The 115343-nt window shown below is 41.3% G+C and carries 93 protein-coding genes and 4 tRNA genes (1 of these 97 running past the window's edge); 50 read left to right on the top strand and 47 right to left on the bottom strand.

All coding sequences use genetic code 11. From position 1 onward, the window contains the following. The 5 genes from C1A09_RS04420 to lipB form a co-directional block, all read right to left on the bottom strand. A protein-coding gene (locus tag C1A09_RS04420) for an acetyltransferase (protein ID WP_101542541.1) crosses the window boundary here: on the bottom strand, positions 1-68 show its 5' portion. It extends 565 nt beyond the left edge of the window; only the first 68 of its 633 coding nucleotides appear in the window; its start codon is at positions 66-68; its stop codon lies beyond the left edge, outside the window. Beyond that, positions 65-1213, bottom strand: coding sequence for a LegC family aminotransferase (locus tag C1A09_RS04415; RefSeq protein ID WP_101542540.1), 1149 nt, complete (start codon positions 1211-1213; stop codon positions 65-67). Before C1A09_RS04415 ends, C1A09_RS04420 begins: the two co-directional genes overlap by 4 nt. A gap of 21 nt (positions 1214-1234) precedes the next feature. Continuing rightward, positions 1235-2443, bottom strand: a complete 1209-nt coding sequence (locus tag C1A09_RS04410; protein ID WP_101542539.1) for a UDP-N-acetylglucosamine 4,6-dehydratase — start codon at positions 2441-2443, stop codon at positions 1235-1237. Between the two features lie 286 nt (positions 2444-2729). Further along, a complete protein-coding gene (locus C1A09_RS04405) occupies positions 2730-3302 on the bottom strand; it encodes a UpxY family transcription antiterminator (protein WP_101542538.1) in 573 nt (190 codons plus the stop codon). A 427-nt stretch (positions 3303-3729) separates the two neighbouring features. After that, positions 3730-4440, bottom strand: coding sequence for a lipoyl(octanoyl) transferase LipB (gene lipB, locus C1A09_RS04400; protein ID WP_255419825.1), 711 nt, complete (start codon positions 4438-4440; stop codon positions 3730-3732). Between the two features lie 70 nt (positions 4441-4510). On the opposite strand from lipB, the gene C1A09_RS04395 reads away from it, so the two are divergent. Next, on the top strand, positions 4511-5344 hold the full coding sequence (locus tag C1A09_RS04395) for a helix-turn-helix domain-containing protein (RefSeq protein ID WP_101542536.1): 834 nt from the start codon (positions 4511-4513) through the stop codon (positions 5342-5344). Here C1A09_RS04395 and C1A09_RS04390 read toward each other — a convergent pair. Next, positions 5341-6996: an HAD-IC family P-type ATPase gene (locus tag C1A09_RS04390; protein ID WP_101542535.1), complete on the bottom strand. Its 1656-nt coding sequence runs from the start codon at positions 6994-6996 to the stop codon at positions 5341-5343. The genes C1A09_RS04395 and C1A09_RS04390 overlap by 4 nt on opposite strands. Positions 6997-7187: 191 nt before the next feature. Here C1A09_RS04390 and C1A09_RS04385 point away from each other — a divergent pair, with 191 nt between their 5' ends. The 9 genes from C1A09_RS04385 to C1A09_RS04345 all read left to right on the top strand — a co-directional run bounded on the left by C1A09_RS04385 (position 7188) and on the right by C1A09_RS04345 (position 17607). Beyond that, positions 7188-8045, top strand: coding sequence for a DUF3298 and DUF4163 domain-containing protein (locus C1A09_RS04385; RefSeq protein ID WP_101542534.1), 858 nt, complete (start codon positions 7188-7190; stop codon positions 8043-8045). Positions 8046-8063: 18 nt separating this feature from the next. Continuing rightward, a complete protein-coding gene (rsmG, locus tag C1A09_RS04380) occupies positions 8064-8687 on the top strand; it encodes a 16S rRNA (guanine(527)-N(7))-methyltransferase RsmG (RefSeq protein ID WP_101542533.1) in 624 nt (207 codons plus the stop codon). 29 nt (positions 8688-8716) lie between these two features. Next, positions 8717-9355, top strand: coding sequence for an MBL fold metallo-hydrolase (locus C1A09_RS04375; RefSeq protein WP_101542532.1), 639 nt, complete (start codon positions 8717-8719; stop codon positions 9353-9355). 25 nt (positions 9356-9380) lie between these two features. After that, the gene (gene gcvP / locus C1A09_RS04370; protein WP_101542531.1) at positions 9381-12227 is read left to right on the top strand and encodes an aminomethyl-transferring glycine dehydrogenase; all 2847 of its coding nucleotides are present in this window, start codon (positions 9381-9383) and stop codon (positions 12225-12227) included. 85 nt (positions 12228-12312) lie between these two features. After that, entirely contained in the window at positions 12313-12972 is a 660-nt protein-coding gene (gene trhA / locus C1A09_RS04365) for a PAQR family membrane homeostasis protein TrhA (RefSeq protein WP_101542530.1), read from the top strand. A gap of 107 nt (positions 12973-13079) precedes the next feature. Continuing rightward, complete coding sequence (locus C1A09_RS04360) at positions 13080-13910, top strand: ABC transporter ATP-binding protein (RefSeq protein ID WP_101542966.1); 831 nt, start codon at positions 13080-13082, stop codon at positions 13908-13910. Further along, positions 13907-14674 carry a hypothetical protein gene (locus tag C1A09_RS04355; protein WP_101542529.1) on the top strand — a complete coding sequence of 256 codons (768 nt, stop codon included), beginning with the start codon at positions 13907-13909 and terminating at the stop codon, positions 14672-14674. Before C1A09_RS04360 ends, C1A09_RS04355 begins: the two co-directional genes overlap by 4 nt. A 3-nt stretch (positions 14675-14677) precedes the next feature. Continuing rightward, positions 14678-15058, top strand: coding sequence for a GntR family transcriptional regulator (locus tag C1A09_RS04350; RefSeq protein ID WP_101542528.1), 381 nt, complete (start codon positions 14678-14680; stop codon positions 15056-15058). Between the two features lie 218 nt (positions 15059-15276). Next, on the top strand, positions 15277-17607 hold the full coding sequence (locus C1A09_RS04345) for a TonB-dependent receptor (protein ID WP_101542965.1): 2331 nt from the start codon (positions 15277-15279) through the stop codon (positions 17605-17607). A gap of 160 nt (positions 17608-17767) precedes the next feature. Here C1A09_RS04345 and C1A09_RS04340 read toward each other — a convergent pair whose 3' ends face one another. From C1A09_RS04340 to C1A09_RS04330, 3 genes are all read right to left on the bottom strand, one after another. Continuing rightward, complete coding sequence (locus tag C1A09_RS04340; protein WP_101542527.1) at positions 17768-18331, bottom strand: nitroreductase family protein; 564 nt, start codon at positions 18329-18331, stop codon at positions 17768-17770. 5 nt (positions 18332-18336) lie between these two features. Beyond that, positions 18337-19461, bottom strand: coding sequence for an HpaII family restriction endonuclease (locus tag C1A09_RS04335; RefSeq protein ID WP_101542526.1), 1125 nt, complete (start codon positions 19459-19461; stop codon positions 18337-18339). Positions 19462-19530: 69 nt separating this feature from the next. Then, on the bottom strand, positions 19531-20130 hold the full coding sequence (locus C1A09_RS04330) for an IMPACT family protein (protein ID WP_101542525.1): 600 nt from the start codon (positions 20128-20130) through the stop codon (positions 19531-19533). Positions 20131-20390: 260 nt separating this feature from the next. Here C1A09_RS04330 and C1A09_RS04325 point away from each other — a divergent pair, with 260 nt between their 5' ends. Both C1A09_RS04325 and C1A09_RS04320 read left to right on the top strand, forming a co-directional pair. Then, a complete protein-coding gene (locus C1A09_RS04325; protein ID WP_101542524.1) occupies positions 20391-21020 on the top strand; it encodes a hypothetical protein in 630 nt (209 codons plus the stop codon). An 18-nt stretch (positions 21021-21038) separates the two neighbouring features. Further along, entirely contained in the window at positions 21039-22244 is a 1206-nt protein-coding gene (locus tag C1A09_RS04320; protein ID WP_101542523.1) for a glycerate kinase family protein, read from the top strand. Here the strand turns inward: C1A09_RS04320 and C1A09_RS04315 are convergent. The 5 genes from C1A09_RS04315 to C1A09_RS04295 form a co-directional block, all read right to left on the bottom strand. Then, positions 22219-23547, bottom strand: coding sequence for an MATE family efflux transporter (locus tag C1A09_RS04315; protein WP_101542522.1), 1329 nt, complete (start codon positions 23545-23547; stop codon positions 22219-22221). The two genes, C1A09_RS04320 and C1A09_RS04315, sit on opposite strands and share 26 nt — an antisense overlap. Positions 23548-23654: 107 nt before the next feature. Then, entirely contained in the window at positions 23655-23846 is a 192-nt protein-coding gene (locus tag C1A09_RS04310; protein ID WP_101542521.1) for a hypothetical protein, read from the bottom strand. A gap of 58 nt (positions 23847-23904) precedes the next feature. Then, on the bottom strand, positions 23905-24306 hold the full coding sequence (gene bamJ / locus C1A09_RS04305; protein WP_101542520.1) for a BamJ family beta-barrel-assembly machinery protein: 402 nt from the start codon (positions 24304-24306) through the stop codon (positions 23905-23907). Between the two features lie 28 nt (positions 24307-24334). Beyond that, the gene (locus C1A09_RS04300) at positions 24335-24910 is read right to left on the bottom strand and encodes a flavodoxin family protein (protein WP_101542519.1); all 576 of its coding nucleotides are present in this window, start codon (positions 24908-24910) and stop codon (positions 24335-24337) included. Between the two features lie 39 nt (positions 24911-24949). Further along, complete coding sequence (locus C1A09_RS04295) at positions 24950-25345, bottom strand: DUF6249 domain-containing protein (RefSeq protein WP_101542518.1); 396 nt, start codon at positions 25343-25345, stop codon at positions 24950-24952. Between the two features lie 143 nt (positions 25346-25488). On the opposite strand from C1A09_RS04295, the gene C1A09_RS04290 reads away from it, so the two are divergent. Both C1A09_RS04290 and C1A09_RS04285 read left to right on the top strand, forming a co-directional pair. Further along, entirely contained in the window at positions 25489-26040 is a 552-nt protein-coding gene (locus tag C1A09_RS04290; protein WP_101542517.1) for an RNA polymerase sigma factor, read from the top strand. Further along, on the top strand, positions 26037-26408 hold the full coding sequence (locus C1A09_RS04285; protein ID WP_101542516.1) for a hypothetical protein: 372 nt from the start codon (positions 26037-26039) through the stop codon (positions 26406-26408). The genes C1A09_RS04290 and C1A09_RS04285 overlap by 4 nt, the downstream gene beginning before the upstream one ends. A 65-nt stretch (positions 26409-26473) precedes the next feature. Here C1A09_RS04285 and C1A09_RS04280 read toward each other — a convergent pair whose 3' ends face one another. From C1A09_RS04280 to C1A09_RS04230, 11 genes are all read right to left on the bottom strand, one after another. Beyond that, entirely contained in the window at positions 26474-27721 is a 1248-nt protein-coding gene (locus C1A09_RS04280; protein ID WP_101542515.1) for a DUF1015 domain-containing protein, read from the bottom strand. 98 nt (positions 27722-27819) lie between these two features. Then, positions 27820-28740: an NAD(P)-dependent oxidoreductase gene (locus tag C1A09_RS04275; protein ID WP_101542514.1), complete on the bottom strand. Its 921-nt coding sequence runs from the start codon at positions 28738-28740 to the stop codon at positions 27820-27822. Positions 28741-28854: 114 nt separating this feature from the next. After that, positions 28855-29922, bottom strand: a complete 1068-nt coding sequence (serC, locus tag C1A09_RS04270) for a 3-phosphoserine/phosphohydroxythreonine transaminase (protein WP_101542513.1) — start codon at positions 29920-29922, stop codon at positions 28855-28857. Positions 29923-30179: 257 nt separating this feature from the next. Next, a complete protein-coding gene (locus C1A09_RS04265; RefSeq protein WP_101542964.1) occupies positions 30180-31493 on the bottom strand; it encodes a DEAD/DEAH box helicase in 1314 nt (437 codons plus the stop codon). A 127-nt stretch (positions 31494-31620) separates the two neighbouring features. Continuing rightward, complete coding sequence (nqrF, locus tag C1A09_RS04260) at positions 31621-32895, bottom strand: NADH:ubiquinone reductase (Na(+)-transporting) subunit F (protein WP_101542512.1); 1275 nt, start codon at positions 32893-32895, stop codon at positions 31621-31623. A 17-nt stretch (positions 32896-32912) separates the two neighbouring features. Next, positions 32913-33539, bottom strand: a complete 627-nt coding sequence (gene nqrE, locus C1A09_RS04255; protein WP_101542511.1) for an NADH:ubiquinone reductase (Na(+)-transporting) subunit E — start codon at positions 33537-33539, stop codon at positions 32913-32915. Positions 33540-33636: 97 nt separating this feature from the next. Then, a complete protein-coding gene (locus C1A09_RS04250) occupies positions 33637-34272 on the bottom strand; it encodes an NADH:ubiquinone reductase (Na(+)-transporting) subunit D (protein WP_101542510.1) in 636 nt (211 codons plus the stop codon). Between the two features lie 4 nt (positions 34273-34276). Beyond that, positions 34277-34966 (bottom strand): Na(+)-translocating NADH-quinone reductase subunit C, encoded by a 690-nt coding sequence (locus C1A09_RS04245; protein WP_101542963.1) that lies wholly within the window; start codon positions 34964-34966, stop codon positions 34277-34279. A 16-nt stretch (positions 34967-34982) separates the two neighbouring features. After that, positions 34983-36170: an NADH:ubiquinone reductase (Na(+)-transporting) subunit B gene (locus tag C1A09_RS04240; protein ID WP_101542509.1), complete on the bottom strand. Its 1188-nt coding sequence runs from the start codon at positions 36168-36170 to the stop codon at positions 34983-34985. 127 nt (positions 36171-36297) lie between these two features. Then, positions 36298-37647 carry a Na(+)-translocating NADH-quinone reductase subunit A gene (locus tag C1A09_RS04235; RefSeq protein ID WP_101542508.1) on the bottom strand — a complete coding sequence of 450 codons (1350 nt, stop codon included), beginning with the start codon at positions 37645-37647 and terminating at the stop codon, positions 36298-36300. Between the two features lie 227 nt (positions 37648-37874). Beyond that, the gene (locus C1A09_RS04230) at positions 37875-39275 is read right to left on the bottom strand and encodes a C1 family peptidase (RefSeq protein WP_101542962.1); all 1401 of its coding nucleotides are present in this window, start codon (positions 39273-39275) and stop codon (positions 37875-37877) included. A 218-nt stretch (positions 39276-39493) separates the two neighbouring features. Between C1A09_RS04230 and C1A09_RS04225 the strand changes: the two genes are divergently transcribed. The 3 genes from C1A09_RS04225 to C1A09_RS04215 all read left to right on the top strand — a co-directional run bounded on the left by C1A09_RS04225 (position 39494) and on the right by C1A09_RS04215 (position 44703). Continuing rightward, complete coding sequence (locus C1A09_RS04225) at positions 39494-40696, top strand: BamA/TamA family outer membrane protein (RefSeq protein ID WP_101542507.1); 1203 nt, start codon at positions 39494-39496, stop codon at positions 40694-40696. 124 nt (positions 40697-40820) lie between these two features. After that, positions 40821-42011: a glycosyltransferase family 2 protein gene (locus tag C1A09_RS04220; RefSeq protein WP_101542506.1), complete on the top strand. Its 1191-nt coding sequence runs from the start codon at positions 40821-40823 to the stop codon at positions 42009-42011. A 13-nt stretch (positions 42012-42024) separates the two neighbouring features. Then, on the top strand, positions 42025-44703 hold the full coding sequence (locus tag C1A09_RS04215) for an ATP-binding protein (RefSeq protein ID WP_101542961.1): 2679 nt from the start codon (positions 42025-42027) through the stop codon (positions 44701-44703). Between the two features lie 130 nt (positions 44704-44833). Here C1A09_RS04215 and C1A09_RS04210 read toward each other — a convergent pair whose 3' ends face one another. From C1A09_RS04210 to C1A09_RS04200, 3 genes are all read right to left on the bottom strand, one after another. After that, positions 44834-46609: a hydroxymethylglutaryl-CoA lyase-like TIM-barrel protein gene (locus tag C1A09_RS04210; RefSeq protein ID WP_101542960.1), complete on the bottom strand. Its 1776-nt coding sequence runs from the start codon at positions 46607-46609 to the stop codon at positions 44834-44836. Between the two features lie 175 nt (positions 46610-46784). Further along, positions 46785-47288, bottom strand: coding sequence for an RNA polymerase sigma factor (locus C1A09_RS04205; protein ID WP_101542505.1), 504 nt, complete (start codon positions 47286-47288; stop codon positions 46785-46787). A gap of 200 nt (positions 47289-47488) precedes the next feature. Beyond that, on the bottom strand, positions 47489-48112 hold the full coding sequence (locus tag C1A09_RS04200) for a trimeric intracellular cation channel family protein (protein WP_101542504.1): 624 nt from the start codon (positions 48110-48112) through the stop codon (positions 47489-47491). A gap of 127 nt (positions 48113-48239) precedes the next feature. On the opposite strand from C1A09_RS04200, the gene C1A09_RS04195 reads away from it, so the two are divergent. Then, positions 48240-49334 carry a UDP-N-acetyl glucosamine 2-epimerase gene (locus C1A09_RS04195; protein WP_101542503.1) on the top strand — a complete coding sequence of 365 codons (1095 nt, stop codon included), beginning with the start codon at positions 48240-48242 and terminating at the stop codon, positions 49332-49334. Positions 49335-49517: 183 nt separating this feature from the next. Here the strand turns inward: C1A09_RS04195 and C1A09_RS04190 are convergent, their stop codons facing one another. Continuing rightward, the gene (locus C1A09_RS04190) at positions 49518-50348 is read right to left on the bottom strand and encodes a DUF4595 domain-containing protein (RefSeq protein ID WP_101542502.1); all 831 of its coding nucleotides are present in this window, start codon (positions 50346-50348) and stop codon (positions 49518-49520) included. Positions 50349-50622: 274 nt separating this feature from the next. On the opposite strand from C1A09_RS04190, the gene C1A09_RS04185 reads away from it, so the two are divergent. The 4 genes from C1A09_RS04185 (at position 50623) to C1A09_RS04170 (ending at position 56690) form a co-directional block, all read left to right on the top strand. After that, positions 50623-53208 carry a DUF5686 and carboxypeptidase-like regulatory domain-containing protein gene (locus C1A09_RS04185; RefSeq protein WP_101542959.1) on the top strand — a complete coding sequence of 862 codons (2586 nt, stop codon included), beginning with the start codon at positions 50623-50625 and terminating at the stop codon, positions 53206-53208. Positions 53209-53211: 3 nt separating this feature from the next. Continuing rightward, on the top strand, positions 53212-54477 hold the full coding sequence (locus C1A09_RS04180; RefSeq protein WP_101542501.1) for a replication-associated recombination protein A: 1266 nt from the start codon (positions 53212-53214) through the stop codon (positions 54475-54477). Between the two features lie 124 nt (positions 54478-54601). Beyond that, positions 54602-55558, top strand: a complete 957-nt coding sequence (locus C1A09_RS04175) for a D-2-hydroxyacid dehydrogenase (protein ID WP_101542958.1) — start codon at positions 54602-54604, stop codon at positions 55556-55558. Positions 55559-55583: 25 nt separating this feature from the next. Continuing rightward, the gene (locus C1A09_RS04170; RefSeq protein ID WP_101542500.1) at positions 55584-56690 is read left to right on the top strand and encodes an endonuclease/exonuclease/phosphatase family protein; all 1107 of its coding nucleotides are present in this window, start codon (positions 55584-55586) and stop codon (positions 56688-56690) included. 148 nt (positions 56691-56838) lie between these two features. Here the strand turns inward: C1A09_RS04170 and C1A09_RS04165 are convergent, their stop codons facing one another. After that, complete coding sequence (locus C1A09_RS04165; RefSeq protein WP_101542499.1) at positions 56839-60030, bottom strand: TonB-dependent receptor; 3192 nt, start codon at positions 60028-60030, stop codon at positions 56839-56841. Between the two features lie 305 nt (positions 60031-60335). On the opposite strand from C1A09_RS04165, the gene C1A09_RS04160 reads away from it, so the two are divergent. The 9 genes from C1A09_RS04160 to C1A09_RS04120 all read left to right on the top strand — a co-directional run bounded on the left by C1A09_RS04160 (position 60336) and on the right by C1A09_RS04120 (position 68749). After that, complete coding sequence (locus C1A09_RS04160) at positions 60336-61742, top strand: polyamine ABC transporter ATP-binding protein (RefSeq protein ID WP_101542498.1); 1407 nt, start codon at positions 60336-60338, stop codon at positions 61740-61742. Between the two features lie 16 nt (positions 61743-61758). Continuing rightward, positions 61759-62532 carry an ABC transporter permease gene (locus C1A09_RS04155; protein ID WP_101542497.1) on the top strand — a complete coding sequence of 258 codons (774 nt, stop codon included), beginning with the start codon at positions 61759-61761 and terminating at the stop codon, positions 62530-62532. Beyond that, positions 62529-63320: an ABC transporter permease gene (locus C1A09_RS04150; RefSeq protein ID WP_101542496.1), complete on the top strand. Its 792-nt coding sequence runs from the start codon at positions 62529-62531 to the stop codon at positions 63318-63320. The genes C1A09_RS04155 and C1A09_RS04150 overlap by 4 nt, the downstream gene beginning before the upstream one ends. Positions 63321-63369: 49 nt before the next feature. Beyond that, the gene (locus C1A09_RS04145) at positions 63370-64710 is read left to right on the top strand and encodes an ABC transporter substrate-binding protein (RefSeq protein WP_101542495.1); all 1341 of its coding nucleotides are present in this window, start codon (positions 63370-63372) and stop codon (positions 64708-64710) included. Positions 64711-64727: 17 nt separating this feature from the next. Beyond that, the gene (gene nagA, locus C1A09_RS04140) at positions 64728-65891 is read left to right on the top strand and encodes an N-acetylglucosamine-6-phosphate deacetylase (RefSeq protein ID WP_101542494.1); all 1164 of its coding nucleotides are present in this window, start codon (positions 64728-64730) and stop codon (positions 65889-65891) included. Positions 65892-66056: 165 nt separating this feature from the next. Beyond that, positions 66057-66731 carry an OmpA family protein gene (locus C1A09_RS04135; protein ID WP_101542493.1) on the top strand — a complete coding sequence of 225 codons (675 nt, stop codon included), beginning with the start codon at positions 66057-66059 and terminating at the stop codon, positions 66729-66731. A 92-nt stretch (positions 66732-66823) separates the two neighbouring features. Continuing rightward, complete coding sequence (gene mtgA, locus C1A09_RS04130) at positions 66824-67537, top strand: monofunctional biosynthetic peptidoglycan transglycosylase (protein WP_101542492.1); 714 nt, start codon at positions 66824-66826, stop codon at positions 67535-67537. A gap of 348 nt (positions 67538-67885) precedes the next feature. Continuing rightward, positions 67886-68125 carry an XRE family transcriptional regulator gene (locus tag C1A09_RS04125; RefSeq protein ID WP_180949177.1) on the top strand — a complete coding sequence of 80 codons (240 nt, stop codon included), beginning with the start codon at positions 67886-67888 and terminating at the stop codon, positions 68123-68125. Between the two features lie 186 nt (positions 68126-68311). Continuing rightward, positions 68312-68749 (top strand): lipocalin-like domain-containing protein, encoded by a 438-nt coding sequence (locus tag C1A09_RS04120; RefSeq protein ID WP_101542491.1) that lies wholly within the window; start codon positions 68312-68314, stop codon positions 68747-68749. A gap of 186 nt (positions 68750-68935) precedes the next feature. Here the strand turns inward: C1A09_RS04120 and C1A09_RS04115 are convergent, their stop codons facing one another. From C1A09_RS04115 to C1A09_RS04105, 3 genes are read right to left on the bottom strand one after another with little or no spacing between them, the layout of a single operon-like run. Next, positions 68936-70084, bottom strand: coding sequence for a cytochrome d ubiquinol oxidase subunit II (locus tag C1A09_RS04115; RefSeq protein WP_101542490.1), 1149 nt, complete (start codon positions 70082-70084; stop codon positions 68936-68938). Positions 70085-70143: 59 nt separating this feature from the next. Continuing rightward, a complete protein-coding gene (locus C1A09_RS04110; RefSeq protein WP_101542489.1) occupies positions 70144-71694 on the bottom strand; it encodes a cytochrome ubiquinol oxidase subunit I in 1551 nt (516 codons plus the stop codon). 39 nt (positions 71695-71733) lie between these two features. Then, complete coding sequence (locus C1A09_RS04105; protein ID WP_101542488.1) at positions 71734-71955, bottom strand: DUF4492 domain-containing protein; 222 nt, start codon at positions 71953-71955, stop codon at positions 71734-71736. Between the two features lie 190 nt (positions 71956-72145). Here C1A09_RS04105 and C1A09_RS04100 point away from each other — a divergent pair, with 190 nt between their 5' ends. From C1A09_RS04100 to C1A09_RS04065, 8 genes are all read left to right on the top strand, one after another. Further along, entirely contained in the window at positions 72146-73552 is a 1407-nt protein-coding gene (locus tag C1A09_RS04100) for a TolC family protein (RefSeq protein ID WP_101542487.1), read from the top strand. Between the two features lie 219 nt (positions 73553-73771). Further along, the gene (locus C1A09_RS04095) at positions 73772-75001 is read left to right on the top strand and encodes an efflux RND transporter periplasmic adaptor subunit (protein WP_101542486.1); all 1230 of its coding nucleotides are present in this window, start codon (positions 73772-73774) and stop codon (positions 74999-75001) included. Positions 75002-75052: 51 nt separating this feature from the next. Beyond that, positions 75053-75799 carry an ABC transporter ATP-binding protein gene (locus C1A09_RS04090; protein WP_101542485.1) on the top strand — a complete coding sequence of 249 codons (747 nt, stop codon included), beginning with the start codon at positions 75053-75055 and terminating at the stop codon, positions 75797-75799. 12 nt (positions 75800-75811) lie between these two features. Then, positions 75812-77032 carry an ABC transporter permease gene (locus tag C1A09_RS04085; RefSeq protein WP_101542484.1) on the top strand — a complete coding sequence of 407 codons (1221 nt, stop codon included), beginning with the start codon at positions 75812-75814 and terminating at the stop codon, positions 77030-77032. 50 nt (positions 77033-77082) lie between these two features. Continuing rightward, positions 77083-78147 (top strand): sensor histidine kinase, encoded by a 1065-nt coding sequence (locus C1A09_RS04080; RefSeq protein WP_101542483.1) that lies wholly within the window; start codon positions 77083-77085, stop codon positions 78145-78147. Between the two features lie 6 nt (positions 78148-78153). Further along, positions 78154-78855, top strand: coding sequence for a LytR/AlgR family response regulator transcription factor (locus C1A09_RS04075; RefSeq protein ID WP_101542482.1), 702 nt, complete (start codon positions 78154-78156; stop codon positions 78853-78855). Between the two features lie 626 nt (positions 78856-79481). After that, positions 79482-80126, top strand: a complete 645-nt coding sequence (gene pdxH, locus C1A09_RS04070; RefSeq protein ID WP_101542481.1) for a pyridoxamine 5'-phosphate oxidase — start codon at positions 79482-79484, stop codon at positions 80124-80126. Positions 80127-80225: 99 nt separating this feature from the next. After that, positions 80226-81269, top strand: a complete 1044-nt coding sequence (locus C1A09_RS04065) for a DUF2776 family protein (RefSeq protein WP_101542480.1) — start codon at positions 80226-80228, stop codon at positions 81267-81269. On the opposite strand, the gene pgl is transcribed toward C1A09_RS04065, so the two are convergent. The 7 genes from pgl to ettA all read right to left on the bottom strand — a co-directional run bounded on the left by pgl (position 81262) and on the right by ettA (position 93664). Beyond that, positions 81262-81981, bottom strand: a complete 720-nt coding sequence (gene pgl, locus C1A09_RS04060; RefSeq protein WP_101542479.1) for a 6-phosphogluconolactonase — start codon at positions 81979-81981, stop codon at positions 81262-81264. The two genes, C1A09_RS04065 and pgl, sit on opposite strands and share 8 nt — an antisense overlap. Beyond that, positions 81978-83474, bottom strand: coding sequence for a glucose-6-phosphate dehydrogenase (gene zwf / locus C1A09_RS04055; protein WP_101542478.1), 1497 nt, complete (start codon positions 83472-83474; stop codon positions 81978-81980). The genes pgl and zwf overlap by 4 nt, the downstream gene beginning before the upstream one ends. A gap of 12 nt (positions 83475-83486) precedes the next feature. Further along, the gene (gene gnd / locus C1A09_RS04050) at positions 83487-84962 is read right to left on the bottom strand and encodes a decarboxylating NADP(+)-dependent phosphogluconate dehydrogenase (protein ID WP_101542477.1); all 1476 of its coding nucleotides are present in this window, start codon (positions 84960-84962) and stop codon (positions 83487-83489) included. A gap of 252 nt (positions 84963-85214) precedes the next feature. Next, positions 85215-86504, bottom strand: coding sequence for a DNA/RNA non-specific endonuclease (locus tag C1A09_RS04045; RefSeq protein WP_101542476.1), 1290 nt, complete (start codon positions 86502-86504; stop codon positions 85215-85217). Between the two features lie 28 nt (positions 86505-86532). Next, positions 86533-89028 (bottom strand): choice-of-anchor J domain-containing protein, encoded by a 2496-nt coding sequence (locus C1A09_RS04040; RefSeq protein WP_101542475.1) that lies wholly within the window; start codon positions 89026-89028, stop codon positions 86533-86535. A 13-nt stretch (positions 89029-89041) separates the two neighbouring features. Further along, a complete protein-coding gene (locus C1A09_RS04035; protein WP_101542474.1) occupies positions 89042-91741 on the bottom strand; it encodes a TonB-dependent receptor in 2700 nt (899 codons plus the stop codon). Positions 91742-91966: 225 nt separating this feature from the next. Then, complete coding sequence (ettA, locus tag C1A09_RS04030; RefSeq protein ID WP_101542473.1) at positions 91967-93664, bottom strand: energy-dependent translational throttle protein EttA; 1698 nt, start codon at positions 93662-93664, stop codon at positions 91967-91969. Positions 93665-93792: 128 nt separating this feature from the next. Between ettA and C1A09_RS04025 the strand changes: the two genes are divergently transcribed. From C1A09_RS04025 to C1A09_RS04015, 3 genes are all read left to right on the top strand, one after another. After that, positions 93793-93868: transfer RNA gene (locus tag C1A09_RS04025), tRNA-Lys, on the top strand. Next, positions 93841-94269 carry an Arm DNA-binding domain-containing protein gene (locus C1A09_RS16630; RefSeq protein ID WP_274950035.1) on the top strand — a complete coding sequence of 143 codons (429 nt, stop codon included), beginning with the start codon at positions 93841-93843 and terminating at the stop codon, positions 94267-94269. Before C1A09_RS04025 ends, C1A09_RS16630 begins: the two co-directional genes overlap by 28 nt. A 207-nt stretch (positions 94270-94476) precedes the next feature. Continuing rightward, positions 94477-95463, top strand: coding sequence for a metallophosphoesterase family protein (locus tag C1A09_RS04015; RefSeq protein WP_233519952.1), 987 nt, complete (start codon positions 94477-94479; stop codon positions 95461-95463). Between the two features lie 145 nt (positions 95464-95608). On the opposite strand, the gene C1A09_RS04010 is transcribed toward C1A09_RS04015, so the two are convergent. Both C1A09_RS04010 and C1A09_RS04005 read right to left on the bottom strand, forming a co-directional pair. Beyond that, a complete protein-coding gene (locus tag C1A09_RS04010) occupies positions 95609-97810 on the bottom strand; it encodes an alpha-galactosidase (RefSeq protein ID WP_101542472.1) in 2202 nt (733 codons plus the stop codon). 91 nt (positions 97811-97901) lie between these two features. Further along, positions 97902-98663, bottom strand: coding sequence for an SDR family oxidoreductase (locus C1A09_RS04005; RefSeq protein WP_101542471.1), 762 nt, complete (start codon positions 98661-98663; stop codon positions 97902-97904). 178 nt (positions 98664-98841) lie between these two features. Here C1A09_RS04005 and gmd point away from each other — a divergent pair, with 178 nt between their 5' ends. From gmd to C1A09_RS03975, 6 genes are all read left to right on the top strand, one after another. Beyond that, positions 98842-99918, top strand: a complete 1077-nt coding sequence (gene gmd / locus C1A09_RS04000) for a GDP-mannose 4,6-dehydratase (RefSeq protein ID WP_101542470.1) — start codon at positions 98842-98844, stop codon at positions 99916-99918. Between the two features lie 21 nt (positions 99919-99939). Beyond that, complete coding sequence (locus C1A09_RS03995; RefSeq protein ID WP_101542469.1) at positions 99940-101016, top strand: GDP-L-fucose synthase family protein; 1077 nt, start codon at positions 99940-99942, stop codon at positions 101014-101016. After that, positions 101009-103411 carry a TonB-dependent receptor gene (locus C1A09_RS03990; RefSeq protein WP_101542468.1) on the top strand — a complete coding sequence of 801 codons (2403 nt, stop codon included), beginning with the start codon at positions 101009-101011 and terminating at the stop codon, positions 103409-103411. Before C1A09_RS03995 ends, C1A09_RS03990 begins: the two co-directional genes overlap by 8 nt. 91 nt (positions 103412-103502) lie before the next feature. Beyond that, on the top strand, positions 103503-105161 hold the full coding sequence (locus C1A09_RS03985; RefSeq protein WP_101542467.1) for a long-chain fatty acid--CoA ligase: 1659 nt from the start codon (positions 103503-103505) through the stop codon (positions 105159-105161). Next, positions 105158-106714, top strand: a complete 1557-nt coding sequence (locus tag C1A09_RS03980; protein WP_101542466.1) for a sulfatase — start codon at positions 105158-105160, stop codon at positions 106712-106714. The genes C1A09_RS03985 and C1A09_RS03980 overlap by 4 nt, the downstream gene beginning before the upstream one ends. A gap of 1 nt (position 106715) precedes the next feature. Then, positions 106716-107936 (top strand): LA_2272 family surface repeat-containing protein, encoded by a 1221-nt coding sequence (locus C1A09_RS03975; protein WP_101542955.1) that lies wholly within the window; start codon positions 106716-106718, stop codon positions 107934-107936. Between the two features lie 13 nt (positions 107937-107949). On the opposite strand, the gene C1A09_RS03970 is transcribed toward C1A09_RS03975, so the two are convergent. The 5 genes from C1A09_RS03970 to C1A09_RS03950 form a co-directional block, all read right to left on the bottom strand. Continuing rightward, entirely contained in the window at positions 107950-109938 is a 1989-nt protein-coding gene (locus C1A09_RS03970) for a fructose-1,6-bisphosphatase (RefSeq protein ID WP_101542465.1), read from the bottom strand. A 112-nt stretch (positions 109939-110050) separates the two neighbouring features. Next, a complete protein-coding gene (locus C1A09_RS03965; RefSeq protein WP_101542464.1) occupies positions 110051-111715 on the bottom strand; it encodes a putative transporter in 1665 nt (554 codons plus the stop codon). A gap of 115 nt (positions 111716-111830) precedes the next feature. Next, positions 111831-111902, bottom strand: a tRNA-Glu gene (locus C1A09_RS03960). A gap of 15 nt (positions 111903-111917) precedes the next feature. Further along, positions 111918-111990: transfer RNA gene (locus C1A09_RS03955), tRNA-Lys, on the bottom strand. 6 nt (positions 111991-111996) lie between these two features. Next, a tRNA-Ser gene (locus C1A09_RS03950) sits at positions 111997-112083 on the bottom strand. 259 nt (positions 112084-112342) lie between these two features. On the opposite strand from C1A09_RS03950, the gene C1A09_RS03945 reads away from it, so the two are divergent. Together C1A09_RS03945 and C1A09_RS03940 are read left to right on the top strand one after the other, a co-directional pair. After that, entirely contained in the window at positions 112343-113686 is a 1344-nt protein-coding gene (locus tag C1A09_RS03945; protein WP_101542463.1) for an MATE family efflux transporter, read from the top strand. Positions 113687-113849: 163 nt separating this feature from the next. Beyond that, entirely contained in the window at positions 113850-114434 is a 585-nt protein-coding gene (locus C1A09_RS03940) for a Crp/Fnr family transcriptional regulator (protein WP_101542462.1), read from the top strand. Positions 114435-115343 lie beyond the last annotated feature (909 nt).

The following is a 115343-nucleotide window of genomic DNA, read 5'->3' as shown; positions in this document are numbered from 1 at the left end:
GCACTTTCGGCAGCTTCTATCACGGATTTACAATGGCCACCGCCACCTACAAGTATCAAAGGTTTCATCTTTTCAGACGTACACTACTCGGTATATTCACAATCCTCTCCGCCAGCCATTCGGTATTCTCCAAACCATCCGTCTCACAATGCTTGAACATTTCCAACCGGTTCATCAGTTCCCAGACAGGACGGGTCATCACACCGTGGTCATTGGTATACTCGAGAAATTCCTGCTGAGCCGCCTTGTCTTTAAGTAACACTACGTTCAGCCAGTAGTTGGAACGGCAATTGTCCGGTTCTGTGAAGAAATCCACATCCGGGACAGCAGCAAAGAACTCCTTGTATCTCGCAGCCGTTTCACGTTTATCCTGTACATAGCGTTCCAAATTTTCCAACTGGGCACACCCTAAAGCTGCATTAATATTCGGCATACGGTAATTATAACCGATATGATCATGTACAAAAGCCCAGCGATGGGGGACTTTTGCCTGAGTGGTCAGATGTTTGGCGAGTTTGCCCAGTTCCTCATCCTGGAACAAAAGCATGCCACCGCCACCGGTAGTGATAGTTTTGTTGCCATTAAAACTGATGGCACCGACTCTGCCGAATGTACCCGTATGACGGCCTTTATAAAAGCTGCCCATGCTTTCGGCGGCATCTTCAATCAACTCAATATGCCAGTCGTTACAGATATCCACCAGTTCATCTATCTTAACCGGATGACCGAAAGTATGCATCGGAATACAGGCTCTTATCCTCCTGCCGGTATTCTTATTATAGCATACGTTATCTTTCAGACCGGCATTCTTTTCCAGCCAAATTCTAACGGCTTTTGGAGAAAGCCCCAGAGTATCCCTGTCCACATCAATAAAGACAGGATGAGCGCCAATATAACTGATTGCATTACAAGTAGCTATAAAAGTCAAGGCCTGCGTCAGAATTTCGTCTTCACGTTCCACACCCACAAGCAACATGGCCATATGCAGGGCATTGGTACCGCTGACACATACAACGGCTTTCTTAGCGCCGGTATAGGCGGCAACCTCCTCTTCGAAGCGGTCTACGAATTTACCGACACTGGAAACAAAGGTAGTGTCGATACATTCATTCAAATACTTCTTCTCATTACCAATGAACAGGGGGGCATGCAAAGGAACAAAACCTTCCGTTCCATAAAGGTGGTGAATGAAGTCTACTATATCGCTATACATAATTACGTATGAATAAATTTATTACATTTTCTGATCCAGGTTCTTCCCTTTTTCAATATGTTCGAAGTTAGGTATAAAACGCTTGATGGCAGCGACTACCTCCTCTTTAGTAAAATCCGGTTCGGCAAAGAGATTTTCAAGTTCGGTAAAGAAACGATTCAGTTCCTGCATCGGACGACTACCAACCTCTTCTATCACACCTAAAGAGGAAAAGCGGGTCATATTTAATTTCTCACCGGGAACATAGAATTCTTCATAATCCTTTTCTCCCGTAGTATCACTCTTAAAATAAATAACAGGATATATCTTGCTGTCTTCCGGCATTTCTGCTGCAAACTTCTTGGCTTCATCATCAGTTGCGCACTCTTTCTTCTCATAACCTAGACTTTCCAGAAAACGGTCACAGATGGATGAAAAAGTTATCATCTTTTCTTCTCCGAGTTTTGGAAAAAAGATTTCGCCATTATGCCCCAACATGCAGGCAAGCATACATATCTGTCCACTTTCTTCAGGGGAAACGAAATAGCGACGTATATCGCTGGGAGCTGCCAAAGGTTGTTTTTTCATCATACGGTCTATAAAGCCTGCAAGTAAAGAACCATTGGAAAAAGCTACATTGGCAAAACGAGCGGTAGTTACTTTAAATTTTGAAGTATAAGCCATTATCATATCTTCCATGATACGCTTACTGGCTCCCATAATATTTACCGGATTGGCAGCTTTGTCTGTGGATACACAGAAAAAATGTTTAGGTGGATATTCAGTAAGCAAATCAAGAAGTTTCTTTGCCTTAATGACATTATTCTCTATCAATGCCTGAACAGAGTACTTATCCTTTTCACTACGTACATGTTTATGAGCCGAAAAATTAGCAACAATATCAAAGCCTTTTTCTTCACGGAAAATACGTTCGAATATCGGATCTGAAAAATTCAATGTATAAGTACGGTATTCGTCGGGAACATACATGCCATAAGTAGAACGAAGATCACGAGTCAACTCCGTCAAACCATTTTCACTCAAATCCACGACAATCAATTTGGATGGCTTGAATGGAAGAACTGCATGAATATACGAAGCACCTATACTACCGGCACCGCCTATTACCAAAATACTTTTACCTGATATTTCTTTACTGAGTTGTTCTTTGTTAGCTTCAATATCGGGAATGAACATACTGGAGGGACGAGAAGTTATATTCTCGCTGATAAACCTGTTAATATTAATCATGGTTATAAAATATTACCTCAATAATAGTTGTGTAAATACTCTGAATGACACCTATGTCACCCTCTTTTATAACTTTTTATACGTATACGTAAAACGTACTATTAAGTATATTAATACATATATACTATAGAAAGTTGGAAAAACGTGTGCCAAAGGTGTCATCGGCATTATACTAAAAATGACGAATGGTAATCTAAATATGATAGTTAGCAGCCTAAACATGATGATGAACAGTCTAAACATCATCATAGCGCCCGCCAATCATCAGTAAGAGTATTTATGTTTGTTATGCTTCAATCGGTTCTATCAGTGAAGGATGAATAAAAGCTGTAGCTACTGCCATGATACCTTGGATAGCCACTACAACACGACGATCACCTTTAATACGGATGAATTCCCCTTCTACCCCTTCAAAAATGCCACCGGTGATACGGACACGGGTACCCTTTGCCATGTTGACACAAGTAGGGTCAAGATAAACGAGTTGCTGGTCAAAGTTACCGGCAACAGCGATGAAATTACGCATTTGTACATCGGGGATGGTGATGGGTTGGCGAGTTTCACGATCCATGATATAACGGATGGGAAGAACACTCCCCCGCACTTCTTTTATTTCATCGAGTTGCTTGCGGGTAGTATGGACAAACACCAGATTGTGGACTACCGGAACAAGCTTACGCATTTTACGCTCACCCTTTACGATGTAAATATAGTGCATCGGGATAAAGTTCTCAATCCCCTCTGCATCCAGATACTCTTTCAGAACAAGTTCCCGGCTATAGGTGATGCGCAAAGCATACCAATGCAATTGAAAATCTTTGTTTAATTCTGTATTGGAAGTTAAAATTTGAGAGCTCATTGCATCATTCTCGTCAAGACATTCTTTGGGGACACTGAAAAGAAGAAACTCTTTTCAATCAAGTAGTAAAGAAGTGATGTCAAGTTTAGTACTTTCATTGTCAAAATCAAGTTCCCCTATCGCAGGCGGAGCGGCTTGAACAACGATAAAAATAAACGCATTTATAAAAAACGTTTAATTGATGTGTGCAAAGATAAGGGCGATTTTTATATTGGCAAAATGTTTGATAAGAAATATTTCCGAATTATTGATATGTTCTACTTCTTCAACAATTTTCTTATTTGTTTTCCAGAAGTAATGAAGTGTCAATCTACAATAAGTTAACTTCATATCATACAATAAGTTAACTCAGTATATCGCACTTAGTTAACTTCTTGAGAATACAAAGTTAACATCCTACCGGAAAGGAAGTTAACTTCGTAAAAAATCAGAAATATGAATGTTCAAGTAAATACTGCAATTCTTTAGATATCTTCTCCTTTACTTCTTCCATCGGCACTTTACATCCCAATTCTTTTTGAAGGGACGTAACCCCCTTATCCACAAAACCACAAGGATGGATATAACTGAAATAACGTAAATCTGTATTCACATTGAGAGCCAGTCCATGCATGGTTACATAATGGCTGCTACGCACCCCGATAGCACAAATCTTACGGGCACGGGAAGTATCGCCTTCCAACCAAACACCTGTGGCTTTGTCCACCCGACCGGCTGTTATTCCATAAGATGCACATACACGGATTACAGCTTCTTCCAGCAAATGGACATATTCTTTTAACCCTAAAGAAAATTCTTCAAGGTTCAGGATAGGATAGCAGACCAATTGTCCCGGACCATGATAGGTGATATCTCCCCCACGATCGATATGATACAACGTCGCACCTATCTTTTGAAGTTGTTGTTCACTCAGCAACATGTTTGTTTCCTTGCCACTACGTCCCAATGTATATACATGAGGATGTTCGCAGAGAATGATATGGTTTACATACTCCTCACCTGCCTGCTTGGCATGCACAAGCGCGTCAAACCATTCCGTTTGCCTATCCCATGCTTTAGCATAGGGAATTACTTTCCAATCTACAGTCTCTAATTTCATAGAAGCAAATGTAACACACTTTTCTAAATTAACAGGCAAAAATTAAATATCTTCCGCCAAATTTTCGCAAAAAAGTGTACCTTTGTACAAATTAAAGACGACAATAGCTATGGAATTTCCACAAGTAGACCTACCCGTAGATATCATTGCATGGACAGATGTAACGGAAGATATTCTGAATATATATAAGCAGTCATGCCGACTCAAAGCATGTATTTTCGCCCTTTGCACGGAAGGTTCCATCACGGTATCCATCAATCTGATGGACACTGAAATCAAACAGGGAGACTTCATCACACTGCTTCCCGGTACTATCATCCAGTTTTACGGGCAGAAAGAAAAAGTAAGGATTTGCTTTGCAGGGTTTTCCGAGCACTGCCTCAACGGGGTCAATCTAATTCAGTCTACCATGTCGTCCTACTCCAATATATTGGAAACTCCTGTAATACCTGTCAACGAATTAATCGCTTCTTATTTCAAGGATTATTTTTCTTTGTTGGCACGTATCTCCACCGGACCCTATATGCCCAATACGAGAATGGCGCAGAATATATTGAACATCATCCTGTATGGCATAGACGAACTATATAGCAGCCGTCCACAAACACAAAAAGGTGCCAAAAGCCGGAAAGAGGAAATATGCCGTGAACTGATACAGTTGGTCATCGAGAATTATACGCGTGAACGCCGAGCACAGTTCTACGCCCACAAGTTGGGAATTTCACTGCAACATCTCAGTACTACTGTAAAACAAGTTACAGGAAGAAATGTGCTGGATATCATCGCCCATGTGGTTATTATCGACATCAAGGCTAAACTGAAATCCAGTAATATGACAATTCAGGAGATAGCCTATTCGCTGAACTTCCCCAGTGCTTCATTCTTTGGAAAATATTTTAAGAGACATATGGGGATGAGTCCGCTGGAATACAGGAACAGTTAGTATTTCAATTTCAGACTATTCAACATTACGGATATGCCCGCCAATGCCATGGCGACAGTTGCCAAAGTAGGTGTAAGCAATATTCCATAAACAGGATAAAGTATACCTGCCGCAAGAGGGATACCTATCAAGTTGTAAATCAACGCCCAGAATAGATTCTGATTTATCAATCCCGTAATCTGGCGGGACAGACTGAATGCTTTGGGTAATAACAAAAGATCCGATGTTTTCAATGTTACCATGGAGACTTCCATGGCGATGTCTTTACCCTCACCCATCGCGATACTGACATCTGCTGCTTCCAATGCTTGCGTATCGTTGACGCCATCACCCACCATCGCCACTGTTTTACCCTGTAACTGGAGTTCATGGATAAATGTCTCCTTATCTTCGGGCAAGGCATCGGACAGATAACGGATGATACCCAAACTATCGGCAACAGAGGAAGCGGTACGTTCACCATCGCTCGTCAACATGCAGACTTCAATATCCTGTCCGCGAAGTACTTTGACGGCTTCGGCGGATGTGGGTTTTATCTGATCTTTAATGGCAACAAAGGAAATCAACTCATTCTCACGACCAAAATAGATGATACTATTCCCATCCGATTCATATTGGGCAAGCATATCACCTAAAATATCAGACAGATAAACCTGATAATCTTTCAACAGTTTATGATTGCCCACCCAGTATACCGTGTCTTTATAAACCACTTTCACTCCCTTTTCCGAAAGTTTTTCGAAACTCTCCAGAATGGCAGGTTCCACGCTCTCATCTTTCTCCAAAACGGAAACGATCGAATTGATCAGGATATGATCGGTTTTCATTCCGGCAGCCAGAAGAATGTTTTTAAAATATTTTTCTTGGGTTTGTACCCACAGCCACCCCGTTATCGAAGGATGCCCCTCTGTCAATGTACCGGTTTTATCAAAAACAACGACGTCCACATCGGGCATTTGTTCCAAAGCCCATGCTTCTTTTATCAGGATGTGATTTTCGGATGCTCTATTTATGCCTACCATCAAAGCAACGGGCGTCACCAATACCAAAGCACACGGGCAAGCCATCACCCATACGGAAATGGCTGAATATACACCGTGGGAAACAGCTTCTTTTCCACCGAAAAAAATCCAGGTAATGAAAGTCAGGGCAGACAAGGCAAAAATAACGGAAATAAACCCTCCCGTAATGCGGGTACTGATGGAAGGTGCAGCATGCAAAATGCGTCTCTCCATCATTTTACCGGTCAGAGTTATAGCTACGACGATAGCAATCGTTTCATAATATACATGTGGCTCCAAACCACGAATATACCAAAAGCCGGGGAAAAAAGTATTGAATGCACTGAACAGAAAAGTAATGGTAATACTGATTGCTGCCAGTGTATCCATATTATAATATCCTACATAGAATTGTCTCCATGCACCTCTATATAAAGGGATACTGAAAAACAACAGGACAAAGATAACCAATATCAACTGTAGCACATTGATATATGGAATATGTACAAAGTTTTCAAGTACCACCAAAAGGATCATAAAAATCCATGCGATTGTAACCCGCAACTTCGAGTAAAAATCAGGTTTATTTTCAGCGCATCCTGTATCGTACATATCCAATACAGGATATGCTTTTCTGAATATATTGTTCATTCAATTTATGTTTTAGATTATTGTTTTTCTGCTTTGATTAAGCAACAACCGGAATGAGTGCTTTGTTCAACTAGTTTTAACCCTTATACAGAATAGATTTTTCTCTTTTTATGCGTACAGTTCACTAATATGTTCTATATTTGTCGATAAAGATTTATGATCGAAATGTTGATTTATAAACGAAATTCAATATGAAAAAGCAAACTGTCAGCCTACTTGTCCTTCTGCTTGCGACAAGCGGCTTTTTCTTTTCTTGCGGTAACATCATGAACAAAAACGCAGGGGCGTTGGAGTTTGACAGTATACAAGTGAACGAAACGGCTCATCTTTTCGGTGACACCGCCAAACCGGCTTGTAACCTTACCATCAATTTTGCGTATGCCGCAAAATCTTCCGACAACAAATTAAAAGACAGTCTGAATACTTACTTTCTTTCTGCCTGTTTCGGAGACAAGTATATATCGATGACACCTGAAGAGGCAGTAGAAAAATATACAGAGAAGTATGTTGAAGACTATCGTAAAGACTTGGAATCGATGTATAAGAAAGATGAACAGGACAAAGAAGATGGTGCCAGTATGGAAGCATGGTATTCTTACTATAAGGGTATCAACAGCCATATTCAACTATACCTCAAACATTTGTTGGTTTATCGTATCGAGTATAACGAATACACCGGTGGCGCACACGGTATCTATATGACAACTTTCCTCAATATGGATTTACGTACATTAGCCCCTATCCGTCTGGATGACTTATTCGTTAGTGATTATAAAGAGGCTCTGACCGATTTATTGTGGAACCAGTTGATGGCCGACAATAAAGTGACTACCCGCCAAGAGTTGGAAGATATGGGATATGCCACTACCGGAGAATTGGCCCCCACCGAGAATTTCTATCTTAGCAAAGAAGGAATTACTTTCTTTTATAATGTATATGACATCGCTCCATACGTGATGGGACCGGTGAAAATCACTTTGCCGTATGAAATGCTGCAACACCTGTTGGGAGACGACAATATGGTGCTGAACGAAGTACGTAACTCATAAATAGTAATTCATATTCAAATGGAACTTATTCTGAAGTATTTTCCGAATCTGACAGAAGAACAAAAAAGGCAGTTTGCCGCACTTTATGATCTCTATCTGGACTGGAATTCTAAAATAAATGTTATTTCACGCAAGGATATCGAGAACTTATACGAACATCACGTGCTCCATTCGCTGGGTATCGCTAAAGTTATCCGTTTTAGACCGGGTACGCAGATTATGGATCTCGGCACAGGTGGAGGTTTCCCGGGTATCCCTTTGGCTATCCTTTTTCCGGAAGTAAAATTTCATTTAGTAGACAGCATCGGTAAGAAAGTCCGTGTAGCTACTGAAATAGCAAATAGTATCGGACTGAAAAACGTTACTTTCCGTCATGCACGCGCTGAGGAAGAAAAACAACAGTTCGATTTTGTTGTAAGCCGCGCCGTAATGCCGTTGACCGATTTATTGAAAATCATTCGCAAAAATATTTCTCCCAAACAACAGAATGCCCTCCCCAATGGACTGATTTGCCTGAAAGGTGGTGAATTGGAACATGAAACCATGCCTGTCAAGAATAAAACAACCCTGTGGAATTTGAAGGAATTCTTTGAGGAGGAATTTTTTGAAACGAAGAAAGTGGTATATGTCTGTAATGGATAATTGATAAATCTGACATCATAAATCTTATCATGAAAATAAAGAGATTTGAATTTAATATGTTCCCCGAAAACTGTTATGTTTTGTGGGACGAAACCAATGAAGCGGTTGTTATTGACCCCGGTTGTTTTTATGAAGAAGAAAAGCAAACATTGAAGAATTTTATCATTAACAACCAATTGAATGTAAAGCATCTGCTGAACACTCATCTACACCTTGACCATATCTTCGGCAATCCTTTCATGCTGAAAGAATTCGGACTGAAAGCTGAAGCTAACCAGGCCGATGAGTTTTGGATTGACGAGGCGCCTAAACAAAGCCGTATGTTCGGTTTTCAATTACAAGAATCTCCCGTACCGTTGGGCACTTACCTGCACGACGGTGACATCATTGCATTCGGAAACACAAAACTGGAAGCTATTCATGTGCCGGGGCACTCACCAGGTAGTTTGGTGTACTATTGTGCGGCAGACCATTGCATGTTTTCAGGTGACGTCTTGTTTCAGGGGAGTATCGGCCGTGCCGATCTTACCGGTGGTAATTTTGACGAACTGATAGAACATATTTGCAGCCGTTTGTTCATTCTGCCCAATGAAACGATTGTTTATCCCGGGCATGGTGCTCCGACAACCATAGGGATTGAAAAAGCGGAAAATCCCTTCTTTAGATAACAAAAATACTTAATCAAATATCACCATGAAAAATGACCTATTGGCATGCCGCCATATCGGCATTAATGAACAAGATGAAAAACAGATGCTCCGCAAAATCGGAGTGAAAAGTCTGGATGAGCTGATAGATAAAACTATTCCCGCCAACATCCGTCTGAAAGAGCCGTTAGCCCTGCCCGAAGCAATGACGGAATATGAGTTTGCAAAACATATTGCCGGACTGGCTGCCAAAAACAAAATTTACACTACTTATATCGGTATGGGATGGTACAATACCATTACGCCTGCCGTTATCCAACGGAATGTATTTGAAAATCCTGTTTGGTACACTTCTTATACGCCCTATCAAACCGAAGTATCACAAGGACGGCTCGAAGCTCTATTGAATTTCCAGACTGCCATATGCGACCTTACCGGTATGCCCCTTGCCAATTGTTCTTTACTGGATGAAGCTACCGCCGCTGCCGAAGCTGTGACAATGATGTACGGCCTACGTCCCCGCGATATGCAGAAATCGGGAGCCAACGTAGTCTTTGTGGATGAAAATATCTTTCCACAAACTCTGGCGGTAATGACTACCCGTGCCATCCCGCAAGGTATCGAACTACGTACAGGTAAGTACTATGAAATGGAAATGACCCCGGATACTTTTGCCTGCATACTGCAATATCCCAACAGCAACGGAAGTGTGGAGGATTATCGTGCTTTTGTTGAAAAGGCACACGCAGCCGGTTGCAAGGTAGCTGTAGCCGCTGATATATTGAGCCTCGCCTTACTCACTCCTCCAGGAGAATGGGGTGCCGATATTGTATTCGGAAGTAGCCAACGACTGGGTACGCCGATGTTCTACGGTGGCCCGTCTGCCGCTTACTTTGCCACACGCGACGAATATAAACGTAATATGCCGGGACGTATCATCGGATGGTCGAAAGATAAATATGGTAAGCTTTGTTACCGCATGGCATTGCAGACCCGCGAACAGCACATCAAACGCGAAAAGGCAACCTCCAATATCTGTACGGCTCAAGCATTACTGGCTACCATGGCAGGTTTCTATGCCGTATATCACGGTCCGGAAGGTATCCGCACCATTGCCGAACGCATCCACAGTATTGCCGTATATCTGGAAAAGGAAATCAATAAATTCGGATATAAGCAAGTCAACGAACAGTATTTTGATACGCTCCGTTTTGCATTGCCCGACACCGTATCGGCCCAGCAGATACGCACCATCGCATTGAGCAAGGAAGTGAACCTCCGTTATTTCAAGAACGGTGATGTAGGCATGAGTATCGACGAGACAACGGATGTAGTTGCCGCCAACGTACTCCTTTCCATCTTTGCCATCGCTGCCGGAAAAGATTATGCCAAGACCAACGAGGTACCGGAGAATTGCACCATCAGGAAATCATTGAAACGCCAAAGTACTTACCTGACACACGAGGTATTCAACAAGTATCACACGGAAACGGAAATGATGCGTTACATCAAGCGTCTGGACCGCAAAGATATTTCACTGGCCCATTCCATGATTTCTCTCGGTTCCTGTACCATGAAACTGAATGCCGCCGCTGAAATGTTGCCGCTCAGCCGTCCTGAATTTATGAACATGCATCCGCTTGTCCCCGAAGACCAGGCTGAAGGTTACCGTGAACTTATCCACAATCTCAGTGAAGAACTGAAGGTTATCACAGGCTTTGCAGGCGTCAGCCTGCAACCCAACTCCGGTGCGGCGGGTGAATATACCGGACTCCGCGTGATCCGCGCCTATCTGGAAAGTATCGGTCAAGGACACCGTAACAAGGTATTGATACCGGCTTCGGCACACGGCACTAATCCAGCTTCTGCCGTTCAGGCGGGATTTACTACCGTAACTTGCGCTTGTGATGAACAGGGTAATGTAGACATGAATGACCTGCGTGCCAAAGCAGAAGAAAACAAAGAAAATCTTGCAGCGTTGATGATTACTTACCCGTCTACGCATGGTATCTTTGAAACCGAAATCGTAGAAATCTGCAGGATTATCCATGCCTGCGGCGCACAAGTCTATATGGACGGAGCTAATATGAACGCTCAGGTAGGACTGACAAATCCCGGAACCATCGGTGCCGATGTTTGCCACCTGAATCTCCATAAGACATTTGCTTCGCCTCATGGCGGCGGCGGACCGGGTGTAGGACCTATCTGTGTAGCAGAACATCTGGTTCCGTTCCTTCCGGGACACAAAATATTCGGAAATTCCATTAATCAGGTATCGGCTGCTCCCTTCGGCAGTGCAGGTATCTTGCCCATTACCTACGGTTATATTCGTATGATGGGTACCGAAGGTTTGACACGTGCCACGAAGATTGCCATCCTGAATGCCAATTACCTGGCTGCCTCACTCAAAGATACCTACGGCATCGTTTATCGCGGAACCAATGGTTTTGTAGGGCACGAAATGATTTTGGAATGCCGCAAAGTGGCAGAAGAAACGGGTATCAACGAAAACGACATAGCCAAACGCTTGATGGATTACGGTTATCATGCTCCTACCCTCTCCTTCCCGGTACACGGTACTTTGATGATAGAACCGACGGAAAGCGAAAGTCTTGCCGAATTGGATAACTTCATCACCGTAATGCTGACCATCTGGAACGAGATACAGGAAGTGAAAAACGGGGAAGCCGATAAGGAAGATAATGTATTGGTAAATGCCCCGCATCCTGAGTATGAGGTAGTGGCTGACAACTGGGCACACTGTTATACCCGTGAAAAGGCAGCCTATCCGATAGAAAGTGTTCGCGAAAACAAATTCTGGGTGAATGTAGCACGCGTAGACAATACGCTGGGTGACCGGAAGTTGTTGCCGACATGTTACGGATGCTTCTAAGCTATTTCTTACCATAAATGACACAGTTCCGCGTACATTATCCTTTTAATGGCGTGAAACTGTGTCATTCAAAATCAGTAACCACATGAACAATAAACGGAGTGGGTTATTTTATTCAAAGTCGGAAGAACAAATCAATTCTATTTCACATGGAGCAGGTTTGGGAATGGGTGTCATCGTATGTACCCTGTTCCTCGTAAAATGTTATCAGAGTGGCGACTTATGGGGAGCTTTCGGAGTGTGGCTGTACCTGTTTGGTATGGGCGGGTCTTATCTTTCCTCCACGCTTTACCACTCCATGAAGCATCACAATCCATGGAAACGACGGTTGAGGCATTGGGATCATGCCGCCATTTATTGGCATATCGCGGGCAGCTTCTCTCCTGTCACACTCATTGCTCTGCGGAATGATGGAATTTGGGGATGGTCACTGTTCACCTTTGTCTGGCTATGTGCCATTGCAGGTACTGTCGTCAGTTTCCGGAAAATGAAGGAACATAGCCATCTGGAAACGATATGTTACATTCTCATGGGATTATCCGTACTGGTAGTTTTTAAACAATTGTATGCTATTTCTCCCGTTGCCTGTTGGTGGATTATTGCTGAAGGAGTGTGCTACATCACCGGGGCAGTACTCTATTCTATCCGCACACGATACATGCACTCCGTCTTCCACTTCTTTGTTTTGGGGGGATCGATATGCCATATGATTGCAATATGGGATATCTTGGAAAAGATGCTATGACATTATCAAACCGTTAAAATACTCTAATAAATCTCTGTATCCTTGCTTTTCTCCTAAGCATCCCTTACGTTTGCAGTGTTGTACACCAGTGCAACACTATGGAAATTATGATAGAAATAGAGAACGTAAGCTACGGTTATAAGTCCAATCATCCCATTTTCAATGATATATCTTTGAAAATAGGAAATGGAATTTATGGGCTTTTAGGAGAAAACGGTGTAGGAAAAACGACACTGATACATCTACTCTGCGGGTTACTTTTTCCCTGGAAAGGCGAATGTCGTATGAATGGGAACCTTACAGCCGAAAGACGTCCCGAATTGTTGAATCAATATTTCTTCTTACCGGAAGAAACGCAAATGCCCTCTGAAAGCATATCAGCGTTTGCTGAAAGGCACTCCGTATTCTATCCGAACTTCAATAAAGAGGAGTTCAAACAAAACCTGAAAGAATTACGAATTGATGAAAGGCAAAAACTGTCCGATGTATCTTACGGACAACAGAAAAAGGCAATGTTGGCATACGCACTTGCCCTACATACCCCTCTCACCATACTCGACGAACCGACCAACGGACTGGATATCACTTCCCGCCAAACCTTGAAACGCATCATCAGCCGGAGTATGGACGATGAAAGTACTTTGCTTATCTCCACACATCAGGCACATGATTTTGAAAACCTGTTCGATCATCTTATTATCTTGGGAGAAGGTAAAATTTTACTGGACAGTTCGTTGGACGAAATTAGCAACAATTTTCTCTTTGTACGGACCGATAGCATTCCGGAAGAAAGCCTATACAGTGAACAAGATTTATCAGGATACTTTTCTATCCTGCCTAATGAGAAAAAAGAGGAAAATACCCCGGATATCGAACTGTTATATAAAGCGGTGTTACAGCAATCAGTGTGTCTCACTTCCATAAAACGAACGAAATGAACGAAACATTTAATCTGAAACGTTTCCTGTTGCTGGAACGGTATAAGAGAGCCGAAACCGGTAAGCATCTACTTTGGAGTGGAACCATCGTATTGAGTATATGTATATTGTGCATTCTCTACGATATCAATCGTGGTGGAAGTTATTACGGCAAGTTCACATCTGCCGATAATCTGTGCCAGTACATATTATATTTCCTTTTTGCCGCCCCTTGTCTGCTGGAAACAAACTTGAGCAAACACACGGCAACTCTTGATATATTACTGCCGGCATCTACTTTTGAAAAGTTCATGCATATCTGGATAAAATACTTTTTGCTCTTTCCTATCTTCTGCGTACTTTCTTTACTCTGTTTGAAGATGATTTTCCTAATAAGTGGCAGTGATTTTCTGCAATTTTTCGCAAAACACATCTTCCCCTGCGAAATAAAAAAGGAACAAATACTGACTTTTTGTATCTTCCAATCTGTGTGTTTCATTGGATTTTTTGCTTTCAAACGGCAATTACTACTGAAAAGTTTCGCACTATTTGTCATTATCATCGCCGTAAGTATCGGGATTGTATTACTGGCAGCATCTCTTATGCCTGATACGAGTCCCGAAGGATACTGGCTGAACAATATCACTGCGTGGCCGAAGACTAACTACCCGTTATCCGCTACAACGCAAGCGATTGTGACCTTCTGCAACTATGCAGCTCCTATATGTGTAGTACTTGGCTCATGGATATCAAGTTATTTCCTGCTCAAAGAAAAACAATTGTAAACCATGGAGTTCAAGACCAATAAGCCAATATACCAACAGATTGTCGATTTCTGCTTCAGTAAGATACTCACACACGAGTGGCGAGCGGAAGAACGTATAGTCTCCGTCAGGGAACTTTCCACACTGCTTGCTGTCAATTCACGTACCGTACTGAAAGCTTACGAGTATCTGCAAGCCGAAGATATCATCTATCCGGAACGGGGAATGGGATTTTATCTCTCCAAAGATGCGATGAAGAAGGTGATGAAGATACAGAAGAAAGAGTTCTTTGATAATCAACTGGCCGATACATTCCGCAATATGGAATTACTCGGCATCGGTATAGAAGAAATAATAGAACGATATAACAAACTTAAAAAGACGGTTCATGAAGAGATACGCTAAGACTGCATTATGGATTACCTTCGGACTTCTTTTTGTACTTATTGTAGTCAAAGTTTTTGCACTGATGTACGATATTAATTCCTTCATGCAATCCTGACTTCCATCGTACTGACGAAGAGAAGATAAATAACTGGTTTATACACAATAAAATCTTTCCTATCAGGGAAGAGTGGACTTCATGTCTTTAAACTGAAAGAAATCTACCAATACCAATGGATATGAAAACAAAACTTTTTTTACTTCCGGCATTCTTCTTCGTACTCAGTACGCAGGCACAGAACTTTTCCATCAAAGGCCGCGTAACGGATGCCTCGCAAGAGACGATTATGGCAGCTAATGTATCTTTATGGACAACGGACTCTACTCTGGTGACCGGAGTAACGTCGGATGCACAAGGGAAATTTACTCTCAATAAAATCAAGCAGGGTAATTACCGTCTGGATATCTCTTTTATCGGTTACCGGAATGAAGTGATTCTGTTAAACCTGAATAAAAGTCTCGACCTGGGTGATGTGCAGTTGGAGGAAAATGCCGTAAATCTGGGTGAAGTCACCGTATCTGCCAGCAATACAGTGCAGCGGGTAGACCGCCAGATTATTCTGCCTACCGAAAACCAGTTGAAACGCTCATTCGGCGCATACGACTTACTGAATAATCTGGGTATCTCGCGCCTACAAGTAGACAAACTCAGCAACAGTATGAGTGTGAGTGGCGGCGGTGATGTACAAACCCGGATCAATGGTATCAAAGTAACAGAGAAAGAGTTGGCGGCTGTAAGAGCAAAAGATGTATTGCGGGTAGAGTTCATCGAAGATCCCGGCAAGCAATATGGGGACGAAGAACTGGGGGCTGTCGTCAATATTATCCTGTGCCGCCGCGAAACGGGCGGAGTCGTAAACTTCCAGCTCTCCGACTCTCCTCATGTGCTATGGGGTGAAAACTTCCTGGCGGTAAAGTTCAACTATAAGAATTCCGAATGGGGCATCGACTATTTCAACAAGAACGGAAAGCGCCATGACCGGCTGGTATCTCACGAAACGTTCTATCTGGGTGACCGCACTATCGACCGTTTGAAAGAAGGTATACAGGACAAATCGCCTGCTCTCAGCTTTACCAACAATCTGAACCTGACGTACAATTTGACAAAAACGGACAGGTATGTATTCAACACCATCTTCCGCAACAACCTTTACAATGCCCCCTACGAACAACAACTGAACAAAATGTGGGCGAAAGGTAGTACAGAATATATCTATTCGTATGTCCATAACCATACATCCAGCTATTCTCCGGCACTCGACCTGTATTTTCAGTATCTACTGCCCCGCCAACAAAGTATCCAGTTGAACGTTACGGGTACGCTGATCCATAGCAAGAATAATCGTAAGTATAAGGAATATAAAGATGAGAACGACCCGGTAGCGGATATCCTGACATTTGTAAATGGTGACAAACGTTCCATCATCGGTGAAGCCATCTACGAGAAACGTTTTACTAACCTGCAATTAAGTGGGGGTGTACGCCATTACCAGATGCGCACAGAGAATGAATATACCGGTTCCAACCCTACCACCTCCAAGATGAATCAGTCACAAAGTTCCGCCTTTTTTGAACTACAAGGTAAAGTGAGAAATTTCAGCTACGCAGGCAGTGTGGGTATGACGCGCGCATGGTTCAAGGAAGGGGATGAAGACCATACTTACTACACCTTCACTCCCACTCTGCGACTGAGCTATAATCTCAAGAAATGGGGGTTCCTGCGTTATCGTTTCAACATCAGTCCTGCTATCCCATCACTCGGTTCGCTGACGGATGTGGAACAAGCTATGGATACCATACAGATTGTACGGGGAAATCCATTATTGAAAACTTATCAACAATTTACCAATTCATTGTCATACAGCTATTCCAAGAAGAAATTCAATTTCAATCTGAGTGTACGCCATCAATATTATGACAATCCTATCATGGAAAGTGTATTCGTGGAAAACGGCAAGCTGATATTGATGGATGAAAACCAACGCTCATATCAAAACTTCAATGCAGAGTTGATGGTTGGTACGAATGGAGCGGACTTGTTCGGACTGAAAAATTTCCTCACGCTTTATGCAGCGATAGGATGTAACCGTACTTGGTCGGAAGGGGTGAACTATAACCATACATATAATGACTTCTATTATAACCTGATGATGGAGTTACAGTACAGAAGTTTCTCTTTAGGCGGACAGTTCCGGAAAGTTCAGAATTACCTGTTCGGAGAAACCATAAAGAAAAGCGAGAACCAAATGGCACTCACGGCGATGTATACCCGGCAAAATCTGCAAGTAGGATTTGGAGTGTTGTTTCCGTTTACCAACAATTATAAGGTGGGAAAAGAGCGGATCAGTACAGTAGCCCCCTTCCATTCGGAAACGTTTGTAAAAGAAACTGGGCAGATGTTTATACTCCGTATAGGATATACATTTGAATTCGGCCGTAAACACAAGGCAGGAAACAAGGGACTGAATAACAGTGATACGGATAGCGGTATCATCAATATGCAGAGATAAACGGAATTCTTATAGCTCCTCTCCGTGAGGAAAGGATGCCCAAGGGGAAAGATGGCAGAATTATACTTATTGCTTCATGTATAATTCATTAATTACCTATCTGCCATCTTCCCTGCGGGCTTTTTAAAAGGAACATCTCACATATATCAAATACCTTTAGTTATTTGATATATGTTATTGTCCCCTCCGCCAGTTTCTTTTCCTTCACAAGGGCATCGACAGGCGCATAACCCAATGCCGCACAGCCATAAACACGATGGTTTTCGGGAACTCCGAGCTCGGTCAGGTAAGCCCGCACATCAGGATCATCACATGTCTGTCCCAACTGATTTATCCAGCAAGAACCGATACCTAAAGATTTGGCAGCAAGAAAGATATTCTCTAAAGCACAGGCACAATCCATAGACGCCCACCACTGTGTAGGTTCATTGGAAACAATGACAAGCGTAGGCGCATGGTAATAGCAACAATACGTCCGGCTATGACCACGTTCTTGTAAACGAGGTTCATTACTTTTGGCAAAAGCACCTTTTATTTTCTCGTTCAGCTTTACCAACACTTCCTCATTCTGTATAGCGGTGAAGTGCCAGGTTTCAAGATGCATTCCGTTGGGTGCATATGCAGCCGCTTCAAGAATCAGGTTCAAATCTTCTGCAGAAACTTGTTGTTCTGTATAGACACGCACACTACGGCGTGACCTGATGTTTTCCAATACTTCATTCATAACTACTATCTTTTTATCAATCCAATCTTTACATTCAGTTTGAAATAATAGACTCCGTTCTCACGCTCCAAGAAACCATATTTGTCCTTATCCACCGAACTTTTCTCAAAACGGGAATTCTGATAGAGAAAATCAGCGAAAGTCTGTCTCTCCGATTTATGGTAACAAAGAACTTCGCCATTGCCGTCTGTCAGAAACATACCCCCAACTGCCGAATCCGTACCGTTGTAGATCTTGGCAGGGCGCATACCCAAAGCAAGGGCAAGCAGGAACTGCTTCATCTTGAACTCGTAAAAACCATGTTTGTTTATCAATTCGTCTTTTATCTTCAGGACGTTCATTTCTTTGATACGCTCGGTCAGTTCACTAACGCGGGTGATACCATCTAAATGCATAATACGTACCATTTCGGCCAACATCCGAGGGAAATGAAGGTCAATCATCAACAAATTGCAACGGAATACACGGTCGGCTACATCAGAATATTTCAACACACCACCCAGACGTTCAATCATCAGCATGCGTTCGGCAACTTCCGTAGGAGATTCCGGCAGAGCATTCACTTTATTGACTGTAGGTACAGCGAACTTGATGCCACTTTGTTCCAATTTCAGGTTGGCAGTACGCCCCCCATCCAGCAAAGGGTTCATAGGAGCCAGACGGCAACGAACGCTGAAACCGGTTAATGGAGCTTCGGGATGCCAGAAGGCCACGGAAAGATCCGTACGGTCGTCTGTATTTGCCTCCAAATCGTAGATATTGACAGCATCAAGAAAAGCTTCCAGACCTTCGGAGATTTCTATTTCTTCACCGGAAACAGTTTTCAACGTATGTAAAATCAATGCCGCCGCATCACCAAAATCTTCACGAGGAAAGTTTCTTCCCCCTTCGGCATTGGCGATAAATGTTTTATTCTTGTCGAGCGTACCGGTAACTATACGTACTTCATCCTGTTTGATATAATAACGGCGCGTACCGTCATGTTCTTCACGCTGTATCATCGCGACAGGCCAGCGCTTTGTATCGTTTTTCACAGCTTGCGGCATACCGAGCGATACCGCCCCGTCGGCAAGAAGGCGAAAGAAGGTGTAGAGTTCGCCCAACTCTCTTTTAGTTGCACTAAATGCCATATATTTCCTTTATTTAGTTTCAATTCTTCTCGACGCTATTATTCACTGTTCATATCAAGCGTTGGTATTTCACCTATCAAAGTGCAATGTCTCGACTTTCTCCAGTCGTGCCTGTAATTTCGGCATCATAGACTGGCGTATACGGAGTGTCATACGGCAATCCATATCGTAAGTTTGTTCAAGTATTTCCGGTTCTTCCTCTTTAACGATACGCATTACATCGTTCATAAAAGGATACTCGAAAAGAACTGTTACAGTTTCGTCTACTGTTTTCTCAACGATAGCGGCAGCGGCAATAGCTTCCGCAGCAGCAGCTTTATAAGCAACAATCAGACCACTTGTACCCAACTTTATTCCACCGAAATAGCGTACAACAATAATCAGTATATCCGTCAGTTCGTTGGAGTTGATTTGTCCCAAAATAGGTTTCCCCGCCGTACCCGATGGCTCCCCGTTGTCATTTGCCCGGAAATCTTTCCGCTCATGTCCCAGCATATAGGCATAACAGACATGGCGGGCATCGTAGTATTTCTTCTGATAAGTTTCCAGATGCGCCTTCACTTCCTCTACTGTACACACAGGTAGGGCGATAGCGATAAATTTGCTACGCTTCTCTGTATAAATCCCTTCAGAAGGGGCGATAATGGTTTTATACGTATCTTCACTCATGCTGCAAAGATACAGATTATTTAATTTCTCCTCATAAAAATGGACACGATGATTTTTTCCATAATTAATTTATGTATATTTGAAGCATTGAAAACAACTAACATTCAAAACGTATGAAACACATGATTGTTGTGATTTGCTTTCATTTGCGTATATTTGTAAGAAGAAAAGAGTAAACGAACTATCAGGTTGTAAGCAGGTATCAGGACTTCTTATTTACAACTTTAACCATAAAGTCCTTTCTACTAATATTTAGTACTATGAACAACAAACTCTTTACCTTTCTCGATCCTTTTTTAGGTTACATTGACAATGGACGTTTCTTCCGCGAACCCTTCCGTTGGCTTTACGTCATCTTTGCCGTATTGAATATACTGTTTCCCATAGCCCTGCTTATCAAGGTTATTGACATGGGGTTGTTCAAGTATATCGACGGGAAATCCATCGTTGCTTTTCTATTGATTTTCATCATTATTTGTGCAGGTGCATGGGGTAGTTTTCTGCTTTGGATGAACCGTAAGGAACGGTTGAAAGAGATCATCAAGAAGGATAACGAATTTATAGCTATTCCCGTAGTTTCACATCTCACACAGACACTGGGCGAATGGTTGGGTCTGTACATAGGGGTCATAGGTACACTGTGCTCATTGGTCATCACGGTTTTCGCAGCCAATGAAATCCGGTATATCCTTCCTATGTCCGGTACTATCTTCTTCCTGCTGCCTATATACGGCTTCCTCATTGTAGTATTTGCCCGTTTGCTTGCCGAACTGTACAGAGCCTTGGCGGCCATTGCCAACAATACCAAGAAAATTGCCGACAATACCAAAAAAGAAGTAAAACAGGAAGAAAAACTAATAGACATAGAAGGAACTGATCTCCAAGAATAAACTAAAGATTGAAAAAGAATGCATAAGGTTGTCATTGCCATTGATACCTTCAAAGGATGTTTATCCTCGATAGAAGCAGAAAAAGCGGCTACCGAGGGTATTCTTTCTGTATTTCCCGAATGTGACATTATCAGTCTGCCTGTAGCTGATGGCGGAGAGGGAATGCTGGATGTGCTGATTGCCGCTACTCAAGGAAAGAGTATAACCGCCTATGCTCACGATCCGTTAATGGAACGACGGGAAACCCGGTATGGTATTTCCGGCGATGGACAAACGGCTTTCATTGAAATGGCAAATATCAGCGGCTTGCCATTGGTAGCCGTAGAACAACGAAATCCGATGCTGACAACAAGTTACGGAACAGGAGAACTGATTTTTGACGCACTGGAAAGAGGATGCCGGAATTTTATTATCGGTCTTGGAGGGAGTGCCACCAATGATGCCGGTTCAGGTATGCTGCAAGCATTGGGCTTCCGGTTTCTGAATAAAGAGGGAAACGAATTAGGAAATATCACCAAAGATAATCCAACACATCCAACAGGAAAAGTGATAAATGGGATGTGCGGACAGTTAATATCAGAAGTGGTATCTATCGATTTTTCATCTATCCACCCGGCTCTCAAGGAAAGTCATTTCACGGCAGCATGTGATGTCAAAAATCCTTTCTACGGTCTCAATGGTGCCGCTTACATTTTCGCTCCACAAAAAGGGGCTGATGAGAAAATGGTGCAAGAATTGGATAAAGGATTGGAACATATTGCCAACATCATACGTAAAGAAACAGGGAGAGATATCTCTGTTTATCCCGGTGCAGGTGCAGCCGGTGGTATGGGTGGCGGCATGCTTGCGTTTCTCCGTGCCGAACTGAAACCCGGTATAGAGTTGTTGCTGAACGTTCTCAATTTTAAAGAGCAGATAAAAGGGGCGAACCTTATCATCACCGGAGAAGGAAAATCAGACCGGCAAACCCTCATGGGAAAAGTACCCTTCGGAATACTTCGGGAAGCTCAAAAACAACATATTCCAGTTATTTTATTGGCCGGAAGTGTGGAAGACTGTGGATTATTGAGCCATGCAGGATTTCAGGGAATATTCTCTATTACCCCCTCTCCCTTGTCTTTAGAACAGGCCATGGAACCTTCATTTGCACGAATGAATATAAAAAGGACTGTAGAACAGATTTGCCGTATCCTGGCAATTAACGACGCAATTTGTAGTAAATAATACCTATCAAATCCGCAAGAAGCCATCCTATAGGAATTGACCACCAAATACCAATTACTCCGATAGAGGGTATAGAGGCCAAAATATACGAGAGTACTACACGTGTACCTAAAGATAAGACTGTAAGTATCACAGACATTCCCGGTTTACGAATGGCACGATAATAGCCATATAACAGAAATAAAATGCCTATGCCGCAATAGAAGGCACCTTCGATGCGAAGATAATCTACACCGACAGAAAGTATCTCCGTCTCATTGGAACGGACAAATATCAACATAAGTGGTTCTGCAAAAACAAATACAAGAACAGAAACGACCAGTGAAAATACAACTGCCGTAATAAATGCGCTATAAACTCCCCTACGGATACGATCATAACGCTTCGCTCCGAAATTCTGGGCTATAAAAGTGGAAAAAGCATTACCGAATTCCTGGACAGGCATATAGGCGAAAGAGTCTATTTTTACAGCTGCGGCAAAGGCTGCCATCACTGCCGTACCAAAACTATTGACAAGCCCTTGTATCATCAGAATACCAAAATTCATCACCGATTGCTGAACGCATGTAAGTAGTGAAAAGGAAGTTATTTCTTTCAGGCAGGTACGATCAAAGTGTATATCGGCAGAATGCAGCCGCAATTCCGGACGTTGCATATAAGTATATGCCGCAATTCCTAAAGCTGATATGCCTTGCGCAATGATTGTAGCAATGGCCGCACCTTCTATACCCCAATCCAACTGTAGTATAAAAAATAAATCAAGCACGATATTCAAGACGACCGATATGGACAGAAACCAAAGGGGGGTCACAGAGTCTCCTACAGCACGTAGCAACGCTGCATAAAAATTATAGATAAAAGTAAACGCAATTCCCCAGAAGATAATCCAGAGATAACTGCGCATCATTCCATAAATATCTTGCGGTACTTGCAAAAGCCGGAGAATAGGATCGAGCCAGAAAAATACAGCGACGTTCAGTACAAGAGTTACCGTTCCAATCAACACAAACGAGACAAAGATACTACGGCGTAAAGCCGATTGATCGCCGGCACCATATTGCAAAGAGAAAACCGTGCCGCTTCCCATTGACAAACCCAGCAATACAGAAATCAAAAAGATCATCAGGGTATAGGCCGAACCAACAGCAGCCAGAGCATCGGCACCAATGCATTGCCCTACAATCAAAGTATCTGCAATGTTATAACATTGTTGTAAAAAGGCCCCTACCATCATGGGCAGAGTAAAACGTAATAATGTGCTTGTTATACCTCCTTGCGTAAGGTCGCCTTGCCGAAGTTTCAATGCTGCTTATTTTGAAGTTTTTCAATTCTTTTCGGCAAAGATACAAAACCCCTCAATAATATGTTATAATCTTCAATAAGAAATGTGGAATACAAAAAAGCAGAGGATTATCCTCTGCTCTCTAAACTATTTTTGTCAGGATTCAATATCTTAACGACCTGACGAACTTCTTTATTGTTCACTTTACTGTACAGACCGATCTGCTGTCCGGGTACTGTTCCTTTTTCATTGATCAATGTCTCTTCTGACCGGGAAGATACTCCTAGAGTATCATTCACTTCGCTCTTCTTTGTATTCATACCTACTAAGTTTTAGTAACAGGTATCTTAACAAAAGAATATGAAAGATTGTTCACGTTCAGGCAATACCCAATAACCGTATTTCAAAGATTAATGTTGAAAAGGCTGGAATAGGACCGCTTGCCCGTGTACCATAACCTACTTTATAAGAAATATAAACGATCCAATGATCTCCTACATGCATTTGTTGTAACGCTATCTGCCAGCCCTCAATCACTTCATTCAAGCGAAAAGCCTCCGGACAGTTCCGTTTCCATGAGTTATCAAATTCACGACCATTGATAAGCGTTCCTTTGTAATGTACTGAAACCACACTATTAAGACGAGGGCTTGTACTCCCCTGTCCCGTTTCCAATGTCCGATAAAGTACTCCTGCAGCCAGTTCTTTCACTTCCTCTTCGGTACGTAGACTTTCCAGATATTGTTCGTTCTTGAACTTATATTCTTCTTTCTTACCCATCTTATCTTCAAATTTCCTACTTCTTTGATTACAATAATTTATGGACAATCTTTTTACATCGTATCATTTCTTTTTCCGATAAACCCGGATGTTTTCTGGTTCCTCCTCTCTCTATAGCCTTTACTACCTTAAAGCCACTCCACTTCAAGATTTCTTTCAAAGCTTTCACTACTCCCCGTGTCTGATTATAGAGTATATTAAAAGGATAAGGCGTGGTAGATGTACTTACTATAATTGCTTTTTTGCCTTTATGAAGAGGAAGAGGAATTCCCATGGAGTTTTCTCCCATCATACCATAAACCATCCGGTCAAAAAGAACTTTCAACGTACCGGGCATATTTCCCCAATAACATGGAGCACCGATAATCAACGCATCCGCTTCCTCAATAAAATGTAGAACTTGCTGTGCATCATCTTCTGGTAAACAGCATTTCAAAGTTTCACGGCATTTCATACAACCGATACAAGGATGTACTTTCAACTCCGAAGCCCGTATATAATTTGTTTCGACCTCCAAACTTTCTGCTTCTTGTTTCATCAAGTCCAACATCTTTGAAATGTTTCCCTGTCGACGAGGGCTACTATTTATTATCAATATCTTCATAAATAAAGAAACTTTCCGACAAAGGTAGGAAAATAAAGATTACTCTTTTTTCTTATTCAGTTTCAATTCGGTAATAAAAGCAATTATCAGCCCAATTCCACCAAATAACAACACACATGCACCATAAATCAAAGAAACGGTTTGTCTATAGTCCCATTGATCTTTACTTAAATATCCGGGAAGTGTAGTTACACAAAGCAGATAGCCAACCAATAGGCCTAATCCCATTCCCGTCAAAAGGCTACCTATTTTTAAAGCAGAAAAGGACAGAATATCGTAAGGTTTAAAGTCGGGCCTCTTAGGATACATTTGTTGATCAGCCATTTTTTCCAGTAAAAGCAGTCTCTCTTTTTTGCAAACAAACAGTTCAAACAGTTTGTAAATTCCTAAAGTAATGATTGCCATTACAGCAGGTACCATAATAAAATCCATCATATTCGTTATCTTTTAAATTAGTAATTTTGTTTCTTTGTACTCTTTAGACGCTATAATCTTGATTAGGTTACAGTTTATGATAAAAAAAATATTTTGGGGGGAAATATGTAACCTTATATTAATAGTTGCGTCTAATAGACAAAATGAAAGACGACGAAAAATATATTATACAACGTATCTTGAATGGAGAGACTGCTCTTTATGAATACTTTTTGAATAAGTATAGCCAACAAGTCTTTACTTTGATTATCCGCATTGTCTCCAATCAAGAAGATGCTGAAGAATTGACACAAGATACTTTCTTAAAAGCTTTTCAACATCTCTCGTCTTTCAAAGGAAACTGTTCTTTTTCAACATGGATATATGCCATCGCATATAACACGGCTATATCCAATGCACGTAAAAAGAATCTTGATACTTTTGTTATGGATGATGGACCACTTGCCAATATATCGGATCAACAGGTGGACGAAGCCTTGAATAACGACAGAGAAGAACAGATTATCAAGCTAAACAAAGCGATCCAATTACTTAATTCTGATGAAAAGGCTTTAATCACTCTGTTTTATCTGGAAGAAAAAACTATTAGTGAAATCACTCTTATCTCAGGATTGACAGCAAACAACATTAAAGTAAAGTTGCATCGCATCCGCAAAAAAATATATGTACTAATGAAACAGGAGGATAAATTATGAGCGAAGAACAAAAAGATAAAGGTCTGAAGAAGACATTACAAGAACAATATTCGTTTCAGTTACCTTCTAACTTTACCTATTGTACTATGCAAAAGGTAGAAGAAAACATGCGTCTTCGCGAAAAGAAGACAGAATATCGAACATTATTAGCAACTATTATCGCTACTATATTTTTAATTGGAGTTTGTATAGCCAGCCTGATTATCTTTTTTGGAAACAGTATTCGAGAAGCATTCACTATATCTTCGATAACAAAAAGCGAAGAAATTCAAATACCCTCTTTCTACTTCCTACTCATAATAGCTGTTCTTCTTTGTCTACTATTTGATCGATGGATGAGAAAACAATACTACAAACATCATCCATAAACCATAAAAACGGGGATGATTCGTAACTTCTTAAAACATCCCCGTTCAAATAAAACTCACTATATTTAGTCTAGCTTATGAATTACCAGTCCTGAACGCAATTTGGGTTCAAACCAAGTTGTCTTAGGAGGCATAATATTACCGGTATCTGCAATGTCCATCAATTGTTTCATGCTGACAGGATATAACGCCAATGCAAGTTTCATTTCCCCACTATCGACACGTTTCTTCAATTCACCCAACCCACGGATACCTCCTACAAAGTCTATTCGCTTATCTGAACGAAGGTCTTTAATACCGAGAATTTCATCCAAAATCAAATTGGAAGAAATGGTTACATCCAACACGCCGATAGGATCGTTATCATTATAAGTACCGGGATTGGCGGTAAGACTGTACCATTTACCATCCAGATAAAGAGAGAAATTATGTAAACTTTCAGGTTTATAAATATCAGCCCCTTTCTCTTCTACCTTGAAATTCTTACTAACGGCAACAAGGAATTGTTCAGGAGTCAGACCATTTAAATCCTTCACAACACGGTTGTAATCTATAATTGTCAACTGATTGGCAGGGAAACAAACAGCCATAAAATAGTTATATTCTTCATCTCCACGATGATGGAGATTTTGCTTTGCTTTTTCTGCACCTACCAAAGCAGCAGCTGCACTACGATGATGTCCATCGGCTATATAAAGGGCAGGCATCTTGGCAAATTCTTTGGTAATCGCGTCAATATCCTCTTGCTTATCTATAATCCAGAAAGTGTGACCGAAACCATCGCCCGGAGCAATAAAATCATATACCGGCTTCCCAGCTGTATAACGGGAAATAATAGTATCCAGTGTAGTATTATCAGGATAAGCAAAGAATACCGGTTCGATATTGGCATTATTCACGCGGACATGCTTCATCCGGTCCTCTTCTTTATCACGGCGGGTCAATTCATGTTTCTTGATGATACCGTTCATATAATCGGGAACGTATGCACCTACTACCAAACCGTATTGTGTTTTACCATTCATAGTTTGGGCATACACATAGTAGTTCTCTTTCTCGTCTTGGACCAGCCATCCTCTATCCTGAAACATACGGAAGTTATCGGCAGCTTTCTGATAGACACGTTCATCATGCTCATCCGTGCCAACCGGAAAATCTATTTCCGGCTTAATGATATGATACAGAGATTTTTCGTTTCCTCTTGCTTCTTCGCGTGCTTCCTCAGAATTCAATACATCGTACGGACGCGATGCAACTTCCTCTACCAAATCTTGGGGAGGGCGAACGCCCTTAAAAGGTTTAATGATTGCCATGGTAATTAGATTATTAAATGAAATATTCAGGCGCAGATTACACGGATTTCACGAAACAACAATTCCGTATAATCCACATAATCCACGCCTAAGAAATATTACTTATTTACGCGGAACTTTTCGCAACCGTCTTTCAGGAATCCTACAATCTGCTTGGCTGCTGCAATACCTGCATTGATATTGGCTTCAGCAGTCTGGGCACCCATCTTTTTAGGTGTAGAAAAATAACGTCCGGCAAACTTGGCAATAAACGTTTCATGAGCAGCGGGCATAATGTCTGTCATATACTTCAAATCAGCACGCTCTTCCATCAATTGGATAAGTTCGGCCTCGTTGATAACTTCCTTACGAGCAGTATTCACCAACAGACCTCCTTTCGGCATTTTGTTTACCAAAGCGTAGTTAATGGAATTCTTCGTTTCGGTAGTTGCAGGGATATGCAAAGAAACGACATTACAAGTAGAGTAAAGTTCTTCAGCAGAAGCAACAGCCTTCACTCCGTCTTTCTCGATTACTTCTTTTGGACAGAATGCATCAAAAGCATAAATATCCATACCAAAACCTTTGGCAATACGGGCCACATTACGACCTACATTACCGTATGCATGGATACCCAACTTCTTACCCATCAGTTCCGTACCGGAAGTACCGTTATACATATTACGAACAGCCATCACCATCAGGCCAAAAGCCAGTTCAGCAACAGCATTGGAGTTCTGTCCCGGGGTATTCATTACACACACATTATGAGCGGTAGCAGTTTCCAAATCTACATTGTCATAACCGGCACCGGCACGAACTACGATTTTCAGCTCCTTGGCTGCATCCAACACTTCAGCATCAATGATGTCGCTACGGATAATAATGGCATTAGCGTCTTTCACTGCTTCCAGCAATTTTGCTTTTTCTCCATATTTCTCCAGCAATACAAGTTCATAACCTGCTGCTTCAATCTCTTTGCGAATACCGTCCACCGCAACCTTTGCAAACGGCTTGTCTGTTGCAACTAATACTTTCATAATTCTTATAGTATTAAAAGAATTCACCACAGAGTCACACGGAGTTTCACAGAGTTTTCTCTTTTAGTTTAATCTCTGTGGGACTCTGTGCCCTCTGTGGTGAAAATTATGTTATTAATGAAGTTTCTCAAATTCCTGCATGCAGTCGATCAAAGCCTGAACACTCTCTTTCGGCATAGCATTATAGCAAGATGCACGGAAACCACCTACAGAACGGTGTCCCTTGATACCTACCATACCCTTTTCTGTAGCAAACTTCAAGAAGTCTGCTTCAAATTCTTTATATTCGGGAGCCATTACGAAGCAAATGTTCATACGTGAACGGTCTTCTTTAGCAGCAGTACCCACAAACATTTTGTTACGGTCGATTTCAGCATACAACATATCTGCTTTCTCAATAGCACGACGTTCCATTTCTTTCACACCACCTTGTGCCTTAATCCAACGCAAAGTTTGCAATGCTGCATAAATAGGAACAACAGGAGGAGTATTAAACATAGAACCACCATCCACGTGAGTCTGATAGTTCAACATAGTCGGAATATAACGTGACACTTTACCCAACGCATCGTTCTTTACTATGACGAATGTCACACCTGCCGGAGCCAAATTCTTCTGTGCACCACCATAAATACAAATATACTTAGATACATCGATTGGACGAGAGAAAATATCGGAAGACATATCGGCAACCATCGGAACATTTACATCCAGATCTTTTTTCAGTTCCGTACCATAAATCGTGTTATTAGTAGTAATATGGAAATAATCCACATCAGCCGGTACAGTGTAATCTTTCGGAATATATGTATAAGTGGCTTCAGCAGAAGAGGCAACTTCTACAACTTCACCGAAACCTTTAGCTTCTTTCATTGCCTTTTTTGCCCACACACCTGTATTCAGATAAGCAGCTTTCTTTTCAAGGAAGTTGAAAGGAACCATGCAGAATTCCAGACTGGCACCACCACCCAAGAACAGTACCGAATAACCTTCGGGGATATTGAGTAATTCTTTGAATAATGCCACGGCTTCGTCCACTACGGGTTGGAAGTCTTTAGCACGATGGCTAATCTCCATCAGGGAGAGACCGGATCCATTGAAATCTAAAATAGCCTTCGCTGTATCCTCAATCACCTCACGCGGAAGAATGGAAGGTCCTGCATTGAAATTATGCTTTTTCATTTGAAGTTTGTTTTGGTTATACAATTTCGTTGATTTGTGTCTTTCGACATGGCGAAATTAAGGAATTATTTCTGTATTACCAATCTTTCCTTATGAAAATCCTTTTTTTATCCGCATTTACCTTTCTTTTTATTGGTTTATACAAGATATATGCACCATTTTGTTATGTATACTTGCCAAGAATAGTATAAAATAGTAAATTGAAAGATAGACCCGATATTAACTTCTTATTCGATAGAAAAAGATTAAGAAAAACGTTACTTTGCTTCTTCGATCAATGTTTTCATCCCTTTAATCTTTTCATCTCGTATCAACGTGAGGAGCTGCTTTACTTTACCTCGGCGAATGGCAACAAAAGCATAGTGGTCTTTTACATCAACCTGTCCTACATCTTCTCGAGCCAATCCACCTTTTTTATATAAAAAGCCAACAATATCAACCTTATTTAGTTTATCTTTCTTTCCTTTACCGATATATATGGTAATCCAGCGAGATTTGATAGGTTTGGGAGTTTGATCCGGTATTTCAAAAATAGGAATATCTTCCGGAATATAATCTGGCCAACGTTCTTCTGAATGTAAAAGAAGATAAGATGAACCTTTTGCTTCCCAACGCGCCGTACGGCCATTGCGGTGGGTAAAGGCTTCTTCGTTGACGGGAAGATGATAATGAACCACATTGTCAATACCGGGAATATCAAGTCCCCGAGCTGCCAAGTCGGTAGAAACAAGGACAGGACAACTGCCGTTACGGAATTTATAGAGTGCACGTTCGCGGTCGGCCTGCTCCATGCCACCATGGAAAGAATCACAAGGAAATTTTTTCGATTTCAAATAACCGGTTACCCTTTCCACACTTTCACGATAATTGACGAATACTATAGTGGAACTGTCACCCAGCGTACAAAGCAATCTATAAAGCGTCTCCAGTTTATCTTTATCAGGGGATAATACCTTTTGAATATTCAAGCGTTCGGATAACACTTCAGACGTCAAATAGTTGAGTTTTATGGTACGATTTAATCCCGTAAATTGAGGTATTTCTTCTGCATCGGTAGCAGACAGCAAAATGCGTTTCTTCAATGAGGGCAACTGTCCGATCACTTCCGACATTTCATCTTGAAAGCCAAATTCAAGGCATTTATCAAATTCGTCTATGATAAGGGTATTTACCGTACCGGCATCGAAATTCTGTTTCCTCAAATGGTCATTCATTCGCCCCGGTGTACCTATAATTACAGAAGGATTGATACCTTTCATAGTCCGGTGTTCTTCCATTGCAGGACGTCCCCCATAGCAACTCATAGCTTTAAAAGGAGTATTCATGGATTTAAATACGGTTTCTATCTGCAACGCCAACTCCCGTGAGGGAACTAAAACAACAGCCTGTACTCTCCGTTCAGAAAGATTCAAAGAATTAACCAAAGGTAGCAAGAAAGCCAAAGTTTTACCGGATCCTGTAGGTGATAACAAAACAAGATCATTGTCTGATTGATAGGCATCCAATGCAGCCTCCTGCATCGGAGTAAGTTGTTCTATCTGCAAATTATGCATTATTTCCGAATATTCCATATAGTTCTTCAATTTGAGAACAAAGGTAATAAAAGAATGGGAGATACAGGGAAACAAAAGTGGCAGATAATGCAATATCATCTGCCACTTTCAATTATATATGAATAAAAAACGTATAATACATCTTTTATCCGCCGAAGTTATCAAACATCAGGTTCTGAGCCGGAACACCAAGATCATCAAGCATTTTTTCAACAGCTTTAGACATAGGACCGGGACCACACATGTAGTATTCAATATCTTCTGGAGCTTCGTGATCCTTTAAATAAGTTTCGTAAATTACATTGTGAACAAAGCCCGGAGTATACTTCACGCCTGCCGCATCAGCTGCCGGATCGGGACGGTCCAGTGCAAGATGGAATGAGAAGTTCGGAAAATCTTTTTCTATTTGCAAGAAATCCTCCAGATAGAATACCTCGTTCAAAGCACGTGCACCGTAGAAGTATGACATCTTACGATCGGTTGTATGCAACGTCTTCGTCAAATGCATAATTTGCGCACGTAATGGAGCCATACCGGCACCACCACCAATCCACATCATTTCTTTTGTAGAATCGAAAATAGGATGGAAGTCGCCGTAAGGTCCACTCATAGTTACCTTATCACCCGGTTTCAAGGTAAAGATATAAGAAGAAGCGATACCCGGCATCACATCCATAAAGCCAGGACCTTGATCTTTCGGTTTGAACGGAGGAGTAGCGATACGTACTGTCAACATGATACGGTCACCCTCAGCAGGATAGTTAGCCATAGAATAAGCACGAATAGTCTCTTCTTCATTCGTACACTTCAAACCAAACAGTCCAAATTTCTCCCATGCAGGAAGATATTCCTCACCAATCAAACTCTTATCTATATCCTTATTATAATCCATTGAGAATTTAGGTATCTTAATTTGAGCGTATGATCCCGGAATGAAATCCATGTGTTCACCTTTTGGCAATGCAACAATAAACTCTTTGATGAATGTAGCTACATTCTTATTAGAGATAACCTCACACTCCCATTCTTTCACACCAAGTACAGACTCATCAATCTTAATACCCATATCACCTTTCACTTTCACCTGACAACCCAAGCGCCAATGGTCTTGTATCTGTTTACGGCTAAAATGGGGTATCTCAGAAGGTAGGATTTCACCCCCTCCCTCCATTACCTGGCATTTACACTGTCCGCAAGAACCCTTACCACCACATGCGGAGGAAAGGAAAATGCCGTTTACTGACAATGTATTCAACAACGTTGAACCGGACTCTACCTCCAAAGTTTTATCATTATTGATAGTCAATTTCACATTACCTGACGGTACCAAGAAATTTTTGGCAACCAACAGGATAACAACAAGCAGGATGACAACCACCAGGAATACGCCAATGCTTGCTAATATCATATTCATATCCATTGTTTTATTCCTTTCTTTTAGATTTTCAAACCAGAGAAACACATGAATGCCATTGCCATCAGACCTACTGTAATAAACGTAATCCCTAAACCTTTCAACGGAGCAGGTACGTCAGAATAAGCCATCTTCTCACGAATAGCAGCCAAACCTACGATAGCCAACAACCAGCCAATACCTGAGCCGAATGCATAAGAGATAGAATCCCATACATCACCGATATATTTCGGATCACTCTCACCCAACGTGATACGTTGTTGCATAAACAGTGAGGCTCCCATGATAGCACAGTTAACAGCAATCAACGGCAAAAAGATACCTAGTGAAGCGTAAAGCGAAGGACTAAAACGTTCCACAACCATTTCCACTAACTGTACGATAGCAGCAATTACGGCAATAAAAAGAATAAAACTAAGAAAACTGAGGTCAACGCCTTCAATAATCGCATTAGGACCAAGTACCTTGGTTTGCAACAAATAGTTGACCGGAAGTGTAACAACCAACACGAAAGTTACAGCTATACCCAGTCCCACGGCAGTCTTCACATTCTTCGATACGGCCAAATATGAGCACATACCAAGAAAGAACGCGAATATCATGTTGTCCACAAAGATTGAGCGGACGAATAAACTTAATAAATGTTCCATGTTATCTAATTTTAATTATGAATTACTAATTATAAATTAGGAGAATGACATACACTTTTACGATATATAATTCACCATTTATAATTCATAATTGAATTTACTTTTCTTGCAACTCTTTGTGACGAGCACGTTGATACCAAATAATGCAAGCACAGATAATCAATGCCATAGGCGGCATTAACATCAAACCATTATTTACATATCCGATCTTTTGCAAAGGTTCGTAGTTTAAGATATTGAAACCCAGCAAGGTACCAGATCCTAAAAGTTCACGAAAGAATGCTACGATAACCAAAATTTTGGCATATCCCAAACCATTACCCACACCGTCAAGGAAAGACTCCCAAGGACCATTCTGCATGGCAAATGCTTCCAAACGTCCCATCAGGATACAGTTCGTGATAATCAAACCTACGTATACAGAAAGTTGTACACTTACATCATAAGCAAAGGCTTTCAATATCTCACTTACAATGGTTACCAACGCAGCAACCACCACTAACTGAACAATGATACGGATACGGTTGGGAATAGTTTTACGCAACAATGAAATCACTACATTAGAAAATGCCGTAATCACAGTAACGGAAAGTCCCATCACTATAGCAGGCTCCAATTTTGCTGTAACAGCCAAAGCGGAACAGATACCCAATACCTGTACGGTAACAGGGTTGTTCAATCCAAGCGGAGTTGAGAATACTTCTTTATTCTTCTTTGAAAATAATGCACCCATATTCTTATTCCTCCTCATTATTATTAGTTAAAAAGTTCTTATAGTTATTCAGGCAAGTCTTCAACATCGCATCTACACCTACAGAAGTGATAGTACCACCGGATATACCGTCTACCTGATAAGCAGGTTTATCAACTTTTCCGTTTTTTACAACGCTAAGTGCAACCTCCCCATTTTCCAAAGTCTTCTTACCAGGAAATTCTCCTTGGAACTGAGCACCCGCAATTTCGGCACCCAAACCCGGAGTTTCACTAGCATGAGAGAAATATACACCATAAACGGTATCCTTATCAGCATTCAAAGCCACATACCCCCAAATAGCTCCCCAAAGACCAGCACCGTAAACTGGAAATACATATTTAGTCTCTCCGTTCACTTCGGCAACAAAAACATGTAAACGCTGTTGTTCTTTGGCTTCTTTCTCGTAAGCAGTAACAAATGCACCGGTATTTTTAGTCAAAGTACCGTCTACATTCATCAACATATCACCTTTCACATATTTATTATATTCTGCATCTGCATCCTTCACATCTTTAATATTCAATGCAGCAAGAATCTGCTTCTTCGTATCAAGCTCTACGTTCTTGTTTTGAATAGTACGCAGTGAAGAGCTTACGAATGCCAGCAGGAATGCAACGATAACAACCATTACCGAAGCATAAATGATAGTATAACTATTACTATTGGTATTCATTTCTTTTCCGGTATTTTTAATTGTTAGACTTAACAGTTGCACGTTTTTCGCGGCGACTAATGTTACTTTGTACCACACAATAGTCAATCAGCGGAGCAAAGATATTCATCAGCAGAATAGCAAGCATCATACCTTCTGGATAACCAGGATTCAGTACACGGATAATGATAGCCATAGCACCAATTAGAAATCCAAAAATGTATTTACCTGTTTCAGTACGGGCGGAAGTAACAGGATCGGTAGCCATAAATACGGCACCAAAACAGAAACCACCTAACACAAGATGTTCATACCAAGGCATATTAGCCATAGCTGTGTCAGGACCGATCGTATTGAAAATCCATCCCATGAATGCACCACCTACAAATACGGAGAACATAGTCTTCCAACTTGCTATACCGGTCCACAACAAGAGGATAGCCCCCAAAGCGATAGCAATAACACTAGTTTCACCAATAGAACCCGGAATTAGCCCCGTCACCATGTCCCAAGAGAAAGGCAGATAACCGTTAGGATCGGTAGCCGTAGATGCTACTCCCAATGCAGTAGCTCCGGAGAAGCCATCAACAAAAGTCTCACCACCTAAACCGAAAATCGTATCTCCGGGAATCCAAACCGCATCACCTGACATCTTTGTAGGGTAAGCAAAAAACAAGAATGCACGGGTAATCAAAGCAACGTTGAATACATTCATACCTGTACCGCCAAACACTTCTTTCGCAAAAATTACAGAAAATGCTGTAGCAACTGCCAAAATCCATAATGGACAGTCAACCGGAACTATCATCGGGATCAAGATACCGGAAACAAGGAAACCTTCCTGAATTTCTTCGTTCTTCCACTGAGCCACTACGAACTCAATACCAAGACCTACGACATATGATACAATAATTTTAGGCAATACAGCCAAAAAACCGTAGGCAAACATTTCGATGAAACTACCGGTAACACCGGTTGCATGGAAATGCTGGTAACCTACGTTATACATACCGAACAACAGCGCCGGTATCAACGCAATAACAACCATCGACATGATACGTTTACTGTCGATAGAGTCATGGATATGCGTTCCCGATTTCGAAGTGGCATTAGGCACGAACAAAAATGTTTCAAAGCCATCGAACACCGAACGAAATGCGTGGAGTTTGCCGCCTTCTTCAAAGTTCGGCTTTATCTTATCGAGATAATTTCTTAACGCTTTCATTTATTAAATTGATAATTGAGAATTGAAAATTGAGAAATAAGCTGCGCTACATCGTTCATAAGGCAATTTATATCACAGAATTTCATCCATCATTTTTTTAATTTTTAATTCTTAATTTTAAATTGAATTATGCCATTTCAGCACGAAGCATATCAAGCCCAGCACGTACAATACGTTGAATTTCCAACTTAGAAGAGCATACGAATTCACAAAGAGCAAAGTCTTCAGGAGCAACTTCGTAAATTCCCAAAGCTTCCATACGATCGATATCACCGGCAATGATTGCTTTCAATAAATATTCAGGATAGATGTCCATTGGGAATACCCGGTCGTATTCATTGGACATAATCATGTGACGTTCTCCACCCTTGATACGAGCATCAATCACATATTCCTTATTTCCCATCAACCAGCTGAAATAAGAACGGTTGGCACTGAACTGATTGAATCGTGGCATAATCCAACCTAGCATTTCATGTATTTCATCTCCTTCGGGAATAACTGTCAACTGATTGTCGAAAGCTCCAAGAAAGCCATTCTGAGAAACCTTCTTCCCTGTCAACACATTACCACTGATATAGCGAAGGTCTTTATCCGTCGTCACATTATCTTTGAACACATTTGTCAGCAAAGCACCGACTTTCAATCTACAATAGGCAGGTTTCAACACCTCGGAACCTGTTATAGCCACTGTACGAGTCATGTCCACACGACCGGTATTCATCAAACGTCCTATGAAAATTACAGCTTCCGCACTGATAGTCCATACAGTTTCGCCTTTTACAACCGGAGAGATGTGATTGATTTGTACCCCCACATTACCAGCCGGATTTGGTCCGTCGAATACCGTAACAGTAACGTTTTTAGCTTGCGTCAAAGCAGCAGATTCTTGTTTTACACTAATAGTCAGATACGTTTTTGCCATCTTGGCCAACGCGTCAAGTCCTGTCTGGAAGTTTACCTCCTCTCCTTTCAAGGTAAATTCGAAATCGGGTGCCAACGGATTACTGTCGAAGGCGGAAATAAAAATTGCTTTCGGAGCGACCGTGGGATCAGCGATTACATCGTACGGACGCTGACGGATGAAAGCGAACATACCAGCCTGCAGAAGTACATCTTTCACTTCCTGGGCACTCATCTTGGACGGATCCATTTTACCGAACTCTTCGTAGTCTTGCTCAGCGGCAGCTTCTACAACGATGTTCAGCACCTTACGGCGTGCACCACGTTCCACGCTTGTCACTACGCCGCTAACGGGCGAAACAAATTTCAATTCAGGATGATTCTTGTCGATAAACAAGGGTCCTCCAGCCATCACATATTCCTGCTCTTTGACCACCACTTTCGGAGTGATACCCGTAAAATCGTCGGGAACAAGTGCATAAAATCCCGGCTCTTTCACGGAAAAAAACTCTTCCGCAGCTTTACCTTTCAGGTTAATGTCAAGGCCTTTGCGTAACTTAATTACATTTGCCATGCGTTTATATAAAATAATGGTTTCATTAATTTGCCCGCAAAAGTAGCAAAAAAGAATGTGATTAAATAGTAAAAAAGAAAGGAATTACGGAGAATTTTCCGTAATTCCTTTCGTTAACGAACACAAAGAGGAAAAGAGGGAGAAAATAGGGTAATAAAGTGATAGATTACTCTAATACTTTTATCATTTTATCATCCTATCACCTTTTATCACTTTATCACCTTTTATCATTTCTCTTCTGCAAACATTGGATCCCAAGCCGGTAAACGGATTGGTTTTTGTTTAAATAATTCCATTATTTTAGAAGGGACATACTTAGTTTCTACTACCAAGCGGAACATATATTCATTGAACCAATCATCGGTCATTATCAAATGCCCCTGATAACCACTTCCCGCTCCCCAACTATTTTCAACCATCCATTTCACTGGTTTCCCGTTATCATTCAAATCTACTGCCATTAGTGTCATGGCATGAGAAGAACCACTGGAAAAAGTTTCAATACGTTGCTTTTTATCCATACCGAAAGTAGTCCCCATCAATGATTCGTAATCATAGTTTTTCACATCAAGCAAACCACGTTCCGAATTTAGGAACTTGCCGACATCACAAGAAAAATACATCATGGTACTATCTTTCAAAGATGCAATAGCCATTTCCTTAATCTCTTCTATGGGTAAATTTACGTATGTCCAGTTCTTTCCGTCATAACGATGGCGGTCATAATCTATTTCATAACATTTATAATATTCACGACTGGGATCATTCATCAGCATTATATAGTTAGTCAACAACTTTTTATCCCCATATTTTTCCAAAAAAGACATAGGAGTGTGATGTTCTATTTCCATAGGATTTCCTTTGGTATCTCTACGAACATAATCAAACTCCGTAGGAGGAACACCCAAGTTCAAAACCAACATACGGTAAATAGTACCTAACATCTTTGTCTTCTCTTCTTCTATAACAGCAGGTTTGGTGTCTTTTGCAATCATATCACGCAATTGCAATCCATATTCTTTCAGCTTCAATGAAATAAGATTTGCCATGCGAGAAGTATTATCGCTACTATTAGTTTCCGGCATCGCTTCTTTGGGTACCAAACCGTACTTCGTTACAATATCCGCCACTCCTGTGAATGTGCCACCATCACTCAACGGATGTTGGAAAAGCCATTGAACAGTCTTATCATTCATAGGACTTTTACCAGTATCAATAATTCCTTGCAGGAAAAGATTGGATTTTTCAAGCTGATCCCAGAAAAAAGGATATACCTGAGAAAATTCGAAAGAAGGGAAATTATATTTGGCAAGCGTTTTGGCACGCATTACGTTCAATCCGGTAAACAACCAGCAACGTCCGGATGATTTTTGGTCGGTGATACCTTTGGAATTTACCCGAACAGAGAAATGAGTATCCATCGCCTGCATATTCTCCTGATTAAGTGCCAATTTACGTATATCATTATTACCAATAGCATTACGAAGCGCCTTGTCCGATGCCGTTCCTTGATAACTTTGCTTGATTTGTTCGAGCATGGAAGAGCTGATACCTCCCCTACCATCTTGAGCCTGTACAGAAAGCAATGCAGCACCCAAAACAATGACGGATAAAATTTGTTTCTTCATCATAAATTTCATTTTTATTATATAGTTCATTCAATCATTTTCTAGCAAAAAAATCCAGACCATCACAATCTAATTTATTCCACTTTATTCCACATCGTTTATGAGACAAAAGTAATTCCTTTTTTGAAATTTTTAGAATATTCTTTAAGAAATATTGTCTATTTACTTGAAAACCAATTCAGATAAATTAGTTTTCTTTGCAGCCATATTCGTACGACATGAAAAGATTTATACTAAGTATGTTTACTTTGGTGCTGGCAATAACAACTATTTCAGCCCAAGAACAAGTAGTTACAGCACCCAACGATACTACTACCACATTAACAAAAAAAGAACTGCGTAGACAGAAAGTAGCTCGCAGAAATTTACATTATAATATATTGGGTGGTCCCAGTTATACGCCAGATTTTGGTGCATTAGTGGGTGGAAGTGCTTTGTTGACGTTCCGTATGAATCCCAGTGATACTACTCAATTACGTTCCGTAGTACCTATGTCCATCGCATATATGTTTAAAGGTGGCATCAATATCATGGTGAAACCACAACTATTCTTTAAAGGTGATCATTTCCGTATTTTCGGAAAGTTTTCTTTTAAAAACACAGAAGATAATTTTTACGGTGTCGGTTACTCTACCAACAAGAATTACGTGCGTAGTGATACTACCAGCCAATATCGTTACAGCGGTATTCAAGTTAACCCTTGGTTTTTGTTTCGGTTGGGGCACAGCAATGTCTTTGCCGGTCCACAAATAGACATCAACTATGACAAGATAACCAACCCTGCCAAACACCTTGTCGAAGAAAAATCCTATATTGCTGCAGGCGGTAACGAACATGGTTACAAAAACTTCAACTCCGGTCTCGGCTTCCTCTTGACTTACGATAGCCGTGATATTCCCGCAAATGCTTATCGAGGTATTTATCTTGATTTCCGGGGTATGATGTATAGTAAAGTTTTCGGTAGTGATCAAAACTTCTACCGCCTTGAACTGGACTATCGTCAATATAAATCAGTAGGCAATCGTAAAATCATAGCTTGGACAGCACAAACCAAGAATGTATTTGGTAATGTCCCCTTGACCCAATATTCCCTTACAGGTACTCCCTTTGACCTGCGCGGTTATTATATGGGACAATATCGTGATAAGTCTTCCCATGTGGTTATGGCCGAATACCGCCAAATGATTAACACCGACCGTAGTAATTGGATAAAACGAATGTTGCACCATATCGGATTTGTAGCATGGACCGGATGCGGCTTTATGGGACCTACCATGGGAAAAATCGAGGGAGTATTACCCAACTACGGTCTGGGTTTACGTATTGAAGTACAACCCCGAATGAATGTGCGTCTCGATTTAGGAAAAAATACCGTCAACAAACAGACTCTATTCTATTTTAATATGACCGAAGCATTCTAATTTCTATAACAAATTGAATATTAAACAGTAGTTTTTCACAGGTTTCCTTGCACCACCCAAAGATTATACATACTTTTGGACTTGATTTCTGCCTTTGATTAGAAATTAAAGAGTCTGATACTGAATGGAAACCTTTGAAATATTCTTTTGGATAAGCCTATTTATCGTATTCTATACATATCTCGGCTACGGAATTCTTCTGTATATCTTGGTAAAGATAAAAGAATGTTTCCATAAAACGGTCGTCACTCCGATGCCAGCAGATGATGTATTACCTGATTTAACCCTATTTATCGCCGCATATAATGAAGAAGCTGTTGTAAATGAAAAAATGCGTAACAGCCTCGAATTAGACTATCCGTCCGAAAAACTTCATATAGTTTGGGTGACTGACGGTAGTAGTGACCGTACCAATGAACTTTTGTCCGGATGGTCTCAAGTTACAGTTATCTATCAACCCGAACGTCAAGGAAAGACAGCAGCCTTAAACCATGGAATGCAATTCGTAAAGACTCCATTGGTTGTATTTACAGATGCAAATACCTATGTCAACCGTGAAGCATTACGGGAAATTGTACATGCATTTGCCAATCCCAAAGTGGGATGTGTAGCAGGCGAAAAACGTATCAATGTACAAACTAAAGACAATGCAGCTTCAGGAGGCGAAGGCATTTACTGGAAATATGAATCCACACTTAAAAAACTCGATTCACGCCTTTACTCGACAACCGGTGCAGCCGGAGAACTGTTTGCCATTCGTAGCGAATTATTCGAAGAAATGGCTACAGATACGTTACTAGATGATTTTATACTTTCCCTGCGTATCGTCATGCAAGGATACACCATTGCATATTGCACAAATGCATACGCCACAGAAAGTGGTTCGGCAGATATGCTCGAAGAAGAAAAGCGCAAAGTACGGATCGCAGCAGGCGGATTACAATCCATATGGCGATTACGTCCGTTACTCAATCCATTTCATTACGGTATATTTAGTTTTCAATATGTATCACATCGCGTATTGCGTTGGTCACTCACTCCTGTTTTATTATTTTTATTGCTTCCCCTCAACACAATTCTCATTTTCACGACAAACTCTCCTCTATTTTATGCCTCTATTTGGCTACTACAGGCATTATTCTACCTCATGGGAAGTTGGGGTTATTACCTATCAACGAAGCATATCAAAAATAAAATACTCTTCATCCCGTACTATTTCCTCTTTATGAATGTCAATGTCATTAGAGGAATCAACTATTTGTATAAACGTAAAGGTAACACTAGTGGAGCATGGGAAAAAGCACGAAGAGCATAACACCAGAAATAATATGAAAAACATTCTGAAAAACGCAGAAAATGCTGAAAAGTTACTGAAGCTGACATCGGATACCATGATTATCCTGGATAAAAACGGCATTTGTATAGATATCACAATTTATAATGTAGATTTGTGGTTTCTAAAAGAAGAATTCCTGTTAGGTAAGAATATGTTCGATTTGTTACCTTATGCCACCTATTACCAAGTATATCCTGAATTCCAAAAGGTATTAACGCAAAAAATACACTCTACCAAAAACTATGAACTAACATTAGGAAACAAAACTTATTTCTTCAAATGCATTATGTATCCATACGAGGACATGGTACTCTGTCAATATCGTGATATCACAGAGCGAAGTCAACGTAAGTTGGAACTGGAAAAAAGAAATCATGAACTCAAAGAAATACAGAAGGTTGCGCTTATCGGAAGATGGAGATATGATACCGACACCCAAAAATTCAAATATACAGGTCATACCGATATCATGTGTACCGAAGACGAACAAACCATCCCGTTGAATGAATATGTGAACCATATCCTTCCCGAAGACCATGAGACTTTCAATAACTGGTTGGAACGAAACCTGAAAGGCGATATAGAAGAAAGTGTAGATTACCGGATACACTACCTGAAACAAATATATTATATCCGTCTGAAAACTTTTGCACGGGAGAAACATAAAGATGGAAATATAATCATAGAAGGATATATACAGAATATTACAGATATCCAGCAACGGCGTAACGACATCAATTTATTAACTCATGCCATCAATAACTCTACCGAAGATATCTTTGCTGCTCGCGAAGATGGTACATTGGTATTTGCCAACCGACGTTTCAAACAACATCACGATATCGGTTGTACAGATGACATCACTCAATTGACTATTTACAATATAAACTCTTATGTCGGCAATCAGCAAGCGTGGAAAAAAATGCTTTCCAAAATTAAGAAAGGAGAAGAGCACAATGGATTTGTAATTCCTAATCCCCTACCTCTTCATCCCGAAGTATTGGCTATCGAAGGAAATGCATATTGGGTAACCAGCGATGAGGGTGAAGAAACCGTATGGGTATTTGGACGTGACGTTTCACAGCGTATCACCCACGAACAGCAAATCAAACGGTTCAGCCAGATATTAGACAAGACAATAGAAAATCTCCCGGCAAGCATTGTTGTAAAAGATATTAAAAGCGGGTTTAAATATTTATATCGTAACCGAGAATCATACAATCGTAACATACCGATGAAGGAGGCATTGGGGAAAGACGACTTTGATTTTTATCCTTTTGAAGTAGCACAGGAAAAAAGACGGCAAGACATAGAAATCGCCAAAACAGGAAAAGAAATGCATTGGATTACAGAAGAACACGACCAGAACGGTAAATCCATTTATCTAGATAAAAGAAAAATTAAAATCGAGAGTGGAGATTTCCCTCCCATCTTACTGAGTATCGAATGGGATATCACCAAAATGGAAGGAATGAAACGCGAATTACTCGTTGCCAAGGAAAAAGCGGAAACTTCCGATCAGTTGAAATCAGCCTTCCTAGCCAACATGAGCCATGAAATACGTACTCCACTAAATGCCATTGTAGGTTTCTCACGTATCATAGCCGAAAGTACTGATGCCGACGAACGGAAAAACTATTATGAAATTGTAGAAGCTAACAATGAAAGGTTGTTGCAACTCATCAATGAAATACTCGACCTCTCTAAAATTGAAGCGGGTATAGTAGAGTTTACCATTACTCCAGTACGTTTACATCCGCTTTGCCGGGAAATACATGACGCGCACAAATTCCGTTGCCCCCCCGGAGTAGAACTGATTTATGAACCCTCGGATGAAGATATTGTCATCGAAGGAGATAAGAACCGTATCTTCCAAGTGATTTCCAATTTGATAGGAAATGCATTCAAATTCACCACTAGTGGTAACATCAGCTATGGTTATCATTGCAAAGAAGATAAAATAGAATTTCATGTCAGCGACACGGGTATCGGTATTGAAGCCGACAAATTATGTAAGGTTTTTGAACGTTTTGTCAAAGTGAATACTTTTGCCCAAGGTACCGGTCTGGGGCTATCCATCTGTAAAACCATCATCGAACGGTTAGGTGGTAGCATATCCGTCAGTTCGGAAATGGGTAATGGTACCACTTTTACTTTCACCTTGCCTCTACATTCAAGTAAATCACAAGTAAAGAAAAAGAATAGAAGTGAAGAAAACGTCACACAACAGATCTCTATTCAAGATAGTCCCGAGGAAAACATATATAAATTTAAAGACAACAAAACTGATACCGATAAAGAACAAAAAGACGAAAAAAAAACAAAAACAATATTGATAGCAGAAGATACGGACAGTAATTATATTCTGACAAAAGCAATACTAGGAAAGTTATACCATCTGGAACGTGCCAAAGACGGTATGGAGGTGGTGACCATGTTTGAGACAGTACGCCCCGACCTCATTTTAATGGATATGAAGATGCCGAACCTCGGAGGATTGGATGCCACCAAAATCATTCGTGAACTTTCACCGGACATACCTATCATCGCTCTTACGGCTTATGCTTATGAACATGATAAACAAGCTGCCTTTGATGCAGGATGCAATGATTTCCTGACAAAACCATTCACTCAAGAGATTTTAAAGGAAACTATCAAAAAATGGTTATAGAGAAATGATAATTCAACAGATTAATTATTGAAACACAGATTAGCGTAATTTTTTACAAAGAATTTTATTTTCAAAGTACTGCATACCGCCTTATAATCTACGAAAATCTGTGTTTCAATAATTTTTCATTTTATGCAAAGATATCACTTCTCTGGATATAAGCTATCACGTCGCCTTTATTGACATTACCACCTTGTTGCACACAAACTTCCACAACGCGTCCCGTAAATCCGGTCATCACCTTCTCATATTCACCCCATGGCGTAGAGAGATAACAGAAAACTTCATCATGTTGATATTTTCGTCCGATAAACGGTGCAGTAGAGGGTCCCTCTACCGATACTTCCCACAAAACCTGCCCTTTGGAAGGAGCTATTACCGGATCTGCCTTTGCCCGTTTCAGTTTCTTAATCTCCTCTTCAGAATATCCACTCTTTGCCATAGCGGCATCCTTAGCACGCTGCAATTCATCCTGGAAACGTTTTTTCGCAATACCCGATTTATAATCACGATACTGACGATCGTGCATGGCAAGTTCGAAGAGTTCTTCATCATCTTCTCCATATTCCCAACCATTCTCATCCATTTCCTTGCGATATTCATCCAGAGCATCCGGATAATTCAGTTGCGGATCGGCATCCACAAACTCATATTCTTTGGACTTGGCAAGCTCAATGATCTCAGGAGCCAAAGCTCCCGGAAGTCGCCCGCTTTTACCCAAAATCATATCCCACGTATGGTTGTCTATCATCGTCCAGCGTTCTTCACCTTTCACCAGCTGCATAACATTCATCAACGCTACATTCTTCACGTACTGGCTGAACGGAGTTACCAAAGGAGGATAACCTAATTTTGGCCAAACATACTCCACTTCATCAAAAAGCATCACCAGTAAATCATCAATATTCAGTTCCGGCTGGTTCTTTCCTTTTAAAATCATATTAATTCCTGAATGTACACCTTTTAGGTCAGCCATCATAGATCCCATCATACCGCCCGGCAATCCGCACTTCAACAAAAGAGAAGAAGTATGCTTGTTAGTAGGATCCATAAAAAAACCAAGAAAATCATCTATAAACTCTTGCGTCATGGCACGCGCCTTCATATAGGCTTTCATATTGATATCAGGTACCCGGAAACCTTTATCCTTCAGCATCGCCTGTACTGAAATAACATCCGGATGCACTTTTCCCCATGACATAGGTTCCATAGCTACATCAATAATGTCGGCACCATTCTCGCAAACTTCAAGAATGGAAGCCATGGAAAGTCCTGGTCCGCTATGACCATGATATTGAATAATCACCTCAGGATGTTTTTCCTTTATAGCTTTTGTCAGCCGTCCCAACATACCCGGCCGACCGATACCAGCCATATCTTTCAGGCAAATTTCAGGTGCTCCGGCTTCAATCAGACGATCGGCAATAGCGGCATAATATTCTACCGTATGCACAGGTGAGTGTGTAATGCAAAGGGTAGCCTGCGGAATCATTCCTGCCTCAAGGGCATAATGAATAGAAGGAATTATATTCCGGGACTCATTCAGTCCGCAGAAGATACGAGTAATGTCTACCCCCTGTGCATGCTTCACTTTGTACATCAGACGGCGTATATCTGCCGGAACAGGATACATGCGCAACGCATTCAGACCACGGTCGAGCATGTGTGTCTGTATACCTGCTTCATGAAAAGGTTTAGTAAAAGCACGTACTGCTTTGTTGGGATTTTCACCATAGAGAAGGTTTACTTGCTCGAAAGCTCCTCCATTCGTCTCCACACGGGCAAAACAGCCCATTTCGACAATCAGCAGGGCAATACGGACCAATTGGTCTACCCGAGGCTGGTATTTACCGGACGATTGCCACATGTCGCGATAAACAAGACTGAATTTAATCTCCTTTTTCATCATAGTCAGTAATAAGTGATTTTTCTTTTTGGTTAACTTAATATATACAAATATAAAGGATTATTCTGACATATAGTCAAAATAATCCTATTAATTTTCAAATAAAAGAGATGTTTTATATCATAATGTCAAATCCCTCATTTATTTGACATATACATTAAAATATAAATAGACATTAAACAAAATCCTTTAACTCTTCCTGTAACTTTTGTCTCGTAAAAAAGATGCGGCTTTTCACTGTTCCTAATGGCAACCCAAGCCGTTCGGCTATCTCACGGTACTTAAAACCAGAGACATGCATAGAAAAAGGAACTTTATAATCACGTGGCAATGAATTGACGATACGATGCATTTCTTTTAAATCATAAGACCCTTCAGTGCTTGCGAAACCGGAGTCTTGGGGCATATTCAAATGATACAAATTATCTGTTTGGTCTACAAATGTCTGTTCACGGACAATTTTCCGATAATTATTAATAAAGATATTGCGCATGATTGTGTACATCCACCCTTTAAAATTAGTATCTGGTTCAAATTTATCCTCATTATCCAAGGCTTTTAGAGATGTCTCCTGCAACAAATCATTCGCTTCTTCCCGGTCGGCCGTCAATTTGTATGCAAAGCGAAGCAGTTCTTCTTGCACAGCAAGTAAATCTTTTCTAAAACTGTAAGTATTCATACTTTGCTAAATTTTTTATGGTTAATATTCGTTTAGGTTTTATGATTGCAAGTATACGGAGGATTTCAAATCTCTTAGGATGAGATATGATTTTTCTTTGGGGTAAAAACTATCAATTGACAGTTTTCACCCCTTGTTTTGACAGTTTTCAGGTACCGATATGCCTAAACGATAACCAAATTTAGAAAAATATTCATGAATTATGTTTCTTCATCTCCACTCCCCGAAAGAATGGGAAGACAGATTTTATATTTCACCGCTAATATACGGGTAACGAAAACCGTAACACCGCCAACTACCTGACATGCATAAGACTCCATGCCCATAAGATCACACAACCAATAGAAAGTCCCTCCTACCACACAGGCCATGGCATAAATTTCTTTACGGAATATCAGCGGGATTTCATTGATGAACACATCACGAATAACACCTCCCGCCGCACCGGTAATACTACCCATAATAATAGCCACCCAGAATGGATATCCCAATGCGATACTCTTACCCACACCGACAACTGTAAACAATGCCAAGCCAATGCTGTCAAATATAAAAAAAGTATTATGCAAATGAATTAGATGTTTCCCAAAAAAGATAACCCACAAAAGAGCCAATCCGGTACAGATTAAATATATAGGATCTGTCATCCAACCGGGAGTCACATCCAGTAAAAGATCACGTATCGTACCGCCACCTATAGCCGTAACGAACCCTACTACATACGCCCCAAACCAATCAAACCGTTTTGCCGAAGCCAGACGTATACCACTGATGGCAAAGGCAAAAGTTCCTATAAAATCGAGTATCTGAACAAATGTTGGCATGAAAATAGAATTTTAGATTTACGATTTAAGATTTTATGATTGACATCTATCAATTTTATCGGCAAAGTAACGAATAATTTCCCTAAGAATACGTATTTTTGTCTCATCATTTTTCACCTTATAAACAATGAAAGTAACCATCGTATCGGGAGCACGTCCCAACTTCATGAAGATAGCCCCTATCTGCCGCGCCATTGACGCAGCCAAAGAAACCGGAAAAAAAATTTCATACCGTATTATATATACCGGTTCTAAAGACGACGCCACTTTAGATGCCTCTCTTTTTTCCGACCTGGCCATGAAAAGTCCCGATGGTTATTTGGATGTCAGCGGACGTGACCACTCACAAGTAGCCGCTTCCATCATGTTGGCTTTTGAAAAAGAATTAAATGAACATCCTGCACAAGTGGTACTCGTAGTAGATGACATGACTGCCACAATGAGCTGCGCCATCGTCGCTAAAAAACGCGGACTGAAAGTGGCACATGTCATTGCCGGTACACGTTCATTCGATATGAATATGCCTCGTGAGGTGAACCGTACAATAGTAGATGCCATTTCCGATTATCTCTTTACAGCCGGCATGGTAGCCAACCGTAATCTTAACCAAGAAGGGATGATACCGGAATATATCCATTACGTAGGAAATATCCTCATTGATACCATTCGTTACAACCGCCACCGACTGGTACAACCATTGTGGTTCACTAGCCTTGGTTTACGTAAAGGCAACTATCTTTTACTGACCCTAAACCGTCACGACCTACTGGAAAAGAAAACTGTATTGCACTCGCTGATGCAAACCCTTTTGGAGAAAGCCAACGGAATGCCCATCGTCTCTCCTTTGCATCCATATGTAGAGAAAACATTAAAATCATTGGAATTGAAAGCCCCCAATCTGCATATCCTGCCTCCACAGAGTTACTTGCATTTTGGCTTTCTCATCAACCAGGCCAAAGGGATCGTAACCGATTCCGGTAATATCGCAGAAGAAGCCACATTCCTTGACGTTCCATGTATTACCCTCAATACATACGCCGAACATCCTGAAACATGGCGCATCGGTACCAATGAGTTGGTTGGCGAAAATTCTTTTGCTCTCTCCGCCGCACTGGACAAACTACTTCAAGGTGAATGGAAACATGCTACCCTACCCGAACGCTGGGACGGACGGACGGCAGAACGTATCGTACAAACGCTCATAAATGGAGAAAAACTTTAAATAAAGGTTACCAAAATACTTGCCTATAAAAACCTTACGAGTTGTACAACCGGAACGGTATAAGCTATATGACTTATACGTGATGGGTTGTACAACTCGTAAGGTTTCATTGGTAATCGCAAAAGCGGATAGTTATCCGCTTTTGCCCTACACATAGGCGACATTAATAATCGCCGTCATTTATTATTTATAAGTATATTTGTACTTGCTACCATCTGAATTGAATACAGTAGGATAATCACCGTCAAATTCATAAGAATAATTAGAAGTATAACTGTAATCTCCCTCATCGACAGACTTCACTGATTTCAGCATATTTTTAGTAGACTTACCAAGCAGCCCTGCATAATAAGCATACTCCAACTCATCAAGATCAACTACTTCATCAAAGAAAGAGAAACCGATCTTATTTACTTCGCCTCCATAAGTAGAAGTACGTGTATTCGTACCGGAATCGGTATCACCGTCTTCCTTTTCAGTCCAGTTTTCTACTGTCTTAGTAATGTTACCGTCCTCCCAAGTTAATTGAATTTTTGTAGTATATTCGTCTCCGTCACTATCTTTTTCATTTATCTGAACAGTTGTTAAATGCCCATCCTTATCATAAGAAAATGACATCGTAGTGTTGGATGTATAAGTCTCGTTATTATATACTTCTGTATACACCCCGGTACCATGTGATATAAATCCATTAGAACCGATATTCATTGTATAAACCTCGGTATCTTTTGAATTACCATACTCATAGATACTGGTCATTGTTACTGTATTACCAGAATAAGCAAAGGTGTATTTAGAATCACCATCATCCACACTTACCAACTTATTGTCAGCATAAGTGAATTTAGTAACACCTCCATATGCATCACTAATAGTTGCAACTTTCTTTACTCCTTCAGGAAAGATATTACCTGTACCTGCATTTTCCGCATTATTGTCATCATCCCCACAAGAAGTAAATCCCACACATAAGAATAAGGCAATCATACTTGCCCATAAATTAAATTTTTTCATATTACATTTTGTTTATTTATTTTTGACAGCGCAAAATTATTAATTTTACAATAATGCACAAATATTTTTATACAAAAAAAACATATTATTTCATCAAATAAACACACTAAATTGTCTATTTTCTTGATTAAATATATAGAAATCAATAACATTGATTTAGACAATAAAAATTACCGTCATTGTTTCTCTTTAAACATCCCTCTCATTTCTTTAAAATATATTTGCTTCTTGTTTAGCTGTAATTTGTTAACTTTGCAGCCTGATTATGAAATATATGAAGCAATTATATACCATTATTATTTTATTCTTGCTATCCCTATTTGCCTCTACAGGCGCATCGGCACAGATTAAAGGCGTTATTACAGACTCCCTCACTCACGAGCCATTGATGTATATCACTGTTCAATATGAAGGTAAAGGTGTGGGTAGCATCTCCAATGCCGACGGAGAATATCATGTAGAAGCTCATAAAGGATGGGATGAACTGACTTTTTCTGCTATCGGATATGTTACGAAAAAAGTAAAATTCGCTCCAGGCACCAAAGTATTGAACGTAAAGATGATGCCTGCCGACGTTATGCTTTCTGAGGTTGTCGTTAAACCCAAAAAAGAAAAATACTCTCGCAAAAACAACCCTGCCGTGGAGTTCATGAAGAAGGTTATCGAGCACAAAAAAGCTCTAAAATTGGAAGAGAATGATTACTACCAATATCAGAAATACGAAAAAATGAAGATGTCCATGAACGATGTTACTCCAGAAAAAATGGAAAAAGGCATCTACAAGAAATTCTCTTTTTTCAAAGACCAGGTAGAATTGTCTCCTAAGACCAATAAGATGATTTTGCCTATCTCCATCAAGGAAACAGCCTCCAGAACCATCTATCGTAAAAGTCCTAAAAGTGAAAAAACAATCATCGAAGGTATGAACTCTACCGGCATCGAAGAGTTTTTTAGTACAGGTGATATGCTAGGGACTATTCTGACCGATGTATTCTCGGACGTAAACATCTACGACGACGATATCCGCTTATTGCAGCGTCGTTTCGTCAGCCCTATCGGACGAGGTGCCATCAGTTTCTATAAATTCTATCTTATGGATACTTTGATGGTGGATAAACGGGAATGTGTACATCTTACTTTTGTACCTCAGAACTCTCAGGATTTCGGTTTCACCGGACATTTGTATGTTGTTAAGGACTCTACTTATGCCGTTAAGAAGTGTATTATGAATCTCCCTAAAAAAACAGGAGTCAACTTTGTGGAAAATCTCGATATCGTACAGCAATTCGAACAATTGCCCGATAGTAACTGGGTGCTTACCGACGATGATATGACCGTAGAACTGGCATTGATGAAAGGTATACAAGGATTGGAAGTGCAACGAACTACGAAATACAGTAATTATAAATTCGAAGAGATAGAACCCCGGTTGTTTCGTTTAAAAGGAAGTGTCATCAAAGAAGCCAACATGCTTTCGAAGAGTGATGAATACTGGGCTCAAGTGCGCCAAGTGCCGCTCACCAAAAAAGAAAGTAATATGGATATCTTCATGAATCGTATTGAACAGATACCGGGCTTCAAATATGTCATTTTCGGGGCGAAAGCGCTTATTGAGAATTTTGTGGAGACCGGTAGCAAAAAACATCCGAGTAAGTTCGACTTCGGACCGATCAATACCATGATTACCAGTAACTATGTGAATGGTACCCGTTTCCGTGTCAGCGGTATGACTACAGGAAATCTTGACCCTCACTGGAGTTTCAGCGGATATGGAGCATACGGTACGAGAGACAAGAAGTGGTTTTATTCAGGACAAGCCGCATATTCATTCAACAAACGTGAATACGTATTATGGGAGTTTCCCAAACATTATCTTGGTTTCAAGTACACCTACGATGTAATGTCGCCTATGGACAAGTATCTGGAAACTGATAAAGACAATATGTTTGTCGGCTGGAAGTGGACAAAAGTGGACCAAATGTCTTATATGCGTGATGCCACCTTAATGTACGAATTAGAAACCAATACCGGTTTTTCTGTTAAAGCCATGGCACGTCATCGTAACGACCAACCTGCCGGAATGCTTCAATATTGGAAAAACAATGGGGACGTTCCGGGTGAGTGGGATCAAAAGAATACATTGGTACATGATATTACCACTGCCGAACTGGGTGTGACTTTACGTTATGCTCCAGGTGAGACCTACGTCAACACCAAGCAACGCCGCGTTCCCGTATCACTGGATGCTCCTATTTTCTCCCTCTCCCACACTACCGGTTTTAAAGGTGTACTCGGTGGAGACTATAACTTTAACCTGACAGAAGCAAGTATCCGCAAACGCTTTTGGTTTGGTTCCTGGGGCAAGCTGGATGTCACGGCACGTGCCGGAGCTCAATGGAATACAGTCCCGTTTCCCTTGTTGAACCTGCCGATGGCAAACCTTTCGTATATCACACAACATAATGAATCGTTCTCGCTTATCAATAACATGGAATTCTTAAACGACCGTTATGCCTCTCTTGCCCTGACATACGACATGAACGGAAAACTATTCAACCGCATCCCGCTTATTAAAAAACTCAAATGGCGTGAAGCATTTCGTATTCGCGGATTGTGGGGTACATTGACAGATAAGAACAATCCATATAAAAGCAGTAACCCCGATTTGTTCCTGTTCCCGATGCGGGACGGTATGCCTACCAGTTATGTAATGGGCAAAACGCCCTATATAGAAGCCAGTGTAGGTATATATAACATTTTCAAGTTACTACATATCGAATATGTTCGTCGCCTCACCTATACAGATATTCCGGGAGTGAAAAAAGGCGGTATCCGGTTTATGATTTTAATGATATTCTAAATTATGCCTCCATTAGCAGAACGGCTTCGGCCCAAGACATTAGATGAATACATCGGTCAGAAACATTTAGTCGGACCGGGTGCAGTGTTGCGTAAGATGATTGACGCAGGACGTATCTCCTCGTTTATACTTTGGGGACCACCGGGAGTAGGAAAAACGACATTAGCACAGATCATAGCCAATAAACTCGATACTCCGTTTTATACTCTCAGCGCCGTGACCAGCGGTGTAAAGGATGTGCGCGACGTGATAGAGCGCGCCAAGAACAACCGTTTTTTCTCGCAATCAAGTCCAATCTTGTTTATCGATGAAATCCATCGTTTCAGTAAGTCCCAACAAGATTCATTGTTGGGCGCTGTGGAGCAAGGTACTGTCACCCTGATAGGAGCTACCACAGAAAATCCTTCTTTTGAAGTGATCCGTCCATTGCTCTCCCGTTGCCAACTTTATGTATTGAAGTCGTTGGAAAAAGATGATTTACTGGAATTACTTCAACGAGCTATTTCCACAGATATCGTCTTAAAAGAACGAAAGATTGAACTCAAAGAAACTACCGCTATGCTACGTTATAGCGGTGGAGATGCCCGGAAATTACTCAATATCCTCGAACTGGTAGTACAATCCGAAAACTCCGACCCTGTTGTCATTACCGACAAAATGGTGACCGAACGGTTGCAACAAAACCCATTGGCATACGACAAGGATGGAGAGTTACACTATGATATTATCTCTGCATTCATCAAATCTATCCGGGGAAGCGACCCCGACGGAGCTGTCTACTGGCTTGCACGTATGGTTGAAGGAGGTGAAGATCCTGCTTTCATCGCCCGGCGTCTTGTCATATCCGCTTCCGAAGACATCGGACTAGCCAATCCCAATGCTTTGTTGATAGCTAATGCATGCTTTGACACTATCATGAAAGTTGGTTGGCCCGAAGGGCGTATTCCTTTGGCGGAAGCTACCATATATCTTGCCACAAGCCCTAAGAGCAATTCTGCATACATGGCTATCAATAATGCCCTGGAGATTGTGAGGCAAACCGGTAATCTACCTGTTCCTCTGCACTTACGCAATGCTCCCACCAAACTGATGAAACAGTTGGGCTATGGTGATAATTACAAATATGCCCATGACTATCCCGGTAATTTCGTCCGTCAGCAATTCTTACCCGACGAATTGAAAAACCGGATCATCTGGGAACCGCAAAACAATGCTGCTGAACAAAAACATAAAGAACGGATGCAGGCATTGTGGGGAAAATATTCTTGAATTCCTTGAAAGGAAAAAAGAAAATGCTCGCTACTTGATAAAGTACATAGATGAACCAATAATAAACCAAACTATTCCTCCTTCTTCTTTTTTCAGGGAGATGGAAGATTATAAATCACAAATTATGAAAATAGTAGTATTAGACGGTTATGCCGCCAATCCCGGAGATCTTTCGTGGGACGAATTAAAAGCATTAGGTGAATGTACTATCTATGAACGTACTTCTCCTGAAGAAGTACTGGAACGTGCCGCCGGAGCCGAAATCCTGTTAACCAACAAAGTGGTGCTTAATGCTGAAATCATAGCGGCTTTACCGGAACTGAAATATATTGGTGTACTTGCCACCGGATATAATATTGTTGATGTTACAGCAGCTAAAGAACATGGTATCATTGTGACTAATATCCCCGCATACAGTACCGATTCAGTTGCACAAATGGTCTTTGCCCACATCTTGAATATCGCCCAGCAGGTACAACACTATACCGACGAAATTCGTACAGGACGTTGGAGCAACAGTCCTGATTTCTGTTTTTGGGATACTCCGCTCATCGAGCTTCGTGGAAAGAAAATAGGTATCATCGGACTGGGACATACCGGCTATAATACAGCACGTATAGCTATAGGCTTTGGTATGGAAGTCTATGCTTATACCTCAAAATCCCCCTTCCAACTTCCTCCCGAAATAAAAAAGATGGAACTTGACGAGCTTTTCAGTACGTGTGATATTGTCAGCCTGCATTGTCCTCTCACCGGCACAACCCATGGACTGATAAACTCGAAACGTCTCAAACAGATGAAACCGACTGCAATCCTTATCAATACCGGACGCGGACCGCTCATCAACGAGCAAGACCTTGCGGATGCCCTGAACAATGGCACTATCTTTGCCGCCGGTCTGGATGTACTTACCCAAGAACCTCCCCGATCCGATAATCCTCTGCTCACCGCCAAGAATTGTTATATCACTCCACACATTGCGTGGGCAAGCAGTGCTGCACGCGAACGCCTTATGCAAATTATGCTTGAAAATGTAAAAGCCTATTTAGGTGGAAAGCCGGTTAACAACGTTGCCAAGTGACATTAGTATTTGATAATTAACTCTTATGGGAAAAGCCGCAGTCAAAGGACTATTTCATATCATTATAATAGCCGCCACCATTGTTTTGGCGGCTATTACTATCATAGCTTCCCGATCGGGACATTCTGTTCCTGTTAATTCCGTAATTATGCCCCTGTTGGGACTTGCTATCCCGGTTTTGCTACTTTGTAACCTGGCAGTAGCTATTTGTTGGACATTTGCACGTAAGTGGTGGGCTTTAGTGCCTTTGGCAGCTTTCCTTTTTAACTGGCCATATCTGACATCTGTCATCCAGTTTAACTCAACTCATGAAATACCAACAGATGCTTTGGCAAAAAACAATCGCCCTAACGGTTATCTGACTGTTGCTACCTACAATGTACATAGTTTCGGTAATGAAATAACCGGTTATTCCTGTAAAGAAATAGCTAAATATATGCAAAAGAAGCATGTTGATGTACTTTGTTTCCAAGAGTTCGGTGACAACAAATATTTTCCCGTAGATAGTTTACGCCATGCACTTTCCTATTGGAAGTATGTTTCCATACCCACCGGAAATTCTATCCACAATGTTCTCCCCATCGCCGTATTCAGTCGTTTCCCACTAGCAAACGAGCGTTTCATTGCCTACCCATATAGTGCCAATTGTAGCATGACATGTGATATTGTTTTAGGTATGGATACTATCCGGCTCCTAAACAATCATCTGCAAACTACCAGTGTAAGTCAAAATCGTAAAAAATGGCAACGTGAACTTGCCACAGATGATACCCGCCGTGAAGCCCAAGCTATGCAAGATGCTGCCGGAACTTTGCATGATAACTTTGTAAAACGTGCCGCCCAAACAGACAGTATCTGTCATCTTGCCATAACCAGTCCCTATCCCGTACTTGTATGCGGTGACTTCAATTCTTTGCCTTCTTCCCATACTTACTATCAGTTATCAGAAATCCTGCAAGACGGTTTCAAAACCGGAGGTTGCGGTTACATGTATACTTATCGTTACGGAAAGCGCTTATTCCGGATTGATTATGCCTTTCATTCTCCCGAACTTGAATGTATAAACTATTATTCTCCTGATTTGGATTTATGTAGCGATCACAATCCGGTGGTGTTTACGGTAAAATACTAAATTCGGTTTGTACTTTTATTATCCTTTCATCCTTTAGCCGGAATAGTATAGAATATACTCGCATACCAAATAAAAATAGAGGGTCGTTCCGGCTATTCCGAAACAACCCTCAACATCTATTAAATATTAAATAAACCTTGGCTCCTCATTAGAAAGTCAAACGGATACCCACTTGTGCATGCCAACGCGAAGCGGTATCATTCTTAGTGATCTTTGCGTTGTTGAAATAATAAGTAGGAGTCTTTTGACCGTTATTATCCGTAGTTAAAGATGCTACTGTAAGCGGTGAAAGGTTATAGGCAGAACTATAGTTTACACCCCATTTTTTATTAAGCATATTAGCAAAATTGATAATATCGAATGTGAACTCCAGTTTACCCAGTCCTTTAGGATTATAGATAGTCTGAGCTAAATGGAGATTGATCTCATGTTCCCAATTGCTGAGATTAGAGTTCCTCACAGCATATTGCCCACGATGGTTCTTGGCATAATCGTCGTTCTCAATCCACCGCGCAAATGCCTGACGACCTTCTTCTGCGGTTCTGACAAGTTCATTCTTATCATATTCATCTACAAAGTTCATTTTGGCAAGTTCGCTTTCCGTAGGAATATACAATAAAGAATTACCGCTAAACCCATCACCGTTAAAATCAGACTTTTCATTCATTGTCAAGCTATAGCGGCTTCCTGAGAAAGCATTATAAATTACAGAAATAGAAGTACTCATCCAGTTATTCCAATACTTCGGAGTAGTATAAGCAGCCTGTACCATTATACGATGGGGTATATCAAACTTGGAGAAACTGAGTTCATTACCACTATTAGTATCATGTGAATAATTATACTTCCAGTTGGAATATGCTACAGAAGAAGTCCCGTCATTTACAGACTTGGAATGTCCAAATGTATATGACGCTGACATATCAAGACCGAATCCAAAGTGTTTTTCCAACAACGCAGATAAAGCATAGCTATATCCTTTATTCGTATTCTTCAAATTAATGATAGAATAGTAATCACCGGCTTGCGCTTTATAATAAGGAGAAGTAGAAGCTTCTACGCCAGGAACAGCATAAACCTGTCCGTTCTCGACCAATGCCAAATTTTCGAAGAAAACATTATTCATAGTCTTTGAATAAACTCCTTCAAGAGTCATTTTCACATTACCCGGTAAAAATTGCTCATAAGCCAAATTAGCGCGCAAAACTTGCGGATACTTAAAGTTCTTTGAGGTAGTCACAATATCCTGTTTGGCATCCGTTGTTGCGGCTGCTTTCGGATTTTCATGGTATTCCGTCAAAGTAGGAGCGCCGTTAGTATAGTTTTTATCAGCATCCTTAGGAGCGATAGTAGTTCCTTTCTGCTCCATGCCTGTATTATTAAAGGAGTTACTGAGCCATACAAAAGGTACACGTCCGGTAAAGATACCTACCCCCCCACGAAACAAAGTACGGTGGCTGTCATCAGCATACCAACTGAAACCTACACGAGGTGAGACCATCAATTTGGCACTCGGAGTCTCACCCACTTTTACACCCATGTTACGTTCTGCGGCAAAAGTATTGAAAGCCGGATTAACGGTAGGTTTGTTAAACAGTAAAGGTATGTCAAAACGAATACCATAAGTAAAGTTGAAATTACGGGATACAATCCATTTATCCTGAACATAAAATCCAAACTGACCGGCTTTCATCACAGGAGCATATTTCAAATCACCACCCGTAAGTGCCGGATCACTATACTTATAAGTAAACTGATAGGGTTTGTCTTGCATAAATAAATCTAATGAATTGTAATACCATGCCCCCTCGGATGCCTGGATAAACAAGTTACTGATACGGTATATTTCATTATGCGTACCGAAAGTCAAGGTATGATCACCCAAATACCAAGAAAGGTTATCTTCAAAGCTATATACATCTTGATCCAACTTGTTAGCCCCTGAAGAATATTCAGTTCCTACATTAACTGTTATTTTAGTTTGACCATCAGCAGCCAATACATTTTTGATCTGAAGATTTGGACCTAAATAATCTGTATCACGGAAATCGCGTACAAAAGTACCGGACGCACGGAATTCATTGTACATTTTGTCACCCAAACGAGAATTCAACTCAGCTACAATAGAATTGGTTTTATTATTCATGCGATAACCACTATTCTCAAAATAATAAGTAGTAGAGTTAGCGCCATATACATCCTTATAAGAATTATTGTGCTGGAAACGTACAGCCAACTTATGATTATCATTAATATTCCAGTCTAAACGAGCCAATAAGCCAAATGACTTTTGTTCAATATCACGTTGATTATAAGCATCGGACTTACCGGTGATTTTAGCATATTGATCAACAATTTGTTTTGCAGTAGCAGTCGTTATGTAGTTAGTGGTGTACCCCGGATAAATACTGAAAGGATAACTGTTTTTTTGCCCTTCTGCACTTACAAAATAAAACAATTTATTCTTAACGATAGCTCCTCCAAGTGTGCCACCATACGTGCGGTCAAATTGCTGAGACATTGGAGATTTAATGTAATCACGGATAGCACTGTATTTACCATACATATTCTGATTATTAAAGTAAGTGTAGGCCGATCCATGGGTTTCATTAGTACCCTGTTTTGTAATGGCATTGATACCACCACCAGTAAATCCACCCTGGCGTACATCATAAGGAGCAACTACAACCTGTATCTCCTGAATCGCATCCATAGAAATAGGATTGGCTCCGGTTTGATCACCATTCGTTCCACCGGAAGAAAGTCCGAATACATCGTTAGCTACTGTACCGTCTATCTGGAAACTATTGTAACGATTATTAGAACCGACAAAAGTAATGCCTCCTATCTTAGAAGCTGTAACCAAAGGACTGTTCTTCACAATGTCGTAAATGTCACGGCTTACTGTCGGAGTATTTTCAATATTTTCAAGCGAAAAATTCTTTGCTGCACCCGTTTTGGTTTTAGCATCGGCAACTACAAGAACCTCATCCAACAACTCAGAACTTGGATGTAGCGTAACATTCTGAACATAAGTATTACCAAGTTCCAGAATAATACCTTTAAATACAGAAGTCTGATAACCTACATACGATACTTGTACCTTGTACGGACCTCCCGTACGCATACCTTGAATTGTGTATCGACCATCAACATTGGTGATAGCCCCATACGAAGTTCCTGACGGTTCATGAACAGCCATAATTGTAGCACCAATCACAGGCTCATTTTGTTCATCAATTACCTTGCCACTCATCGCAGCAGTAGTAGTTTGCGCATTAACGCCTATAGTAACCAAGAATGAAATTACTATAAACACAAATCTCAGTCTTTTTAACATAATACCATTAAATTAATTCCTTAAAATGTTATATTTCTCAAAACACACACAAAGATAAGTAAAATAATGTACATACATATTACACGCTCATTACATTTTTTAAGACTTTAAGAAACACTTTAGTATGGTCATACAAAGTATTTACCCAATTCATGATCAAATCAAACCAACCCAAACCTTCATTAATAAAAAGTTTTGCAACTAAAAAATACACATTTTTCTCTTTTTAGACCAACAAAAAGAAAAAGTGCAATTATTTATGTACCTTTGCCGCGCTTTTTATGACTCTAAAGTAAGAAACGCTTATGCAAAAATCCGACTGCATCATCGGTGTAGAGCACGTATCGAAGTTCTTCGGAGATAAGGCCGTACTGAACGATGTAAATTTATCTGTCCGTAAGGGCGAGTTTGTAACGATATTGGGACCATCCGGTTGCGGAAAAACAACATTGTTACGCCTAATTGCAGGTTTCCAAACTGCTTCAGAAGGGGTAATTACCATTGCCGGAAAAGACATAACACAGACACCACCGCACAAACGTCCGGTAAACACGGTGTTCCAAAAATATGCTCTCTTTCCTCACCTTAATGTATTCAATAATATTGCTTTCGGTCTCAAGTTAAAAAAGATGCCTGCCACCACTATTGAAAAAAAAGTGAAACAAGCACTCCGTATGGTGGGTATGACGGACTATGAATATCGTGACGTTGATTCGCTCTCCGGCGGCCAACAACAACGCGTAGCCATTGCTCGTGCCATTGTCAATGAACCGGAAGTGTTGTTACTGGATGAACCGCTTGCCGCATTAGACCTGAAAATGCGTAAGGACATGCAGATGGAACTGAAAGAAATGCACCAAAAATTGGGTATTACCTTTATCTACGTCACACACGACCAGGAAGAGGCGCTTACTTTAAGTGATACCATCGTCGTAATGAGCGAAGGAAAGATACAGCAAATCGGTACTCCGATAGATATCTACAATGAACCTATCAACTCTTTTGTAGCTGATTTTATCGGTGAAAGCAATATATTGAACGGTGTGATGATAAAGGATAAACTCGTCACTTTTGCCGGACACGAATTCGAATGTGTGGATGAAGGTTTTGGAGAACAAGCACAAGTAGACGTGGTGTTGCGGCCGGAAGACCTTTATATCTTCGAGCCATCGGATGCCGCACAATTGACGGGTATCGTAACCAGTTGTATCTTCAAAGGTGTACATTATGAAATGCTGGTACAAACTCACGAAGGCTACGAACTGATGGTACAAGATTACCATTGTTTTGAAGCCGGACGTGAAGTAGGTTTGCTGGTAAAACCATTTGATATCCACGTAATGAAAAAGGAACGCACTTGTAATACATTCCAAGGAAAGCTGATTGACGAAACCCATGTAGAGTTTTTAGGCTGTGCTTTTGAATGTGATCCTGTGCATGATATCGAACCGGAAACCCCAGTACAAGTAGAAATCGATTTCCAAAACGTCATTCTTGAAGATAACGAAGAAGATGGGCGACTGACAGGAGATGTAAAATTTATCCTCTATAAAGGCAACCATTATCATCTTACAGTGTTTACCGATTGGGACGAGGATATCTTCGTTGATACCAATGACGTATGGGATGATGGCGACCGTGTAGGAATTCGCATTGCCCCTGAAAATATACGGATTGTTCAACCTATTAAAAAGGAAGGAAGTGACCAGTAAGTTATCCTATTTCTTCATGCGGCGGCGCAACTGGACAGTGCCCTACGCGTTATTTTTACTTATATTTGTAATAGTACCGCTACTACTCATTGTGTTGTATGCCTTTACAGATGCCGAAGGGACGTTTACCTTTGCCAACTTCCGCAAGTTCATGATGCATCCCGAGGCACTGAACACATTCGTCTACTCCATCGGCATTGCAATAATAACAACACTTGCATGTCTGTTGCTGGGTTATCCGGCAGCCTACATTCTGAGTCAGAAACATTTCAATACTTCCCGTACGATGGTGGTACTGTTCATTCTGCCCATGTGGGTAAATATTTTGATACGTACTCTTGCCACAGTGGCACTTTTTGACTTTCTGAGTCTGCCATTGGGAGAAGGGGCATTGGTTTTCGGTATGGTATACAACTTTCTGCCTTTCATGATATATCCTATTTATAATACGCTGCAGAAAATGGATCACAGCTTGATTGAAGCTTCACAAGACTTGGGAGCCAACCCTATGCAGGTATTCGGAAAAGTAATATTACCGCTATCCATGCCGGGTATCATGAGTGGAATTGTGATGGTATTCATGCCCACAGTATCTACTTTTGCCATTGCCGAGTTACTGACAATGAACAACATCAAGTTGTTCGGTACAACGGTACAGGAAAATATCTATAACGGAATGTGGAATTATGGTGCAGCTTTGTCACTCATCATGTTGTTACTGATTGGTATTACCATTCTCTTTACCAACGAAGAAGACAGTGCGTCCAATGAAAGCGGAGGTGTGATATGATGACGCGTATTCTGGCTAAAAGTTACCTTTGGATGTTATTGGCGTTACTCTATTCGCCGATTCTGATCATTATGATATTCTCTTTCACTGAAGCGAAAGTGCTTGGCAACTGGACAGGATTTTCCACAAAACTATACAGTTCGCTCTTTACAGGCGGAATGCATCACTCGCTGATGAGTGCTATCTGGAACACATTTGCCATCGCATTGCTTGCTGCCACCGCCTCCACCGTTTTGGGAAGTATTGCTGCTATCGGCATATTCAATTTGCGTACACGTACACGGCAGATAATGAACTTCGCCAATGCCATCCCAATGATGAACGCTGATATCATTACAGGTGTATCCTTGTTCCTTTTATTTGTAAGTTTCGGTATATCACAAGGATTTACGACGGTGGTATTGGCACATATCACTTTTTGTACACCATACGTGGTACTCAGTGTCATGCCTCGTCTGAAAAAGATGAATCAGAATGTATATGAAGCAGCGCTCGATCTGGGTGCCACCCCATTTCAGGCATTACGTAAAGTAATTCTCCCTGAAATATTTCCAGGAATGATTAGTGGATTTATCCTTGCATTTACGCTTTCTATCGATGACTTCGCAGTAACCATTTTTACCATTGGCAACGAAGGTTTGGAAACACTATCGACTTATATCTATGCCGATGCGCGTAAAGGCGGACTGACACCGGAACTTCGTCCGTTATCAACGATTATTTTCATAACGGTACTGGTACTGCTGATTGTGATTAACAAACGGGCAGAAAAGTCAAAAAAAGAATAACTTCTCACCTCATCAAAAGGGAGAATTAAGAAATGATATATAAAAGCTAATGAAAAAATTAACAGTCCTATTGACCCTGCTGTGCTGCATTGGCCTGTTCGCTTCCTGCGGAGGTTCAAACGAGCAGCGCAGTCATGTACTGAAAATATATAATTGGGCAGACTATATCGATGAAGATGTACTTGCCGAATTTCCTGCCTGGTATAAGCAGCAGACCGGAGAAGATATCCGTATCATCTATCAGGTGTTCGACATCAATGAAATAATGCTTACCAAAATTGAACGCGGACATGAAGATTTTGACGTGGTATGTCCTTCTGAATATATCATCGAACGAATGCTGAAAAAAGATTTACTCTTACCCATAAACCGGAATTTCGGTAAAACACCAGACTATATTCCCAACATCTCGCCTTACATCCAAAAAGAATTGAATAAAACCAGTCAACCGGAACGTACCACTACAGACTATGCCGTACCTTATATGTGGGGTACCGCCGGTATTCTCTATAACAAGAACTTCATCACAGAAGAAGAAGCCGGAAGTTGGTATTGTTTATGGAATGTAAAGAACAAAGGTAAAATCCTAATGAAAGACAGCTATCGTGATGCATACGGTACTGCCATCATCTACGCTCATGCTAAAGAATTGGCAGACAGCACTGTTACTGTAGAACAATTAATGAACGATAATTCTTCCGAAGCCATCGAACTCGCCGAAAAATACCTGAAATCCATGAAACCCAATATCTCCGGCTGGGAAGCTGATTTTGGTAAAGAAATGATGACCAAGAACAAAACTTGGCTCAACTTAACCTGGAGTGGTGATGCCGTTTGGGCTATTGATGAAGCGAATGCTGTGGGAGTCGAACTGGATTATAAAGTCCCCCGTGAAGGAAGTAACATCTGGTACGATGGTTGGGTTATCCCGAAATATTCGCGTAATGTAAAAGCTGCGAGCTATTTCATCAACTATCTCTGCCAGCCCGAAATAGCCATGAGGAATATGGATGCGATCGGTTATGTAAGCGCTGTGGCAACTCCCGAAATCATGGAGGCAAAAATTGATACAACCATTGAAGAACGTTCCGATCTGAGTTATTTTTTCGGAGAAATTAAAGGGGCTGACAGTTTACAGATCAATCCTGTTCAATATCCCGACCGAAAAATAGTGGAACGTTGCGCCATGATACGCGATTTTGGTGACCGCACGGAACTGGTACTCGAAATGTGGAGCCGTGTAAAAGGCGATAACCTCAATACAGGTATCGTATTACTGATATTTGCCGTTTTCGGCATATTGTTTATCTGGCTGATGTATGGAAAGATACGGAAATACAAACAACAACGACACCATCGCAGACGAAAAAAAAGAAACTTGAAATCATAAATCTAAATTCTAAAAAAATGCTGACTCAAATTATCAACGGACGTATATTCACCCCGCAAGGCTGGTTGAATGAAGGTTCTGTCCTAATGCGGGATGGAAAAATCTTGGAAGTAACAAACTGTGACCTAGCCCTTATCGGTGCACGGCTCATCGATGCCAAAGGTATGTACATCGTGCCGGGTTTCGTCTGCATGCACGCACATGGTGGTGGTGGATACGACTTTACCGAATGTACGGAAGAAGCTTTCCGTGGAGCTATCCGTGCACATCTGCGGCATGGAGCTACCAGCTTCTATCCTACCCTTTCTTCTTCACCTTTCAGCAAATTGCACCAAGCTGCCGAAATATGCGAAAAACTGATGGAAGAACCCGGAAGCCCAGTGATTGGACTGCACATCGAAGGTCCGTATCTAAATCCTAAAATGGCAGGCGAACAATTTGCCGGACAAGTCAAAGAGATTGATGAGAAAGAATATAAAAAACTTATAGAGAGTACTTACTGCATTCGCCGTTGGGACGCTTCACCCGAACTTCCCGGTGCACTGGACTTTGCCCGTTACCTTCGTAAAAAAGGCATACTGGCAGCCGTATCGCATACGGAAGCTGAATATGATGGTATCAAAGAAGCCTTTGAAGCCGGTTTTACCCATGCAGCCCATTTCTACAATGCTATGCCCGGTTTCCACAAACGCCGCGAATATAAATATGAAGGCACGGTAGAAAGTGTCTATCTGACAGACGGAATGACCATTGAATTGATTGCCGACGGTATCCATTTGCCTGCTACTATTCTTAAGCTGGCCTATAAATTAAAAGGTGTTGAACATACCTGCCTGGTAACCGACGCATTATCCTATACCGCCAACGAAGACAAAGAAATCAACGATCCGAAAGTAATTATCGAGGACGGTGTTTGTAAATTGGCCGACCGTTCGGCATTGGCAGGCAGTATCGCAACCTCCGACGTGCTGATACGCACGATGGTAAAAGCAGGAATTCCTTTAGGAGATGCATTACGTATGGCTTCTGAGACTCCAGCCCGCATTATGGGAGTATACGACCGTAAAGGTTCACTGCAAAAGGACAAGGATGCCGATATACTGATTATGGATAAAGATTTGAATATCCGCGCTGTATGGCAAGCCGGAAATTTAGTTGAAGAGACAAATACACTTTTTTAAGGAAAGAGTAACAACCCCTGAATTATCACTACGGGGTTGGTTTATATTTATTAAAAGGAAAATTCTCTAAAAAAAGTACAATGCTAAACTTTTTGAGGTCAACAGATGTATTATATAAATAAATTTGCATCATTAAAACTTAAACCAACTAAAAAATAAAAAGGTATGAAAAAAATGAAGATCACAGCTATATTGCTGAGTGGTGCTTTGCTACTGGGCAGTTGCAGTACCATGAATAAAACGACTAAAGGTGGTATCATCGGTGGTGGTTCGGGTGCAGCGGCCGGAGCTATTATCGGAGGATTGATCGGTAAAGGAAAAGGCGCGGCCATTGGTGCGGCGGTAGGTGCGGCAGTAGGTACAGGCGCCGGTGTAGCCATCGGTCATAAGATGGACAAGAAGGCTGCCGAAGCTGCCAGAATTGAAGGTGCACAAGTAGAGAAAGTGACAGACTCCAACGGACTAGCTGCTGTAAAAGTTTCATTTGAATCCGGTATTTTATTTGCTTTTAACTCCGCAGCGTTAAGTAACAGTTCCAAGGCTTCTTTACGTGAACTGGCACAGATTTTAAAAGAAGATCCAACTACGGATATCGCTATTGTCGGTCATACGGATAAAGTAGGTACATACGAAGCCAATATGAAAGTCTCGAGAGAACGTGCTTATGCCGTAGAGAATTATCTGCAAGCTTGTGGTGTGTCTCCCTCACAATTCAAAAAAGTGGAAGGTGTGGGATACAATGAATATGACAATAACATGACAGCCGAACAAAATCGCCGGGTGGATGTATATATGTATGCCAGCGAACAGATGATCAAGAATGCAGAAGCAGGAAAATAAATGATGATTAAACAGAGATTTGTTAAAACGTAGATTATTGTTAATTTGCGTTTTAACAAATCTCCATTTACATCCCCACCAACACTGCGACAATGAAACTTTCAAAGCCCTTACGAATAACCCGTAACATTATATTATTCTTTTTTATCTCTACTTTTACAGTAGCAGTGATTTATCGTTTTGTGCCAGTATATATCACTCCCCTAATGGTTATCCGTAGCGTACAACAAATATTTACGGGAGAAAATCCCAAGTGGCATCACACTTGGGTATCGTCCGACAAGATATCCCCTCACCTGCCTATGGCGGTTATTGCTTCCGAAGACAATCGTTTTGCTACACACAATGGTTTCGACTTTATCGAAATAAAAAAAGCGATCGAAGAAAATGAAAGCCGCAAGCGAAAACGGGGAGCAAGTACCATCAGCCAGCAGACAGCAAAAAATGTCTTTCTTTGGCCGCAGTCTTCATGGTTGCGCAAAGGTTTCGAAGTCTATTTCACCTGGTTGATCGAACTACTCTGGTCGAAAGAACGAATTATGGAAGTCTATCTTAATTCCATAGAAATGGGAAAAGGAATATACGGGGCACAAGCCGCAGCAAAATACAAATTCAATACCACAGCTGCCAAACTCACTGAAGGGCAGTGTGCACTGATTGCGGCAACTCTCCCCAATCCGATACGATTTAATTCAGCAAAACCTTCCCCATATATATTAAAAAGACAAGGACAGATACTGAGACTGATGAAACTTGTACCGAAATTTCCACCGACAGAAGAATCGGTTAAAAAGAAGAAAAGATAATAAAAGTATCCATTCTTAAAGAATACAAAAAGAATATTCACTAAATTTGCAAAATAACAAAAGTATTACATGAAATGTAATCTTTGTTGTAATTGCATTAAATGAATATAATTAATAAAACATTGGAAAAGCGTTTCCATTCTCATACTTATTAGATATTGAGCTTTAGCTCTTATTCTCTGTTCTGAAAACCGCCAAAATGAAGACCGTAGAGAATAAGTAAGTGATAGTTCACGCTGTATAGGCGTGAATTATTCGTACTTATTTATACGGTTGGGTGCTTGGCGGTACCTCAGAGCAAGATAGGTTACGGATGGTTCCGCCTTTTTTCGTACAAAAACGACACACATGGTACACATAGGTAAACTTATTGAGGAAAAACTTCGCCAACAAGGACGTTCTGTCAGTTGGTTTGCTGGTAAGCTATATTACGACCGAACTAATGTGTATTCCATATTCAAAAGAAAAAGTATAGATACAGATCTTTTATTACGTATCAGCCACGTTCTGGACTACAATTTTTTCAATTGCTACCATCCTGAATTTAAGGAGGAAGTTCTATCAAACCCAAGCAGCAAACAGGAATAATGTAGAATAATATTCTACATTGTGTAGAAATTCCGGTTACATCAATGTTTCATTTTTTCTTTCTTTCCACGCTATCTTTGCCTAATATTTTCAATGGAACTTATAAACATTGATACAAACGTAACAGTCACTATTTGCGCAATGTATCAAATAACTTTTTTAATACTAATTAAATCCAGAAAAAAAATGAAAAAGCTTGAATTGAAATTATGGTTGTCATACATATTGATAGCCCTGTGCATTGGTTTTACAGGTTGTAGCGATGACGATGAAGGTGTCAACGGTGATGCAAAAACTCTTATTATCGGTACCTGGGAATCCACCTGGTATAAAGGATACGAAATTTATAATGGCAAAAAAGAAACATGGGACGAAGCATATACCGAAGACATTTATACATTCAAAAATGACGGGTCAGGGGTATACCAAGATATATCCGGCAGTACAATACACTCAGAAAACTTCAAATGGAGTATTTCCGGTGACAAACTAAAAATTTCTTTCGACGGTTATAGTGATGAAGCTACCATCAAAACCTTGAATGAAAGCACGGCTGTCCTCACCTCTTACGAAAAAGATGAAGAAGGTGAGTTCTATAATGAAATTACTTTCAAAAAGAAATAATAATTATCAGGAAAAAAGAGGACGTATCAAAAACTAACCGAACGTCCGGAAAAGCAACGGACTGCAAAAGACAAACACAAAGGCAACCCTATCAATCCTCGCTTTAGGATATGATAGGGCTGTTTTATTACAGATAAGGATAATCAAGTTTCAGATTTAATATCCATATTCGGTAAAATCATTTTTTTAATAAGCGTGTCCTCCTCCTTCCATTTCTTTCACATCAATCTTCTTCCTGTCAATACTGCGCCAAGCATAGAATATATAAGCAAGTACAAAAGGCACCAATATAGATACATACGCCATTACCTGCAAAGTAAATTGACTGGAACAACTGTTTGCCAGCGTCAACGAACTTTGCAAGTCGGCAGTAGAAGGATAATAGGCCGTATTATTATAGCCAGCCGTAAGCAACAGGGCAAGTACCGTAAACACGGTACCTATACCGGCAAACCAGATACCTTTATCAAATGTAGGTTTCCACAATGTACGGACAATCCCCCATAGAACAGAGACTACACCCATGAGGAAAATCAGCAAGACCAAAGGCATCTCAAGAAAATTCGTCAGATATTTGTAGGGTTCCATAAACACTTCACCAGTTACCGGATTAACAGCATATCCTTCGGCAAGCAACATACGGATAACAAAGGCAAGGAAGAATATCAGGAACAAAATCGTGTTACCCCACAAAGCACGACGGGAACGTTTCAGCAAATCATTGTCATTAATATTATTAATGAAATAAAGTGCCCCCAAGATACGGGCCAAAAAGAAAACAGCCAATCCCAGCACTACATTCCAAGGATTGAGTAATGCATCAAGCCCATGTCCGGCATTTGCCCAACGACTGATAACGGGCATCACGGTATCTGCTATATTACCTTTGTTTATATAAAACTCGGAACCGGTAAAGAACGTAGCCACAGCGCCCCCCAACAACACCGGACCTACCACGCCGTTTATTACCAGAAACACACGATATGTCGTTTTACCCAATAAGTTCCCAGCTTTTGACTGGAATTCATAGCTGACGGCCTGTAACACGAAACTGAACAGGATAATCATCCACAACCAATAGGCGCCACCGAAACTCGTACTATAAAATAATGGGAACGAAGCAAAGAATGCACCCCCAAACGTAACGAGTGTAGTAAACGTAAACTCCCACTTCCGCCCTGTTGAGTTAATCATCATTTTACGCTGTTCCTCCGTTTTTCCCAGACAGAAGATGAGTGAATTACCTCCCTGTACAAATAGCAGGAATACAAGTATAGCTCCCAACAAGGAAACTACAAACCACCAATATTGCTGAAGTAATATATATGTATTCATATTTCAAATGTGATAAAATTATAATATATAATGTGTATGATAAAGTTGAAAGCACTCTATCACTTTTCTTCCGGTCCCTTGCGGATAGCCTTCAGCATAATACCGACTTCTGCAATCAGCATAACAGTGAAAAGTACAAGGAAAATAAAGAAAGTAGTCTGCACGGAACTTACATCCAACTTAGAAATGGCAGCACTGGTAGGCAACATATCCTGTATAGCCCACGGTTGGCGTCCACACTCAGCCACCACCCAACCAGCCTGTCCGGCAAGATATCCTAAAGGAACAGTCAACATAGCCACCCAATGCATCCAGCGCATCCGCGACAAATCTTTCTTATATACAAAGAAAAGAACAACAATAAAGAAGAGAATGAAATAGCCTCCCAGTATCACCATGACGCGGAACATATAGAACGTTAACGGTACATTAGGCACCAACTCATTGATATCTTTAATATAGCCATATCCAAAATATGCCACGTTCTCATTCAAAACTTTGGCAGCCACCTGTGCATCGGCATCATTACCCGCAGCCTTTGCCGCACGATAAGCCGCGAAAGCACCAATAGCCGTTTTTCCCCTTTTTATCTTTTCCTCGGCAGAAAGGGCAATCGAACCGTCTTGCAACTTATATCCACCTTGCAACAGATTGTCTATACCCGGAACAAATGCATCCATTCTCCGTTCTGCAAGCAATGACAATAACTTGGGAATTTCCAAACGGACCAGAAATGCATCTTCTCCGTCACCGGCAGTCTTCTTTTGGGGATTGAGGATACCGAAAGCAACCAATCCAGCACCATCTTGCCCCTCATAATATCCTTCCATGGCAGCCAGCTTCATAGGTTGCTTCTGCGCTACTTGGTAGCCGGAGCCATCACCTGTCCATGCAGAAAGCACAGCGGCACACAGTCCTACCCAAGCGGCAATCTTGATGCTAGCCAAGGCAAACTTCTTATCCCGGTTCTTCCAAAGATACCAGCAACTGACGCCAACCACAAACACGGCAGCCAACACCCATCCTGATAATACACTATGGAAAAACTTATTAACAGCCATCGGTGAGGTTGCCACAGCCCAGAAGTCCACCATCTCGTTACGGGCAGTTTCCGGATTGAACTCCATTCCTACAGGATTTTGCATCCAGGCATTTGCTACCAAAATCCACCATGCAGAAATCGTAGCCCCCAATCCTGTGAACCAGGTAGATGCCAAATGGAAACGTTTACTCACCTTATCCCAGCCAAAAAACATGACCGCAATAAACGTTGCCTCCATAAAGAACGCCAAAATGCCCTCGATGGCCAGCGGAGCACCGAAAATATCTCCAACAAACCAACTGTAATTACTCCAGTTCGTACCAAATTCAAACTCCAAAATCAATCCCGTAGCCACGCCCACGGCAAAATTGATACCGAAAATTTTCATCCAAAACTTAGCGGTACGTTTCCAGAACTCGTCACCCGTACGGTAGTAAGCCGTCTCCATGATGCCCATAATTACCGCCAAACCTAAAGTGAGCGGCACAAAAATCCAATGATAGATAGCAGTCAAGGCAAATTGCGCTCTCGACCAGTCGATCAGGGAAGTGTCAATGTTTTCAAGCATGAGAGTAAAATATTAAGTATTATGTAAAAGGTATAAAAATCAGTTACCGGTAGCTCTGATAATAAGTTCACGGCTCACGTACTCTTCTTTATCAGCCCCCACAGCCACCTTATTCAAGTAATTTGGAAAGAAAATAAGGCGAAGAATAAAAAACATAATGAATAACTTGATTACGATAATCAGCCACAGGGTACGTCCCAATGTCATACTTCTGAAACCGTCTAAGTAGAATTGCCAAATACTGGTTACAAGGTTTTTCATATAAATTCGGATTTACAATCATTACAAATATAAAATTCTTTTATATAAAGAACAAATTAAAACCTAAAAAGTTATTTATCGGCACAAAAAAGTATTCTGCCGACGAAAATCCGACCTATATCTATCAGTTTTGCACTTCTACGGGTTACCGCATATATTTGTCATGTGAAACAATAGAAGATTAAGAGATATGACGAATGTAAAAAGATTGACAGTAATAGTACTCTGTATAGCAAACTATACGTGGTTGTCTGCGCAAAATATCGATACGATACAGCAAGCTACACAGAACAACATTCAGCAGGCCGACAGTAATTTGCTTGCCCAATGGGATTTGCAAAAATGCATTGATTATGCTTTACAACAGAACATCACCATCCGTAAAAACCGCCTGAATGCCGAAAGTACCGAAGTAGACGTAAAAACCGCGAAAGCTTCCCTCTTCCCCAGCCTATCAGCATCGGTAAGCCAACGTATCGTAAATCGCCCCAATAGCGAAACCAACACGATTATAAACGGTGACAACATCACGAGTAGCCAAAGCAAGACAAGCTATAACGGCACTTACGGTATCGATGCGAACTGGACACTTTACAACGGCAGTAAACGCCTGAACACACTGAAACAACAACGTTTAAACAACCGTATTGCCGAACTGAATGTAGCACAAAGCGAGAATAGCATTGAAGAAAGTATCACACAAGTCTATGTGCAGATACTTTATGCAGCCGAAGCAGTAAAAGTAAATAAGTCTACCCTGGAGGTAAGCAAAGCTGAATATGAACGTGCCCAAGCACTATTTGCAGCAGGAAGCATTGCAAAGAGTGACCTTGCACAGTTAGAGGCACAAGTCAGTACAGATAAATATCAGGTGGTAACAGCACAAGCTACCCTGCAAGATTACAAACTTCAACTAAAACAACTGCTCGAGCTGGATGGTGAAGAAGAAATGAATCTCTATATTCCTGCTTTGAACGATGAAAATGTACTCTCTCCGTTACCTGCAAAAACGGACGTATTCCACGCTGCCCTCACGATACGTCCGGAAATAGAAGCAAGCAAATTGGACGTAAAGGCTTCGGAATTGGACATCGACATTGCCCGTTCAGGATATATACCTACACTAAGTCTCAGTGCCGGTATCGGAAGTACCAATGCCAACGGCAGTGACTTTACTTTCGGTGAGCAGATTAAACAAAACTGGAATAACTCGCTGGGGCTGACTGTAAGTATTCCTATCTTCAACAATCGTCAGACCAAGAGTACCATACAAAAAGCAAAACTTCAGAAGCAGACGAGTGAATTGTCATTGCTGGATGAGCAGAAGACTTTGTACAAAACCATCGAGGGACTTTGGCTGGATGCCAATAGTGCACAACAACGCTATGTTGCAGCCGTAGAAAAGTTAAAGAGTACCCAGACCAGCTACGACCTCATCCAAGAGCAATTCAATCTCGGCATGAAGAATACAGTGGAACTGTTGACGGAGAAAAATAACCTGCTTAATGCGCAGCAGGAAACACTGCAAGCCAAATACATGGCGATATTGAACACACAGTTGTTGAAGTTCTATCAGGGAGAGAAGATTACTCTATAATCATCAGTTTTCCGTTTCCTATAGATGGAAACGGCAGTTTCCTACCACAGAAATGAGCGTTTCTCTTAATGGAAACGACAGTTTCCACTAATGGGAACGGAAGTTTCTCCTAATGGGAACGGAAGTTTCTCTTCATGGAAACGGCCGTTACATTTAAGGGGAAAACAATCAGTAAATACAATACGCTAACAATTAACAGTATATATATAATATATCATTATGAATAAAAAGAAAATTATCCTCATTGCCATAGCCATTATTGTGGCAGTCGGCGCAGGGTTCTGGCTCTTCGGAGGTGCTAAAGCCAAGCATAAAGTGATCTACGAGACAGCAACCATAAACAAAGGCGAGATATCAGAGTCAGTAACCGCCACGGGAACTATCGAACCGGTGACGGAGGTGGAAGTCGGTACTCAGGTCAGTGGTATTATCGACAAAATCTATGTAGACTATAATTCAGCGGTGACCAAAGGCCAACTGATTGCAGAGATGGACCGCGTGACCCTCCAGACCGAACTGGCTTCTCAACGTGCCACCTACAACGGTGCCAAAGCGGAATATGAATATCAAAAGAAGAATTATGAACGCAATAAAGGTTTGCACGAAAAACAGCTAATCAGTGACACAGACTACGAACAGTCTCTGTATAATTATGAAAAGGCGAAGAGTAGTTATGAAAGCAGTCAGGCTGCCGTAGCCAAAGCAGAACGAAACTTGTCGTATACCGTCATCACTTCCCCTATTGACGGAGTGGTTATCAGCCGTGATGTGGAAGAGGGACAAACGGTGGCTTCGGGCTTTGAGACACCGACTCTGTTTACCATTGCCGCGGACTTAACACAGATGCAGGTGGTGGCCGATGTGGATGAAGCTGACATAGGCGGAGTCGAAGAAGGACAACGCGCCACATTTACAGTAGATGCCTATCCGAACGATATATTTGAAGGCGTAGTAACTCAAATACGTTTGGGTGATGCCAGCAGTAGCAGTACAGCCACTTCATCAACCACGGTCGTTACATACGAAGTGGTTATCTCCGCCCATAATCCCGATTTGAAATTGAAACCCCGGCTGACGGCAAATGTAACCATCTATACTCTCGACCGTAAAGATGTGCTTTGTGTTCCGGCACGTGCCCTGCGTTTCACTCCCGAGAAACCGCTCATCGGAGAAGATGATATCGTGAAAGATAGCGAAGGCGAACATAAACTCTGGACACGAGAAGGTAATACATTTACCGCACATCCGGTAGAAATAGGTATCTCCAACGGTATCAATACTGAAATTATCAGCGGTATCAGCGAAGGTACGGTAGTAGTGACTGAAGCAACTATCGGGCGCATGCCGGGTGATACTGGAACACCGGAAGCAAATCAGGGAGCAAACGGTGAAAAGAGTCCGTTTATGCCTGGCCCTCCGGGAGGAAATAAAAAGAAAAACGGCAAATGATGAATTACCGGCATAGCACCCCTAAATTCCCATTTATAAACATCAATCATTATGAGCAAAGTAGTTATTGAACTTCAAAACATAAAACGGAACTTCCAGGTGGGTGACGAGACAGTCCACGCATTGCGTGGTGTTTCATTCACCATTACCGAAGGTGAGTTCGTCACCATCATGGGTACATCCGGTTCGGGAAAGTCTACATTGCTGAATACATTGGGTTGCCTGGATACTCCGACAAGCGGTGAGTATTTACTTGACGGCATTTCGGTACGCACCATGAGCAAGCCTCAGCGTGCCATACTCCGCAACCGCAAAATCGGTTTCGTATTTCAGAATTACAACTTACTGGCAAAGACAACAGCCGTAGAAAATGTAGAACTCCCCTTGATGTACAACTCCGCAGTATCTGCCGCCGAACGCAGGCAACGTGCCATCGAAGCCCTGCAAGCCGTGGGATTGGGTGACCGGCTGGAACATAAATCCAATCAGATGTCCGGTGGACAGATGCAGCGTGTTGCCATTGCCCGGGCACTGGTAAACAACCCGGCAGTTATTCTGGCAGATGAAGCAACCGGTAATCTGGATACACGTACCTCTTTCGAGATATTGGTACTATTCCAGAAACTGCACGCAGAAGGACGTACCATCATCTTCGTGACACACAATCCGGAAATAGCCCAGTACAGCAGCCGCAATATAGTGTTGCGCGACGGACAGGTTAAAGAAGATCACCTCAATCCGGAAATCCTGAATGCCTCCGAAGCGCTTGCCGCATTGCCTAAACAAGAAGAAGATTAAAACATTATTAATATGAATGGAACCAACCTATTTAAAATAGCCCTCCGGGCACTTGCCAACAACAAGTTACGGGCATTCCTCACCATGCTGGGCATCATCATCGGGGTAGCATCGGTCATCACCATGCTTGCCATCGGACAAGGTTCGAAGAAGAGTATCCAGGCACAAATCTCCGAAATGGGTTCGAACATGATTATGATCCATCCGGGAGCCGATATGCGTGGTGGTGTACGTCAAGACCCCAGCGCCATGCAGACCTTGAAACTTACCGATTACGAAGCTCTGCGAAATGAAACAAACTTCCTTGCCGCTGTCAGCCCCAACGTGTCTTCATCGGGACAACTTATTGCAGGCAACAACAACTATCCTTCTTCCGTGAGCGGTGTCGGTACGGACTATTTAGAAATCAGACAGTTGACGGTGGAGAACGGAGAAATGTTTACCGAATCCGATATACAGACCTCCGCCAAAGTTTGTGTCATCGGCAAGACCATACAAGATAATCTATTCCCCAACGGAGAAGATCCGGTAGGTCGCATCATCCGATTTAATCAAGTACCTTTCCGGGTAGTCGGTGTACTGAAATCGAAAGGTTACAACAGTATGGGTATGGACCAGGATGACGTAGTACTTGCGCCTTACTCTACCGTTATGAAAAGATTACTCGCCCAAACTTATCTCAGTGGTATCTTCGCTTCTGCCCTGACAGAGGATATGACGGACAATGCCACTGATGAAATCACTGAAATTCTACGACGCAATCATAAGTTGAAGGAAAGTGATGATGACGATTTTACTATCCGCAGCCAGCAGGAACTCAGTTCGATGCTGAACACCACCACTGACTTGATGACCACCCTACTTGCCTGCATTGCCGGTATCTCACTGGTAGTCGGTGGTATCGGTATCATGAACATCATGTATGTATCCGTCACGGAACGTACCCGCGAAATCGGCCTGCGAATGAGTGTCGGTGCCCGTGGAGTGGATATTCTGTCACAATTCCTGATTGAAGCTATTCTTATCAGTATCACCGGCGGACTTATCGGAGTTATCATCGGCTGCGGAGCAAGTTGGATAGTCAAGAGTGTGGCCCACTGGCCCATTTATATCCAGCTATGGAGTGTATTCCTCAGTTTCGCGGTCTGTACCGTCACCGGTGTCTTTTTCGGTTGGTATCCTGCCAAGAAAGCAGCAGACTTGGATCCGATAGAAGCAATAAGATACGAATGATGATAAAGAAATGAAGAGTTCTTCATTATTTTGTTTATTTTTGCAACAGTATGAAACAAATTCTTTACTCACGGTCGCGCATCATTGAAGCCCTGATACATATCATCGGCTGGGGAATTGTTTTCGGTTTCCCATTCTTGATGATGACACGTAGCGGGTTCACAATAACTTGGGTAGAATATCTGCGGCATGGCAGCGTGGTTCCACTCTCTTTCTTTATCGTGTTTTATGTGAATTACTGTTATCTCATCCCCCACTATCTGTTTGAGGGACGCATCAACAGATATCTGTTACTGAATGTCCTGTTGATAATCTGTGTTACGGCAGGCGTGCACTTCTGGCAAGAATATGCTTTTCAGAATTTTATCAAAGGTAGCGGTAACTCAAGGAGGCATATGGGACCTCCCAAATGGATATTCATATTGCGTGATGCATTCACCATGATACTTACCGTCGGGTTGAGTGTAGCCATCCGACTGAGCGGACGATGGATACAGGTAGAAGCAGCCCGTCGTGAAGCAGAGAAAAGCCGTACTGAAGCAGAATTGAAGAACCTGCGTAATCAGCTCAACCCTCATTTCCTGCTCAACACTCTGAATAACATCTATGCCCTTATTGCCTTTGATACGGACAAGGCGCAATCTGCCGTTCAGGAATTAAGCCGATTGTTACGCCATGTCCTTTATGACAATCAACAGACTTTTGTCGCTTTGGGTAAAGAGATGGATTTTATTCGGAACTATATTGAGTTGATGCGCATACGGCTCGCTTCCAATGTCACCGTAGAGACGCATTTCGAGGTTCGTCCGGATAGTCGTACAGAGATTGCTCCACTCATCTTCATTTCTCTGATTGAGAATGCTTTTAAGCATGGTATATCTTCTACTGAACCTAGTTTCATCCGTATTCGTTTCAGTGAAAGCCACGAAGAAGTACGTTGCGAAATTATCAATAGTTATCATCCCAAAAGTGAAACGGATAAGAGTGGAAGCGGCATCGGATTGGAACAGGTGCGTAAAAGGCTTGAACTGACCTATCCGGAACGTTATGAATGGGAACATGGAGTAAGTGAGAATGGAAAAGAATATAAATCAACTTTATGTATCAGGTATTAAAACAGTATGAATTTAAGATGTGCAATCGTAGACGATGAACCTTTGGCTTTAAACCTTCTGGAAAGCTACGTTCTGAAAACTCCTTTTCTGGAACTTGCAGGCAAGTATTCTAGTGCTGTACAAGCTATGAAAGATTTACCGGACAAACATGTCGATCTTCTCTTTCTCGACATCCAGATGCCGGAGCTCAATGGTCTTGAATATTCCAAGATGGTAGATTTTCACACACGTATTGTGTTCACCACAGCTTTTGACCAGTATGCAATAGATGGATATAAAGTCAATGCCTTGGACTATCTGTTGAAGCCTATTTCATACGTTGATTTTTTACAAGCTGCCAACAAAGCTGTGCAATGGTTTGGGTTGTTGCAACAACCCAAAGAGGTAATTGAAAGTATTTTTGTGAAAAGTGACTACAAACTGGTACAAGTGGAACTTAAAAATATTCTCTATATAGAAGGTTTGAAGGATTACGTCAAAATCTACGAAGAAAATACTCCCAAACCTATTCTTTCACTTATGAGTATGAAAGCCATGGAGGAGTTGCTCCCTGCTTCCCGCTTTATGCGCGTACATCGTTCCTACATAGTACAAAAAGACAAAATACGCATTATCGACCGTGGCCGTATAGTTTTTGGGAAGAGTTACATCCCCATCAGCGATAGCTATAAACAGGTTTTTCAGGATTTCCTGGAAAAGCGTAGCTAAAATCCAGTTTACCATAGATAAATAATAAAATTTGGTCGATTTCTTACAATATCCTATTGCATATTAAAAGATGTTTTTTTACCTTTGCATCGAACAGATAGGAGTTGTGAAACTCCCCCAATAGAATAGTTTAGTTAAGTCTAGTTTAGTTTTTGTGTAAAGCACTTCCTCCGTAAGCGAACGTTGGAAGTGCTTTTACATTATGGTGGATTTTCCAAATATATTCAGTTATAATATAAAAATCCCGTCCTACTTGTCACAAGCGGGGCGGGACAACGACAAAATTAAATAGGCATTTTGTAGCCTCAGTATATTAAAAATGGGTTAACGAAAAAAAGCACTACGAACAGAACGAAAAAGCCCCCAGCCTGTTAATATGATACCACTCAGTACTAACACAAACGTGCGCCACAACGCACAGCCGAGGGCTTAATGCCTTCCGCTGCGTTGTGGCGCATTTATATCGTACATGAGTGGTACCGCAAAAGTAATAATATAAACTTAATTAGTAAAATGAAAACACTAATTTCTTATTGTGATAATAAATAAACTATCCCTGAAGTATAATATTTATCAGAACTCTATCCCCTTCTTCATTGTTATAGATGAAAAAAATTATACGAAGTATGAAATCTCAAATCTCTGATATCCGAAAAGAATATACGCGTGGGAAACTCACTAAAAACAACATTTCCAACGATCCTTTCGAACAATTTGCATATTGGCTGGACGATGCCATCCATAGTAGCGAAGACGAACCTACCGCCATGATTATAGCCACTGTATCAACTGACGGACATCCTTCTACACGAACCGTATTACTGAAAGGGATGGAAAATGAGAAGTTTCTATTTTTCACAAATTACGAAAGCCGTAAAGGACAACAATTAACAGGTAACCCATATATATCCTTGTCCTTTGTGTGGCATAAATTGGAGAGACAGGTACATATCGAGGGGAAAGCTGAAAAATGTACTCCCGAAGAATCAGAGGCTTATTTTGCAACTCGTCCTTACAAAAGTAGAATCGGAGCCAGAGTTTCCCCGCAAAGCCATGTCATCGGCAGCCGGATGGAAATTATACGTGCATTTGCTTATGAGGCAACAAAGTTGGCGGGACAAGTAGTGAAACGTCCTGATAATTGGGGAGGATTTGTAGTCACTCCTACCCGTTTTGAGTTTTGGCAAGGACGTGAAAACAGACTACACGATCGTTTTCAATATACACTATTAGAGAATGGAAACTGGGAAATATCTCGATTAGCCCCCTGATTTAACTTTGTAAACTCTATATGCTATAAATAAAACTTAAAAAGAAAAACAAAGCCAGAATGTCACTGTTAGAAAGTAAAAACTCTAAATAAGCTAATTATGAATTACGGAATTAGTATTCTTTTCCGAGCCATACCCTTACTGATGGCTTTGTTTTGTTTTAGCTACGGAACTTTCGTGCTTTATATGGGAGTGGACCCGGCAAAGTATGTCGCCGGTCCGGTATTGTTATCCTTAGGGATGATTTGTATCGCACTATTTGCTACGGCAGCCACAATCATCCGGCAAATTATCCATACATATAGCCCGATAGTAAAATATGCCCTACCTATCATCGGTTACATGGCAGCCATTATCACTTTTATCTATGGATGGGAATACATAAATGAAGCTGCTAGTGCCAGCCATTTCGTAGCCGGACATGTAGTTTGCGGAGTAGCCTTCATCACAGCATGCGTCGCAACCACAGCAACTTCCTCTACACGTTTCACTCTCATCCCTGAAAACTCCGATACAACCGGACACGAGGTACCCCGTAAAGCATTTAACTCCATAGAAGGCAATATTTTGATAATCATCGCCATTATCCTGGCAACTGTTACATGGATATGGACCTTCTGGCTTCTTACGAAAAGCGACACACACAATGCTTATTATGTAGCCGGACACGTCATGGCAGGAATTGCCTGTATCTGTACCAGCTTGGTAGCATTGGTAGCAACAATCGTACGCCAAATACGTAATACATACACACATCCTGAAAAAAGATGGTGGCCTGCATTAGTATTATCCATGGGAACACTCAGTATCGTTTGGGGACTCTTGATTTTAGGTAATCCCAACATTATCAAATCCTCTATCGGATTTATCATGATAGGATTGGGACTGGTGTGTTACAGTATTTCCAGCAAAGTCATCCTGCTTGCTGCTATCTGGCGAAACACATTCAAACTAGCCAACCGTATCCCGTTAATTCCAATATTTACAGCCCTAACCTGCCTGTTCCTCTCCGTCTTCATTTTCGAGATGGCAACAATACACGATGCCTACTTTGTACCGGCGCGCGTATTAGCCGGCTTAGGAGGTATATGTTTCACACTATTCTCAATAGTAAGCATTCTGGAAAGCGGTACTTCTAAATAGTATCCGCTTCCTTTCCAGCAGCCTGAGCATCAGCAAAGACATCAACATCTAAAGCATGATGCGCCACAAAGGCGGCAGGACCGGTATCACCCGAGTTCAAGATATCACGGACTACATCTGCCTTACTTTTTCCAGTTACAAGAAAGACTATCTTCTTAGCACTGAATATCAGGCATCCTGTCATGGCTATCCGCTGCTGCCCGTTATAAGGATTGAAGCTGACTTCATATGGACGAAAAGAAGACAGAAGATGTTCTTGTCCCGGAAAGATAGAAGATGTATGCCCGTCGTCACCTGCACCAAGCAACACAACATCAAAAACCGGAAAGCCACGCCACAAAGGTAATGTACGATATACTTGTTCCGAATAACGTTTGGCTTCTTCTTCGGGAGAATGGAATGCGTAGACAGGAAAAACAAATTCATCCGGCATCCTGACCTCATTCAAAAGTAACCTGCTCATTGTACCATAATTACTTTCCGAGTCTTCGAAAGGAACGCACCGTTCATCTACCCAATAGATACGCATCCGTTCCCATGGAGTTTGTTCTTTATACTCATTCGCCCAAATATCAAACATAATTGAAGGAGTAGTTCCTCCGCTGAAAGCAAAATAAAAAATTCGTTTCGGCTCTTGTTTCATCATATCAATGAGATATTTAATGAGCGCATGCGCCGTTTCTGTCGCAGTAGTATAAATGTAACTTTTCATAACTCACAGTATTCGTCTGTATTTGTAAGATTTTTACACGGATTGGTCCATTCAGCATCATGTTCGTGCATCATTACTTCACTCTCCAAAGGCCCCCAAGTACCGATTGGATAACCGTAGAGCGGAACCTCAGGATGTTTCTTCCAATAATTTAAAACAGGATCAAAAAATTTCCAGGAAGCTTCAACGGCATCACTACGAGTAAATAGTGTCTGGTCACCTTGTATACAATCTTCTATTAACCGAGCATAAGCATCACCGGTAGGCAGCCTCCCTAATTCGGAATAGCTGAAGTCCATCATAACCTGCTTCACGTCAAATCCGGGACCCGGAACTTTCATTCCGAACTTCAAGACAATACCTTCGTTGGGTTGCAATCGTAAAATAAGTTTGTTGGCACGGGGGCAATGGCCACCTTCACAATGAAACATCTGATGTGGTGTTTCACGGAAATGTATTACAATCTCCGTTACCTTTGTAGGCATTTGTTTTCCGGTACGGATATAGAAGGGAACACCACTCCATCGCCAATTGTTGATACCGATTTTCATGGCAATATAAGTTTCGGTACGTGAGTCAGGCGATACATTATTCTCTTCTCTATAACCTTTTTTCGTTCCGAAACCAGTGTACTGTCCACGAACAATATGTTCATTCAGGTCTTCCTCCGTCAATGGTGCAAGAGATTCGTAAACTTTTACCACTTCATTTCGGAAATTATCAGCATTGAAGATAGCAGGAGGTTCCATAGCTGTCAATGCCACCAGTTGTATAAGGTGGTTCTGCACCATATCACGCAAGGCACCTGCGCCTTCATAAAATCCGCCACGTTGCTCTATACCTAAATTCTCTACCGCAGTGATTTCTACATAATCCACATAATTACGGTTCCATAATGGTTCAAAAATACCATTGGCAAAACGAAAAGCCAGAATATTCTGAGCAGTCTCTTTACCCAGAAAATGATCAATACGATAAATCTGATGCTCCTCAAATACAGAAGAATAAATCCGGTTTAAATCACGGGCTGACTCTAAATCATACCCAAAAGGTTTTTCGACGATGATACGTGAATGGGGAGTGTTCAGATGTGCTGTCTGCAAATGAAGTGGAATAACGCCATAAAGCGAAGGTGGGGTAGCCAGATAAAACAGAAGATTATCCGGTTCTTTTTCACCTGTCAATTCCTGCAAACGGTCATTCAAACGGCCATATTCCTCTACATCAGCAGGATTCATTGTCAGATAATTCAGATGCCTACAAAAATCTGTCATCTTTTCTTCAACTTGCTCTTTCGAAGCGATAAACTGTTCAAGTTCTTTCAATATATATGTACGGTAATTATCATCCTCATATTCTGTACGCCCAATACCCAGAATAGCAAAACCATCCGGTAAACGTCCATCCTTATATAAAGTATATAATGCCGGCATCAATTTACGCTTCGTCAAATCGCCTGAAGCTCCAAAAATAATCATTACAAATTTATTCATAGTAGTTCCTCTTTACACATTGTAAGTTCCTGATTTGGTATTACCTCCATGTCCGGTCCAATTCTCATGAAAAAATTGTCCACGAAGCTCATCTACACGCTCAAAGGTATGTGCTCCGAAATAATCACGTTGTGCCTGAATCATATTTGCCGGCAACTTGGCCGATACCAATGAATAAAAATAATTCAACGCCGATGAGAATGCAGGTACCGGAAGTTCTTCTTTCATAGCTTGTACCACCAAATGTTTCCACCCAGAGAGCAACTGCTTGATTTCTTCTTTAAAGTAAGGCGCCAACAAAAGGTGTCTCGGTTTATCCTTTACCTCAAAAGCCGCTGCAATATCATTCAGGAAGATACTACGGATAATACATCCCCCACGCCACATACGCGCAATAGAAGCCAAATCCAATTTCCATCCAAAAGTATCGGACGCACGTTGCAACACAGCAAATCCCTGCGCATACGACACTAGCTTAGAAGCATACAACGCAGCATAGATATCTTTCACCATTTCAGGTTTATTGTAAACAACTTCCGTACGTTGGCACACAAATTGCTTGGAAGACTCTTCACGTAAACTCTTCTGGGCAGATAAGCTGCGTTCAAAAACTGCTGTAGCAATAAGTCCAAGCGGCATACCCAACTCCATGGCATTGATTACCGACCATTTTCCCGTACCTTTCTGTCCTGCCGTATCCAAGATTTTATCTATCAAATAACCGCCCGTCTTATCTTTATGTCTCAAAATATTGGCAGTAATCTCTATCAGATAACTACGTAACTTACCTTCATTCCAATGAGAAAAGATGGTACCCATTTCCTCATTAGTCAATTTCAACAAGTTTTTCATCACCCAATAACTTTCGGAAATAAGTTGCATATCACCATATTCAATTCCATTATGTATCATCTTGACAAAATGTCCCGATCCTGCCGGACCAATCCATTGGCAACATGGTGTACCATCCGACGCTTTAGCAGCAATACTTTGCAGAATAGGTTTCACTTCTTCCCACGCACTCTCCGACCCTCCAGGCATAATGGAAGCACCGTTGAGCGCACCTTCTTCTCCCCCCGATACTCCGGCACCTACAAAACGAAAGCCTTCCTTTTCGGTTAACGCAACACGACGGTTGGTATCTTCGTAATTCGAGTTACCACCGTCAATCAGAATATCTCCCGGTGATAAATACGGGAAAAGTTGTTCCATCAGTTCATCTACCGCACTACCGGCACGAACCATCATCATTATTTTGCGGGGGGTAGCAATAGAAGCTACAAAATCTGATATATCTGTAAATCCCTCGATACTTTTTCCTTTGGCGCGTCCATTAATGAAACGCTCAACCACTCCTTCTTCCACCCTCGGGACAGTACGATTATAAACAGATACCATCCAACCTTTATCTGCCATATTCAAAGCTAGATTTTCGCCCATCACGGCAAGACCTATAAGTCCGATATCCGTTTTAGTTAATTTCTCCATATACTTGTAAATTTTGTCTTTATAGTTGAAACAAAAAGCTAGTACTATTTGTTCGTATAGTTTCAGAAATAAATACATATTTCTTTAATGAACAGACATAACATCCATTTCTTTAATAAATAAGCATATATTTCTAAATAAACTATTTTAATCAAACATACATGTAGTTTGTAGCGATAACAAAAAAGGATGTGTCTCACGACACATCCTCTCCACTATTAATTTGGTATTATGTTAAAAAGGACTGTTCTCTTACCAAGCCCAGTCATTTTCGTTATAGGTACTCTCCACTTCCTCCTCTATCACATCAGGCAGATTACAGAAGAAGTCAAGCCCTGTTTTTTCTTCAAGTTCGTCAATACTTACAGCACATTTCTTTAGTTCATTGACTGACGGGCTACCAGATAAATACTCTTGATGTTCCATCCAAAAACCAATCGCATGCCAAATATCACCTTTTTGTGATAGAATAGCCATAAAATAATATTTTGGACAAGGCAATCCATGAATGGTAAGTCCATTCTCATCTGTAGAAGGCAGTTTACCATCTCCACCTTTCTTGGTAGCTGTAAAATCTTTCAATAATTCATTCAACGTACCACCCTTAGCCACATATACCTTATCATACGTAGTAGGAATAGCGCGTCCCCATTTACGTATCTGGTTCTCCAAAGCTCCCCAGTATTGCCCATTGAATGAAGGAATCATAGGCGATATATTACTGAAATAGAAAGTTTGGTCATTGGCTTCCTGAGTATAGAGACGATCGGCAGAGCCACAAAGGTGTCCACGATCAAATCCATCATTCTTATGTTGGTCATTGGTTACTTGCATTTCAACAGGCAATTCCGGATCAACAAAAAAGTTCTTCCCACGTTCTGCACCTTCTTTACAAGTAATTTCATCAAAATTGAAAGCGACCCAGGTAGAATGTTTCATTGTCGGATTCCATTCAAGACCATAATTCAACACTTTTACATTGCTCACTGTCACATAGTGATCTACATAATAATTGGCAGCATTCAATCGAGGCATCTCATAGTTGGTTACCGATACTCTATCCGTAGCAACATTAGCATTAACATTTTCACTTAAGTCGCGATCCTTTGTACCGGCTGCAATGTATTCTATACCTACATTATTACCTTCAATATAAGCTATACGTACTTTTAAGAAACTATATTTCGTAGCACTTTTACAACGTGCCCAATAGTTCTTTCCACTCACAACCTCAATAGTTTCTTGCCAAACTTGATCAGCAGGAACTTCAGTCATTGCAGAAAGTTTGCCATCGACTCCCGGAACAAAACGCCAAGCATTCCCCACAAACTTCTTTTCTTTCAAATAGAAAGGTTTGTCAAATCCGTCGGCCTTGAAAACGCTAAATCCATCGGCGTAGTTTTCATAACCTTTCATTACCATTGTAGATGTCCCTTCCTGGGTAGTCTCAATGTAGCCATAAGGTAAAGCATCGGAGGAATCTTCACACCCTCCGAGCCATACACTTATAAGCAAAAGCAATATATAAGATAATTTCTTCATTCTAAGCTTTTGTTTTTTCTATCCATCATTATTCTTGAATAGAAAGATTTTTGATTTCAACAGTAGCGGCAGCTTTTTCATCGCTCTTATATTGGAAAGCAATACGGATCTTTTGATTACTATAATCACCCAATTCACAAGGATCTACTGTAACAAAACTCCATGAATCCTCCACAGGCCATCCTGTTATTGTCAAATCAACCCAAGTGGCTTTTGTAACATCATCCACATAATCAGTAGATAGTTTTACCACAAAGTAATCTGAAACTTTATTACCTTTTAAATGATTTATAGCAGCATCAAATCTCAGGACAGGTACAGCCGCTTTTTCCAAACTAATCTCAGGTGACACAATCCAACTTTCTGCTTTCTGGTTTTCGCCATTATAGCCTGTAGCTTTCCAACCATAAGACCTTTCAATGGACCATACCTTTGACAATCCTCCCAATTCAATATCCTGAATAGTAAAACCACCATCATTACCACCAAGCAAAGTATTTTCATAATATACTTTTGCTTCTATCCACTTATCATTACTTTTCACAAACAACATACGGGCAGGCATATCTGTAGCTGTTTCAAGCCAAGCAGCACCATCATAAGTAAACTCGGTAGCAGCAACAGTAGTTTTCTTTGCAGAGGAATCATAGTAATAATATACAGCTACCTTCTTGTCATCTGCCTTAACATAGGGATAAGCCTTGGTTAAGAAAATAGGCAATGTAACAGAAGGATCACTGATTGAGTTGTATCCCATCGGTTCATAATCTGCCGGTTGCAATACTACAAGATCTGTATTTTTATCAGTCGGTTCATAAGCAGTCCAAGTCGCAGTTGTAGCATCATAACGATAAACAGCAGAAGTATTAGCTTTTACAGCAGCACGGGTAGAAGCAAAAGTAGCAGGAGCCAATTCGTCTTCTGAGATTTCTTTATAAAGATGTACATCTGCATAATAACCTTCCACCTCATCAGTTAAAGTCAAATTCTTCACTTCAAATGTAGGTCCACAATCTGAAGTACTCTTATATACAAATGCTATACGTATTTTTTTGCCTTTATATGCAGACAAATCAATATTACCAGATTCCACAAAATTCCAGTTTTTCCCTTCCGGCCAAACAGGTACATTCAATGTCTCCCACGTGGCAGTAGCTACATTATCTTTATAATCAGAAGAAATCTTCAAATCCATGAAATCTACACGGTTATTACCATTTAAAAAATTAAGCGCATGTTCAAATGCCAAAACCGGTGTATTTGCTTTATCTAAATCCACTTCAGGAGATACCAACCAACTTTCTGATGGATAAGAAACCTTATTTATCGTAGCAGATACTTTCCAGCCATAATCAGCCGTATTACTCCATACTCTATTCAAAGGTTCATTCATGGTTACATTTTGCACTGTGAACCGACCAGTATTACCCATGAAAGACTCATTCAAATAAGAACCGGATTTTGAGCCCGAATATGCCCCATACGAATAAGAATTTCCATCTACATAAAAATTCAATTTTATGGTTTTATTTTTTTCTACATTGATAACAGATTTCAAATTATCCGTTGCTTTATCAGTAAATACCCAATCACCTCCTTTTTCCTGCATAGAGGCAGACAAATTGAAAGTATTATAATCCCCGGACATATAAATATATTTCCCGTCCTGACGCTTCAGAGAATAACCTTTATCTGTAGGGGTAATCGTCAACACATAATCAGTAACATCACTTGTGATGAGTCCGTCGGCAACAGTCACTGCTTCGCCTACCATATAACCATAATTTTTTGTTTCATCCTTAAGCTTTCCAAAAGGAATGAGATTGGCATTTTTATCCGGAGAAAGAATTACATAATTACCACCTGCTTCATCTACTTCTTTTACCAACTGATATACTTTTTTCGGTTCTGGTTCTGGTTCCGGCTCCGATCCACCGCCCGTACTCGGTTCCGTTTCAGAATAAGCGTAGTTGACCAAAAGCATATCTCCATTTTTAGCATTTGGATTAGCCGCAGCAAGAACTTCCGGTATCATCTTCACTTTAGCAGGAGAAATGTATAGTGCATTCACCTTATCGCCCCACACTGATTTATAATCCTCAGAAGTAAGATCATAATCTTTGATTCCATTAAAATCAGCCATATATTCAGGCAAATTTTCTGCATTTTGATAATTCACCAATACTTTTGACTTATTACTTAAATAAGGGAAAACAGAATCAATATAGGCAGGCAAATACCATGCAGCGGGAGCTTCTTCGGTAAAGAAACCGTTGCTGGTCAACTGATCCAAAGCTTTTAGAAAAGTTTGCCCTTCAGGATCTTTAGAAAGAGCAAGTTCTCTATTTGCTTTCAGTGTAGCAATCTTTTTATAATTGGCTTTCACTAAAGTAATCGTATCGTTTCGGATATCCTTAGCATGGGTATACTCATCGTATCCCGGAAAATTGTCTTCATTATAATCGCAACCTGCCAACAACAGCAAAGATGCAAATAGCGTTCCTAATAAAATATTTTTTTTCATAATCTGTCTTGGTTTAGAAATTAAACTTCAGTCTTACAGAATAAGTACGTCCAAAGCCATAAAGTACACGTGTCGCCGTCTCCCAATCGTGGTTCTTGCCATCGTAAGCATCAGCAATATATTCTTGATCAAGAACATTATTAACATTACCACTCAAAGTAGCACGTATCTTACCAAAATCGAATGTATAGCTAGCTCCTAGGTCAAAAGTATTATAAGACGGTATCTGCCATGGAGCACTAATCAAATAGGGCTCTTCTTGTTTAGCTTCCCCTGCATCAATTTCATAATCGGCAAAGTTACGTGCATAGAAATTCCAGTCTGCACTTACACGCAGATTTTTCATAGGACGTATATTCAATCCTAAAGCAGCTGTTGTTTGTGCAGAACCACCTACAGATACGTTGTCCATCTTAATTTTATATTTATACTGTTCAGCAGTAGACATATCAGTAACCACTCCTCCACGGGTATCTTTCATTATCTGTCCTTGCGCATTGAACAAATAGCCCGAAGCATCACCATTCCAACGCCAATCACCCCAAGAGAACATACCTGTCACTTCCAGCCAACGCAATGGTTTAGCAGAAAAATCAAGTTCAATACCCATATGATTTGCATTAGCACCTAACATATTCATAGTCCAACGCTCTTTAGTATCAGTAGAAGTTCCGGAGTCATACAGTGCTTTATCAATCCATTTTGTATAATAGGCATTCAAATTCGCGCTGAAAATACTACTACGGAAACCATAACCTACTTCAAACGACATGATTTTTTCATTCTTGGCATCCGGATTACGTTCATGTGAAGATTGCGAATTAATAAAAGTATTCTGGAACATCGGAGCACGACTAATATAACCGGCATTGAAGAATACATTATTATTGTCATCAAGATTATAATTTATACCACCCTTAACATTTCCTGCCAAATAATTCTTTGCGGAAGATTTCGCTTTATCTTTACTATAATACATACGATCATAACGCCAATAACCCGTATTAGAAATACCACCAGAAACAAATGCGCTTAATTTATCTTGGTTATATTCCAACTGTCCAAAAACACCTTCGTACATCACAAAACCATCATAATCACGATATACGACATCACCTACACCCAACTTCTCATTAATGTATTCGGGTGTACCACCTACCGGATTATTAGCAGCCAATACATTTTTACGATTATATGAGTCCACAAAATATGAGCCACCGAAAAGGTCGGTTATCACATTTTGATGCAGTCCTTTATAATAACGTACATCAATACCACCATAAAAATCGAAATATTCACCAAATTTGGTTGTATAAGTAGAAAGCAAACCATACCACATGTGATCATTCATCATCTTGCTCATAATCATCTTAGAACCGGTAGTACTTTCTGCGTTCAATGCTTCTACGGCATCATAATCGAATGTACCATCAGGACGACGAAAATCATTATTCACCAATCCATTACTTGCCCCATACCATTTATTTCTATATTCGCTATCACCAGTACCGCTATAGCCATTACCTCGTCCAATAGATACATAAAGAGCTGTACTCAAACTTGATCTATGATCGATCTGCCATAAATGATTCAACGAAATTTGAGGTTTATGATAAGAATTACGAGAAGAATTATAAGCCTTTCCATTACGATAACCAAATGTAGGATTATATTTATAAGGACTATCATCACCCATATATTGTTTTACACGTTGCCATTCCTTAATAGTAAGGCCATTTTGGTTATTACGTTGATTGTGCCACTGTGGAGCGCCAAAAGCTGTTAAAGACAACTGATGATTATCATTGATACGCTTGGCAATACTAGCAAACCAAGTATAACCTTCCGATTCAGTACCCTGAATATATCCGTCACGCCAATCTTTACCACCCAATAAAGTGAAAGCCCATCCATCTTTTGACAAACCAGAAGAAACGCTAAACAATATTTTGTTATAACCATCATTACCCATAGCATAAGAAACAAAACCACCTTTTTTAGCATCTGTAGTCTTTGTTATAACATTCTGCGAACCTCCTACAGAAGGTGAAGCTATTTTACTGGCACCCAATCCACGTTGTACTTGTATGCTGGAAGCAACATCAGACAAACCAGACCAGTTACTAAAATAAACTTTCTGATTTTCCATACCGTTCATTGGCACGCCATTAACCATCATTGCCACATTCTCACTCTTGAAACCACGGATATTTATTTTAGAGTCACCAAAACCTCCGCCATCTTTAGTCACATAAACACCCGGAGTCGACTTTAATATTTCAGGAAATTCTTGCGAACCCAACCTTTCTTCAATAAATACAGGATCAACAGTAGAGACCGCAACTGGAGTTTTACGTGCAACAGCTATGGACGAAGTGATAGTTACGTCTTTCAACATCACCGCATCCGGTTGCATCTGTATAATTCCTAAATCTACAGAAGCTCCCTTCTGTGTAATCTTCTTCTTCAAGTCCTTGTAACCAATATACTTGAAAAGTAATGTGGCATTCGAAGCAACGCTTTGCTTGAAATAACCATCAATGTCAGTCACCGATCCTTGTGTAGTTCCCTCTACCATTACGGCAGCGCCCACTAACGGCTCGCCCGTTTCAGCATCAACAAGCTGACCTTTCACTGTAGTCTGAGCCCATGCAGCGGCACTGAATACCGACAGCACTGCAACCAACAGAAATTGAATTAGATGTTTTCTCATAATTCTGCTTTTAGTTAATAGATAGTGTTAATTAATAATTAAAAACGTTCTTAAGTCGCAAATATAGTATATTAAAATCAGATAATTATTACAAAAGTGCTACATTTTTTCAAGTTACTAAAGCATTATTGAGACTTTTTTAAACAAAGAAGCCCCGCTTTTTTTTTGCGGGGCTTTCTTTTTGTCACAAAAGCGACTATTTCTCTTTCAAACAAGAACTAACCACTAGTCATTCATCAACTTTCTATAACGAACTCGGGTAGGTTCTTCTCGTCCCAAACGTTTCAATTTATTTTCCTCATATTCCGAATAAGAACCTTCGAAAAAGAAGACGTTAGAGTCACCTTCGAAAGCAAGAATATGGGTACAAATACGATCAAGGAACCAACGGTCATGACTGATAACGACAGCACATCCGGCAAAATCTTCAAGACCTTCTTCCAAAGCGCGCAAAGTATTCACATCAATATCATTGGTCGGTTCATCGAGAAGAAGGACATTTCCCTCTTCCTTCAAGCAAAGAGCCAAGTGAAGACGGTTACGCTCACCACCGGAAAGTACACCACAAAGTTTCTCCTGATCGGCACCGGAAAAGTTAAAACGCGACAGATAAGCACGTGCATTAATATCACGTCCTCCCATACGGATTAGGTCATTACCACCGGAAATCACCTGATAAACACTCTTATTAGGATCAATATCCTTATGTTGTTGGTCCACATAAGCCACTTTTACAGTCTCACCTACTTCAAACTCCCCGCTATCCGCAGTTTCCAGTCCCATAATAAGGCGGAAAAGAGTAGTTTTACCAGCACCGTTAGGGCCAATGATTCCGACAATACCGTTAGGTGGTAACATAAAATTAAGATCATCGAAAAGAAGCTTATCACCAAATGCCTTAGCCACATGCTTAGCTTCAATCACCTTATTACCCAAACGAGGTCCATTAGGAATAAAGATTTCCAGTTTCTCCTCTTTCTCTTTAACATCTTCATTCAACAATTTATCATAAGAATTCAGACGCGCTTTTCCTTTTGCCTGACGAGCCTTAGGAGCCATACGTACCCACTCTAACTCACGTTCCAAAGTTTTGCGACGCTTGCTGGCAGTTTTCTCTTCCATTTCCATACGCTTGGTTTTCTGTTCAAGCCAGCTGGAGTAATTACCTTTCCAAGGAATACCCTCACCACGGTCCAACTCAAGAATCCATCCCGCCACATGATCAAGAAAGTAACGATCATGAGTAACAGCAATAACTGTACCTTCATATTGTTGCAGGTGTTGTTCTAACCAATCGATAGACTCGGCATCAAGATGATTGGTAGGCTCATCAAGCAACAATACATCAGGTTTTTGAAGGAGTAACCGACAAAGGGCTACACGACGACGTTCACCGCCGGAAAGATATTCCACAGGCTGGTCTTCGGGAGGACAACGTAAGGCATCCATAGCACGTTCCAGCTTGCTGTCAAGATTCCAGGCATCAGTAGCATCAATGATATCCTGCAACTCTGCCTGACGAGTGAACAGTTTGTCCATCTTGTCCTGATCTTCATAGTATTCAGGCAAACCAAATTTCTGATTGATTTCTTCATATTCCGTCAACGCATCCACAATAGGCTGAACACCCTCCATCACTACTTCCTTCACAGTTTTAGTCGGATCAAGATATGGTTCCTGAGCCAAATAGCCCACTGAATAACCGGGTGAGAACACCACTTCTCCCTGATAGGATTTATCCAATCCGGCAATAATCTTCAGCAAAGTTGATTTACCGGAACCATTTAAACCTATGATACCGATCTTTGCTCCATAGAAAAACGAAAGATAGATATTCTTCAACACCTGCTTATTGTTCTGCTGAATGGTTTTGTTTAAGCCCACCATAGAGAAAATAATTTTCTTATCGTCTACTGTTGCCATGTATTCTAAATGATTAATATTAATGATTAATAATTTTATTGAGGGCAAAGATAAGAAAAAAAGCGAAAATCCTTTGCATCTTACAAAAAAGTATCTATATTTGCACCCGCTTAACAGCAACAAGGTTTGATTCGCTAGCTCAGCAGGTAGAGCACAACACTTTTAATGTTGGGGTCTTGGGTTCGAGCCCCAAGCGGATCACCAAAGGATCAGAGAGTTACACTTATAGTAACTCTCTTTTTTTATGCTTAAATTACAATAGTTCACATGGTTCAGTCAAACCGATAGTTAAACAAAGAATAAAAACAACTGTTAATGTAACGTGCTACAAATCAAAAGTTTTAAAGAATGAAAAATTACCGCTTATGGTGAGAAGCTGTAAGAACGGGAAGAAGAAGTACATAAGTTTAGAAATTTCTGTCAATCCTGCACATTGGGACTTCAAGAAGAACCTGCCTAAATCCAAGTGTCCACTCAAACCTCGAACAATTGACAACTTCAAAAGTTGTATGGAAATGTATTTAGTTACACAGATTACATACCGGAAGATTAGAACAGTTCATACGAGTATCTTATTTTTCTTTCTAAACAGGTTGTATGCTTAAATATTCCATATACAAAAATGAATGTACAACTGAAACAACACAAGTAATCAAGAATTACCCATTTATCAACATATAAGCGAACAAATGACATACGGAACATGCAGATTTGTACAAAAATACAACTTTTATATACTACATAAAACTACAATGGTGAATAAAACACATAATTTTGACATCACGATTTATTCATTATTTAAAATATTGGTTATGATGAAAAAAAACTATTTATTAGTACTAGTATTATTACTATCTGGAATATTATCTACTGCTTGTAAATCTCCGGAAAATACTATCAAATTCGCTATTATTTCTGATTTGCATGGTCCTGATGTTCCCGATGGGCAAAAACGTTTAGAAACTTTTGTTAAGGTAGCTCAAAAAGAGAAAGTTGATTTTATAATCAACTTAGGCGATTTCTGCCGCCTAGATAGTACCAGTATGACTTTTTTAACTATTTGGAACTCCTTTAAAGGTAATAAATACCACGTAATGGGGAACCATGATGTAGACAAATATACGGTTACCGAATATATATCAGGAATCGGAATGCCAGAACGTTACTATTCCTTTGATGAAGGAGAATTTCATTTTATCGTATTAGATGGAAATAATTTATTCGATGGCCAAAAATATACGCACTATGCAAAAGGTAATAATTATAAAGCGAACGAAAACATGCATGATTATATAGATGCCCAACAACTAAAATGGTTGGAAACGGATTTACGAAGAACAGATAAAAAATGTGTATTGTTCTCTCATCAGAGTATTGATACTTTTCTGAAAAATGGAGCAGAAGTACGGACTGTCCTGGAAAATGAGAATCAACATGCGGGTTTTAAAAAAGTGGTTCTGGCATTCAGCGGGCATAATCATAGTAATTATACTAAAGAGATAAACGGAATAACATACATGCAAATAAACAGTGCATCGTATGTATGGATAAATCGCTTTTCACAAACAGAAAAACGTTATTCAGAAGAAGTCAATCGGAAATACCCGCTTTTGAAACATTCTATTACTTATGACCAACCATTATATGCTATCGTTACCCTAAACAATAAAAGAGCAAAAATAAAAGGAAGTGAGGCCCATTTCATACCTCCTACCCCAAAAGATTTGAACATGAAAGATTCTATAGGTGTTTTCCCTTTAGTTTCAGTGATAGAAAATAAGGTTATTGATATAGAATAATTAATACCACTTTGCCACAAAGTCCCTTCGTGGCAAAGTGGTATGTTTATATCCATTTCAACATCTATCCTACTTTTTCAAAAGCTGTTACGATTTTATTTCATGCTTTCCATAGTTTTTCACTCTTATTAAACGGAAGTAAAATTTACTCCACCTCCAAATACAACACCCTGCTTGAATAATCATTCTGTTTATGATAGTCCACCCTATGGCTATAAGGTATCTCCAGTCCGTTCGCCATAAGGTAGGCACCACTGAATGTTTTTCCCTCATAGCTCAGGGGAACATTATCAATGCGATTCAATTCATGTATCCGGTACTGCTTTTCAGGACTAAGCCCCGCCATCTTGACACGAGGTAAATGTTGGTTGACGAAATGCTCGGTTTTCCACCAATAAAACACCGCCTTGTCCTTTTCGGAGCTGACGTACATCAAAGATGCCACACCTTGCCGGTCATATGGAGACATCAACCTATAAATATCACCCAGTTGCACTACCGGACGAATTGTTTTATATTCAGCAATAGCTTTCTTACAAAGATCCTTTTCCTCGCCGGTCATGTTCTTGGGTTGAATTTCCATACCGAGACGACCGCTCATTGCCACATCGATGCGGTATTTTAACGGAATGGTACGGAAAGTCTGGTGATTGGGAGCGGCACTGATATGCGACCCCATCGCAATGGCAGGAAAGAAATAAGATGTCCCCCACTGCATATACACACGTTGTAAGGCATCGGTATTGTCACTTACCCAAAACTCATCGAAATACGGCAAAATACCGTAATTAGCACGACCACCACCGCTGGCACATGCCTGAATGGTTATGTCGGGATATTTGGCACGAATACGTTGGCATACTTTCTCAAAACCACGATGAAACTCGATATACAGATGGCTTTGATTATCTTTCGTCAGATATTGGGAACCATGATTCAAGATGGACATATTGGCGTCCCACTTAATATAGTCTATTTCCGGATAGGAAGTCATCAGACCGTCTACCACACCGAAAATAAAATCCTGTACAGCAGGATTGGCAAGGTCGAGCACGACTTGTGTACCCCCACGTCCTAGTACAAGGTCACGTTCCGGCGCTTTAAGTACCCAGTCGGGATGTTGTTCGTACAATTCACTGGCAGTGTTCGCCATTTCGGGTTCAATCCAAATACCAAACTTGATACCATGTTTCTTCGCGTCACTCAATAACCCTTCAATACCCTCAGGAAGTTTGTTCTTATCCACTACCCAATCGCCCAAAGAAGAAGAATCATTCTTACGCGGATACTTATCGCCAAACCAACCATCATCCATCACGAAAAGCTCACCACCCATGGAAGCGATATCGTTCATCATCTGCCCCATCCCCTGCTGATTGATGTCGAAATAAACACCCTCCCAGCTGTTCAGAAGGATTTTCCGGGGTGTAGTACCATGCGCCAGTTTATGTAACCGTGCCCAACGGTGAAAATTACGGCTGCTTCCGCTCAAACCTTCGTCACTGTAAGTCAACGCAAGTTCAGGCGTACGGAACAACTCGTCCTTTTTCAATGTATAAGCAGAATTTTCCTCATTGATACCGGCAAAAAAATGATGGAATTCATCGTCGTGAGTATCGATACGGAGCTTATAGTTACCGCTATAGCAAAGAGCCGCACCAATAACGGTACCTTCGTTTTCCTGTGGCTTGCCGTCCAGTGAAAACATCACTTCGGCATGAGCAGTATGAGAGTTACGCACACCGTCTTTATTCTTAATCACTTTCATGCCGGGTTCCAAAGGTTCCTGAATCAACCTGCCTTCGTTTGCCCATGAACCATAAAGATGGGACATCCAAACGTCTCCCCGGCGTATCGGTAGGTAAGCGGATGCAAACTGACTGAGTACTACCGGCTTCTTCTCCTGATGAGAAATCTCCGTCCAAGTTTCAATGACATCGGCATCCTGCCAAGCTCTGTAGCATACATTGACGAAGAAAGAATAAACCTTGTCTTTCAGTTCAATGATGGTTTTTACGGCATTATTTTCATTTCCGGTAGTCACTTTCACTACTTCCAGTTGCAAAGTCATGTTACCATCCGGATGCTTCACGGCGAGCGCCACTTCCGTAGGACAATTCAGGCCATAAACCGGATAAGCCGTTTTCGTTGCTTCAACGGCTTCGATGTTCTGCAAATCAGTTTCAGAAAGTCTATTCCCATAATAAAGGTATTTCAGTTCGCCTCCGACAGGCGCCGATAATACCAGTGAGGTCTTGGGAGTAGATACACATACATTCTGAGCAGGCAAACTGCCCACGAGCAACAACGCTCCCAGAAGTAAATTCATTCTTTTCTTGAGGTTCATGTTTTTCTTGTTTTAGATTATTCATTACGATTGCCGCAAAGATAGGCGGTTCCCCCCAAAAATATTAGTATTGTTTTATCATATCCTTATATTATTTTCTACTGACTACCGTACCCGTAGCTTGATTAGTAGGCATCACCAGTACTTCAGCAATCTGGATATGTTCGGGCACAGCGGCAGCAAAATATACCACTTCTGCTATATCATCCCCGTCGAGAGGGCGTATTCCCTTGTATACATTGTCGGCAGTTTCCTTATCCCCACGGAAACGAACGACGGAAAAATTTGTCTCCACCAATCCAGGTTTGATGTTCGTGACACGTACAGGCGTATCTACCAAATCTATTCGAAGTCCATCGGATAATGCCTTGACGGCAGCCTTACAAGCGCAGTACACACTTCCACCCGGATAAGCATAATCTCCGGCGATAGACCCCATATTGATAACATGCCCACGACCACGTTCCACCATACCGGGAACCACCAAGCGTGTCATGGCAAGCAGGGCTTTTACATCGGTATCAATCACGATATCCCATTCATCAAGATTGCCTTCGTACTCTTTATCTACCCCGATAACAAGACCGGCATTGTTTATCAGTATATCAATCTCCTTCCATCCGGCAGGCAGGGTATTCAAGGCAGTCTTGGCAGCTTGACGGTCGCGCACATCAAAAGGAAGCAGATAAACATCTGCATGATATTTTTCTTCCAAATCTTTCTTTACGGCATTCAGTTTCTCAACGTTCCGTGCGTTCAGGATCAACCGATAACCATTCATGGCAAACTTACGTGCACACCCCTCTCCTATTCCCGAGGAAGCACCCGTGATGAATACAATCTTCTTTTCCATTTTTATAGTGTTATTTAATATCAATATTATCTACAAAAGTAAAAGTTTTGTAGTTCAAAACAAAAGAAGTACAAAATCAAAATATTATCATTTTGATTTTTCCTATTTATTTTGCCGTCTCGTAAAAAATGTCGAATTTTGTAACATTAAAAATAACTATAACAAAAACTAATCATAAATGAAGAAAGCTCTTATCTCCGGCATTACCGGTCAGGACGGTTCGTTTCTGGCAGAATTCTTATTACAAAAAGGATACGAAGTACACGGTATCATGCGTCGTTCATCCTCTTTCAATACAGGACGTATAGAACATCTATACTTCGATGAGTGGGTGCGTGATATGAAGCAACAACGCACTGTAAACCTGCACTATGGTGACATGACAGACAGCAGTTCACTTATCCGTATCATCCAGCAAGTACAGCCGGACGAGATATATAACCTTGCGGCACAAAGCCACGTAAAGGTATCTTTCGATGTACCTGAATATACTGCTGAAACAGATGCGGTAGGAACACTGCGCATGCTCGAAGCAGTACGTATCCTCGGCATGGAGAAAAAGACAAAAATCTATCAAGCTTCCACCTCGGAACTGTTCGGAAAGGTGCAGGAAGTGCCGCAGAAGGAAACAACCCCATTCTATCCGCGTAGTCCGTACGGCGTGGCAAAACAATATGGTTTTTGGATCACCAAAAATTATCGCGAAAGTTATGGTATGTATGCCGTGAATGGTATTCTCTTTAACCATGAGAGTGAACGTCGGGGTGAAACTTTCGTGACCCGTAAGATTACGCTGGCTGCTGCACGTATCGCACAGGGAATGCAAGACAAGTTATATTTGGGTAATCTCGACGCCCGTCGCGACTGGGGATATGCCAAAGATTATGTAGAATGTATGTGGCTCATCCTACAACACGACACTCCGGAAGATTTTGTGATTGCCACGGGAGAAATGCATACCGTACGTGAATTTGCCACGCTGGCATTCCGTGAGGTAGGCATCGAACTTCGCTGGGAAGGTGAAGGAGTCAATGAAAAAGGTGTCGACGTAAAAACCGGCAATGTACTGATAGAGGTAGATCCGAAATATTTCCGCCCGTCGGAAGTGGAACAACTCTTGGGCGATCCGACCAAAGCAAAGACCCTGTTGGGTTGGAATCCTCGCCAAACAAGTTTCGAAGAATTAGTAAAAATCATGGCGCAGCATGACATGAAGTTCGTGAAGAAACTGTATCTGCGTTCAAAGGAAGAATGAATTTAACCGAATTAAACATCAATCATGGAAAAAAATGCCAAAATATATGTTGCAGGACATCGCGGATTGGTAGGTTCTGCCATCTGGAAAAACCTGCAAGAAAAAGGGTATACCAATCTTGTCGGCAAAACCCATAAAGAACTTGACTTGCTGGATGGCGTTGCTGTACGTCAATTCTTCGATAAAGAGCAACCGGAGTACGTTTTCCTAGCCGCCGCCTTTGTAGGAGGTATCATGGCTAATAGCATTTATCGTGCCGACTTCATCTATAAGAACTTGCAAATCCAACAGAATATCATCGGTGAAAGTTTTCGCCACAACGTGAAGAAATTGCTCTTCCTGGGTAGCACTTGTATCTATCCGCGTGATGCCGAACAACCAATGAAAGAGGACGTGCTCCTTACCTCTCCGCTGGAATATACCAACGAACCGTACGCCATCGCCAAGATTGCCGGACTGAAAATGTGCGAAAGCTTTAATCTGCAATATGGTACCAACTACATTGCCGTGATGCCCACCAATCTCTACGGTCCCAATGATAACTTTGACTTGGAACGTAGTCATGTGCTCCCTGCCATGATCCGCAAAGTGCATCTGGCACATTGCCTAAAGCAAGGCGACTGGGATGCCGTGCGCAAGGATATGAACAAGCGTCCGGTAGAAGGGGTAGACGGAAACAGCAATAAAGAAGAGATATTGAATATCCTTGGTAAATATGGCATCAACGAAGAAGAGGTAAAACTCTGGGGTACGGGAACTCCTCTCCGCGAATTCCTTTGGAGTGAAGAAATGGCGGATGCCAGCGTTTTCGTCATGGAGCACGTGGATTTCAAAGATACCTACAAACCGGGTGACAAAGATATCCGTAACTGCCATATCAATATCGGTACAGGCAAGGAAATCACTATCCGCCAACTGGCTGAACTAATCGTTGCCACTGTGCGTTATCAAGGCAAGCTCACCTTTGACAGCAGCAAACCTGACGGAACCATGCGTAAGCTGACCGACCCTGGAAAACTGCATGCACTGGGATGGCATCATAAAATTGATATTGAAGAAGGCGTACAACGCATGTACGACTGGTATATGAATGAATAAACTCAAGTATATTCCGGTATTACCGGCACTCATACTCCTATTGTGCGGCAGCCATGTAACTGCAACAGCTGCCGCCCCTGTTACTTATTCAGTCCACGGGAAAGTGATAGACAAACGTTCACGACAACCCGTCTCCTATGCAAACGTGATTGTTGTGGGCATATCAGGAAAAGGTGCTTCTGCCGACTCGCTCGGTATATTCCGCATCGAACAAATACCACCGGGGATATACCGTTTCGAAGCTTCGAGTTTGGGCTACACCACGGTGCAGACTCCCGAATACATTGTTTCCACTTCAACTCCATCTATCGAGATAGAAATGGAAGAGAACGAAAATCTGTTGTCAGCAGTTGTCGTCACGCCTTCTCCTTTCCGGCGGAGCATAGAAAGTCCGGTCAGCATGCAGGTCATCGGACTGCAAGAAATAGAGAAAAGCCCCGGAGCCAATCGTGACGTATCCCGTATTGTGCGCGCTTATCCGGGTGTATCCTTTTCCCCTATCGGTTATCGTAACGACTTGATTGTACGGGGTGGCTCTCCCTCCGAAAACCGTTTTTACATGGACGGGATAGAAATTCCCAATATCAACCACTTTACCACGCAAGGTGCTTCGGGTGGTCCAGTGAGTATCGTCAATTCCGACCTGATACGCGAAATTACATTCTACACCGGAGCATTCCCCGTCAACCGTTCCGGTGCGTTGAGTTCCGTTCTCGATTTCCGGCTGAGAGACGGCAATCCGGACAAACAGACGTTCAAGGCGACTATCGGTGCTTCCGAGGTTTCACTAAGCGGAGCGGGCCATCTGGGAAAACGTAGCACGTATCTATTCTCCGCACGCCAATCGTACCTTCAGCTCTTATTCAAGGTATTGGGACTTCCTTTCTTGCCCAACTTCATCGACGGGCAGTTCAAGCTGAAAACCAAGTTTTCCGAAAACAATGAACTTACCGTACTTGGTCTGGCAGGAATTGACAAGATGAAACTGAATACCGACGAGAAGGGTGAGGATGCGGAATATCTGCTCAGTTACCTCCCTACCATCTATCAAGAAACGTTCACTGTAGGAGCGGTATACAAGCATTATGCAGGGAAACATGTGCAAGCATTTACACTGAGCCATAATTATCTGAATAACCGTAACCTGAAGTATCGCAACAATGATAATTCTTCGGAAGACAACCTGACCTTACGCCTGCGTTCCATAGAACAGAAGACTACTTTACGTTTTGAAAACCAGACCCGCTTGGGACAGTGGACTTTAAAAGAAGGTGGTGAACTGACCAATTCCATTTATACCAACAACACCCGGCAACTGCTCTACAGAAATTCCGGCGAACTGTCGGTCTACCATACTTCACTCAATATCTTCGGATGGGGAGCATTCTTTGCTACGGACTATACTACAAAGGACAATCGCCTGTCTGCTTCCATCGGTATCCGTATGGATGGCAACACTTACAACCGGGAAATGCAGCAGTCGTGGAGACACCTCTCTCCCCGCCTGTCCGCTTCATATAAACTTTCGGAGCAGTGGACACTGAGCGGTAACGCAGGACTCTACCATCAACTGCCACCATACACAGCCCTGGGATTTAAGAACAATGAGGGTATCTATATAAATAAGGGCTTGAAATACATGCAGGTATTGGAAAGCAGTGTCGGACTGGACTGGCATCTGCATGACCGCATTATGGTTTCGGTAGAAGGTTTCGTCAAGCGATACAGCCGTATTCCGCTTGCGCTGAGAGACAATATTCCACTGACATGTCAAGGTAATGACTATGGCGTAGTGGGTAATGAAGCTCTTGCATCCACCGCCAACGGTAGAGCCTACGGTGTGGAAACCATGTTCCGGTGGCAAGTATCCGGTAAGTTTAATCTCGTTTCTTCTTTTACGTTCTACAAAAGTGAATATCGCAGCCACGCAGGAGCCGATTATATCCCATCGGCTTGGGATAACCGATTTATACTCAATATGAGCGGTACGTACAACCTGCCAAAGCGTTGGAGCATAGGCAGTAAATTGAGTTACATCGGCGGTGCTCCCTACACGCCTTACGATGAAGAGAAGTCATCGCTTGTAGAGGCATGGAATGTTCAAGGAAAACCTTATTACGACTACTCCCGCTACAATAAAGAACGGTTTCCCAACTTTACCCAGATAGATGTGCGGGTAGACAAATCTTTCTATTTCCGTCGTTATATGGTAGGCTTATATCTGGATTTACAGAACGTTACGGGCAATAGGCTAAAACAGCCAGATGTAATTATGAGTACGGAGATCATTGAAAATCCTTCGGCACCCATCAGTGAACAACGCTACAAAATGAAATATCTGAAACAGGAAAGTGGTACAATACTCCCCACGCTAGGAGTAACAGTAGAGTTTTAGCAAATTAAAGCTATTTTCCTTATAAAAGTTTGCATTCTATATATAAACCTTTATATTTGCACAAATTTCAACTAAATGTGCAATTAATATCATGAAACAAAGTTTTATTGCCTATATAGAAAACAGTATAAAAGAAAATTGGGACTTGGACGCTCTGACAGATTATAAAGGAGCTACCCTACAATATAAAGATGTAGCCCGCAAGATAGAAAAGTTACATATAATCTTTGAATCAAGCGGCATCAAGAAAGGTGACAAGATAGCTGTCTGCGGCCGCAACAGTTCACATTGGGGAGTGACATTCCTTGCCACACTGACATATGGCGCAGTAATCGTCCCTATCCTTCACGAATTTAAAGCGGATAACGTTCATAACATCGTCAACCACTCCGAAGCTAAGCTTCTGTTTGTAGGTGACCAGGTATGGGAAAACCTGAACGAAAGTGCCATGCCATTGTTGGAAGGTATTATGCTGATGACGGACTTCTCCATCCTCGTTTCACGCAGTGAAAAATTGGACTACGCGCGTGAACACCTGAATGAAATGTTCGGTAAGAAATATCCCAAGAACTTCCGTAAGGAACATATCGCTTATCATAGAGACCAACCGGAAGAATTGGCGGTTATCAACTATACATCCGGTACTACCAGTTACTCCAAAGGTGTTATGCTGCCTTACCGCAGTTTATGGTCGAACACAGCCTTTGCCTTCGAAGTGCTCCCGCTGAAAGCCGGAGACAAATTGGTATGTATGTTGCCGATGGCACACATGTACGGACTCGCATTCGAGTTCCTGTACGAGTTCGCCGTGGGGTGCCACATTTACTACCTGACCCGCATGCCGAGTCCGAAGATTATTTTCCAGGCATTCGCCGAGGTGAAACCGAACTTGATTGTAGCAGTGCCGCTCATCATCGAAAAGATCATCAAAAAGAACGTACTGCCGAAACTGGAAACACCAGCGATGAAGTTGTTGCTAAAAGTGCCTATCATCAATGATAAGATAAAAGCTACCGTACGTGAGCAGATGATACAGGCCTTCGGAGGTAATTTTGCCGCTGTCATCGTAGGAGGTGCCGCTTTCAACCAAGAGGTGGAACAGTTCTTGCGCATGATAGACTTCCCATACACCGTGGGCTACGGTATGACGGAATGTGGTCCTATCATCTGTTACGAAGACTGGACTCGCTTCAAACCGGGATCTTGTGGTAAAGCTGCTCCCCGCATGGAGGTGAAAATATTATCTCCCGATCCGGAAAACATCCCGGGCGAAATTGTTTGTCGCGGACCTAACGTAATGTTGGGTTATTACAAAAACGAAGAGGCTACCGAACAGGTACTCGATAAGGACGGTTGGTTACATACCGGTGACCTCGCCTTGATGGATACTGAAGGTAATGTGACCATCAAAGGCCGTAGTAAGAATATGCTTCTCGGTCCGAGTGGTCAGAACATCTACCCCGAAGAAATTGAAGATAAGTTGAATAACATGCCATATGTTGCCGAAAGTATCATCGTACAACAAAACGAGAAGCTTGTCGGATTGGTTTATCCGGACTTTGATGACGCCTTTGCACACGGACTTCACAACGAAGATATAGAACGTGTGATGGAAGAAAACCGTGTGGCACTGAATGCGGAACTACCTGCATACAGCCAAATTTTCAAAATGAAAATCTATCCCGAAGAGTTTGAGAAAACCCCAAAGAAATCAATCAAACGCTTTTTATATCAGGAAGCTAAAGGATGAGAAACAAACTATTATTATCCGCCGCCTTGTTTCCATTGTACGGAATGGCGGAAGAAGTATGCGATATGCCACAAGGCAGTGTAACGCATGCTGACAAGACACGTCCCAATATCATTTTATTCCTGGTGGACGACATGGGATGGCAAGACACTTCCCTACCTTTTTGGACACAACGTACCAAGTATAATGATACGTATCACACTCCCAATATGGAGAGGTTGGCAGCTCAGGGAAGAATGTTTACACAAGCATACGCATGTAGCATCAGTTCTCCAACCCGCGTCAGCCTCTTTTCGGGGATGAATGCAGCCCGTCATCGTGTCACCAGTTGGACATTGCGTAAAAATACTACCCATGAAAAACCGGATTCCATTATGATTTATCCAGAATGGAATGTAAATGGTATTTGTCAGGAACCGGGAGTGGAACGCACCACGCAAGTCACCTCGCTTGCACAATTGCTTAAAAATAATGGGTATCACACTATACATTGTGGAAAAGCTCACTTCGGTGCCGAAGGTACTCCGGGTGCCGACCCATTGAAGATGGGATTTGATGTGAATATCGCGGGACACGCTGCTGGTTCACCTGCCAGTTATTATGGTACGGAAAACTTCGGTAATAAGCCGGACGGTAAAAGTCCATTGGCTGCCGTACCCGGTTTGGAAGAGTACCACGGAAAAGATATATTCCTTTCCGAAGCTCTCACTATAGAAGCGGAAAAAGCATTGGACACCGCGCAGAAGATTGACAAGCCGTTCTTCCTCTATATGGCGCATTATGCCATACATACGCCCATACAGCCGGATATGCGTTTCTATCAGAAATACATCGATGCCGGATTACCTCCGGTGGAAGCGGCATATGCCACGCTTATCGAAGGAATGGACAAGAGCCTGGGAGATATCATGGACTATCTGGACAAAAATAACTTGACGGAGAATACAGTCCTGATTTTCATGTCGGACAATGGAGGACTTGCCGCCCACACACGTGCTGGACAACTGCATATACAAAACTATCCCCTGAACAGTGGGAAAGGTTCTGCCTACGAAGGTGGCGTACGTGAACCGATGATCATACGCTGGCCTGGTGTGGTTACTCCCGAAACAAAGTGTAACCACTATCTGATGATAGAAGACTTCTTCCCTACTATTCTCGAAATAGCAGAAGTAGAACATTATAATACCATCCAGCAGCGTGACGGTATCAGCTTTTTGCCTCTGCTCACCGGTAAAGGTAAAATGAAAGACCGTGACATCTATTGGCATTATCCTCATAGTTGGGGTCCTTCGGGACCAGGTATCGGCGCTACTTGTTCCATCCGTTCGGGCGACTGGAAGTTGGTGTATTATTTCGACAGTGGTAAACATGAGTTATTCAATATACCTGCCGATATCAGTGAAAAAAATGATGTGGCCGGAAAAAATCCGACGCTCGTCAAGAAATTATCACAGAAATTAAGTAACTATCTTCGGTCTGTGGATGCACAACGTCCCATATTACGTGCCACTCAACAGTTGGCGCCTTGGCCAGATGAAACTTTTAAATAACATGAAACGTATCTTTCTGCTCATTCTGCTTTCCTTGTTGTTTGCAGGGGAAATTTATAGTCAGAACAACATTCAGAGTTCCATAAAAGAGAGACACAACCACTCTCCTAAACAGCGTGTTCCACAAACAGATCATGGTCCTGTGGGTATCAATATTTCTCTTTGGAAAAATATCTCAACCCAACGTACAGATACCATAGGCAGTACTTGCTTCAATCTCGGTATTTTTTCATCCATGAACCGTTTGAATGGTTTAGGAATGAATGTTTTGAGTGGTGTGGTAGGCAGAGATATGAACGGCATGCAGATGGCGGGAATATCCAATATGGTGGGCGGTAGCATGCGAGGAGTTCAGATTGCCGGTATTACCAATGTCAACGGTAACAGTTTGAGCGGTGTATCCATATCCGGTCTGGTAGGTATTACAGGAAATTATGCACGGGGAGTCGTATTGTCCGGATTAGCTAACATCACGGGAGATAACAGCCGTGGTGTCATTATCGGTGGCTTACTGAATATCACAGGAGAAGAATCTGCAGGGGTCCAACTCTCAGGACTTGCCAATATTTCGGGAGGTAGTTTCAAAGGGATCAATATTTCCGGATTGTTGAGCGTAGTGGGTGATGATATGAAAGGGCTTCAAATAGCAGGTATAGGCAATGTAGTAGGCGGTACAGCTACCGGAATACAACTTGCTCCACTCAACGTTGCCCTCCATGCAAAAGGTCTGCAAATCGGACTTCTGAATTACTATAAAGAGAGTTTGAATGGTTTCCAATTAGGTTTAGTCAATGCCAACCCACAAACTAAAGTGCAACTTATGATATTCGGCGGTAATACCACTAAACTGAATGCGGCCGCCCGCTTCAAGAACAAACTATTTTACACCATTCTAGGTGCCGGTTCTCCCTATCTGGATTTCAGTGATAAGTTCTCTGCCGCTTTATTCTATCGTGCCGGATTAGAATTACCTCTTTATGAAAGATTGCACATCAGCGGAGATTTAGGCTACCAACACATCGAAACCTTCAAGAATAAGAACCACGGTTATCCCGCCCGTCTCTACTCATTGCAATCACGCATTAATCTTGAGTACCGATTGACGGATTATTTGGGTATATTCGTTACCGGCGGTTATGGATGGGACAGGTATTACAACAGAAGTTCCAACTATGACAAAGGAGTGATTGTAGAAGGTGGAGTGATATTGTTTAAATACTAAATAGCCATTTATCTCATTGTTTCTCTTTTATAAATCCCGTTCTATACGCTACTAGTAATTTTTTCAAGTCCTGGATTTGTGTCACAAGTACTTTGCCTTTATCCGTATCTTTCACCATCATACGCTGTGAATTGAACTCGATAACAAATGTGGTAGACTTAATATCCTGCCCTTCCTCTATTGCCTTCTGGCGACTTTGGAAAGGTTCGTGCTGTACCAGCTGCAAACCATGGGAATGATACACCAATGTATAACCCGCAATACCGGTTTCAGGCTGATAAGCTTTAGAGAAACCGCCATCAATCACCAGCAACTTACCATCGGCTTTGATAGGTTTCTCACCCTTAATGGTTTTTACAGGCACATGACCGTTAATGATATGTGAATGGGGTCCTGGTTCTACACCAAACTCAGTCAATATATTATCGCAGATATCCGCACGATTACGCAAAGTATAATAATACCCTTTAGTCTCTTTATGCAGCTCCTTATCGGCAACAAAGTAACGTTCAAAGGTAGCCATCTTATCCTTGTCGAATGATGGTGCATTAGGGCCACACCACATATACCAGACATAGTCCAAGGCAAACAGTTTTTCTTTAGAACCATCCTCATCGAAATAGGCTGTACGTATCAATTGATCAGTTTTTTGCAGCAATTTATACCCCCAATATTCCTTCTTTCCGATACGTACATGCTTAAAACTACCATCCTCATTCAGAGGTACGGAAGCATGATATAGCAGGTTACTGTTACAAACCAGATACATACCACCGTATGTAAACAGGCACCGCATATGTTTTTTCAACTTCTCACTATTCATGAACGAGGCATGGATCTTATCTACCAATTCCTTTTCCTCATCCGACAAGCGGTAAGGATCCGCAGGATCAACCGTCGGGAAGTTGGTATCACGCAACTCATATTCCTTACCTTCGTACATAAATACTCCACGCTCAAAATCAATCCTATGCAATAACTTCCGGCTTTCCATATTGAACTCAGGACGACGGCTGATGATATCCGCCTCCAGTTTCAGTTGAATAACCGTAATCGCCTTATGCATCTGAGTAATCAGACGCAACGTCTTTTCATTGTATTCCGAGTCGGCAAAATTCATCTTCGGAGCAAAGATTGTACAAGGATCATCACCGTATGTATCCATAGCAAACGTAGCAAGGGGTAACAGATTGATACCATAGCCATCTTCTAACGTTGCCAGATTGGCATAACGCATGGACATGCGGATAACATTGGCAATGCAGGCATTATTACCCGATGCAGCTCCCATCCACAAAATATCATGATTTCCCCACTGAATATCGAAGTTATGATAATCGCAAAGCGTATCCATAATGATATGAGCGCCCGGTCCACGGTCATAAATGTCACCAACAATGTGCAAAGAATCAATCGTCAGACGTTGTATCAAATTACACATGGCAATGATAAAATCATCGGAACGTTTTGTAGTAATAATGGTACTGATAATTACATTGATGTAAGCGTGTTTGTTCGGTTCTATACTCGATTCGTGCAACAACTCCTGAATAATATACGAAAATTCTGCCGGAAGTGCCTTACGTACTTTAGAACGTGTATATTTAGAAGAAACATTCTGGCAGACTTTCACTAATTGGTTCAAAGTAATCAGATACCAATCATCCAAATCTGTTTCATGCTCTTTTATCAATTGTAACTTCTCCTCCGGATAATAAATCAAAGTACACAGCTCTTTCTTCTCGCTTTCACGCAAGGTATGACCAAAAATCTCATTCACTTTCCGTTTCACAGCTCCCGAAGCATTCTTCAATACATGCTGGAAAGCCTCATATTCACCATGAATATCAGTGAGAAAATGTTCTGTACCTTTCGGCAAATTCAGAATAGCTTCCAAATTTATGATTTCCGTACTGGCATCAGCGATAGTAGGAAAACTACGTGACAACAGTTGCAAATAGCGCAGGTCACTAACAATACTTTCAGGAGTAATGGTTCCCATGATATTATTTACGATTTAACGATTTACAAATTACGATGAAAGTTACTTTATTTAAAATCACTCTGAAACTTTAATTCTCAACTTCCAATTATCAATCTCTTACTATCAATTATCAACCAAGCAAGAACATCAACAACACTTGCGCAATAATCACACGCAAAAACATACACAATGGATAAACCGTGGCATATGCCACAGACGGATTATCACCGGGTATCGTATCATTGGCATAGTTCAATGCCATCGGGTTTGCCATACTTCCACACAACATCCCCGCCATCGAACCGAAATCAATTTTCATTATCTTAAATGCGATGACACCCATAATCAACACCGGAATTACCGTCAGTCCGAAACCTATGGCAATCCACAGCAAACCTTCCGGACGGAATACCGTATCGAAGAAATGAGCACCTGCATCAAGTCCCAAACAAGCCAGATAAAGAGATAACCCCAGTGCACGTAACATCAAATTGGCGCTCCGTGTAGTATAAGTTACCATATGCATTCGCGGACCAAACGTACCGATAAGAATGCCTACAATGATAGGACCACCTGCCAGACCGAGTTTCACCGGAGCACTGATGCCCGGAATAGAAAATGGAATAGCCCCCAAAGCCAACCCCAATATGATACCCACAAACACTGCTACCAAATTCGGTTCTTTCAAGCTCTTGATGGCATTTCCTAATACTTTCTCCACATTTTGAATGGCAGCAGCCTCACCCACCACAGTCAAGCGGTCACCCAATTGCAAAGTTAATTCTGCCGTAGCCAGCAATTGTACACCACTACGGTATACACGACTGATATTAATGCCATAATGATTACGTAAATGCAATGAGCCCAACTTCTTACCATTTAACTCAGGACGCGTCACAACAATACGCTGCGAAATCAATTGGCTGTCAATAGCATTCCAGTCGATATCCTCCTTATTCCAATCGGTATGTTCCTGTTCACCAAAAAGTACAGTCAGCGCAGGCGCATATTTTTCGGAAGTGATAACCAGCAAACGATCACCCTCCTTTATCACTTTTTCGGAAGTCGGGATACTTACATTACCATCCCTCCACAAGCGGGAAATCACAAATTTCTGATAACTTAAACTTGCTATCTCTTTGACACTTTTATCAAAAATAGCCGGATTGTGCACCTGAAAGGCAGCAATATAGGTTTTATTCTCGTCATCTTTCTCTTTGAGTTCCAAATCTTCCTTACGTGCCAAAGCCTTACGGATAGCCAACACAGCAAGAATAACCCCTACCACACCCAACGGATAAGCCACTGCACATCCCAATGCCGGAGTACTGGCTTCCAACCCCATTTGCTTCAACGTTTGCTGAGCCGCACCTAACGCCGGCGTATTAGTCGTAGCTCCACAAAGTATACCAACCATATTGGGCAAAGAAATGCCAAATCCGTAACTACCCAGTACTGTGAGCAATGTACCTATCAGCACCACGCCCAACGCCAACATATTCAGTTGTACTCCTCCTTGACGGAAAGAACTGAAAAAGCCCGGACCAACTTGCAGTCCCAACGCATATACAAATATTACCAATCCGAAACTTTCCGCATAGTTCAACATCTGTGGATTAATGGACAACCCAAAATGCCCGGCAAGGATACCTGCAAAAAAAACAAACGTCACACCGAGAGATATACCACAGATATGCACTTTACCCAGTCCCAATCCGATAGCGGAAATTAATGAGAGTACCACCACCGCCTGTAAAGCGGAATGTTCGACAAACAAACTATATAGCCAATCCAATGTTTTACAGTTTTACCGTTTATGCCTGCAAAGATAGGAAGTATCCTTGTAGGTTGAAAATAAAAGCATAAAAAAAGCGGTCACCCCATTAAGGTAACCGCATTAATATCGTTTGTAGTGGATACGAGAATCGAACTCGTATTGCATGCGTGAGAGGCATGTGTCCTAACCGTTAGACGAATCCACCGACTTTCCGGTTTAGTACACCCTCAGGGATTCGAACCCTGGACCCACTGATTAAGAGTCAGTTGCTCTACCAACTGAGCTAAGAGTGCAAAGAGCGGAAGCTGGGGGATTCGAACCCCCGGTACGGTTACCCGTACGTCAGTTTAGCAAACTGGTGGTTTCAGCCACTCACCCAAACTTCCTTTTTATTAACCAACATTCTTCTCAAATGCGGTGCAAATGTATGGCAAACTTTTGGACTTTGCAAATCTTTCTCACATATTTTTTTAAGCATTTTCCGATAAAAAGAGGTAACACATTAACAGTCAAATTCTAATAGGAAGAAAAAAATGAGAATTTACAAATCATAAATCTACAAATTCCTATTTCTTGATTTGTATCAATCCTTCTTCTTTCCTCTTTCTGTACCTTTGCGCGATTTTTCATCACAGCACGTTCCAAATGATACAACAGGAAAGTTTAAAGAAACGGCTTGCCAAACTGGCAGCCCCCATCTTTATAGAAACACTTCTCATCATGATGCTCGGTGCAGTCGATACCATCATGCTGAGCCGACACTCAGACAACAGTGTTGCCGCCGTAGGTGTCGTCAACCAGATTATCATGCTTACATTCCTAGTATTCGAAGTCATAAACCTCGGCACTTCCGTACTTTGTTCCCAATACTTGGGTGCTAAACTACAAAAGAAGGTAGTACAAGTTGTAGGTGTCTCTATCATCGTCAATCTGGTGGTCGGAATCATTGTCAGTCTGCTCCTGTTTTCCTGTGCCAATCCCATTCTCCGTCTGATGGGGCTCACTCCCGAACTGATGCAAGACGGTCTTGACTATATGCGTATTGTAGGTGCCTTTGCTTTTTTCCAGGCACTTTCACTCACTCTCTCCGCCTCTTTACGTAGCGCCAACAAAGCTGTATATCCCATGTTAGTAACTGTTGTTATCAATATCCTTAATATAATAGGTAACTATTCACTTATTTTCGGGCGATTCGGTTTTCCTGAAATGGGTGTGGAAGGTGCTGCCATTTCCACAGCTTTCAGTCGTGGTGTATCGATGTTACTCCTATTTATCATCCTGTTCCGCAAACATATTCACCGTTTTCCGCTTGCCTACTTTCGCCCGTTTCCATGGATGGAATTGAAAAACTTGATGAAAGTCGGATTACCTTCCGCCGGAGAACAATTATCGTACAGTTCATCTCAGGTTGTCATCACCTTCTTTATCAATATGCTGGGAGTAGAAGCACTCGCCACCCGTACCTATTGCGTCAATATCATTATGTTTGCCTACCTGTTCAGCATCTCGATGGCACAGGGCGGTGCCATCTGCATCGGACATCTGATAGGCGAAAAGAAACCGCATGCAGCCTTTCTGATGGGTAAATACGTCATGAAAAAATCTGTGATGATAACCGTTATACTCTCATGCATCCTCGCATTTTTCGGTCATATCATCTTTAGTTGGCTCACTTCCAATCCCGAAATCATACACATGGGCGTCACTATTCTATTCATCGATATAGTTCTTGAAATAGGCCGCCCTATCAATATTTTCGCCACCAACGCCCTGCGTGCGGCAGGCGACGTCAACTATCCGTTCTATGTCGGGTTGGTTGTGATGTGGAGTATAGCGGTCGGCCTCGGTTATCTTTTCGGTATCCCTTTCGGATGGGGTATCTGTGGCATGTGGGTGGCTTTCTTACTGGACGAAAATATCCGGGGGATCATCTTTGTACATCGATGGTACAGTATGAAGTGGGTACATAAAGGCTTCATTAATTACTAATACAAAAAACATCTTTTTTTGCACCGGAAACTAAAAATAGTATACTTGCGTCATCATACGCAATATACTTCAATATGGCAAGCTTTAATTCACAATTAGTAATCAGTAATTAAACAAAACCTCTATCTTTGCAGGTAAAACGAACTTTAACCGATTTGGCTGTATGGATACACTATTAAAGGAAACTGTAGATGCTGCCGTTAATTCCCGTTATCCTGGGATGGCTCCCGAAGGTAGAAAACAGATAGAAGAAATTCTTATCCGTAAAGAGGTACAAAAAGGCGAGATCCTGCTGAAAGAAGGGCAAGTCAGCCACAATATGGTTCTCGTCGGTAAAGGTATGTTGCGACAGTTCTATTACAAAAATGGAAAAGACGTTACCGAACACTTCTCTTACGAAGGTTGTATCATCATCTGTATTGAAAGCACGCTGAAGAAAGAGCCAACCCACCTCATGATCGAAGCCCTTGAAGACAGTGTAGTCTATCTGTTGCCTTACGACAAGCTGATGCTCCTCACTGAAGTTTCCTGGGAAATCAACATGTTCTATCGCAAAATACTCGAATATTCACTCATTGTCTCACAAATAAAGGCTGACTCCTGGCGGTTTGAAACGGCACGCGAACGCTACACCCAACTGATGCAGCACCAGCCGGAAGTCATCAAACGAGCGCCTTTATCCCATATCGCATCCTATCTGCTGATGACGCCCGAAACACTGAGCCGGGTACGTTCGGGCATACTGTAGGCCACCCATCCCTGTCTAAAACTCCGGATACCGGTAACATAATCTGTATTTCCATGAAAAACAGAAAAAAACGGTTATCTCTACGGGCAAAATATAGGGTTCTTTGCATGGTGAGCGGTAAAACCGTAGGTGGTCAAGCGTTATTTTGCCGGATTATCCGGGGCTAAAAAGGGCAACGGATAAGTAGCAAATCTTTCTCTTAGCCCTTCATTATCCTACATTTTAACGATTTGGAAAGGTATATAAGAATTTGGCTTAACTCTCCTCAATACCAAACACTTACTTTATTTATCCAAATTTTGCCGTTTTTTTGCGAGTTTTAGTATCTTTGAACCATTGGAAACAACGACACAATTCTGAATAAGCGTCACCAATAGTTGTGATTTGCTTTCATTTTAGTATCTTTGAACCATTGGAAACAACCCATAGCATTAAACACATCAAAAGCTTCAAGTTGTGATTTGCTTTCATTTTAGTATCTTTGAACCATTGGAAACAACTACGGGAAGGCTTATTCCGCAAGGTTTTTAGTTGTGATTTGCTTTCATTTTAGTATCTTTGAACCATTGGAAACAACTGGAAATTGTGATTTATCTGAAATTGAGAAGTTGTGATTTGCTTTCATTTTAGTATCTTTGAACCATTGGAAACAACCGTATAGAAAGTATATTAGGTACACAGATGTTGTGATTTGCTTTCATTTTAGTATCTTTGAACCATTGGAAACAACCTATCAATTCATTAGTACATCCACGGAATGGTTGTGATTTGCTTTCATTTTACACTACTGTCCAAAGAAATTACCCCATAGGTTCAGTTGATCTGAATCGGAATCATTCATCGGACGTTTTGGTTTAATAAACAGTTCGCCTAAAGGCTTCCTCTCAAAGAGTACTTTGCCGACTACGG

It is taken from the genome of Bacteroides cutis, from assembly GCF_900241005.1.
Taxonomy (GTDB): Bacteria; Bacteroidota; Bacteroidia; order Bacteroidales; family Bacteroidaceae; genus Bacteroides; species Bacteroides cutis.
Note: the sequence above shows the minus strand (reverse complement) of the source record. Positions and strands in the feature narration are given on the sequence as shown.

What these genes read in the sequence shown, in the direction of transcription:
- C1A09_RS04415 (WP_101542540.1), bottom strand. Translation starts at nt 1,213, where the DNA reads ATGTATAGCGATATAGTAGACTTCATTCACCACCTTTATGGAACGGAA.
- C1A09_RS04410 (WP_101542539.1), bottom strand. Translation starts at nt 2,443, where the DNA reads ATGATTAATATTAACAGGTTTATCAGCGAGAATATAACTTCTCGTCCC.
- C1A09_RS04405 (WP_101542538.1), bottom strand. Translation starts at nt 3,302, where the DNA reads ATGAGCTCTCAAATTTTAACTTCCAATACAGAATTAAACAAAGATTTT.
- C1A09_RS04395 (WP_101542536.1), top strand. Translation starts at nt 4,511, where the DNA reads ATGGAATTTCCACAAGTAGACCTACCCGTAGATATCATTGCATGGACA.
- C1A09_RS04390 (WP_101542535.1), bottom strand. Translation starts at nt 6,996, where the DNA reads ATGAACAATATATTCAGAAAAGCATATCCTGTATTGGATATGTACGAT.
- C1A09_RS04385 (WP_101542534.1), top strand. Translation starts at nt 7,188, where the DNA reads ATGAAAAAGCAAACTGTCAGCCTACTTGTCCTTCTGCTTGCGACAAGC.
- rsmG (WP_101542533.1), top strand. Translation starts at nt 8,064, where the DNA reads ATGGAACTTATTCTGAAGTATTTTCCGAATCTGACAGAAGAACAAAAA.
- C1A09_RS04375 (WP_101542532.1), top strand. Translation starts at nt 8,717, where the DNA reads ATGAAAATAAAGAGATTTGAATTTAATATGTTCCCCGAAAACTGTTAT.
- gcvP (WP_101542531.1), top strand. Translation starts at nt 9,381, where the DNA reads ATGAAAAATGACCTATTGGCATGCCGCCATATCGGCATTAATGAACAA.
- trhA (WP_101542530.1), top strand. Translation starts at nt 12,313, where the DNA reads ATGAACAATAAACGGAGTGGGTTATTTTATTCAAAGTCGGAAGAACAA.
- C1A09_RS04360 (WP_101542966.1), top strand. Translation starts at nt 13,080, where the DNA reads ATGATAGAAATAGAGAACGTAAGCTACGGTTATAAGTCCAATCATCCC.
- C1A09_RS04355 (WP_101542529.1), top strand. Translation starts at nt 13,907, where the DNA reads ATGAACGAAACATTTAATCTGAAACGTTTCCTGTTGCTGGAACGGTAT.
- C1A09_RS04350 (WP_101542528.1), top strand. Translation starts at nt 14,678, where the DNA reads ATGGAGTTCAAGACCAATAAGCCAATATACCAACAGATTGTCGATTTC.
- C1A09_RS04345 (WP_101542965.1), top strand. Translation starts at nt 15,277, where the DNA reads ATGAAAACAAAACTTTTTTTACTTCCGGCATTCTTCTTCGTACTCAGT.
- C1A09_RS04340 (WP_101542527.1), bottom strand. Translation starts at nt 18,331, where the DNA reads ATGAATGAAGTATTGGAAAACATCAGGTCACGCCGTAGTGTGCGTGTC.
- C1A09_RS04335 (WP_101542526.1), bottom strand. Translation starts at nt 19,461, where the DNA reads ATGGCATTTAGTGCAACTAAAAGAGAGTTGGGCGAACTCTACACCTTC.
- C1A09_RS04330 (WP_101542525.1), bottom strand. Translation starts at nt 20,130, where the DNA reads ATGAGTGAAGATACGTATAAAACCATTATCGCCCCTTCTGAAGGGATT.
- C1A09_RS04325 (WP_101542524.1), top strand. Translation starts at nt 20,391, where the DNA reads ATGAACAACAAACTCTTTACCTTTCTCGATCCTTTTTTAGGTTACATT.
- C1A09_RS04320 (WP_101542523.1), top strand. Translation starts at nt 21,039, where the DNA reads ATGCATAAGGTTGTCATTGCCATTGATACCTTCAAAGGATGTTTATCC.
- C1A09_RS04310 (WP_101542521.1), bottom strand. Translation starts at nt 23,846, where the DNA reads ATGAATACAAAGAAGAGCGAAGTGAATGATACTCTAGGAGTATCTTCC.
- bamJ (WP_101542520.1), bottom strand. Translation starts at nt 24,306, where the DNA reads ATGGGTAAGAAAGAAGAATATAAGTTCAAGAACGAACAATATCTGGAA.
- C1A09_RS04300 (WP_101542519.1), bottom strand. Translation starts at nt 24,910, where the DNA reads ATGAAGATATTGATAATAAATAGTAGCCCTCGTCGACAGGGAAACATT.
- C1A09_RS04295 (WP_101542518.1), bottom strand. Translation starts at nt 25,345, where the DNA reads ATGATGGATTTTATTATGGTACCTGCTGTAATGGCAATCATTACTTTA.
- C1A09_RS04290 (WP_101542517.1), top strand. Translation starts at nt 25,489, where the DNA reads ATGAAAGACGACGAAAAATATATTATACAACGTATCTTGAATGGAGAG.
- C1A09_RS04285 (WP_101542516.1), top strand. Translation starts at nt 26,037, where the DNA reads ATGAGCGAAGAACAAAAAGATAAAGGTCTGAAGAAGACATTACAAGAA.
- C1A09_RS04280 (WP_101542515.1), bottom strand. Translation starts at nt 27,721, where the DNA reads ATGGCAATCATTAAACCTTTTAAGGGCGTTCGCCCTCCCCAAGATTTG.
- C1A09_RS04275 (WP_101542514.1), bottom strand. Translation starts at nt 28,740, where the DNA reads ATGAAAGTATTAGTTGCAACAGACAAGCCGTTTGCAAAGGTTGCGGTG.
- serC (WP_101542513.1), bottom strand. Translation starts at nt 29,922, where the DNA reads ATGAAAAAGCATAATTTCAATGCAGGACCTTCCATTCTTCCGCGTGAG.
- C1A09_RS04265 (WP_101542964.1), bottom strand. Translation starts at nt 31,493, where the DNA reads ATGGAATATTCGGAAATAATGCATAATTTGCAGATAGAACAACTTACT.
- nqrF (WP_101542512.1), bottom strand. Translation starts at nt 32,895, where the DNA reads ATGGATATGAATATGATATTAGCAAGCATTGGCGTATTCCTGGTGGTT.
- nqrE (WP_101542511.1), bottom strand. Translation starts at nt 33,539, where the DNA reads ATGGAACATTTATTAAGTTTATTCGTCCGCTCAATCTTTGTGGACAAC.
- C1A09_RS04250 (WP_101542510.1), bottom strand. Translation starts at nt 34,272, where the DNA reads ATGGGTGCATTATTTTCAAAGAAGAATAAAGAAGTATTCTCAACTCCG.
- C1A09_RS04245 (WP_101542963.1), bottom strand. Translation starts at nt 34,966, where the DNA reads ATGAATACCAATAGTAATAGTTATACTATCATTTATGCTTCGGTAATG.
- C1A09_RS04240 (WP_101542509.1), bottom strand. Translation starts at nt 36,170, where the DNA reads ATGAAAGCGTTAAGAAATTATCTCGATAAGATAAAGCCGAACTTTGAA.
- C1A09_RS04235 (WP_101542508.1), bottom strand. Translation starts at nt 37,647, where the DNA reads ATGGCAAATGTAATTAAGTTACGCAAAGGCCTTGACATTAACCTGAAA.
- C1A09_RS04230 (WP_101542962.1), bottom strand. Translation starts at nt 39,275, where the DNA reads ATGAAGAAACAAATTTTATCCGTCATTGTTTTGGGTGCTGCATTGCTT.
- C1A09_RS04225 (WP_101542507.1), top strand. Translation starts at nt 39,494, where the DNA reads ATGAAAAGATTTATACTAAGTATGTTTACTTTGGTGCTGGCAATAACA.
- C1A09_RS04220 (WP_101542506.1), top strand. Translation starts at nt 40,821, where the DNA reads ATGGAAACCTTTGAAATATTCTTTTGGATAAGCCTATTTATCGTATTC.
- C1A09_RS04215 (WP_101542961.1), top strand. Translation starts at nt 42,025, where the DNA reads ATGAAAAACATTCTGAAAAACGCAGAAAATGCTGAAAAGTTACTGAAG.
- C1A09_RS04210 (WP_101542960.1), bottom strand. Translation starts at nt 46,609, where the DNA reads ATGAAAAAGGAGATTAAATTCAGTCTTGTTTATCGCGACATGTGGCAA.
- C1A09_RS04205 (WP_101542505.1), bottom strand. Translation starts at nt 47,288, where the DNA reads ATGAATACTTACAGTTTTAGAAAAGATTTACTTGCTGTGCAAGAAGAA.
- C1A09_RS04200 (WP_101542504.1), bottom strand. Translation starts at nt 48,112, where the DNA reads ATGCCAACATTTGTTCAGATACTCGATTTTATAGGAACTTTTGCCTTT.
- C1A09_RS04195 (WP_101542503.1), top strand. Translation starts at nt 48,240, where the DNA reads ATGAAAGTAACCATCGTATCGGGAGCACGTCCCAACTTCATGAAGATA.
- C1A09_RS04190 (WP_101542502.1), bottom strand. Translation starts at nt 50,348, where the DNA reads ATGAAAAAATTTAATTTATGGGCAAGTATGATTGCCTTATTCTTATGT.
- C1A09_RS04185 (WP_101542959.1), top strand. Translation starts at nt 50,623, where the DNA reads ATGAAGCAATTATATACCATTATTATTTTATTCTTGCTATCCCTATTT.
- C1A09_RS04180 (WP_101542501.1), top strand. Translation starts at nt 53,212, where the DNA reads ATGCCTCCATTAGCAGAACGGCTTCGGCCCAAGACATTAGATGAATAC.
- C1A09_RS04175 (WP_101542958.1), top strand. Translation starts at nt 54,602, where the DNA reads ATGAAAATAGTAGTATTAGACGGTTATGCCGCCAATCCCGGAGATCTT.
- C1A09_RS04170 (WP_101542500.1), top strand. Translation starts at nt 55,584, where the DNA reads ATGGGAAAAGCCGCAGTCAAAGGACTATTTCATATCATTATAATAGCC.
- C1A09_RS04165 (WP_101542499.1), bottom strand. Translation starts at nt 60,030, where the DNA reads ATGTTAAAAAGACTGAGATTTGTGTTTATAGTAATTTCATTCTTGGTT.
- C1A09_RS04160 (WP_101542498.1), top strand. Translation starts at nt 60,336, where the DNA reads ATGCAAAAATCCGACTGCATCATCGGTGTAGAGCACGTATCGAAGTTC.
- C1A09_RS04155 (WP_101542497.1), top strand. Translation starts at nt 61,759, where the DNA reads ATGCGGCGGCGCAACTGGACAGTGCCCTACGCGTTATTTTTACTTATA.
- C1A09_RS04150 (WP_101542496.1), top strand. Translation starts at nt 62,529, where the DNA reads ATGATGACGCGTATTCTGGCTAAAAGTTACCTTTGGATGTTATTGGCG.
- C1A09_RS04145 (WP_101542495.1), top strand. Translation starts at nt 63,370, where the DNA reads ATGAAAAAATTAACAGTCCTATTGACCCTGCTGTGCTGCATTGGCCTG.
- nagA (WP_101542494.1), top strand. Translation starts at nt 64,728, where the DNA reads ATGCTGACTCAAATTATCAACGGACGTATATTCACCCCGCAAGGCTGG.
- C1A09_RS04135 (WP_101542493.1), top strand. Translation starts at nt 66,057, where the DNA reads ATGAAAAAAATGAAGATCACAGCTATATTGCTGAGTGGTGCTTTGCTA.
- mtgA (WP_101542492.1), top strand. Translation starts at nt 66,824, where the DNA reads ATGAAACTTTCAAAGCCCTTACGAATAACCCGTAACATTATATTATTC.
- C1A09_RS04125 (WP_180949177.1), top strand. Translation starts at nt 67,886, where the DNA reads ATGGTACACATAGGTAAACTTATTGAGGAAAAACTTCGCCAACAAGGA.
- C1A09_RS04120 (WP_101542491.1), top strand. Translation starts at nt 68,312, where the DNA reads ATGAAAAAGCTTGAATTGAAATTATGGTTGTCATACATATTGATAGCC.
- C1A09_RS04115 (WP_101542490.1), bottom strand. Translation starts at nt 70,084, where the DNA reads ATGAATACATATATATTACTTCAGCAATATTGGTGGTTTGTAGTTTCC.
- C1A09_RS04110 (WP_101542489.1), bottom strand. Translation starts at nt 71,694, where the DNA reads ATGCTTGAAAACATTGACACTTCCCTGATCGACTGGTCGAGAGCGCAA.
- C1A09_RS04105 (WP_101542488.1), bottom strand. Translation starts at nt 71,955, where the DNA reads ATGAAAAACCTTGTAACCAGTATTTGGCAATTCTACTTAGACGGTTTC.
- C1A09_RS04100 (WP_101542487.1), top strand. Translation starts at nt 72,146, where the DNA reads ATGACGAATGTAAAAAGATTGACAGTAATAGTACTCTGTATAGCAAAC.
- C1A09_RS04095 (WP_101542486.1), top strand. Translation starts at nt 73,772, where the DNA reads ATGAATAAAAAGAAAATTATCCTCATTGCCATAGCCATTATTGTGGCA.
- C1A09_RS04090 (WP_101542485.1), top strand. Translation starts at nt 75,053, where the DNA reads ATGAGCAAAGTAGTTATTGAACTTCAAAACATAAAACGGAACTTCCAG.
- C1A09_RS04085 (WP_101542484.1), top strand. Translation starts at nt 75,812, where the DNA reads ATGAATGGAACCAACCTATTTAAAATAGCCCTCCGGGCACTTGCCAAC.
- C1A09_RS04080 (WP_101542483.1), top strand. Translation starts at nt 77,083, where the DNA reads ATGAAACAAATTCTTTACTCACGGTCGCGCATCATTGAAGCCCTGATA.
- C1A09_RS04075 (WP_101542482.1), top strand. Translation starts at nt 78,154, where the DNA reads ATGAATTTAAGATGTGCAATCGTAGACGATGAACCTTTGGCTTTAAAC.
- pdxH (WP_101542481.1), top strand. Translation starts at nt 79,482, where the DNA reads ATGAAATCTCAAATCTCTGATATCCGAAAAGAATATACGCGTGGGAAA.
- C1A09_RS04065 (WP_101542480.1), top strand. Translation starts at nt 80,226, where the DNA reads ATGAATTACGGAATTAGTATTCTTTTCCGAGCCATACCCTTACTGATG.
- pgl (WP_101542479.1), bottom strand. Translation starts at nt 81,981, where the DNA reads ATGAAAAGTTACATTTATACTACTGCGACAGAAACGGCGCATGCGCTC.
- zwf (WP_101542478.1), bottom strand. Translation starts at nt 83,474, where the DNA reads ATGAATAAATTTGTAATGATTATTTTTGGAGCTTCAGGCGATTTGACG.
- gnd (WP_101542477.1), bottom strand. Translation starts at nt 84,962, where the DNA reads ATGGAGAAATTAACTAAAACGGATATCGGACTTATAGGTCTTGCCGTG.
- C1A09_RS04045 (WP_101542476.1), bottom strand. Translation starts at nt 86,504, where the DNA reads ATGAAGAAATTATCTTATATATTGCTTTTGCTTATAAGTGTATGGCTC.
- C1A09_RS04040 (WP_101542475.1), bottom strand. Translation starts at nt 89,028, where the DNA reads ATGAAAAAAAATATTTTATTAGGAACGCTATTTGCATCTTTGCTGTTG.
- C1A09_RS04035 (WP_101542474.1), bottom strand. Translation starts at nt 91,741, where the DNA reads ATGAGAAAACATCTAATTCAATTTCTGTTGGTTGCAGTGCTGTCGGTA.
- ettA (WP_101542473.1), bottom strand. Translation starts at nt 93,664, where the DNA reads ATGGCAACAGTAGACGATAAGAAAATTATTTTCTCTATGGTGGGCTTA.
- C1A09_RS04015 (WP_233519952.1), top strand. Translation starts at nt 94,477, where the DNA reads ATGATGAAAAAAAACTATTTATTAGTACTAGTATTATTACTATCTGGA.
- C1A09_RS04010 (WP_101542472.1), bottom strand. Translation starts at nt 97,810, where the DNA reads ATGAACCTCAAGAAAAGAATGAATTTACTTCTGGGAGCGTTGTTGCTC.
- C1A09_RS04005 (WP_101542471.1), bottom strand. Translation starts at nt 98,663, where the DNA reads ATGGAAAAGAAGATTGTATTCATCACGGGTGCTTCCTCGGGAATAGGA.
- gmd (WP_101542470.1), top strand. Translation starts at nt 98,842, where the DNA reads ATGAAGAAAGCTCTTATCTCCGGCATTACCGGTCAGGACGGTTCGTTT.
- C1A09_RS03990 (WP_101542468.1), top strand. Translation starts at nt 101,009, where the DNA reads ATGAATAAACTCAAGTATATTCCGGTATTACCGGCACTCATACTCCTA.
- C1A09_RS03985 (WP_101542467.1), top strand. Translation starts at nt 103,503, where the DNA reads ATGAAACAAAGTTTTATTGCCTATATAGAAAACAGTATAAAAGAAAAT.
- C1A09_RS03980 (WP_101542466.1), top strand. Translation starts at nt 105,158, where the DNA reads ATGAGAAACAAACTATTATTATCCGCCGCCTTGTTTCCATTGTACGGA.
- C1A09_RS03975 (WP_101542955.1), top strand. Translation starts at nt 106,716, where the DNA reads ATGAAACGTATCTTTCTGCTCATTCTGCTTTCCTTGTTGTTTGCAGGG.
- C1A09_RS03970 (WP_101542465.1), bottom strand. Translation starts at nt 109,938, where the DNA reads ATGGGAACCATTACTCCTGAAAGTATTGTTAGTGACCTGCGCTATTTG.
- C1A09_RS03945 (WP_101542463.1), top strand. Translation starts at nt 112,343, where the DNA reads ATGATACAACAGGAAAGTTTAAAGAAACGGCTTGCCAAACTGGCAGCC.
- C1A09_RS03940 (WP_101542462.1), top strand. Translation starts at nt 113,850, where the DNA reads ATGGATACACTATTAAAGGAAACTGTAGATGCTGCCGTTAATTCCCGT.